Source organism: Haloarcula sp. R1-2 (assembly GCF_011627385.1).
GTDB lineage: Archaea > Halobacteriota > Halobacteria > Halobacteriales > Haloarculaceae > Haloarcula > Haloarcula marismortui.
Window position 1 is genome coordinate 553640 of sequence record NZ_JAANTG010000002.1, and the last position, 109933, is coordinate 663572.

Below are 109933 nucleotides of genomic sequence, written 5' to 3' on the forward strand. Positions count from 1 at the left end.
CGAGAAGACCGGCTACACGTACCGGACGATTCGGACTGTCATCCAGCGGATGGAGGGGCTGATCAAGCACACCTACGGGGAGATGGAACTGTCCTCGAAGAAGATCCAGCAGGAGCTACTGAAGCGGGTCCGCGCAGCGGGTGAGCGGTTCGAGCAGGAAATCGGGAGTGCCACGATGGAACTGGCCGACGCAGCCGAAGAACGTTCCCGGTCACGATGGGCGCGAATCCGCCGTGAGTATGCCATCACGGAAACCGACGCTGGCGACTGCCGGAAACTGTTGAAGGTGGGCTACACGCCGACCGACTTCGAGGAAGCACAGACCATCATGCGCGAAATCCAGACGGCCTACACCGAGTGTGTCGAGGAGAATACCTACGGTGTTCACGTCGTCGTAGAGACTGCAGAGACCGGCCGTGAGCGGTTCCGTGATCTCTCGAAAGCCTTCCGGACAGCATACCGATCCGGCGACTACCTGCGCGAAGCGCGGGCGGCTGAGAAGGGCCGCGAAGGGTTCGACTTCGAGGCATGGCGGGCGGCCGGCTGCCCGCCAGCTGACGAGTGGCACGGCGGGTAGCGTGCCACCTGCATAGAGGCATCACTATCCAACACACTGATTTTGCGGCAATACTGTGCGCTTTCCCCCGAAAATCGCGTGTCGCGCGGCTGGGTTCGTTCCCGTCGGTCACATCACCCAGCCGCGCGACCAGGGGGAACCCGGTGCGCAGGCTTCCGGGTTCCCCTTAGTCGTGTGGCTAAGGCCACTTCTCCAAAATACACCGCACAACGCCTTAGGTCAATTAGGGAAGAATATTTTTACTGGGGAGATAGATACTGAATCATGAGATATTGCGCCAACCATGACTGTCCTCGGAATGGTCAACCAATACCACGAGGAGAATTAAAATGTCCCGAGTGCAAGAGTGGAAAAGCATTCATTGAAAAAGCAGAACCAAAGCGCTGCGCAAGTTGTGGGGAGAATAATAAGCCCACTGCATCGTCTTGTTGGAACTGTAACCACTCGTTCAAATAGTTGTCTCTAGACTATATCCTTACAGTTGGAGCACACATCGTTCAATTAGTCACTTCTTGGAAAGTTATTATCGGGTTTTTTACACTCGAATCCGCACTGCGGATATATGCGAACCCCAATGAGGTCCTGACGGTAGATGAATCAGAAGAAACCGCTGAACGAGCCAAGACACTTAGATCAAGAGCATTTAATTTAGTTGCTCTTGTGGTAGCAGGGATATCAATAATCTTCTCTAAATCAGGGGACTCACCAACCTCTGCCCTCATACTGTTTGGGCTCTCTACATCTTTTCTAATAATATCATATCAGAGTAAGAATTTGGTCCGAACACAGTATCTTTGGCACAGACTGCAAGAGCGTACCATGGAATATGGAGCGATTTCCTTATTTGCAGGGATTATTTTTCTCTACCAGTTTTATTCAAGCAATGTAATGGCACTCCGCTTTCTAAAAGTGTCATATGTGTCAATCTTGTTAATACGGTTTTCAGCAGTCCTCCAGTGCTTTTCTAAAGACTGGAGAAAGTGGAACAAGACTCAGGATGATTCTAGATTCATGTTTTTAATATCAAGAATCTTCTCTTGGTTTGGCACAATGATAAATAAGGTTCGAAATGTGCCAACACAGCTAAAGAACTTCTGACAAGGATAGTTTAGATTGCTGTGCATCCCGATGTACTCCTCCGCCGTGCCATTCCAGACGAGGTAACCGTGATGAATGGCGCATTACCCACTCCAATACCTCTACACCTCTTCCACGCACCCGATATACGCCAAAGACGTACCACCCGTTCGCAGATCGCAGCCTCTCGTGGTACTGGTCGTAGAGTTTGAACGTCCCAGGTTGGCCGTCTGCGTGTCGATACATCGCGGCCTTGATTTCAACAGGCGTTCCGTCCGGTCGCTTCGCGTCGTGCCAGCTGCACCGATCTAATTCGAGATTGTACCGTTCGGCAGCTTTCCGCTCGACGAGCGTACCGTAGTGATTGGCTTTGTGGCTTCGACTCATTCGCGCACCTCGCGTGCGTCATATATAGATACTCCTCCGGGCTGTTCTCGGCCCTTGCCCATGGCTCGCGCGTGCTCGCACTGCGAGCGCACGCCATGGGCCAACAACAGGGCTACGCCGGGGGGTTGGTTGTTGTTGGGTTGGTCGAATCTGTCCGCTGTCATGCGGTTAGATCCGTCACCTCACCAACCACGTTTCGGTGCTTGCCATCGTCCTGGTACTCGTTCCAGCGCTGACGGACCCATTCGGCGCTGTACGGCACGAAATTGGCGATTTCGTGGTTTGGTCTGTCCGGTTCAGATTCCTTCGCGGTGATGACTGTGTAGATCGCGAGCTTCCGCGAGAGGTCTTCCGGGTCTACCTCGTCACCGTCATCCTCGCCGCTCGACCACGACCACGTAGTCGGTTCCTTATCATCGTATCGCCAGTCCGTCTCAGGAATACCAGACACCGAGAAAATCGGGTTGACGCCCTTCCGGTTTCGCACGTCTTCGTAGAAGGTCGCTTCTTTCAGGCCCTCCTTGTGGACGCACACCCCGAGTTCTCGAACGAGCGGATGCACGTCGCGGCCGTCGTGGCCGATGATGATGAGCGAACCGCCGTACTTCCGGATCTTGTACGTGAGTGGCCCGAGTTTGGTTTTCGTGTCGTAGCCGTCCTTCCCGCTTCCGCCCGCGTTGCTGCTGGCCTCGTCGAAAATGAACAGTTTCGGGACCTGCTCGTTGTGCATGGGATCACCGTCCTGTTTCAGCCACTCGTTCAGCTCACCGTAGTTTGCGAGCCAGCCGTCACGACGGTCGCCGTCAGAGTCGGTCCACTCGTCGGTTTCTTCGAGCGTCCGGATGTTCGATGCGACCAGGGCGTCTGAGGGCTGTTGTTCCTTCCAGAGTTGTCCGAGTAGACAGGCGAAGTTCGACTTGCCAGTACCGGGCTCGGCCCATTCGTAGAACATTGGCGCGGGGCCAGTCATCTGCGCGCGGAGCTGGTCGATAGCTTTTATTCCGGAGATATCGGCCCGCTGGCCAGCGTCTCCGGTGAAGTGCTTGAGCGACTGCATATCGCCATTCGCCATGGCCTGCCGTGCTGTTTCAGTGCCTTCGATGCGGACGATCTCCCGAACGTGCGAGAGGTCCTTGGCCTGTCCCGGCATCTTTCCGGGCCGGTCGCAGTGGCGTGGATCGTAGTGGGTTTCGAGTATCGAGAGGTAGCGAGATAGCTTCTCATCACGGACGATTCCGGCGTGTTGGTGTACCTCATCGGGATCGCGCTGGCCGTAGCCGTCCTGATATTCGCGGAACTGTGCGGGCGTGTAGAGGTCGCTGTCGTCAGTCATCGTTTAGTCGTGGTTCTTGTGGCTGTTCGCTGGTCGGTTCGTCCTGCCCATAGCCCACAGCGGCGTCCGCCGTGGGATCGGGCGCATCGGTGAGGTCGTGGACGGTGGGTGCGTCTTCGGGATTCTCGCCGTCTTCGATGAGGTCGCCGAAGGTCTCCTTGGCCGCCGTCTTCTGGATCATCTGGCCGCGTTCGTTGGCTTCGGCGTCAGCGGTGACGAGCTTCTTTTGCAGCTCGACACTGCCACGACTCCACCGGCCACGGATGGCGGCGAGTTCTTCGGCGCGGTCGATGAGCCAGCCGTGAATGTCTTGCATCTGCTTCTTGCTGGTCATCAGCTGGGTGTCTTGACAGCCTTCGAGCCAGACGCCCTCGACGCGGAGCTGGCCGATATCTTCGAGATACTCGTACTCGCGGACGGCCCACGCACTGCCACCGTTGACGGGGTACGGATCGGGGCCGTCGATCTCTTTCTCGCGCCAGAGTTCGGGCGGGACGTAGTACTTCTCGGTGGTGTCCTCGACGGCGTTGACGTGATGGACTTCGACCCAGTTACGCCGGCGAAGCCAGCGGGCGATCTTCGCACCGACAAGATAGCAGGGGATCGCCAGCACGAGCCAGCCGACGGCGATGGCGGGAATCCACGTCGGCAGCGTCGGCAGCTGGGGCTGGTAGTAGGCGAACAGCACGGCCGCACCGACGAGCATCCCGCCGATGAGGAGCTTGTACTCGGCAAGCAGGTAGACAAGCCGGTCACGGTTGTTCTGGAAAGTCGGTGCGGGCTTCATGCTACCTCCGGACGGCCGTTCTCGCCGCGAATAACATTGTAGCCGGCTACGATCATCCAGATGAACGCGACAGTTGCTCCGGCGAGCCATGCTTGCAACGACGACAGCGCGCGGAGGATGTCGAGCCCACCACCGGAGGGCTGCTGTACAATTTCGGCGTACAGCGGGGTGTTTTCCGTGGAAATGGCGACACCCACGTAGCCGTCCTTCTCCGTTACCGGAATCACGACAGTAGCGGTGTCGTCCGAACGCATGGCAACCGTGCGGACGGGGATCTTCCCGCCTTCCTGGAAGCGGCCGGCGTCGGAGATCGTCACCGTTTGTACCGCGCTCGACCGGAGAGTGATCCGGGCGATTCCTTCGTCTGGCAGGTACTCCGAGCCGACGATCTCGGTCTGTCCGTCGATGCGCGTGGTATCGGTAGCGTTGGCTGTGGGCTGTGGGCCGGGTGTTTCAGCGGGGAGATTCCCCGCGGACTGTGCGGCGGTCGGAACGCTGACGCAGCCGAGGCTGACCACGAGCAGCGCGACGAGGAAAATGGAACGCATGGGTGAGTTAGTTCTGGAGAACGACGATAGCCAGTAGCGTGCCGATGACAGCCAGCGCCACGACAGGCGGAACGCTGCCGCCACCAAGCAGGCCACCGCCAGCAGACTGTTTCAAGGCCTTCTCGCGAGCTTCGATCTGTGCGCGCTTGTAGGCGAGATCCTCGTACTGCTGTTTTAGTTCGGTAACGTTGGTCGTCTCGTAGGTGGTTTTCTGGATGGTGACGTTTTCGGTGGTTTCACCGCTTGTCGTGGTGATTCTGTCGATGGTGAACGTCCCGTCAAGTTCGACGATTTGGTTACTGGTGACGACGTACTGCGTGCCGGTGATGTTCGCTGTATCGTAGGTCGTTCCGTTTTCGAACTGCCCGCTGGCAGGGTTCTCTTGGGAGAATAGGACGCCCTCGTACTTCGTGCCGTCCCCGGTGGTGACGTTGAAGCTCCCGATCTGGTCGAAATTCTCCGGCGAGTTCGTTCCCAGCATTGTGAGCTGGGCAGCAGCCCAGCCCTGGAAGTCGTCACCTGCAGATTGCTGGGAGGACAGCACGTACGGATCAACGAGGTCGCTGTTGTTGATTTCGCCGCTCTGGTAGGCTGAATAGGTGTTTTCGGCCAGCGTATCCATATCATTCCGAACCTGCTGTTCTTGAGACTGGATATTCGACCATTGTGCGGAGTAGCGGGTCTGATTCACGACAATTACGCGGTCTACGTCGGAAGCATAGCCCTCGACAGCGAGGCGGTCTCCGGCGGCAAACCAGCCACCACCACCAGACAAGTCGTCAAACTTCGCGTACTGGTCGGTGATGGTTGCAGTCCGTGTGCCTGACGTCCCGCTATTATCCCGGCTGAAGTGCCACTTGTGAGCAATAGCAGACGTTTGTGTGCCGTTCAGGAGGGTGACTGATTCAGTCACAGCCCCTTCATAATTGACGTGGTTAGAATACGTGGGGTCCGTGGTCAAAGTCCACCACGTTCGGCCCTCCTCATCTCGGGTCCGGCCCTGAACGTAGTTCTGTTTCGTATAGTCATCAGTACCAACCTGAAGGCCCTCAGTATCAGCCTGAGTCCGCAGGTAGTCCCATTGGCTTACAGACTGTTCGTACTGAGAGAGCAGATTGACCTGCTTAGTGGTGTAATACTCTGTTACGGCCTGTTTCGCATCTGTTTTGGCCGCTGCTTTGCTACTACCGTTGTTCAGCGACCGGATGTAGGCGTTCTTGCCAATAATCCGGGCTTGAGTCTTCGTGTCGGCCAGATAGTTGTCTAGCGTGGTCTGGTAGTTCTCACTGGCCGCCTTCTGGTTCTGCGCGGACTGGTACAGTTCTATCTCTGTGTCTTGCTGGTCGAGACCTGACGTGTTGACGGCCGTACTACCTGGCTGCGCAGTACAGTCCAGATTCTCGACACCGGAGACCATGTTACCGATTCTATCCGATGTATCGCAATTCAAATCGGAGTCGCCGCCGGTCGTCCCGACGACGGTACGAACGAGGTTCACGCCGCCGAGAAGCCCGCTCTTCGAGTCGAACGTCGGTTCGCCGCCAGAGTAGTCAGAGACGGTGACGTTCACCGATTCATACGCGCCGTCGTTGAAGAACAGCAATTGATCTTCTTTGAGGTTCGCGGTGTTGTACGTTTCGCGGGCTAACACGGTCGTCCCGGTGGACGGGCCGCCCTGCGTGGTGTACTCGACAGTGAACTCCGTGCCGCCGTCGAGATTGCTGGTATCAACAATCAGCGTCGTTGGGGAGCCGGTGTACTCGTAGGTGACTGGCCCGCTGTCGGTGGCTGTCTGTGCCAGCGCGGGACCGGCGGCCCCGACGACGGCGGAACAGACGATGAGCGCGGCGAGCAGGACCGAGCGGGTACAAGTCACTGCTGACGCCCCCCGTCGGCTTCGACCTGCTCGACGCTGGTGCGAACCTCTTGATCATCAGCACCGGCGGCGGTGTCCTTCTGCTGTGCGTGGTGCGCAGCGATCACGCCGCCGGCGACGACGGCGGGACTCACGACGGGGAGCGGGGAGCCGATGACAGCCGCGGAAATTGTGGACGCAGAGACGCCGATGACGCCCATAAGCCCATAGCTGAGAATACGGTCCATCGGATTCACCCCAGGTAGCTGATGACGTAGTAGCCGGCAGCCTCGACGCCAACGACGACAAGGCCGATGGCGGCCGAGCCGATCACGATATCCTGCGCGCCGAGGATGTTCAGCCCGGTGAATAGGACGATAACGAGCGTCCCGAGCGCGAGATACGTTTCGACAGTGGCCGAGCCCTTGGCGATATCCACGAGATCGGTGTCGAGCTGGTAGTTCTTGTTCCGACTCTCGTTGACGCGGTTGGTGGCGTATGCCATCGCTAGGGCGGCGAGCGATAGCAGAAACGCGAGGTCGATGCTCGTGCCCTGGACGGTGAACACAGAGGCAGCGAGGTCGTAGCCGAGCAGACTGATCGAGGCGATTCCATTGGTGACGAACGCACTGGCGGTGAAAATCACACCGGCCAGAGCGTCTTCGATGTCTATCTTTCCGAACATAGAGTACTCGCCCGCTTGAAGCGGACGAGAGACAGGCTGGCGCGGTTCGGTAAAAGACAGGTCGTTGACTCAGAATACCAGTAGCAGTCGCTATTCAGTATAATAAAACAGAAAGGAGTTTGGATTATGATTCAGGACCAGAGTCTTCTGCGAGAGTTGCGGACTGGTCTCCTTCTGGCGTCTCGTAAATGACACGGAGCGAGTACGTGTCTTTTGCAGCCACTCTGATACTGTTTCCTGCACTAACTTCGCTTTCTCCGGAATGGCCGACCCATGCTTGGGAACTGTTCTCTGAGACGACGTTTACAGTGGGTGCGCTAGAATCATTCCAGTTATCCGAACTACCTGAACCAAGCCCACTCCCGCGAATATACAAGCTATTGCCCTCTATCGTGTCACCACCGTCGTGGGTTATTGAAAGGACGCCCTGATCCGACACACCAGAAGGCGCAGTTCCTTCATCGAAATCGAATGAGAAACTAGCCTGTGGCGTTGCTTGCTGAGCCTGATCACCGAGACCGAGTACGAACGATGCGATGACTGCCGCAAGAATCACTGTAATTGCGACCATCAGAATGACACCGATAACCGGGGAGACGGCGTCATCATCTTGGAATAGCTGTTTTAGATCCATTGCAAGTGTCCAAAATCAAGATACTATATTAAAACCAATTCACTGTTAGTTTAACATTTCGACGTTCAAGCTTGACTTGAGACCGGGATAGACTGAATTGAAAGTGTGCGTCAAGGGGGGCCTGGATCTGACCCCCTGGTTTGGAAACCAGTATTACCCTTTTGATTTCAGCGGGAACCAACCCGCAAACGCCCTTTCAACGACTTTTCTGATATTGATTCCGGTTTCAGAATGCTACAAGGTGGCCTTGAACTCGATTTAGACGCCACAAATCCGATATCTGATTGAACCCCACGGGGTTGCAGCTCGAAGATCGGACTCGACGCGATATGCACACGAGCGGGAACTGGCCGTGTGCATATTCGCAACCAATCGGGTGGGAACGTCGATGTGATCGTGCCGCGATGGGTATGGGCCGCAGCGGTCTTTATCAGTAATCGGGCTTCGGATTAGTCGAGAATACCTGTCTTTTGACCTCGTGTTCACGAGCGGGCTGTATGCGAATCCGTGAAGACGGTAAGCACGCTCATCGCACAGACACTATTGAACAGGCTGCAGAGTTCTGGGACTGTAACAAGACGAAGGCACTCATGCGATCCGCTGAGTTCTCCTGGCGAATCGACGAGCGAATACAGACCGTTCTCCGTCGGGACGACCTTACTATCCGGCAGAAGCGAGAGATTGCTGATACCTTGTGCATTCCAAATACATATGAAATCAAAATTGTGCAATCCGCAAAAATCAAAAAGTAGCTGATTCACGACCTTAGAACCGAAAGGGGTAGCATAACATTCAATATAGTATTCTAACCACTATTTGAATACGAACAGAAAGCTACCCTCTTTTGAAGGCAACATAATTCTGAGATTCTGTTAGGATAACAATTGTTCCCTTGGGCCATGTAAGTCGTCGGATGGCCCAACAAATGTCATACCTGCTGGGAACAAGATTTAGTCCAAAAGCCCAGAACAGCATGAAATCTACAACAGGTGAAGTGCCAATATAAAGTAAGGCTAAATAAAAAATAGATAGCAACTGTGGAGCGAGTAATGAAACAACTGTCTCTTTTGTCTGCAATATCTCTTTACCAAAGTCAACACGGTTTGGCCACACAAAACTTGGTTCATACCCTATGTAATCTAGCACGACGTAGTGTGCTGATTCGTGAAGATATAGTGATCCCGTAATTATGAAAATAAATAATACAATCTGTGCAATCAACGGTTGAGAAATACGATATTGAACCTCCAGAAAGTGCGTAACAGCAAGGAATAGAATACAGAGGCCAATTGTGGTTATTAACATAGCCCAGTTTGGCATCTCGTACTCTTTCGGCTCTGTATAACCATCAGGTGACTCAGGAGCCTCCATCATGTTATCCGAATTAACATCCTCTATTTCAGCCGCGTAGTACCTTCTTTGCTGATGGCCACGGCTGGTTACTCGCATCCAGCCTTCCTTCCAGATACCGTAGCCCATATCCGGTGATATCGTAGTTCTGGAACTGGCGGGTCAGCGGTTCGATCATCTGTGCGTATGTGAGCATCCGGCAGCGTTCACGCACACGGCCCACAGAGGCACGGAGAGACACCTTCTGTGCAATGTACTGTGGTGATGACCAGCCTTCGTCTTTCAGTATTTCGAGGATTCGTTCGTCGAGCGGGACCATCCATTTGGCGGGCTTGCGTGACATGATTCAGGGCAACGTCGTCAGCTGTTGATACCGGGACCGTCAGTGGCGTCAGCTCCATTCTCCTCGTCAGCGGAATTTCCACGGTTGATGTACCGTTCCTTTCCTGCGTCGTACTCTCCGTTTAGATATGCTTCCCCTTCCTCGGTGATTACATACACCCCGTTTGCCAATGGTTGGAGGAGATCGTGGTCAGCGAGTTTTTTCAGTCTCCGAGAGACTGAGGATTTCGAGATCCGTACCTCATCACGACTTTCCAGTTCTTTCGGCGAGCCGTTTCCTTCCTCGTGAATGATCTCAAGGATTCTGTCGTCCCAGATTGTCATCCACGAGCCAGACTGTCTCATTGGTTGCCCGTATGGGATAGCATCTTGTTTGTACTGGTAATGTTCCACCTATCCCATATAATACTGCTACTGAAACAGCGTTGCATTTATGCAATAGTGGGTACTTGGTAAGTATGCGAAGCACCTGATTCGGTCGAAGATGACTCTCCTTGGTTCGTGAAGAACGGGCGGTCTGGTACACCGCCCGAAAGGGTGGCTTCGCGCTCTGTAGGCCATGAGCGAATCCACCATTACGGGGCTACAGCCCCGCACGAACACCGAAGCATCGCAATCGAATAGTTCTGACGACGGCAGTTGCGCCATCTGTCGAGCTGACGCTGACGGGATTGATGCACGGACCCTCAAGCCGATTTGTTCAGGCTGTGCAGCCCGCAGCTTTGACGATGGGCGGTCAGTTCGCGGAGGTGAGAAGGTATGAGTAACAATCTCCAACCACTGGAACCGGGCCGCGCCGTCGATATGTACCTCAAAGCCCGACAGGACGAACTGACCGAATCAACGATCCAATCACAGGAGTATCGGTTAGAAGCCTTCCAGCAGTTCTGCCGCGAAGAGGGCATTGAGAACTTGAACGACCTCTCGGGCCGGGACCTGTACGCCTATCGCGTCTGGCGGCGTGAAGGAAACGGGAAGGGCCGCGACGAGATCGAGCCCATAACCCTCCGCGGGCAGCTGGCCACGGTCCGTTCGTTCCTCCGATTCGCTGCTGAGGTAGATGCAGTTCCCGAGGATCTTCGGACGAAAGTCCCGCTACCGACGATCAGCAACGCTGGTGAGGTGAGTGCATCGACGCTCGACCCCGAGCGCGCCGATGTGATTCTCGACTACCTCCAGATGTACAAGTACGCATCAAGAGTCCACGTCATCGCCCTGTTGTTGTGGCACACCGGAGCCCGCATGGGTGCGATTCGTGGGCTAGATATCGATGACTGCGAACTCGAACAGGACAATCCGGGCATCCAGTTTGTCCATCGCCCACAGACCGATACGCCGTTGAAGAACGGGGAGAAGGGTCAGCGCTGGAACGCTATCAGTGACCACGTTGCCAACGTTTTGCAGGACTACATCGACGGGCCGCGTGAACCGGTCTTCGATGAACACGGGCGTCGGCCGCTCGTTACGACTTCTCAGGGTCGTGCTTCCACGTCGACGTTCCGGACGACGATGTACAGAGTTACCCGGCCATGCTGGCGGGGGGCGGAATGCCCGCATGACCGCGATCCGGAGGAGTGCGAAGCCACGTCGAATCGGAAGGCTTCGACTTGTCCATCCGCTCGGTCACCACACGACGTTCGGAGTGGCAGGGTTACCGCGTATCGGCGTGAGGATGTCCCGCGCCGTGTGGTGTCGGACCGACTGAACGCGAGCGACCAGATTCTCGACAAGCATTACGACCGCCGTGGCGAGCGTGAGAAGTCTGAACAGCGCCGCGATTACCTCCCTGAGGTGTAACAATGATTCACCGACTTACTGTTAGTAACCGCATGACGGAACCGCGAAACCGGCAGGGCCCATTTCTGCTGTCTCAAAACTTGTAATATGGCTATCTGCTGGACTGAATAGCGTTATTGCTTCGGGCCCGCCTCCGCTCACCGTCCGCTGCTCACTCGTCGACAACGACGACCTTGACCTGTTGGACGCCACCAATTGCCCGGAGTCGGTTGGCCAACTCGGTGATTGTGCCACCCGCGCCCTCAACGACCAGCGTCTCCATACAGGTATCGTGGGAGAGATGAATGTGCTGGACAGAGGTGATGATGTCGGCCATGTCGTGTTGGACTGTCTGGAGTTCGTCAGCGATGCCTGAGACGTGGTGGTCGTGGACAATGACAATGGTCCCATGGTGGTGTTGCTCGTCACCGGACTCCCACTCGTAGGTCGCAAAGAAGTCACGCAGCGAGTCGCGTATCGCCTCCGACCGACTCGCGTATTCCCACTCGTCGACGATGCCGTCGAGCCGGTCGACCATCGACGATGGAAGTGTCAGACTTATCCGGTCGAGATCGTCACTCATGTGTGTCGATAGGGCGGGGCCCGCATATGGATATCCGGGCTTCGGTAATACTCACCCGCCGGCAGTAATACTGCCCGATGAAAAAGTATTATTACCGCGCCGGGACCAGACTTGGGTAGCATGCATATTCCCGATGGATATATCGATCTCCCGCTTGCACTGCTGTTCGGTGCGCTTGCGGTCGTCGTTTTGAGCGTCGCTGCAAAACGCGTCAACGGTGAGATATCCGACGCGCGCGCACCGTTGCTCGGCGTCGTTGCGGCGAGCATCTTTGCTGCACAGATGCTCGACTGGCCCATTCCGGGCGGGACCAGCGCCCACTTCGTCGGCGGCGCGTTCGCGGCGATTCTCCTCGGCCCGCATCTGGGCGCACTCTGCGTCGCGACCGTCGTCACGATTCAGGCGCTCGTCTTCGGTGACGGCGGGCTCGTGGTGCTTGGCGCGAACGTGTTCAACATGGCTGTCGTCGAGGTGTACGTCGGCTACGCCATCTATCGCCTGCTTGTCCCCTACGGTGAGTTCCGGGCCGCCTTCGCTGCGGGGTGGCTGGGAATCACGGCCGGTGCACTGACCGCCGCGTTCCAGCTTGGCCTCTCCTCGGCGTTCCAGTACCAGTTGCTGACAACGCTGTCGATAATGGGCGTCGGGCATCTCGTGCTCGGGCTGATTGAGGGGGCCATCACCGCCTCGGTCTACCGCTACCTCGCTCGCGCTCGCCCCGACCTCCGGCCGAACGCCGCTTCAGAGGTGAGCGCGTGATGGCTCGGAACCGCCTCGACTGGCTGCCTCGTGCCCTCACCGCGTTGCTGGTCCTGACATTGCTCGCGCCGGTGTTCGGGTGGGCAGCCGGGCAGGTCGGCTACGCCGAGCCCCTTGAGAACGCCGCCGAGACGACAGGTGCGACAGAACACGCCACCGCCGTCGGTACCGCCCTGTTCCCCGACTACGGTGTCCCCGGACTCGGCGGCGCGACCGGGACGTTCGTGTCGGCTGTCGTCGGAACGGCACTGACGCTCCTCCTCGGTGCTGGCATCGGTCGTCTGCTCGGGGCGGATACCGACCAGCGGCAGTAGCTGATGTCCGGTAGAGACCTGCTTGACCGGACCGTCGCGGCTATCGCGGCCAGCGCTCAGTGGTTCCTGCTCGCGGAGGACCTCCCGGACCGGGACGGGTTTCTTCAGGCCGTTACGCCGACGGTCAAGCTCGTCGGCATCGCAACGCTTGTCGCCCTGACCGTGACACAGCGGGCGCTGGCAGTCGTCAGCGCGCTCGCGCTTGTTGCCACGGTGCTCGCGGCGCTGTCGCGGGTCCCCGTTCGGACCTTTCTGGGTCGCCTGACTGGCCCGCCGGCCTTCGCGCTCGTGGTCGTCGCGCCGCAAGCGTTCTTGATGGGTGGCCCCTCGCTGGGGTCGCTCCCGCTCTCGGCCGCTGGCGTCGACTACGTCCTCACGTTCGCCGTCCGCGTAACCGCGTGTGTCGGTTTCCTGTCCGTGCTGCTGTTGACGACCCGCTTCGCCGACCTGCTGGCGGCGTTTCGCCGGCTCCGAGCGCCGCCCATTGCCGTCTCACTGCTCGGAATCACGTACCGCTATTTGCTCCTCTTTTTCGCGGAACTCGAACGTATGGTCCGGGCCCGCCGGAGCCGAACCATTGCTGAGCCGAGTCTTCGCCGGAACTGGCGCGATTCGGGACACTTCGTTGGCTCGTTTCTCGTCCGGAGCTTGGAACGCGGCGAGCGGGTCCAGCGGGCCGCTCGTGCCCGTGGCGGGACTGGCTCGACACCGGCACAGCCCCGGGAACCGCTCGGGCGGGCCGATTTCGCCTTCGGATTGGTCGTCGCACTCGCCGTCGTGGTGGTGGTCGCGTGACTGCCATCGAGGCGACTGCCCTCCGGTACGCCTACCCCGACGAAACGCTGGCCGTCGACGGCGTCGACGTGTCCATCGAGCGCGGCGATCGCGTTGCACTGCTCGGCCCGAACGGGGCTGGCAAGTCGACCCTGCTGGAACTGCTGGGTGGGTTAGTCGACCCCGACGGCGGGCAGGTACGGTACTTTGGGGCGACGACCGACGCCGATACCGTCCGTAGTCGGCTGAGCGTCCTCACGCAGAACCCCGCGGACTACCTGTTCAATCCGACCGTCCGCGAGGACCTCGCCTATGGGCCGGCACAACTCGACTGCGACCGCGCGGAAGTCGACCGCCGCGTCGAGCGAGTCGCGGACCGGCTTGACCTCGATGGCCTCCTGTCGAAGCCGCCGTTCCGACTCAGCGGCGGCGAGCAGCGTCGAGCCGCCCTCGCCAGCGCGCTCACCGTCGAGCCCGACGTACTGCTGCTCGATGAGCCGGTGAGCAACGTCGATGCCGCGAACCGGGAAACGATTCTTGACCTGCTCGATGAACTCGCGGCCGATGGCGTCACGCTTGTCGTCTCAACGCCGGACACCGAACTCGTCCCACACGTCGCAGACCGGGTGCTGTTGCTCGACGATACTGGCACGATTGCTGCGAGGGGGACGACCCGACGTATCCTGACCGACACTGACCTGCTGCGGGACTGTGACCTGCGCCCGCCGCAGGTCGTCAGACTGTTCGAGGGTCGAACAGTGGACGTGCCGCTGACTGTCGATAGTGCCGCCGAACGGCTGGATGCAGCTGGGTTAGATACCAGAGAGTGACGGCATAGCGCGTGGGGACACTGGAGCCTATCAGCTGGATCTCATTCCGACGCGTCAAGCAAGCGGCCGTGCACGTCGATTTCGCCGTTCCGAATCCGGGTACTGCTGATTCGTGTGCCGTCTTCGGCGACGACGAACGGCGGCGTGTGGATTTCCAGCGGGTGGAGCCCCGACTCCCGCCGCTGCTGATTGAGTTCGTAGGCGCGGCGCTGTGCCTTTGCCTCCGGCGAAGCGACGAGCGCATCCACGTCCGCCCGTGTCGCGGCCGGTCCCTGCGTGTCGTCTAACCGGACAATCTCATACGTGGCGGTGTATGGCTCACCTAGCTGGTCTAGCTCAGAAGCGAGCGCGCTCCGACGGTCATCGTACGCACCCAGCTGCTTGACGTGTGTTGGGTCGCTACGCGTCTCTGTGGCCAGTTCGGGGCTCGTCAGACCGACGATGACGTGGCCGTCGCCACTCCCGTCGTGGCTTGCGGTCTGAAACGCTTTGTGTAGGAGCGCCCGGTGGCCGTTGTGAATCGGTGTGAAGGTCCCGCCGAGAATCGCTGTCCGGTCCGCGTCTGCCATACGCGAATGTCCCACCAGCATCATATATAGCTGCTGTCCGTCGTATGACTCGTCAGCGCCAACTGCTTCCATCGACTGTAACCCGGTAACACTCGCGTCAGCAGTCACTCAAGTAGTTCCGGCACGTATTGATACCAATGACCGAAGTCACCCCCACACCGGGTATCCACCACGTCACATGCATCGCGAGCGACCCGCAACAGAACATGGACTTCTGGGTCGAAACGCTTGGACTCAGGCTCGTCAAGCGCTCGATCAATCAGGACGACCCCAGTACGTATCACTTCTTCTTTGCCGACGCTGAGGGGAACCCGGGAACGAGCATGACGTTTTTTCCGTGGGAGGACCACGCACAGGGGAAGGTCGGCTCCGGACAGGTCTCACGCACCGCGTTCCGCGTTCCCGAAGGGAGTCTCGATTACTGGGAGGGCCGCTTTGACGAGTACGGCGTCGACTACGACGACCGCGTCGAGCGGTTCGGCGAGACTGTCCTCCCGTTCCGCGACCCGGACGGGCTGCCGGTCGAACTGGTCGAAGTCGAGATTCCTGACGACGACCCGACCGAGCCGTGGACGGAGTTCGTTCCCGAAGACGCCGCCATCCGCGGCTTCCATTCCGTAACGCTGTGGCTCGCTGACCCCGAACCCACAGCGGACCTGCTCCAGACGATGGGCCTAGAGGAAGTCGGGACGGAGCAGGCACAGGGGGATACGCCTGGCGACGAGCGGACCCGCTTTGCCGCGACAGGCTCCGTCGGGAAGTACGTCGACGTGTTACCGACAATCCAGGGCGGCCGACAGGGCCACGGCACGGTTCACCACGTCGCCTTCCAGACGCCGACCGACGAGGACCAGCAGTCGATGCGCGAGGCCGTCCGCGGTGCGGGGCTACGCCCCACGTCACAGATCGACCGTCACTGGTTCCGGTCGGTCTACTTCCGGGAATCCGGCGGCATCTTGTTCGAACTCGCCACAAGCGGCCCCGGCTACGACAGCGATGAACCGCTTGACGACCTCGGTGGCCGGCTGGTACTGCCCGGAACGTTCGAGAGCCGACGCGAAGAGATCGAGGCGGGGCTCACGGACGTGACAATTCCTCGGTCAGAGACAGCCGAAGCCGACGACTAACGCCATCGAACCGGTCGGTATTCGCTTCATTCTTCGTGTTAGTCTGTGAGTAAATATGAGTACTGGGGGTGTCCTGTGTCACATGTCCACAGAGGGCCAGGAATACGTTATCGCGCCGTGGGGGGACAGTGAGTGTGAAACGACCGATGTCACGGTCGACTTGCCGTCCCGAGAGCTTGCAGCCCAACTGGAAATCCCGACAAGCGTGCTAGACCGCATGGCACAGCTCAGCGACAAACACGACATCCCAGTGACGCAGGCGCTCGGGGAGCGACTGGAAATCAACCGGGCGCGGATGTCGCTGTATGCCGCGAAGTCGGTTGACGACGTGGCCGCCGTCCAGCAGCACCTCACTGACGCCCGTGAGTACCTGTCCGGCGTCGAGACGCTCGATACCGACGACCTCGAAGCCGACATCGAACATCTCTGGACCAACGAACTCGGCAGCGCATAATCCCGTCGGTGAAGTGGACAGCGGACGAGAGCGGCTATGTGTCCCCATAGCGGCTTAGAAAGTGGTTTACTCATACCCTGGACTAGTTGGTAATGAATCGGGAGATGGGGCGCGGTACAATACGCGAGGTCGAATTCCGTCCCCGTAGCACTGGTCAGAGTGCCCTTTTCAGGTTTTCTCTCAATTCTTTACCGTTGGCTTGGAGTTTACAGTAACTTTAATTCCCTGAGTATCTCACCTGTGTCCGTAGAATTATAATGAACGATAATAGACGACTTTGGATCGTAGCTGCAGTGTCGTTGCTCCTGATATTCGGCGGGAGCGGGCTCGCATGGACAGTGCAAACAGACGCCGGTTCCGTGGAGGTTCGCGACGTGACGTTCTCCGGGGCCAACGGGACGATGATGAGCGGGACGCTGTACATCCCCGAGGAGGCGAGCAGTGCGTCCCCACAACCGGGGGTGCTGGCCGTCCACGGGTACATCAACTCGAAAGAGACGCAATCGCCGTTCGCTATCGAGTACGCGAGACGGGGCTTCGTCGTGCTCGCTATCGACCAGACCGGCCACGGCTACTCGGACCCGCCAGCGTTCAAAAACGGCTACGGTGGCCCCGACAGCCTCGAATATCTCCGGTCGCTGGACTACGTCGATAACGAAAACATCGGGCTCGAAGGCCACTCGATGGGTGGCTGGACTGTCATCACGGCGGCCGCGGCCCATCCGGACGGGTACGAATCGATGGTCATCGAGGGCTCCTCGACGGGGTCGAACCGCGCCCCCGAAGGCACCGATTCGTTCCCACGGAACCTCGCCGTCGTGTTCAGCGAGTACGACGAGTTCGCCCCGTTGATGTGGGGAACGGCGAGTGCCTCCAACGTCGAGCAGAGCGACAAACTCCAGACGGTGTTCGGTACGGACAGCGCCGTTGAAGAGGGGCGCACTTACGGCAGCGTCGAGGACGGGACCGCACGGCAACTGTACACGCCGGCAACGACCCACCCCGGCGACCACTTCTCGACTGCAGCCATCGGCGCGTCCATCGAATGGCTCCAGTTCACGCTCGAAGGTGAGGACGAAATAAATCCTAGCAACCAGGTCTGGTACTGGAAATCGCTGGGGACCTTTATCGCCCTCATCGGCGGTGTGCTGTCACTGTTCCCGGCCGGTGGACTGCTCATCGAGCGGGCATCGACTGACAGGCTTCGACGGGAGTACCCCGACGGGAAGGGGATGACCGGCGGCAAGCGGTACGCGGCGGCGCTCCTCGCAGCGGCCATCCCGATTGTGACCTACTTCCCGCTGCAGGACATCGCACCGGCGGTCATCGGGCTCAGTTGGCTGTTCCCACAGCAGATCAACAACGGCGTGATCGTCTGGGCGCTGGGGAACACGGTCATCACGGCGGTGCTGTTCGCGGTGTGGCATTACACGAGCAACGCTGACGACCCGTCGGTGTCGCTGGCGAACTACGGCCTTGACACGGGCGATGGCGCACGAACGCTCGGCATCTCGGTTCTGGCCGGTGTCGCTACCGTCGGTGTGTTGTATCTGCTGGAAGCCGTCGTGGCGTTCCTGTTCCAGACGGACTTCCGTATCTGGGTGTTCGCCATCAAACTCCTGTCCCCGGCGCAGTTCCGGATCAGCTTCTCGTATCTCTTGCCGCTGTTTGCCTTCTTCGTCGTCCTCGGTGCGCTCCTGCACGGTCAGCTCCGTCCCGAGGGCGAGTCCCGGTCGCTCCGCCGCGCGATGGCGACGAACTGGCTCATCGTCGTCGGTGGGTTCGTCGTCCTGTTGGCGATTCAGTACATCCCGCTGCTGACCGGCCAGCCCCTGCCGCTTGGCCACCCACTGCTGACAATCTTGGCGCTGCAGTTCGTCGCCTTGCTCAGCATTGTGGCCTTCGTTAGCACGTACTTCTTCAGAAAGACGGGTCGGGTCTGGGTCGGCGCGACGATCAACGCCGTTCTCGTGACGTGGGTTATCGTTGCCGGGACAGCGACGCAGTTCCCCGTCTAGACCCGGCGTTTCCTTCTCTATTCGCTCTCGGTGACGGTGGCGTTCCGGCCGTGACGACACACAGCCGAAACCGGGCGGTGACTCAGTCGTCGCCCATCACACCCTCCGCGACGGCCATGTCCTCGACCGTGGGGTCATCCTCGGACGCCCGGAGGACGAACCGCTTGCGGATCAGGTCGGCCGCGTAGATGGCCGTCCCGAGGATGATGAGCGTGTCTCCGGGGAGTCGCGCCCAGAACAGCGTCTGGACGAGCGGCTGGTTGTAGAACGCCACGCTCCGGGCCGCGGCGTAGCTGCCGGTGAACGCCGCCTCCAGCTGGAGGAAGCCCACGGGCAGGACGGAGACGAACACCATCAGTGCGAGGCCGACGTTCCAGCACCAGAACGCCGCCCGGAGCCAGGACCCGTCCCAGCGACCGGGTTTGATTGCGAGCTGGAGCATGTAGGTGACCATCCCCAGCGCGAGGAAGCCAAAGGCTCCAAACATCGCGGCGTGGGCGTGGCCGACCGTGAGGTAGGTGCCGTGCTCGTAGTAGTTGATCAGCGGGAGGTTGATGAAGAACCCGAGCACGCCGGCCCCGACGAAGTTCCAGACCCCGCTGGCGATGATGAACATGAACGGGAGCTTGTAGGGGAACCCGCCGGTCTCAGACATGGCCCGGTACTGACCCAGCGCCTCATAGAGGATGAACACCAGCGGCAGCAGTTCCAGCGTCGAGAACACGCTCCCGATGGGGACCCACATGTCGGGCATGCCGACCCACCAGTAGTGGTGGGAGACGCCGATGACGCCCGTACTCATCACCAGCAATGCTTGCAGCATGACCGCCTTCTCTGCGCTGCGGCGGCTCAGTAGGTTCATCGACACCAGCGTCAGCCCGATGATGGCGACGATGAAGAACTCGAAGGCCCCTTCGACCCACATGTGGACGACCCACCAGCGCCAGAACTCCGTGACGGCGATGTTAGTCTCCGGGGTAAAAAAGAACCCAGCGGTAAACAGCAGGGCAATCGAGCCGCCGGCGTACAGGATCATGTGCGCGAGGCCGAACACCGGCTCGCGGTCCAGCAGCGGCTTCAGGCCCCGAATCGAGAGGACTGCCCACAGGCCGAAGCCGGCGAGCAGCCCGACCTGCCAGACCTTCCCGACTTCGAGGTACTCCAGGCCCTCGTTGCCGATGAGCCACCAGAGGTCGCCGAAGTAGCCGTGGGAGCCGAGCCAGATGCCGCCGAGGCCGCCGACGGTGACGACGACGATGGCCCCGAGCAGGATGTCGATGTACGTCGACTGACGTTTTGGCTCGTGGCCGGTCAGCAGCGGCGGGAGGAACAGTCCCGCGCCGAGCCACGTCGCGGCGATCCAGAGAATGCCCAGGTCGATGTGCCAGGTCTTCGCCATGGCAAAGGGCAGTAGCTGGAGGATGTGGACGCCGAAGATTTCCTCGATGCCGAAGAAGCCGGCCCGTTCGATGTAGAAGTGCGCAAGCAACCCACCGAGTAACACCTGCGCGAGGAACAGCCCGGCGGCGACCGGGATGAACCGCAGGGCGGCCCGCTGGCTGGGGAAGATGCTCACGTCGCCCGGTTCGGGAACTGAGAGGTCGCCGGCGGATGGTTCCGGGAGGCTGACGGACTGGTACAGCCAGATGCCGCCACCGGCGGCGGCGACGAGGAGGACCATCGCGATGACGCTCCAGGTCATCGCCGCGCCGGTCGCGTCGTTCCCGGCGGCGGGCTCGTACGGCCAGTCGTTCGTGTAGGAGTGTTCGCCGCCCGGACGGTCGGTGTGGGAGAACCACGCCGTCCACATGGCGAAGTCAGCAAACTGTCGGGCGTCGGCTTCGGAGTCGATCATCCCCTCGGGAACGCCCCGTTCGTGGCTCCCCTCGTGGTACCGCTCGACGTACTCCTGCCGGACCTGCTGGTGGGCGTACAGCTCCGCGGCGGAGTACTCGATGTTTCCGCCCTCGTACTCTCCACTGAGGTCCTGTTTCACGTCGTCATCGACGGCGGCCTGTTCAGCCGTCGACAGCGATTCGTACTCGGTCCCGTAGCGCTCCTCGGCGTAGTACGTCCGCATATGCTGGGTTTTCAACTCCAGCGAGTCAGCGGTGTAGTCCGCACCGTAGTACGCGCCGTTCCCGAGAATCGACCCGTGGTTCATCAGCCCGTTTTTCTGGAACGCCTTCTTCCCGTCGCGGATGTCCTCACCCGTGACGAGTGTCTCGCCGTCGGGTCCGACAACCTGCTCCGGGATGGGTGGCGCTTCCTGATACGCGATCCACGCGCCGGCCCCCATGACGATGAGGTTGAAGACGAACGCGGCGGCGATCACCTTCGCGATTGTTTTGCGTTTGAGCTTCATGTGGTTGGACCTCCAAGACCCCAAAATAAGAAGGGAAGAAGACGTTCTCAGTCGCTGGCGACGGGAGGGAACATGTTCGCCCTGATAGGGACTAGTGGTGTCCCGTCCCCGGATTCGATGTGGGACGTGGCGGGGTATCACAAGGCAAATTACTACCTGTCCCTCCCACTCTGATATGCGCCGTCGCCACTTCGTCCAGACGCTCGGGGTGTCAGCACTGGTCGGGAGCGCGGGCTGTACCGGGCAGTCGGACGACACAGCACCGGCTTTCGAAGTATCGAGCCCCGCGTTCAGTTCCGGGGACGAGCTTCCGGCCCGGTTCACCTGTGACGGCGACGGCGTTTCGCCACCGTTCGTCATCGAGCGCGTCCCGGAGCCGACGGCGGCGCTCGCCGTCACAGCCGAGTACGACGGAGGTGTATTCAGCCAGCCGGTGTTCTGGACGCTCTGGAACGTCCCGCCGGAGACGGAGCGGATTCCCGCAGGGCTCCCGCGCGAGCCGACCCTCGACACGCTCGGCGGCGCTCGACAGGGAACACACCCCCCCAATGATCCGGGGTACGAACCGCCGTGTCCACCGGCCGGACAGCCCTACGAACACCGGTTTCAGGTGTATGCACTCGGCGAGGAGCTGTCTATCGAGGGTGGAACCGAACAGGAACCGGCGACGGAGGCCATCGCAAACGCACTCATCGCTAGCGCCCGTCTCACTGTGGACTACACTCACCCAGCTGCGACCGAAAGCTAACGAGCGGCACCCGGACGCGAGCGGATCCAGCACGCCGTCTGAACGACTCTCATTTGTTGCTGTCTGCTGGGTGTACGGCTCCTGAGTGGCACAGCCCGCTGTAACTGACCATCTCGTCGCACGTGGCGCGCCGCTAATTATGGCAATGTTTCACAATACCATTAAACCTATATACTGATGTGCTATACCATATCATGTATGGCGTCCGCACCGAGTAGTGACGATATGTTCGACGAGTTCCTCTCCCAGCGTGGCCACGACGTGGACCAGAGTGGTTGGGAAGAGAGCTATAACAAGAAGCAGTGCCCTGATTGCGGCGGTCTTCACGAGTCGACAGCGGCACAGTGCTCGGTGTGTGGCTGGACACCGGTACGGTAAGGATACTCCGCTTTTCGGTCTTCCACCTTTCATCCGGGAGCGACAGTACCGACCTGCAGAACCGGCAGTTCGCTCTCTGCCGAGCTGTGCCTCACGCCGTCGCTTGTCGGGACAGCAACGGTATAGACAGTCGGAACTGCGTTACAGTGCGCAGAAAGGAAGTGGGGAGTCTTTGCGTGGCCAGCCGGCGGTTGGGGGGTCGTGTGCCAGCGGGCCGACCGGTTCGTAGCCGACGATTGGGGGGTCGTGTGTCGGCGAGATAACCGGTTTGTGGTGGTTACAGCGCATCGAGCGACGCATGGAGGAACAGCCCGAGCGCGAGATGTTGGTATGCGGACGTCGCAATCTGCTCTTTTGCAGCCGCATCGTCCGCGATTCCGTACTGTTTCGTCTGGACGAGTTCGTGCATCTGGAGCGTGCCATCTGCTTCTAACTCGTGCAGCCGGGGGTACACTGTCCCCGGGCTCAGTTCGGCACCGAACTGGGCTTCCAGTTCCTCCATCAGTCCGGTCCCGTGGGTGCCACCATCGGCGACTGCGATCATCGCCAGTAGGATCTCTTCCAGACTCTGTGTGACCAGGCCGTCATCGACCGCGGTCTCGCCGTCAACGACGTCGTCAATGACCGGGTCCAACAGCGACTCCGTGATGGCGTCACGACTGGGTGGGTCATGCGATTCCGGGCGCTCTGTATCGCCGAGAGGGGTCACTCGCTCATCGGCGTTTCGGCCCTGCATCTTGCCCGTCGTCACGCGACGGAGGTTGTCTCCGGACATCGTCTCACCTGAACGCAATCCGCAGTGGAAGCTACAGGGGCTATCGTCATATAAACGGGGCAGTGTTTTCTGAACGTGAAACCACCACAGTGCTCGAAAACGCTTATATAATATGACGCGAATCTTGGTGTAGTGGCTGAGGAACAGAGCATCGAGGAGATTCTCGATACGATCGGCGACCAGCACGCGCGCCGTGTACTCGCCGCAATCAGTCGAGAACCGCAGTCGGCAAAGGAACTCGCAGAGGGGTGTGACCTCTCATTGCCGACGGTGTATCGACGTATCGAACTGCTCGACGAGTACGACCTCATCACCGACCGGACGCTCGTCGCCGAGGACGGAAACCACTACAAGGTGTACGAGTCCAACTTCGAGTCGACGGTCATCTCGCTCGAAGACGAGGAGTACAAAGTACGCATCTATCGGGAGGAGAACCTCCCGGACCGGTTCAGTCAGCTCTGGGACGAGCTGAACCCGGAATGAGTGTGCCGACCAGTGAACGGGTGACCGCATGACGACTGGCGTGGCTATCGCACGTAGTGTGCTCATCCTGATGCGGATGGTGGTGTTCGGGCTGACACTCGGTATCACCCTGATTAGCTTTCAGGCCTACCGGAAACGCCCGTCAGAACGCCTCCAGTACGCGTTTGTCGGTTTTGCGTTTATCAGTATGGGCGTCGCTATCTCCAGCGTTATCACGCAACTGAGCGCCGGTGAGACCGGTGCCATCGTTCGCGTGTTCTTCCAGATGTCGAAGACGATCCCGTTTATCATCGGGTTCGCGATGTTGTACGTGTCGCTGTACCGGTGAGAAATCTGCTTGGGATCGTCTGTCACTTGCCGTCCTCCTAAAGCACGTTGTTTATTTGGCCGCGGTCCCACTACATGTTCAATGACTGATTCGACCACCGAGGTTGTCCGCCTGTTCGGTGGGCCCGGTAGCGGGAAGACGACGGCGCTGCTCGACCGCGTCGACGAACTGCTGGAAGACGACGACGTCGATTTCCGTGACGTACTTGTTGTCTCGTACACGCGTGCGGCGGCCGCCGAGATCCGTGAACGGCTCGCGGACCGACTCGGGCTGTCCCCTCGTGCCCTTCGCGGGAACGTCTGTACGATGCACGCGAAGGCGTACGAACTGCTGAACCTCTCTCGTGGCGATGTCGTCGGTGAAGACGACAAGGAAGCCTTCTGCGAGGAGTTCGGCATCGAGTACGAGGACGAATACGAAGGGTCCCGGCGTCGGTCGGCCCGCTCGACGACCCTCGGGAACAAGATCATCGCAACGAGTCAGTGGCTCCAGCGGACCCGCCGTGACGTCGCCGACTGGTACGATGTCCCGTTCAAGTGGGACGACGAGGAGGTCCGACTCCCACCCGAGATCGACGACAACGCCCAGACCGGGAACAAGTACACGCCGACCTGGCCAACCGACGACGACCGTGTTGACGTGCCAAGCGTCATCCGCGGCTGGCGCACCTACAAAGGCGAGAACGACCTGACCGGCTTCGCAGATATGCTCGAACGGGTCGCCCAGCGCTCGCTGCTCCCCAACGTCGACTATCTCATCATCGACGAGTTTCAGGACATCACGACGTTGCAGTACGACGTGTACGACGAGTGGAAACCCCACATGGAGCGGGTGCTCATTGCCGGCGACGACGACCAGGTCGTCTACGCCTGGCAGGGCGCTGACCCCGACCTCCTGCTTGAGGAAGCCGTTACCCAGGACGAGGTCCTTCCGAACTCCTATCGGCTCCCCTCGCGCATTCTGAACGTCGTCAACCGCGAAGTCCGCCACATCGAGAAGCGTCAGGAGAAAGACCTCAATCCGCGCAAGGAGGGCGGCCGCGTCGAGGCGGTCCAGAACCCCTCGATGTTTGACCTCTCACGGAATGTCACGCGGACCATTGAGCAGTCCGACGAGACGGTGATGGTGCTGTTCCGCGCTCGCTACCAGATGTTTCAGTTCATCGACGAGTTCATCGACAACGGGATCCCCTTCTCCTGTCTCACTGACCAGCGGATGTGGACTGACCGCCTCACCCAGTACGTCAACGGGCTCGAAGCCGTCGAAGCTGACGAACCGCTCACGGTGCTCGAAGCGCGCCGGCTCGCTGATATGCTCGTTGACTCCGCCTTCGGGACGGGCGAGCGCGACGACCTCTTTGACGCGCTCGAAGAGATCGACGAGTCCCACGAGGACGAAGACATCGCCGATATCGAAATCGAACCCGACGTGGTTCAGGAGCACGTCCCGTTCCTCCCCGATTCGGCCTCGGCAGGCGACATGCTCCGGAAAGTGACCAACTTCCAGGAGCGGACCGTCGACGCGTACTTCACCGGCGACTACACCGGAATGGACGCCGACCGTGTTCGTGTGGGGACTATCCACTCCGCGAAAGGTCGTGAGGCCGACCACGTGTTTGTCGCGACCGACCTCACGGAGAAGGTCGTCGAACAGATGGCCGCGACTGTCGACCAGCAGGGTATCGAGGTGCCCGGCATGGAAGAATTCACGAAACACACCAGCCCCATCCCGACGCTGACCGACAACGAACGGCGCGTGTTTTACGTTGGGATGTCCCGCGCCCGCGAACGGCTTGTCCTGCTTGAGAATCTCGTCGACGGCGCGCCGACGCTACCCATCGACGTGTTGCTGGAGAACGAGCCAAGTGACCGCTCTATCGAGCAACTGCTTGACGACGCCAGCGAGACCCTCGCGGCTGACTGAGACGGTCGGTTTCCTTACTCGTCGATTGTTCCACCCTCCAGGTAGTACCTCGTCTTGTCACGCGTTGACTGTGCGATCTTTGTAAATGTGACCACCCGCTGGTCACCGTCGGTTTCGTCGTGCTCGACGTGGAGTTCCAGCCCTTGGCCGTGGAAGTACGACAACAGGTCGTCGATGGTTCTCGGGTCGCCGCGAACGGTGTGCGTTTCGCCGACCGGGTCGCCCGCGTCAACCGCCCGTACCGTCTCGACTGCAGGCTCGAGGATGGCCTCGCCGAGTTCTCGTGCCCGCTCGCGGACTGCTGCCGGCGACTCGCCGCGTTCGACCGCCTGAAAAGCTTCCCGTATGACGCGCGTGAAAACGAAGTCCCGCCCGTAGTCGAAGGGTAGTTCGAACGCGTGTTCGAGGTCGGCCCGGTGGATAGCGCTCGTTGTGTACTTCAGCGCCGTCTCCCCGTCGGCCGATTTCAGGACCACGCCCTCCCGGCCACGGGCGTTCAGGTCGTCGATCCGTTCGCGGGCAGCGTCGACGGCCGCCGTCGGCGTGAACGTCCCGTAGTGGCCGACGCTGTCGAGGCCGTAGGTCGTACACCGGTCGAGTCGCCGTTCCACACCCATCGGCGTCCCGCTCTCGCGGTGGCGGATCCCGAACACGTAGAATCCGACCTCATCGACCTCGCTGTAATCGTGGTCTGTGTAGGGATTCTCCGGCCCGACGAGTTCGCCACACAACATCTGCTCCGGGTGGTCATCGAAAAACGCCTCGGCGTCCAGCAACGCTTCGACCTTCCGCGTGGTGTAGGGGCAGACGAACCCGCTCCGGGTGAACGCCAGGAGGTCGCCGTCGATCCGTGCAACTCTGACGTTGTAGCCGTTGAGTTTCTCCTCGATGGCGACGGGGCCGTCGAACGTCTCTCGGATCGCCGGTTCGAGGACGAGCGCACGCGGCATCGACGGATAGCCGCGAACGATCACGTCGCCGACGAGCGCCGTCCCGCGCTCGACACCGTGACGCTCGTCGCTGAGATGTCGATACCGCTGTCCACGAAACCACTCGGTATCGAAGTGTTCCAGCAGGTCCTCGGGGCCGGTGTCGATATCGAACAGCGACCCCCAGTCTCTCGACATACGTGTTTCTTGTTGACATGACACTAAAATACTGCTGGCGAGCGTTACTACCGTACCTGTCAGAGAGCATTAGTGGCCGGCTATCGTAGCGCTAGTATGGTCGACCGCCCGCTCAAACAACGGTTCGTCCTCGACACGTCGCTGTTTCTCACCCCCGAAATCAGGAGCGGCGACGAGGACCTGGAGGCGGCCTGTCTGGACCTGCTCGATCTCATCTCGGAGGCGAAACTGGTCCACAACATCTCCTGTTACATGCCACCGTCGATACAGGCGGAACTGACGACAATGCTCGAAGACCGGGCCATCAGCGACGAGGTGCTGACGAAACTCGACACATGGGTCATCACGAAGTCACCGGCTCACCACGAGGTGCGGATTCCGGCGGATCTCGTCTACGAGTTCATCGACGAGATGTCTGAGCGGGTCGACCGTGGACTGCGCGTCTCGGAGAAGGCCGTCCGGAAGGCCGAGGAGTCGCGGGCCGAAACGGTCGAGGAACACGACCACATGACCGAAGTGGACAAAGTCATCTCGGACCTGCGCGACGAGTACCGGGACACGCTCCGACAGGGCGTGCTCGACTCCCGCGAGGACTTCGACCTCCTGATTCTCGCACAGGAACTGGACGCCGGCGTCGTCACGGAGGACCAGGGCATCATCAACTGGGCAGAGGACTTCGGACTGCGGTATCTCAAGGGCCGGAACTTCCCGCCGCTGCTCAGGGAGTATCTCGCCGCCGACGATCCGGACCGCTGGCGCGACGAGAGTTAGTCGTCGTCGCCACTGTCCGGTGGGTTTCCGCCGGGGAGCGCACTGCGCGCCCGCCCAGCGATTGCGCCGGGGATATCTGTCGGGGAGGGAGCGACCCACTCGATAACCAGTAAGGCGGCGGCTAACCCGAGAAACACCGCACCGACCGCTGTCTGGCCGCGGGCGAGGTTGTCGACGCCGAGGAGGGTGACCCGCGCAGCGAGTACGACCGCGACCATCAGCTCGATTGTCCCGATGAGTCCCCGTGCCATCGGCTGCCGTAGGCGGTGACTAAACAAAAACATCGCGCCTGCGTGACGACTTGCGTCCGCACCAGCGCCGAGGGACATACGTTCAAGTCGCTGCCGGCTGAACCTCGCTGGTATGCAAATCGGCATCGTCTCGGATACGCACGACAACGCGTCGGAGGTCGAAGCCGCAGTTGAGACGTTCGCTGACACGGGCTGTGAGACTGCCGTCCACTGCGGCGACTTCGTTGCGCCGTTCTCCGTGACACCGTTCGACGACGACTGGTCGTTTTACGCTGTGCGCGGCAACAACGACGGCGAGTGGGCGGTCCAGTCCACCGTCAAGGAGTTTGGCACGTACTTCGGTGAGATGGGTGAGCTGACAATCGACGGGCACACAATCGCAGTCTATCACGGAACCAGCGGGGAGATCGTCGACGCGCTGGTCGAGTGCGGAAGCTACGACTACGTTTTCCACGGGCACACGCACGAACGCGGTTCCGAGGAGCGTGGGGGTACGGTCCGAATCAACCCCGGCGGCATTTCGATTCCGCCGGCGCCCGAGCCGTTTTCGGTTGCGACGCTCTCGACGGAGACTGGCGAGGTCAAATTCCACGAACTGGGGTGAGAATCAGTCGTCGGCGTGACTGTCGACGCGTTGCGGGCTCCCGTCGTGTTCGACGAGGCCGCGCCCGACACCGAGGGCTTCGTCGGTCCGGCGGATGCTCTTTTCAGCGCTTGCGGTCCGCTCTGAGAGCGCGCGAACGGCGTCGATGTTCTCCGGCACGACATCGGCTTCCTGGTGAATCGCCTGGAACAGATAGAGGTCCCGCCCCTCAACTGTGATGGATTCGGCCCAGATACAGTTCTCCCACACGTCACCACGCGGGCGACCGGCGTCACGGGTGTACTCCTTGAGTTTCCCTGCGCCGTCGATACCGAGCGTCTCCGGGATGAGGAACAGCCGCGATTCGTCGGCGAGCAGCGCCGTGACCTCCTCTGTGGTGGGTTCGCTTTCCAGCGTGACGTTGACGCTGTGGGTGTGCATCTGCGTCGTCGGGACCTTCATGCCCATCGTATCGATGTCAAGGTCGGGAAAAATCGTCTGGACGTCGGGACCGTGGTGGGAGGGGATTTCGACGGGGTCGGGGAGTGTGTCGTTGATCGGGCCACGACCGGTCTGGCCCGGGTCGGCACCGCGCCGTACCAGTGTCACACGCGATTTTTCAACGCCGTATGATTCCCTAAGCGGTGCGAGCAGGCGTGAAAGGCCCGTTGTATTGCATGACACGACGCGGGCCGTATCAGCCCCGACTGCCTTCTCGTAGTTGGCGCGAGCGTTGAAGCTCACGTCTGCCACATCGGCATCCTCTCCACCCTGGAAGATGGCCGGCGTGTCATGTTCGGCGTATAGCGACGCGTTGGCCGCGCCGACGCCACTTGGCGTGGTGTCGACGACCACGTCGCTCGTCTCGATAAGGTCATGGACCGTACCGGCCGTACCGAGATCGGCTTCATCGAACGGTTCGCGGCCGTCCGCGGCGTAGAGATCATAGCCGCGGTCGTCCGCGATAGTTGCCTCGAAGTTCGGCGAGCGCTTTGCGACGCCCGCAACTGTCATATCTGGCTGGACACGCACCGCGTCAGCGACGCGTTTCCCGATGGTGCCGAAGCCGTTGATGCCCACGTGGAGCATACACGTCCATCTCTTCGGGGAGAGTATATTCTTTGTGATTAATTTATGGAGAAATTAACTCAGATAGTTGTACCTCTGGATATTGTGATCTTTTAGCACGAATTACCAGAAAACACTGAGATGGTGCGTGTTTCGCCGGCATACGCCGGCAGTCTATCAAGAGTTATTCAGCCGGAGTACGCAATCAGTTGTATGGACAACTCGTCGCTACGCGCGCCCGCAGAAACCGCCGTCAAACAGTGCCTGAACCTCCAGTCCGACGAGTCATGTGCCGTCATCACTGATGACCAGCGGAAGGCGATCGGCGAGGCGCTGTATCGCGTCGCCGCAGAGATTACCGACGACTCTGTTTTTGTGCGCTACCCGCCGGGCGAGCAACACGGTTCGGAACCGCCTGCGCCGGTCGCCGGCGCGATGGAAACCGCCGATGTCGTGCTCGCGCCGACGACCAAGAGCCTGAGCCACACCGAGGCCCGGACCGACGCCAACGAGGCCGGAGCTCGCGTTGCGACCCTGCCCGGCATTAGCGAGGGCGTGTTCCTCATGGGGTTAGACGCCGACTACCACCTCATTGAACAGCACTGCGAGGACGTGCTGGCACAGGTCGACGACGCCGAGGAGATCCGGGTCACGTCCCCCCAGGGGACCGACATCACGTTTGGTATCGGTTCCCGTGAGTGGCATATGGACACCGGCATTGTCCACGAGGCCGGCGAGATGTCGAATCTCCCTGCCGGCGAGGTGTTCCTCGCCCCTGAAACGGCCGACGGAACGTTCGTCGTCGATGGGACGATGCGCCCCCACGGCAAACTCGACGGGAAGCAACTCACCTTCGAGGTTGAGGACGGGTACGTCACGGACATCGACGACCCCGATATTCGCGCACAGGTCGAGGACGCCGCTGACGAGGTTGGCCGAGACGCCTACAATCTCGCCGAGCTCGGTATCGGCACAAACGTCGCCGTGACCGAACTCGTTGGTTCCGTCCTTCTGGATGAAAAGGCCGGTGGCACGGTCCACATCGCTATCGGCGACGACCACGCGATGGGCGGCGACGTGCACGCGCCGATTCATCTCGACGGGATTTTGACGGAACCGACAGTGTATGCGGATGGAGAGGAAGTGAAACTTCCTCGGGTGGAGTGAGCGGTAACGCCGCGAACGTGGGGAGGTCGTAGACCTCCCGGAGCCGAGTGGTGAATGAAATGAACCGCGAGGCAGGCGAGGAAGTGGAGCTTCCTCGCGTTGTATCGTGCCACGCGACGAGAACGGACTCCACAGTAACGCAAAGACCCGTGAGTAGCGGACGCTGACTGACAGCCGACCGCCGCTATCAGTCTGCATATTCCGCCTTCAACGCGTACGCGACCATGACAACCGTCCAGACGAGCGACCCGATGAGGACGAGGTCGAACGGCACTGGGTAGCTGAGGTTCCACGCAAGCACAAGCCCGTGTACCGCACCCATGAACGCCATCGTTGCGACGGTGATAGTGGCCGCCACCTGCGGCACGTCTGGCGGGTCGTAGCGGAACGCACCCTTTAACACGAGGAGGGTTGCAAGCATCAGAACTGGCATGAGAACGACACCGACCGGCTTCGAAACGTAGGTATCGGGCGTGCCCGACGCGGAGAAGTGAATTGCGATTTCAGCGGGGAGGCGCGACCAGACTGTGAGACCAGCTATGGTTGTCAGGCCGATGATGACACCGCTTGCGATGTCGGCACGGCTCTGTTGGCGTGCCATACTCGGCGTTTGGTCCGGCGGCACAAGAAGGACAGCGTGACTGTGCGAGTGAGAACCACGAGCAGCGCCGTGGCGACGACCATTTAGGGGAGCACAGTCAACGGCTGTATATGACAGACGCTACACCGGGCGACCGCATCGCCCTCCCGTGTCCGGCCTGTTCGCCGGACCTGGAAACGGTTCACGAGGTGCTGAAGCCGGGCGGCCACGTGACGGTTCGCTGCACGGACTGTGACCACGTTCACAAGGAACAGCTCCCGGAAGAAGAGACACTGCAGCGTAGTGTCGTCGTCTCACAGGACGGGGACTCCTTCACCGCCGAGGTTGACGTGCCGGCCGAAGAAGAACTGTCCGTCGGCGAGGAGTTCCTGCTGGAGACCGAAGAAGCGGTTGTGACTGCGCGCATTACCAGCCTTGAGACCGCGGACGGCCGCGAGGACGAGGCGGCTGCCGAGGACGTCGAGACCATTTGGTCGCGGGCCGTCGGCAACGTTTCGGTCAACGTCACGATGCACCCGAAAGACGGGACTCACGACGAGACTGAGAGCTTCAAACTCCACGTCCCCGGCGACTACGAGTTCGTCGTCGGCGAAACCGAGGAGTTCGGCGAGGAAGAGTTCACCGTCGAAGGGATTCACGTCCGCGACGACGCCCACGGCTACGACCACGAGAACATGGACCACGACGGCGACATGGGTATTGCGAAGGATATCAACCGACTGTACGTCAGGGACGAGTCGACCACGGCGTGGTCGGCCTGGTAGGATGGCCGACTGGGACCGGCAGCGGTCGCGGCTGTCCGACCGTCTGCGAGAACGGGTCGCCGACGAGGATGTTCTCGCGGCGATAGCGTCGGTTCCACGCCATCAGTTCGTTCCGGACGACAAGCGACACGATGCCTACGCCGACCGTCCGCTCCCGATCGGGTCGGGCCAGACGATTTCTGCGCCGCACATGGTCGCAATTATGTCCGAGTTACTCGACCTGTCCCCCGGAGATCAGGTACTGGAGATCGGCACGGGCTGTGGCTACCACGCCGCGGTGACTGCTGAACTGGTCGGCCCAGAGAACGTCTTCAGCGTGGAGTACCACGCGACGCTGGCAGACGAGGCACGCGAGACACTAGCAGCGACCGGCTACGGCAGCGTTTCTGTTCGAGCCGGTGACGGCAAGCAGGGGTGGCCAGAACACGCGCCCTACGACCGGACGTATCTGACCTGTGCCGCGCCGGAGTTCCCCGCCCCGCTTATCGAGCAGACGCGCGACGGTGGCGTTCTTCTGGCTCCGATTGGCGACGGGCAACAGCGTCTCATCTGGGCGGAGAAACGGGCCGACGGCACACTCGACAGAGAGTGCCACGGCGGCGTTCGATTTGTCCCGCTCCAGTAGGGTTTTCGACAGACGCGGCCGTTGTCGCGCCATTGATATAGCTCCGGCCGAATACACTGATATGGATCCGGCGGTACTGCGGGACGACATGGTCGACAGCCTCCAACACGAGAGTAAGGGTGTCGTCCGGAGCGCGTGGCTGTCGACAGCGATGCGTGCCGTCCCCAGAGAGGCGTTCGTCGGCGAGCAACAGGCTTACTCCGACCGCCCGTTTGAACGCCTCGGCACGCGCGTTCTTTCGCCCAGTACCGCCGGCCGGGTGCTCGAAACCCTGTCACCCGAGGAAGACGACGATGTGCTCGTGGTCGGTGCCGGCGTCGGCTACACGGCCGCCGTGCTGGCAGAACAGGTCGGCGCAGCGAACGTTCATGCGATAGATATCACGCGCCGCCTCGTCATCGAAGCGCGCCAGAATCTGGCAGAAGCAGGCTATGACGCCGTCCTCGTGGACCGTCGTGACGGGGCTGACGGACTCCCGGAGTACGCACCGTACGACCGCATTCTCTTGGAAGCCGCCGCAATCGACCCACCCCGAGCGCTCCTCCAGCAACTAACCGACGACGGCCGCCTCGTGATGCCGCTTGGCACCGGCGAGCAGTCACTGGCCGTCGTGGAGGCCGATGGCTCGGTCAAGCGACACGGCACTGTCGCGTTCCAGCCGATGCTCGTCGAGGGCGAACAGGCTGATACCGTCGAGCGCAACCGGACTCACCGTGAAGACCGCGAGCGTGCCCGCCGGGCCGCCCAGTCCCGCGCCGGCTGGGAGCAGGAATGGATTGACTGGGACGGCTAGGGCGACTCGACGACGAGCAGGTCGGTGTTCGAGCGAGCGTCTTCGTAGTTACTCCCTGCCGGTGGTTTCACTTCGAAAGTGACGGTGCCGTCCTGTTGGTTCGGCCCAAGCGACGGCGACAGTGAGAGGGTCACGTTCCCTGCACTACCGGTCTCACCGGTCGTGACCGACGAGAGCGTTGCTGTCCCACTTTTGGCGACCACTGTTGCACCGGACACGGGCGACCCTTTTGAGTCGACGACGGTGACAACTACGTCCTGCGTTCCCGGATTCGTCACCTCTGGGTGGGGTTCCACATCGACCTCGGTTACCTGCAGCGTCTCGATTCCGGAGATGGTGCTCATCATCACGGAGAGGCAGGCGACACCGACAACCAGCGCGATAACGAGACGAATCGGTAGCCCCTCGATGGCACGTTCGTCGCGCCACAGCGAATCTGACATGGACAGGCGTGGCTCCGAACTCGTACTTGAACCCTCGGACGAACGTTCAAGTGCTGGAACGGGCCAACCGCCGGCATGGTCGTTATCGGACGTGAGGCAGCAACGGGGCCAACGACGCGGCTGGGTCACTATCGGGCCCGCGACGGGAGCCGCGGCGCTGCGGTCGATATCGATGTTGACCGGCCACACGTCGGCCTCGTCGTCGGCAAACGCGGGTCAGGGAAGACGTACACGCTTGGCGTCCTCGCCGAGGGACTGATTGCTGCTGCAGGGGTCGCCCCAGTCGCTGTCGACCCGATGGGGGCGTTCACGCCGCTTGAAACTGCAGACGTGTCTGCGATGGTCGTACATCCAAGCGTTCGTGCGGACGCACTCGACCCGCGCCAGTGGTGTACGGTGCTCGGCCTCGACCCGGAACAGGGCGCGGGAGCGCTTGTGTGGCGGGCGGCGAGCGAGTGTGCGACCCTCGACGGGATGCGCTCGTGGGTAGCCGATGCGGATGCAGCGGCGAGCACCGTCCGCGCGGCGGCGAACTATCTCGCGCTCGCCGCGTCATGGGACATCTTCGATGCTACGGGTATCGAGATGCAAACGCTGTGCAGCGATAGCCTGACTGTGCTCGATATGTCGGGACTCGCTTCCCGACCAGCCGGCGCGGTCCTCGCCGCTGTCGCGACTGCGCTGTACGATGCTCGGATAGCTGAACAGACAAGCCGACTGCCGTGGCTGTTGGTCGACGAGGCCCACGTGTTCACTGACGGCGTCGCCCGGCGTCCGCTCCGGCGACTTGTCACTCGGGGCCGCCAGCCCGGGGTAAGTTGTGTGCTGGCGACACAGCGACCCAGCGCGGTGCCAGCGACGACCGTCTCCCAGACTGACCTGCTCGTCGCCCACCGACTGACGAGCATGGCGGACATCAACGCCCTACAGGCGGCCCAGCCAACGTATCTCGACGGCGATTTCGCGGCTCGATTACCAGAAACAACCGGTGACGCGCTCGTCGTCGACGATGGCACCGAATCCGTCCATCACGTGACCGTCCGCGAACGGCGGACACCCCATGGCGGTAAGACACCGCGGGCAAGCGACTTCGCAGCAGACAGCGCGCACGAAGCCCCTTCAAGAGATTGTGAAACCCGATGGCGCGGCGGGAATTAGATGATCCGCACGATGCCCCAGGCAAGCCCGATTCCGACCAGCGCACAGGCGAGGTTCCCGACAGCGTTGAGCGCGGCGAGGGCCACGTAGCCGTTCTCCCACAGTCGGACCGTCTCGACCGAAAACGAGGAAAACGTCGTGAACGAACCGCACGCACCGACACCGACAAGCAGTGCCGCGTCACCGGTCACACCAGCGAAGGTCAACAGTCCCAGAGCGAAGCTCCCGAAGGCGTTCACCGTGAGTGTCCCGAGCGGAAACGTCTCTCGCTGGATTGCACTCGCCAGATAGTGGCGACAGAGTGCGCCGAGCGCCCCACCGGCCCCGACCAGATGTGCCGATTCGAGAGCGACCATTACTGACCACCTCCGGCGAACAGCCGGACGACTTCACGGCCGACAAGGACGCCGGCAAAACCCAGAGCGTAGCTTCCGACGACGTTCGCGACCGCCCACTCGGGTGTCAGAACCGTCTCTACCGCGAACGTGCTGTAGGTGGTAAACGACGAAATGAACCCAGTTGACGCGGCTAGCTTCGTTTCGCTGGCCAGCGCACCGACCTGAAGCCCCTCGTACACTAGGACGCCGAGCGCGAAACTGCCGCAGACGTTGACCAGCAGCGTCCCCTGTAAGCCCGGGAAAAAGAGGCCGACGAAGTACCGGAGGTTCGAGCCAGCAAAGCCCCCCAGACCCACGAGGACGATAGTTTCGACCGTTACCAGCGGGTGGGTGTCTGCCATCGTTACTCCCCGAGTATCTCCGCCAGCCGCGCTTCGCCAAGGGTGTCGACGAGTTGTGCGAGTTCGATAACCCGATCTTCGCCGAGTGTTTCAACGAGCTCACGGATCTCTGCCGGGTCGAACGTCCGGGCGACGTAGCCGAGGTTCTCTACCATCCGCGTGGTCCGGTCGAGCGTCTCTTCGTCGGGGCGTAGTGTCAACGGTCGGTTGGTGAACTTGCCGTTTTCGTTGAAGTAGCAGAACCGTAACTCGGCGGTGTCGCTGTCATCCGGGTCGACGATCTGCAAGACACCATACCCACTGTCCCACTCGTCAAGTTCGACCTCAAGCAGCGTTTCGTAACGGGTCATACGACCAGCTTCCAATCACGCCGACTTATAGATTGGCATATTGAAAGCAGTTACAAGCGGGAAATATTACTATACACAACAAAATAGCAAGACTGGGGAAACAGTCTATCTGTCTTCGCCAATAGCTCTAGCTCGGAATAATATTGGTACAGGTGTTATTCCAGAACCGATTGTCGGTCCGTTCGCTGTCTGCTGTGTAATACCACTTCTGACGTATTGGCCCGCAGTAGGGACATTAATCTGTAACTTGGTTTCCAGCAATGAAACTATTTTTATATCCTCTCCGACTACGGCAGAACAATGCCAGAATCAAAGCAAGGCTCTAGTATCGCCCATTTCGATGTAACCAACATCGGTGGGATCGACGAAACCTCCGTCGATATTCCACCGGGTGTGACGGTGCTGACGGGGAAAAACGCCACAAACCGGACGTCGTTTCTGCAGTCTATTATGGCGGCGATGGGGAGTACACAGGCCACGCTGAAAGGCGACGCAGACGAGGGAAGCGTTGCCCTTACTTACGGGGATGAGGTGTACGAACGGACGCTCACGCGAGCGGGAGACGCTGTTCAGTTCGACGGCGACGGATATCTTGACGACCCTGCGGTCGCCGACCTGTTCGCGTTCCTCCTCGAAACCAACGAGGCACGCCGGTCCGTGGCGCGCGGCGACGACCTCCGCGAGATCATCATGCGGCCGGTCGATATCGACGCGATCCGTTCGGAAGTCGAACAACTGGAAGCGGAGAAAGGCGATATCAACGACGAACTCGCCACGGTTGAATCCCGTCAGCGCGACCTTCCGGATCTCGAACAGCGCCGGACCGAACTCCGCGAGCAGATCGAAGAGAAACGCGAGGAACTGGCCGAGCGGGAAGAAGAGATCGACAACAGCAGTCGAGATATCGAGGAGAGCCGTCAGGAACAGGATGTCCTCGAAGAGAAGCTTGACGAACTCCGCTCGACGCGGTCGGATCTCGAATCTGTCCGGCGTGATATCGAGGCACAGGAAGAGAGTATCTCCTCGCTGAAACGCGAACGGTCCGACCTCGAAGACGAACTGGATGACCTGCCGGAGACGCCGATGGGCGACCAGCAGCACCTCGAAGACGAGATCGCAAGCCTGCGCGACCAGCGCCAGCGGCTGAACAGCGAGATATCCGACCTCCAGAGCCTCATCCAGTACAACGAGGAACGGCTCGAAGAGGAAGACTACGATGTCATCCAGTCGCTCGAAGACGCGCCCGAGGGCTCCGACGGCGCGGTGACAGAACAACTTCTCGAAGGCGAAGACGAGGAATCCGTCGTGTGCTGGACGTGTGGCTCGACGGTTGACCGCGAGCAGATCGAAGACACCGTCGACCGCCTGCAGGACCTCCGCCGGCAGAAGGTCGAGGACCTCAACGACATCAAGTCGGAACTCGACGACCTCAAGACCGACCAGCGCGAGGCCGAAAAGAAGCAGCGCCGTCGCGAGGACGTCGAGCGGAAGATCCAGGAGACGGAAACGGAGATCGAACGCCGTGACGAGCAGATCACTTCGCTGAAGGACCGACGCGAGGAACTGACGGAGGATGTCGAGTCGCTGGAAGACGAGGTCGACAATCTCGAATCCGAGGACTTCGACGAAATTCTCTCGCTGCACCGGGAGGCAAACCAGCTCGAGTTTGAGATCGACAGCCTGGAGTCCGACCTTGACGACGTGTCGGCCGAAATCGAGGAGATTGAGGAACTGGTCAACCGGGCCGACGACCTCCGCGACGAACGCGACGCTCTTGTCGAGGAACTCACCGACAAGCGGACGAAAATAGACCAGATCGAGGCCAACGCTGTCGACGAGTTCAACGAGCACATGGACGCTATCCTCGGGATCCTTGAGTACGAGAACCTCGAGCGCATCTGGATCGAACGCGTTGAGCAGACCGTCCGTGAGGGGCGCCAGAAGGTCGACCGAACGGTGTTTGAACTCCACATCGTCCGGACCACCGAGAACGGCGCGGCTTACGAGGACACCATCGAGCATCTCAGCGAGAGCGAGCGCGAGGTGACCGGCCTCATTTTCGCCCTCGCGGGCTATCTGGTGCACGACCTCCACGAGAGCGTTCCGTTCATGCTGCTTGACTCACTGGAAGCCATCGACTCAGCGCGGATCGCCGAACTCGTCGAGTACTTCGCCGACTACGCCGAGCATCTTGTCGTCGCCCTCCTGCCGGAGGACGCGCAGGCGCTTGACGACGACTTCAACCGCATCACCTCGATCTAACCCCGTAGTCTTTTAGTTCCGGTTACCGTACGTGGGAACAACAGATGGCGAATACGACAGACGGCCGGCCGTCGAGCAAAGTCGCTCGACTCATCGACGAGTACGAACTTGATGGACTCGGTGCGGAGATGGAGGCGCGCTGGACGGGTGACGGTGAAGAGCGTATGAGTCTTCGTGACCTTGCCGAGTTTTTCAACAAGCGCCTCCTCGAACGCGAACTGGTCGATGCGGGCCTGAGCGCGCTTGAAAGCGACGTGGAATCGACTTACGAGAATCTCACCGGTGACGACATCAGCACAGGCGTTCGGACTGACACGGTTAACCGACTCGAACGCAACGGCGTCGACGTCGACAGTCTCGAAACCGATTTTATCACCTATCAGGCCATCCGGTCGTATCTGAAAGAATGGCGCGGCGCGGAGTATCAGGGGTTGTCCGACGACGAGAAGATCGAAAAGGATCTGGAAAGCATTCAGCGACTCCTGACCCGAACGCTATCGGTCACCGACCAGCGCATCGAGAAACTACGCGACACGGGTCGCATCGACATTGCGGACTTCGAGGTATTTCTGGACGCACAGGTGCTGTGCCAGTCGTGCGGTAGCCAGTACGCCGTTGCGGAGTTCTTCGAGCAGGGCGGCTGCGAGTGTCAGCAGGACTGAGTCGCCACTCTGGCTCTATCTGACTACATTGAGCATCTGCAATGGCTCGTAGATATTCAAACAACCGAGAAAGGTTGTGAAACACAACAAGATAGGCAATTCAGTCCAATAATCGGCCATAGAAATAGAACCGTGCTGTCGTCTCGGGAATCCGCCGTCGAATCCGCCTGCTGGGTCACACAGGGCTGAAGGCGTCGGGGACCATCGGAACGGACATGGACCCAGTCGAGCTCCGAGCGTCGATTCCGGCACTCGAACGGTGTACGTACTTCAACACGGGGGCAAGCGGGCCGACGCCGCGCCCCGTGGTCGACGCTGCGACGGCGTTTCTCGAACGCCACGCCTTCGACGCACCCGCCGATGAAGGGCCCTATACGGTTGCGTGGGACGCTATCGCGGCGGCTCGCGAGGTCGTCGCCAGCCATATCGGGACTGACGCCGCCAACGTCGCCTTGACTCGCAGTACCGCAGACGGGGTCAACATGGTCGCCGGGGCCATCGACTGGCAGCCCGGTGATGTGGTGGTCCGGACTGACCTCGAACACCCGGCTGGCACACTCCCCTGGGACCGGCTGGCCGACACCCACGATATCGAGGTCCGGGTGCTGGAAACAGACGGCGGTCGGCTCGACATGGCGGAGGTAAAAGACGCTGTGGCCGACGCCAGACTGGTGGCGCTGAGTTCGCTCTCCTGGACCCACGGGACCAGACTCCCGGTTGCGGATGTCGTTGCGGTAGCCCACGACGCTGGCGCACAGGTGCTCGTCGATGCTGTCCAGTCTGTTGGGCAACACCCCGTCGACGTGACCGAATGGGGCGCGGACTTCGTGGCCGCGGCGGGCCATAAGTGGCTACTGGGCGTCTGGGGTGGCGGGTTCCTCTATGTCGACCCGGACGCGTACGACCGACTGCGCCAGACTCGTATTGGTTACCGGAGCGTCGAAAACCCCGGTGCGGACGGATACAAGTACCACGAGGGCGCGCGCCGCTTCGAGGTCGGAACCACCTCACCGGTCCCCTACGTCGCGCTCGCGAACGCCATTGAGACGGTCGAAGCCATCGGATTCGATACAATTCAGCCCCGTGTCGAGCGGCTGACCGACCGGCTCAAGGACGGCCTCGGCGACCGACTGCTGAGCCCCCGCGACTACGAGTCGGGACTTGTGACGTTCACCGCCGACGACCCCGAGGCGACCGTTGAGCGACTCGCGGCTGAAGGTATAATCATCAGGTCACTCCCTAACCCTGATGCGCTCCGGGCGTCCGTCCACGCGTTCAACACGGCTGACGATGTCGACCGCTTACTCGACGCGCTGTAGTTCCTTCAACGTCCCCGCCTCGACTGCGGCCCCACTGGCCCGGACTTTCTTGCCCCGGCCGGTCGTTCCGTCTCGTATGGAGACACGCCCCGTCGTGACGTGCTTCCTGCGTAGCGAGGGCGAAGTGTTGCTGTTGCGCCGGAGCGATGCGGTCGGCTCGTATCGGAGCCAGTGGAGCGGGGTCGCGGGACACGTCGCCGACGACGCCGGCCGGGACCGGGACCCGGAAACGGCCGCGCGGGCCGAAGTTGACGAGGAAACCGGGCTGGCCGACGCGGTGACGCTCGTCCGGCAGGGCGACTCGTTTCAGGTCGCGGACACCGACCATGGGGTTCGCTGGCAGGTCCACCCGTTTTTGTTCGACTGCGAGGCCCGCACGGTCGAGACGAACGAGGAGTCGACCGAGACCGCGTGGGTCCACCCGCCGGAAATATTGACTCGTGAGACGGTCCCGCGACTGTGGACCTCCTGGGACCGCATTCGCCCGCGAGTGGCGGCCGTTCGCGAGGACCGGACCCACGGCTCGGCGTGGCTGTCGCTCCGGGCGTTGGAGGTGCTGCGCGACGAGGCTGCCTTGGCTGACGCCGGACGGAGCGACGACCTGGAGACGGCCGAGCGGGACGGCGACGACTGGGAGGCGCTTGCCGCCCTCGCCGCTGAAATCCGGGAGGCCCGCCCATCGATGGTCGTCATCGCGAACCGCCTCGACCGGGCGATGGCTGCCGTCACTGACGAATCGCCGGCGGCTGTTGAGCGGGCCGCGACCGAGGCGCTGAACCACGCGGTGACCGCAGACCGGGTTGCCGCGGCCGTCGCCGCCGAACATGTCGGCGACCGTATCGCAACGCTGTCTCGGTCCGGGACAGTCCGTGCAGTGGCCGCCGCCGCTGCTCCCGAGGCTGTGCTCGTCGCAGAGTCACGGCCCGGCGGTGAAGGCGTCGGCGTCGCCGAAACGCTTGCTGAGAGCACCGCGGTGACGCTGACCACCGACGCGGCCTTTGGCCACGAACTGGACGCGTGGAGCGCCGACACGCTCGTCGTCGGGGCCGACCGCGTCCTGCCGGACGGTTGCGTGGTCAACAAAGTCGGGACCCGTTCGGCAGCACTGTCGGCGGCCGCCGCGGACGTGGACTGCTACGCGGTGTGTGCGACGGACAAGATTGCACCACGCGCTGCGTGGGACAGGGAGAAACGTGACGCTCAGGAGGTGTACGCCGGCGCTGCCGACATCGCTGTGTCGAATCCCACCTTCGACATAACGCCGGCGTCGGCAGTGACGGTCGTCACCGAGCGCGGCGTGCTGGAGACTGACGAAATCGGTGGGATAGCTGATGCCCACCGGGACCGGAGCGAATGGACCGAGCGCCGGTGATATCCGAGACTGGTGGGCGCTCGGTCACTGCTCGTCTAGCACAACCGGGACGCCGGCTTCGGCCACGTCAGCGGCGAACTCACGGGAGTCGGCTTCAAGATTAGAGAAGGTGTTGTAGTGGACCGGCATCACGAGGTCCGGGTCGATGGTCGCGGCCAGCGAGGCGGCCTCGTGGCGGTCCATCGTCGCCCGCGGGCCGATTGGCGGACACAGTAGCGATACCTCAAGGGTCCGATGGCCCGGAAGGACGTCCGAATCGCCGGGATAGAACGCTCTGGTGCCCTCGACGGCAATCATGAAGCCACAGCCGAAACCTTCGGGGTGGTACGGTGTACCATCGGGTAGCGTATGCCGGCCGTTTGGCTCGTTGTACGCCGGTGTCGACCAGATCGGCACGTCCTCGACCGTGGTCTGTGATTTCATCCCGACCTCGACAACGTCGTAGGGCAGCGAGGACAGCGGTGGAAGGTCCCGGTCGCCGACGCGTTCGTCGATACCCTCGTAGGCGACGATGGTCGCGTCCTCGCTCGCGACGCGCTCGATACCGTCCGGGTCGTAGTGGTGGACGTGGGTCACACAGACAATGTCGCCGTCTTCCGGCCGATAGTCGCTGCTTGGCGGATGGCCGATACCGTCCGTGTGGGGCTCCCACTCGCCGGTGAGCACGCCGTACCGGCCCGGGTCGACGTACACCACCGTGTCGTCGCCGGCGAACCGGAGCGTCGCGTACCCCAGCCAGTCGACGGTCAGCCCGTCATGTCGAACTGTCATTAGATATCCGTACATGCTACACCCTGAATAAGGCCGCTACTCGTCGGTGTCGCCCCGGCAGAAGCTATACCCGGCCACTGTTCGTTGGGCATCACGTGCGAAACTTCCACATCACGACGATCTGGGGGATTCCGATACGGGTCAACGTCTCGCTGTTGATTTTCCTGCCGGTGCTGGCCTGGATTATCGGCAGCGGGGCTCAGATATCGGTGTACGCTGGTATCGTGAGCGCCCTCTCCGGCGTGACGCTTGACCCTACAGTGCTGACCGCGGGCCAGACGCCGTGGCTTATCGGGACCGCCGCGGCCGTTGGCCTGTTCGCAAGCGTCGCCCTCCACGAACTGGGCCACGCCTGGGCGGCGATGCGCTATGGACTCCGAGTGGAGGCAATCACGCTCTGGATTCTCGGCGGCCTCGCCAGCCTCGAAGCCATGCCAAAAGAGTGGAACCGGGAGCTCGTCATCGCGCTGGCCGGCCCTGCTGTGAGTATTCTAACCGGGCTCGCCTGCTACGCCGCACTGTTTGCCCTGCCAGCGAGCGCGCAGGTGACGCTGTTCGTTATCGGCTGGCTGGCCGTCACGAATATCTTTCTCGCCGTGTTCAATATGCTGCCGGCGTTCCCGATGGACGGGGGCCGCGTGCTCCGGGCGCTGCTCGCGCGAACGCGGCCCTACGCGACGGCGACCCGCATCGCCGCTCGGATCGGGACCGGGTTCGCTGTGCTGTTCGCTGTCGTCGGCGTCCTCTCGTTCAGCCCGTTGTTGCTGCTACTCGCGCTGTTTGTCTACGGGGCTGCGTCGAGTGAATCCCGTACCGTCGCGCTGGCAGCGCTGCTTGACGGGCTAAGTGTCGATGACGTGGCCAGCCCACTCGATGCGACTATCGAGGCCAACGCCAGCGTTGAGGACCTTGTCGACCGGATGTTCGCCGACCGCCGGACGGAGTTCGCAGTCACACGCGGTGGTGACGTAGTCGGCGTCGTCACCGTCGACGATTTCAGGGAACTCTCCAAGGCCGAACGCGAAGCGGACACCGTTGCCGACCTGATGGAGGCGGATCTGCCGCGATTCCCTGCAGCGATGGCTGCTTTCGATGCGCTCGTCGAACTCGACACTGCCCGGGCTTCCGCCGCCTTCGTCGACGGGCCTGAGGGAACCCGTGTGGTCTCTCGGGACGACTTCTCCAGCGCGATGGAGATGCGACGGCTCGTCGACTCGCCGGAACCGTTCTAATACAGCGTTTAATCGCTCGAATACGGTCCCTACCAGCCAGAAGGCCCTACCTGAAGCCGGCTGGACGACCTAAGCGAATCAGGACTTTCCGGCGTCGCGCGCTTGTCGGTCGGCTGTCCGTATTCGTTGCGGGGATTGCCACTGAAACAGAGACGACCGTTCCTGACTGCCGGTACACCCAAGAGGGGCCGACGTACACTACTCGACAATGCAAACCGGGTTCGTCGAACTGTTTGTCGACCTCGTCGGCACCGACCCGCTCATAAACGGCCTCGTTGGCGGGGTCATCATCGCGACGATGAACCTCTTTGGTGCGTCGCTCGTGCTGGTCTGGCGTGACCCCTCGGAGCGGGCGCTGGACACGGCGCTCGGGTTCGCTGCCGGCGTGATGCTGGCCGCCGCGTTCACGAGCCTCATCATCCCCGGCATCGAGGAGTACTCGGGCGGAAATCCGATTCCGACGCTCGTCGGTGTCGCACTGGGGGCGCTGTTCCTCGACCGCGCGGACGGCCTCGTCCCGCACGCCCACTACCTCCTGACCGGAAGCCGCCGGTCGGATGCGGCCAACCCCAGTCAGGACCTCTCGGTTGACGAGTCGAAACTGGCGGGCGTCGTCCTGTTCATCCTCGCGATCACGCTCCACAACATCCCTGAGGGGCTGGCCGTTGGGGTCGGCTTCGGCGCGGCCGCCGGCGACCCGCTCCAGATCGGCAGCGCGCTCTCGTTGATGCTTGCCATCGGCATTCAGAACATTCCCGAGGGGCTGGCCGTCTCCGTTGCGGCAATCAACGCGGGTCTGGACCGTCGGCTCTACGCCGTCTTTTCTGGGATTCGCTCGGGCGTCGTGGAAATCCCGCTGGCGGTGCTCGGCGCCGTTGCCGTCGTGACCATCGAACCGCTCCTGCCCTATGCGATGGGCTTTGCGGCGGGCGCGATGCTGTTCGTGATTTCCGACGAAATAATCCCCGAGACGCACCAGCGCGGCTACGAGCGCGTTGCGACGCTCGGGCTGATGGCCGGCGTCATCGTTATGCTGTATCTAGATATCGCGCTTGCAGCCTGAACTGCCGTCACTCCTCGTAGGGCCAGTTCGGGTCGCGGTCAAGGCCTGTCGGCTCCTCGCAATCCTCGGCCTCATCAGGGGAGCACGCCCCGTGCTCGCGGAAGTTCTCGCGTGCTTCCGTCAGTGACACGTGGTTCGTATCGCTGACGAACTCCGCGTCGCCGAACTGGATCGGGTCATCGAGCCAGTGACACACCGAACACACCTCGTATGACCCGGGTCGGCCCTCCGGGAGCGTCTGGTAGCCACAGCACGGGCAATAGCCCAGTTCCCGTGCGGCTGGATTACCGGGCGTCTCGGTTGACATATTTCGTGGTATGTGTCTTCACACCATAGAATTATCGAACCGTCGCGATACATGACGCTGAGCGGGACAGATTACTCAGACTGTGCGGTCTCGACCTTCTCCGCGTACTCCTCCAGCTCGGCAGCCAGTTCGCGGGCCTGTGCCGCCGAGAGCGTCACCGAGTCCGCGTGTGGCTTCACCGCGTCGAGGTCGGTGTTGTCCATCTCCAGTTGGAGTTCGACGTGGTCCGGGTTCTTTCGCGGCGCGGTCACGTTCAGGACAGCCAGAGCCTCCTCCTCGAAGCCGTGGCCTTCTACCTCACCGTCGAGCAGGTCGAAGGTCGTGTACGCGTTGACCTTCATGATGCGGTCGACCATACCGCGTGTTCGCGGCCCGGAGATTTAACGCCCGTTACTCGGCCACGGTCACGCCTTCGTAGCCGACTCGTTCGGCGTCCGCCGCCGCGCGGTCGATGGCCCCGTTGAGGTCGAACTCCCTGACGATTTCCCCATCACGAATCAGTGGTTCCAGTAGCGACTCGGCGTCCGCCGGCCCGTCGCGGTCGGCCAGACCGATGTGATGGCCGCCGTCGGCGGTTCGGTACACCGACTTCGTCCCAGTGAGTTTCCCCCGCTTGGCGGCCGGTTCGCCGTCCAGTTCGACAATATCCAGCGCGAAATCCAGCGGGTCGGCGTTGGCGACGTACCCCCCGACGCCGAAGCCGTCGGCCACATCCCGAAGCTCTCGCAGGGTTGTCGGGGTGATACCGCCCGAGAGGAACACGTCCACGTCCTCGTGGCCGTAGGCGTCCAGCGTCCAGCGTACCTCCCGAACGATGTGGCGGAAGTCCCCACGGCGGGAGCCGGTCGTGTCCAGTCGAACGCCTGTGAGGTCATCGACGGCTTCCGCTGCGCGGAGCGCTTCGTCGGCCTCGTCGCTGTAGGTATCCGTCAGCGCGATGCGGGGCGTCTCCTCAGGGACGGCGGCGTCGAACGCCTGCCACGCCTGTTCCTGATTACCGCGGCCGAAACAGATCATGAGCGCGTGGGGCATCGTCCCACCAGCGTCCCGGTCGATGACCTCGCCCGCAGCGACGTTCGAGATGCCGTCGAGACCGCCCAACAGCGCTGACCGTTCGACCATCGCACTGATCGATGGGTGGACGTGGCGCGAACCAAAGGAAAGCACCGTCGACTCGGGCGCGGCGTGACGGGCCTCCAGTGCCCGCGTTGCGATACCGGTCGAGTGTGAGAGAAAGCCAAGGAGCGCGGTCTCCAGCCGGCAGAACTCCCGGTACGCCCCCTCGATCCGCATCACTGGGCCGCCGTCGAACAGTTGTCCTTCGGGGAGCGCGTCAACGTCGACGCTCCGTCCTTCGAGCAACTTGGCGGCGTCTTTCAGCCCCGCCAACAGCTTCCACTGGCCCGTCGCGAACTGATTTGCCGTCACTTCGGCGACCACGTCCGGGTTCTTGCCTGCGTGTTCCAGCGCCTCCATCGTCCGGTCGAAGTAGGCGTCGGTCGCCCGCCCCTCGCGAATCGCCTCTGGCGAGACGACGTCGAACTCCTCGGTCATTAGCTGTCCGTACGACCGGGGGACTGAAAAAGCGGTCCGATTGGTAGGCGTGAGGCGCCGCTCTCAGGGTGCCGCCGTCTCCGGAGGATGGAAGCCGCTTTCTACGGTTCCACAGATAGCCGCCGAGTGTGTCTATCCGCAGTCGCCTTCGCTGGAAACGGTCACGACCCCGTCCTGATTGACAGCGACTATGCAATCCAAGTAGTCGAACCGAACAACTCCCCTGCTCTGCTTGAATAGATTGTCGAGAGCGTCTGGATCAATGACGTTGTACAGTGTCCGGTCCAGCGCAAACTCGTTCACTCCCTTGTAATCCGCGACAGCCGACACGACAGTAGCACTGACGCTTCGTTCGCCACTCCGTGTCCTCGTTGATTTTCTATTCATCAATCTATTCTCAGCCGTGACAATAATAATATTTAAATAACATTTTCGTTAGTGACTGGCTTACTTTCGAGAAAGTCGGTCCTCGGAACTACTGCCGGACGTCCGCGGTCGGCTATGCTTTGGTCGCGGCCCGCATTACTGTCACTGTCATCGGATTCGGCCGCTTCGCGTACTGTCGCACGCTCGGCTATCCGGTGCTCGCCCGCTGACGCGCCGCATTCAGCCTGCTGGCTGGTGAATCTCGTCGAGATTGTTCACTGTCGGGCCGTTGACGATGCGGACGGTCTTGCCGGACCGGACGACGCGGAAGGCGTCGTTGAACTGTGATTCCTCGGGGACGACGTAGACGTTACTCCGGGGCTGGCCGGCGTCGTGTTCCTCGGTCAGCGCCGCCCGATATGCCTGTGCGAACTCGCTGGCGTCCTCCTCAGTATCCCAGCGGGTCTCCCAGACGTACCCGTAGCCGCCGGAGCCGTTGCGGTAGGGCACGACGAGATCACCGCCCCAGCCCGCCGAGATCTCGCTCTCGTAGCTGTAGCGGTCGCCCTCCGTCTGGCCGTTGTGGTACATCATCGCGTAGATCGACGTTTCCCCGACCGTGTCGCCGACCGGATCGTGGTCGAAGCGGCTCCACTCGTCGGATGAGCGGTCCGCGACGCTGACGTTCACGGGCTCTTCGTCGGGATACTTCTCAGGGTGGAGCACCTGCTCGGTGCTGTCGGGGAAGTCGTCGTGGAGGGCGTCGACGGCGTCCCAGTCGCCGTCAGAGCGCACCTGGTCGACGAACCGCGGCCCGGTGACGTACGGCTGGTAGAGAACGGTGAACAGCCCCTCGTTGTAGCTTGGTTCCTGACTGTCGCCGTCTCCGCCGTCGTTGCCTCCCCCGTCGCTGGTCTGGTCCGGGAGTGCGATACAGCCCCAGCCGTCACCACACTGTCGCTCGTAGAGGATTCGGACGTAGTTGGCCTCGCCCTCGGTGACGCCCTGCCGTGACAGTTGCGTGTCCTGCGTTTCCGCGGAGCCGTTCAGCCCGAAGTGCTGGTCCTGCAGGGCGTGAACGAGTTCGTGTGAGAGCGTCCGCCGGTCGATCTGTGGCGTCTCCGTCGGGCTGACGATGACGATTTCGTCCTCGCTCGGCGAGTAGTAGCCCTGCACTGTCGTCGAAAGCGTGTCGTCGATTTCGTCGCTGCTGCCGGAGTCCTCGCCGATGAGCAGGAGCGCTTCCCACACCTGGTCGTTCCAGGGGTCCTGTGGCCGACTGCTGCCGCCGCTGTTGTTGCCCCCCGAGCGGTTCTGGTACTCTGCCCGGGAGATGACCGAAACCGGGACTGGCTCTTTGAATTCCAAGTCACGGACCTGCTCGACGCGGGCCATCGTCCGGGCGACGACAGCCTCTCGCTCCGTCTCGTTCAGGCCGTCGTCGGTCGTCACCGACACCGAGTCGTCGTACCAGTAGCCGTTCTCGTAGCCGATGGCATCGTCACCGGTCGGTGTTGCAGGGTGGTCGCTGCCGCCGAAAGACGGGACCGTACAGCCCGCCAGAACGACCGTCAGGGCCATGAGTAGTTCCTTACGCATCGTGGACCTCGTCGAGTTCGTCGCCTGTCGGTGCGTTCACGATAGTGACGGTCTGTCCGTCGACCCTGACCGAAACAGCGTCGGTGTAGGGACTGCCTTCTTCGATGACCCAGTGACCGTCCGTGGTCTGAGTGCCGCCCCAGTGGGCAATGACCGCCGCCCAAGCGTCGGCGAACTCGCGGGCATCGGCCTCGCTGGCCCAGGTCGTTTTCCAGACGTAGGCTGTCTCGTCACCGCTGGCGTAGACGTGCATCCGGCCGCCCTGCCAGCCGTCGGTCGCGGGCAGGTCGTAGTTGTACGGGTCGTCGCTGTCCAGCGACCCGTCCTCGTAGTTGATGACGTCCCCCGTCCGGACGACGCTCGACTCGTTGTAGTCATCGGCGATGGTGTACGCCATCGACCCGGCGATGGCGGAGGGCCCGACAACGGCGTAGTCGGGTCGGTCGCGGTCGGTCGAGGATCTAACCCGTTCCCAGTCGTCGCTGGACCGGTCCGCAAGCGAGACTGACTCGGGTTCCCACTCGGGGTAGCGCTTGGGGTACGTTACCTCAGTGGCCCCATCGGGATGGTCGTCGTAGGCGTCATTGACCGTGCTCCAGCCGCCGCGGTCCCGGAGATTCCCGATCAGGCCAGGGCCGTCGCTGTAGGGGAAATACTTCATGAAGTTGATGCCAAAGTGGCGGTCACCGCTGCCACCGCCGCTCTGGGCGGGCCTGTCGATACAGCGCCATGCCGCACCACAGCGGTCAGTGTAGGTCTGGGTGACGGCGACGGCATCACCTTCGACCACGCCGTTCCGACCCTGCACCTGATCCCGCGTCCGCGCATCACTTTCGAGGCCGAACTGCTGGTCCTGTAGGGCGTGGACAAGTTCGTGGGCCAGCGTCCCCCGGCTTATCGTCGGCGTCTCGGAGTCGCTGACGATGACGATTTCACCGCGCTGGCTGCTGTAGTAACCCAGCACGCTCTCCCCGCGGTTGCTGTTCTGGACGGCGATAGAGTCGCGGTCCTCGCCGATGAAAAACAGCGCCTCGAACTTCACGTTGTCAAACCGACGCAGCGAATCGCCGGTCTCGCCGCCGCCCGTGTTATTGCGGTACTCGGATCGCGAGATGACAGAAACCGGCACTGTCTCCTCAAATTCCAGACCGCGAATTCGCTCGACGCGGGCCATCGTTCGGGCAACGACGGCTTCTCGCTCGGTCTCGTTCAGCCCGTCCTCGGTTGTTACCGACAGTGACTCGTTGTACCAGTAGCCGTTCTCGTAGCCCAACTGGTCCGTCGCAGGCGCTGGCGGGGCGGAGTCGTTGTTCCCGTAGTCGGTCGCGGGTTCGCTTGGCGTCAGCTCAGCGTTGCTCGACTCTGTGTCGGGCGACACACTGGGTGCCTGACAGCCCGCAAGTAACAGCGCAACGGCACAGAGAATGACGAGGGCGAAAGGGCGACGCATCTACCTTCACGGTAGGTTACCACAGTGAAAAGTCACACGCTAATCGTGAGTCCATTCGCCGGCCAGAAACAATTTCTGCGTCTGTTTGGGCCGACCCCACCGTGGGAGTAACTTTCGTAGTCGCGCCCTGCCAAGGTTCCCGTATGGAACTCGACCCAGCACAGACCGCCCTGATTGTCGTTGATATGCAGAACGGCTTCTGCCACCCCGATGGGAGCCTCTATGCACCGGACAGCGAAGCAGCCATTGAGCCCTGTGCCGAACTCGTCGACCGTGCCCGCGAAGCCGGCGCGAAGGTCGTATTCACCCGCGACGTGCATCCGCCCGACCAGTTCGAGGACACCCACTACTACGACGAGTTCGACCGATGGGGCGAACACGTCGTCGAAGGGTCCTGGGAGACCGAACTCGTCGATGACCTCGACCCACAGGACGAAGATCTGGTCGTCGTCAAGCACACCTACGACGCCTTCTACCAGACGGAACTGGAGGGATGGCTCGACGCTCACGGCGTCAAGGACCTGGCTATCTGTGGCACGCTCGCGAACGTTTGCGTGCTCCACACTGCCTCTAGCGCTGGCCTCCGTGACTACCGACCAGTTCTCGTCGAGGACGCCGTCGGCTACATCGAGGACGAGCACCGCGAGTACGCACTGGAGCACGCTGAGTGGCTGTTCGGCGAACTGACTGACCGAGGCGGCCTCACGTTCGCCTGACGGATGGGCGAGGACCTGGCCTACGAACAGGCAGAGCAGGCCCACACCGAGCGCTACGGGAAGTCATAGCTACGTAGAGTCGTCACCGGCCGCGCCCCGTTCGATAGTTACTCGGACTTCGTCGCCACGGGCGAGGTCGATGTCCTCGCCAACGAGCTTCGCACCGAAGCGCTCGCGGCCACAGAACAGCGCGATACCGGTTATGGGCTCGCCGTTTGCCAGCACGGCCACGTCGTCCCACGCGACCGTACGGCCGTCGGCTGTCCCGACGTGCTGGCCTGCAAGAGCCGCGGCGCCAGCATTATCATCGCCCAGCAGGCCACCGCCCGAGTAGTGGGGCAAGCCGCCGTCGAGAACGCCCGAACCGTCGCCGCCAACATCGTTGGCGATGCCGACGAAGGAGTCACCAGGGGCCGGATGGGCAGGTTCGTCGAGCCGGGCCCACGTTTCGCCGCCGTCAACGACGGTGCCGGTCCCGTCCCAGAACACCGGCGTCACGTCGGCGGCCACGTCGACCGGCAGCGACCCCGACGCCCGGTAGGGGTTCGCATCAGGGTCGCGGAAGCCGAGGTGGATGTGGTTCGGGACCCACGGCGCGAAAAAGCCCGCCCGCACCAGCGCTCCGAGGTCATCGCCGACAGCGACCGTCTCGCCGGGTTCGACGGCCGGGTTGACGTGCAGTAACCGCGCCACAGTGTCGCCGGTATCAATCAAAATGAGGTGGTCGTGCTCGGCCGCGTAGGCCTTTGGTGGGGCCTGAACCGTCTTCGTATCGACGACCTCGCCGGCGACCGGCGACGGCGCACGTTCGCCGTCGGGGTAGAGGTCGATAGCACATCCCTCGTCGTGGGCGTCGAACGGCGAGTTGTACAGGGAGAACCGGTAGTACTGGAAAAGCACATCCCGCGATATCGTGACGGGCATCGACGGCGATTAGGGGTGTATCGGTATGGCTCTGTCGTCCGAAGGTTCAAGAGCTATCCCGGGGCCACCGCTTCGTGTGCGCTGACGACGACCGCGGCGGGGGCAGCGGGTGTGCGACACGTCCCGCCGCGACGGCCATGTGTCGCCTGTTCGCTATCCACCGCTGCGGGGTCACCTGTTGGACCGGCGGACTGTTTTAATCCGACGGGACCGTACCGCTCGGTTATGCGTCTGCTACGGGGCCGCGCCACCGACCCCGAAACCGACTTCGAGCGGACCCGCGAGATAGCCGAAACGGTCGCCGAAGACCGCGAGCCAGCCCTGCGAGTCTGGCGACCGCACAGACAGGTCGCGTTCGGCCGCCGTGACGCGAACAGCGACAGCTATGACCGGGCGTGCCGGGCCGCTCGCGACCGGGGGTACACTGTCATCGAGCGCGCCGTGGGAGGTCGCGCCGTCGCCTACACCGGGTCGACTGTCTCGTTCTCCCTCGCCGTCCCGACCGAGGACCCGCGAGGAACTATTGATGACCGCTACGAGTGGGCTAAAACCGCTGTGCAGCGCGCACTTGAGGACTGCGGCATCACCGCCCGGACCGGGGAACCGGACGCCGCGTTCTGTCCGGGGAGCCACTCGATTCAGGCCGACGGGAAAATCTCGGGGCTCGCCCAGCGTGTCCGCCAGTCCGTCGCTGTTATCGGCGGCATCGTCGTCGTTCGAGACCATGAGGCTATCGCTGAGGTGCTGGCTCCCATATACGAGTCACTCGATGTCCCGTTCGACCCACAGAGCGTCGGGAGCGTCGCCAACGCTGGGGGGACCGACGACCCTGAACAGGTCATCGCAGCGCTGGAGCGGTCGCTGGCTGACGGCCGCGACGTGTCGGTGAGCGCTATCCGAGAGACTTAGGGGCGCGCCCGGCCGACTGGGCGTATGCTCATCCGTAACGCGACGCTGCCGGACGGCCGCCAGCGGGATGTCCGGGTTCGTGGCGAGTCCATCGCCGAGGTCGGCCGCGACCTCGACGCGTCCGACCAGCACGTTATCGAAGCGACCGGCAAGCGGTTGTTCCCGGGAATGATTGACGTTCATGTCCACTTCCGCCAGCCTGGCTACCCGCACAAGGAGACGTGGGAGAGCGGGTCCCGGTCCGCGGCGGCCGGTGGCGTTACGGCTGTCGTCGACCAGCCAAACACCGACCCGCCAACCATCGACGGCGAGTCGTTCGACCAGAAAGCCGAGTTCGCTGCCGACTCTGTCGTCGACTGGGGTATCAACGGCGGCGTCACGGCCGACTGGATTCCGAACGTCCTCCTGCGCCGTCGGCTGTTCGCACTCGGCGAAGTGTTCCTCGCGGACTCAACCGGTGACATGGGTATCGAGGCCGACCTGTTCGCAGACGCACTGGAAGCTGCCACCGACAACGACGTGCCGGTCACCGTCCACGCTGAGGACGCCGATTACTTCAACGACGACGCCAAGGCCCGCGACGACGCGGATGCCTGGAGCGCGTTTCGGACTGCAAAGGCCGAAGAGAAAGCCGTCGAGCGGGCCTGCGAAGTCGCGCAGAAACACGATGCGACGATACACATCGCGCACACGTCCACCCCGGAGGGTGTTGACATTGCCAGCGAGGCCGGGATGACGACCGAGGTGACGCCACATCACCTGTTGCTCTCTCGGCGCGACCTCTCGGAGCTGGGCACGTTCGGGCGGATGAACCCGCCTCTGCGCCGCGAAAAACGCCGTCAAAAGCTCTACGAGCGCGTCGTGGACGGCACCGTCGATATGATCGCGACGGACCACGCGCCACACACCCGCGAGGAGAAAGACGCCGGCATTTGGGACGCGCCGTCGGGCGTCCCCGGTGTCGAGACGGTCCTCCCGCTCCTACTGGCTGAAGCTCGTGACCCGGACAGCGGGCTCACCTACGAGCGTGTTCGGGACCTCACTGCACGCAACCCGGCCGACGTGTTCGACATCCCACAGAAGGGTGCCATCGAAGCCGGCAAGGACGCCGACCTCGTGCTCGTGGACACGACCGAGACGAGTGAGATCAGCGGTGCGGCGCTCCACTCGAAATGCGACTGGACGCCGTTCGAGGGCCACGATGCGGTGTTCCCTGAATGGACGATGGTCCGTGGGACGGTCGTCTACGAGCGCGGCGACGCGCTGGAAGCCGACGACAGCACTGCTCAAGAGGACGTGTTCTACGATCATCAGGGCGAAAACGTCCGCGGTGCGGACAGCGAGCGGCTAGAGTAACGTCGCGACGACTGACGTCCCGACCATTATCCCGCCACCACCGCCACAGAGCCGGGCCATTGCCCGCCGCGAATCGCGTTCGGTCCAGTTGCTTCGCGTGTCCATGTGTTCCTGCATAGCTTCGATGCCGCGGCCGGCGAGTATCGACCCGGACCAGCCCAGCAGGCCAAAGCCGAACACCAGCGCGCCGAGGGCGAACACCGTCGCTTCACTCGACCGCGCATCACCGGTGTAGAGCGTCCAGCCTGCCATTCCCAGGCCGCCAAGCAGGAGGCCGACGACCAGCCCGCTCCCCACCAGTCGCGCACGGACCGCGACGTACTGCCGGAGTGGCGGTGGGTCACCACGCTGGGCCATCAGTCAATCGCGTCGCGCATCCGCGGATCGAGTGCGTCGCGCATCCCGTCACCGAGCAGATTGAACCCGAGCACGGTGATTGCGAGGAACAGCCCTGGGAAGAAGGAGAGCCACCACTCGCCGGTCAGGAGGCCGTTCTCGACACCGCGGGATAGCATCAGGCCCCACGATGGCGTCCCTGCCTGCGCACCGAACCCGAGGAACGACAGCGCCGCGAGGTCGATGATGGCGAGCCCGAAGTTCAGCGTGGACTGGACGGTAATCGGCGCGAGCGTGTTCGGCAGGATGTGCCGGACGAGAACTCGCGGGTCGGTCGCGCCAAGCGCAACTGTGGCGTCGACGTACTCGTCTTCGAGCACTTTGAGCGCGGCCCCGCGGACGACCCGGGCGAACCGCGGCGTGTACACCAGCACGAGCGCCACCACGGCCCGCCAGAGCCCGAGGTCCCGCGGGAAGATGGCGACCAGCGCGAGCGCGAGCAACAGTGGCGGGAACGCCAACAGCACGTCCATCGTTCGCATGATGACGTTGTCGGTCACGTCGCCGTAGTACGCCGCAATGATACCCAGGCCGACACCGACGGTAGTCGAGGTCCCAACCGTGATCGTCCCGAACTTCAGGGCCAACCACGCACCGTACAGGCTCCGCTTGTAGATGTCACGGGCCGCCGCGTCCGTGCCGAACAGTTGCTGGTTCGCCGGAGCGGGACCGAGCCAACCGGGCGGCGCGCGGTCGGCGATTTCGGTGCCGAGCTGCGAGCTCGTAAGCGCGCCGAAGTCGTAGGTCACGCGGGCGTAGATGGCGACAGCGGCCATGCTGAGGATAATCGTCAGCCCGACGACGGCGAGGCGGTTCGTCAGCAGGTCGGCGAGGAACGGGGACGCCCGCAGGCGTCCCAACGTGCCCCGTGTCTCGGTGTCCGTACTCATTGTTGAATCCGTGGGTCGAGATAGCTATAGGTGACATCGACGAAGAGGTTCACGAGCGTGAACAGCAGGGCGAAGGTGAGCACCGTTCCCTGAACCACCGGGTAGTCAGAGACGCCGATGGCGGTGACGATAGTCAGCCCCATCCCGTTGATACCGAACACGGTTTCGGTCAGGACTGCCCCGCCCAGCAGCGTGCCGAACTGGATGCCGATGACGGTGACGACCGGAATCAGCGCGTTCCGGAAGCCGTGTTTCATCAGCGTGATCTTCGCGCCCTGCCCTTTCGCCCGCGCGGTCCGGATGTAGTCCTGCCGGATGACTTCGAGCATCGAGGAGCGCATCATCCGGGAGATGAGCGCCGTCGAGTAGACGCCGATGACCACCGCCGGCAGGAACAGGTGATGGGCCGCCGAGAGGAACGCCTCGGTGTTTCCAAGCAGGATCGTATCGAGCGTTATCATCCCGGTCAGGGGCAGCTCACGGCCGAACAGTGTCCAGGTGTCGGGCAGGAACAACGTCGACTTGATGCGGCCACTGGTCGGGAACACACCGAGATACGTCGAGAACAGCAGGATGAGCAACGGTCCGGACCAGAATATCGGGACCGAGATACCAGTCAACGCCCCGATCCGAGTGACGTGGTCCGTCAGTGAGTCCTGCTTGACCGCGGAGATGATGCCCAGTGGCAGGCCGAGCAAGATGCCCGCCGCCTGACCGTAAATCGCGAGTTCGAGCGTGATGGGGAGCCGGTCCGAGATGACCGAGCGGACGCTGTTCCCGCGGCTGATGCTGTAGGACTGGCCGAAGTCGAACCGTGCCGCGTCCCACAAGAAGCCCAGATACTGTTCCCAGAGCGGCCGCCGAAGTCCCAGCTCAACACGTATCTGTTCTAGCTGTTCGGCCGACGCTCGCTGGCCGGCAATAATGATAGCCGGGTCCCCCGGAGCCAGGTGGAGGATCGCGAAGACGACCGATGCGACGCCGAACAGGACTGGGATGAGCAACAGCAGCCGCTTGATGACGAACCGTGGCGGTACCACCGGCTCGACCAGCCTGAAAAGAAACTGTGTCCAGTTCATTCGAAAGTTCTCTTAGAGCGCTACTGCAGCTCGACCGTGTTAAGATACGGGCCACCGACAGAGCTGACGGTGTAGGAGTCTTCAACGACAGTCTCGTTGACTGCTCTGAGCGTCTCGGCGTAGTCGAGGAACACCCACGGAGACTCGTCGTAGGCTAGCTGGCTGGCCTCTTCGTACATCGTCTCGCGGTCGCCCTCCGCGTAGGTCCGCTGGGCTTCCCGGACGAGTTCCATGTAGTCGGTGTTGGCCCAGCCGGACACGTTGAGGGTGTTGTACCCGTCAGAATCGAAACTGACCCAGTCCTGCCCGTCGGGAACGGCGTCCATCTCCACCTGCGGGTCCAGCAGAACGTACAGGAAGTTGTCCGGATCGGCGTTGTCGGTGTACCAGCCGAGGAAACACGCGTCGTGTTTCCCGGCCGACGTGTAGTCCAGATACGGCCCGAAGTTGGAGAACTGGTTGATGTTGACCGTCAGACCGATTTCCTCCAGGTCCGACTTCACCTGATTCGCCGTGTTGACCGGGCTGGGGTTGTATCCCCGAGGGTTCGAGAACGTCGCGAGTTCGAACTCGAAGCCGTCGCCGTAGCCCGCCTCTTCGAGCATCGATTGCGCCTGCTCCTTGTCCGTCGGATACGGGTCGAGGTCGTCGTTGTGTCCGAGCACGTCCGGCGGGAGCGGCTGGGAGGCCTGCGTTGCAAAGCCCTGATAGATCTGGTTGACGATGGCCTCGGTGTTGACAGCGTGGGCGATGGCCTGGCGGACCTGCCGGTCCCGGAACGGCTCGAATCGGGCCATGTTCATCGCCATGTAGCCGTGGTTGATGCCGTCCTTCCGCAACAGGGTGGCCGTTCCGCTTTCCTCGGCGCGCTGGAATCCGGAGGAGTCGAGGTTGTCCGTGATGTGTGAGGCCCCGTTGATGACGTCCTGCACTCGCGTGCTGTTTTCGGTGATGGTCTTGAAGATGACCGTCCCGACGTTCGGGCCGTCACCCCAGTAATCGTTGTTGGCCGTCAACCGAATACGCTCGTTCGGGTTGTCAAGGGTATCGAACTGGAAGGCTCCAGTGCCTGCGGGTTCACTTCCGAGGTCGGCCTGACTGTCGCCCAGCGATTCGATCTGGGCTTTCGAGAGGACTGCCGAGGCGAACATCGCGAGGTTCCGCAGGAACGGCGCGAACTGCTGTGTAAGCTCGATTGTCAGCTCGTAGTCCTGACTCGCGTCAACGCTTTCGATCCAGTCGCCAAGCGTGAACGGACCGTACCCCGACCGGGTATCATCGCCGAGGTAGTACTCGTAGTCGCTCTGGGTGAACCGCTGCCAGGTCGCCTTGAAGTCTGACGCGGTGAACTCCTCGCCGTTGTGGAACATCACACCCTCTCGGAGGGTCAGCGTTGCGGTGGTTCCCTCGAGAGTGTAGTCGGTTGCGAGCGCGTCTTCGAGCTGGCCGCCGCTCCCGGCTGCGAACTGGATGAGGGTGTCAAACACCTGATTGGTGACCTTCGCCACCTCGCCGCTGGTTGACTGCTGTGGGTCGTAGTTTTCGGGGTGGTCGCCACGGGCGTACACGAGCGTCTGGTCGCTTCCGCCGTCGCCACCGTCGCTCCCAGTCCCGTCGCCACCGTCTCCACCTTCGGTTCCGCCACCATCACCGCCGTCGCCGGAACAACCTGCGAGCGTTGCGGCTGCCGCGGCACTGCCGGCCGCGGTAAGGAAGCTTCGTCTGTCGATAGAATCACCGGATGACATGGGACTTTGTTCAAACAGATCTATTATAATTGTACCGGATAGAACAATGATTCTGTTATATATCTCCTGAGAGTTATGTGCAGCTAAGTAATATTATTCAGGTACTGCCGCTGTCATTCTGGTCGTAAAGGTGACACGCTGCTGGGTGGGAGTCCGGCTGGAGTTCGGGGTGCTGTGTCTCACAGACGCTCTCGAATCGATCCTGTAGCACCGATGCGGCGGCGTCCCAGTCCTCGTCCGCGAGATGCTCAATCGACGTTTCGACGACGCGGCGGTTCTCTCCGGCCAGGTCCGTTTCGAAGAACCGGTCGAACATCGTCTGTTTGAACGCGGACATCGGCACCTGTCCCCTGCCGCTCGGCGGCTCGGTGAGGTTCGCGCCGCCGTCCGTCGCCGCTGTGGCGCTGTCGGCGTCTCCGGCCTGCTCCCGAACTGCATCGATGGAGATGGCCTCGTCCTCGACCCGTTGCCGGTAGTCCATTACCTCGCGGTACGTCTCCTGCTCGATGTCGATATCTGGTGGGATGACCTCGGGACAGCGAGTCCGGAAGTGACAGCCCGACGGTGGGTCAATCGGTGATGGAACGTCGCCCTTCAGCAGTATCCGGTCGGCTTCCACGGTCGGGTCTGGTTCCGGAATCGCCGACATAAGCGCTCGCGTGTAGGGATGTTTCGGGTCCGCGAACAGGTCCGGCGTGTCGGCGACTTCGACTACCTCGCCGAGATACATCACCGCGACGCGGTCACAGATGTGGCGAACCACGCTCAGATCGTGAGCGATGAACAGATACGTCAGGCCGAACTCATGCTGGAGGTCCTCCAGGAGATTGATTATCTGGGCCTGCACGCTCACGTCCAGCGCCGAAACGGGCTCGTCACAGACGATGAAATCGGGGTCGACGGCGAGCGCGCGGGCGATGCCGACGCGCTGGCGCTGTCCGCCGGACAGTTCGTGCGGGTAGCGGTCGTACTGGTCTGGGTCGAGTCCCACCGCCTCCATGAGGTCCGCCACGCGCTCGACCCGCTGCTCGCGGCGTGAGCCGTCACCGGTGTCTTCCGGGAGGTCATGAATTTTCAGCGGCTCCATAATCGTCTGGCCGACGGTCATCCGTGGGTCGAGGCTGGACATCGGGTCTTGGAAAATCATCTGCAGGTCCCGACGCACCTCTCGCAGGCCACTTTTATCAAGCTCCGAAAGGTCTTGCCCGGCGAAAACTACTTTCCCATCTGTCGGTTCGAGTAGCCGGAGGATGGTTCGCCCGGTCGTCGATTTCCCACAGCCGGACTCGCCGACGAGCCCCAGCGTCTCGCCCTCGTAGATGTCCATCGAGACGCCGTCGACGGCCTTGACTGACTCCGGCTCGCGGCCAATGTACTTGTCCAGCAGGTCGTCGGCCCGCGAGAAGTGCTTTTTCAGCCCGTCGACTTCCATGAGCTGTCTGTCCGTTCGCGTCGTCTCCGTCGCGGCAACGCCGGTGTCGCCGGTGCCGTACTCGCTCGTGTCGAACGATTCGTGGATGCACTTCGAGCGGTGGGTGACATCGTCCGGACCGTGCTGGAGAGACGGAATCTCGCCCTCACGACACTCGGGTTCGGCCCACGGACAGCGGTCGGCGAAGTGGCAGCCACTGGGCATGTCGATGAGGCTGGGGACGTTCCCTTCGATTGGCGTCAGTCGCTCTGTCCCCTCGCCCGGTATCGATTCGAGGAGCGTGTACGTGTACGGGTGTGATGGGTTCTGGAAAATCTCCTCGACCGGCCCTTCCTCGACGATTTCGCCGGCGTACATCACGGCGACGCGGTCGCAGGTCTCCGCGACGACGCCGAGGTCGTGCGTGATGAACAGCACCGACATCCCGAGGTCCGCCTGCAGGTCGTCGATGAGGTCCAGAATCTGCGCCTGAATGGTCACGTCGAGCGCCGTCGTCGGCTCGTCGGCGACCAGCAGCTTCGGGCGGCACGCCAGCGCGATGGCGATGAGCACGCGCTGGCGCATCCCGCCGGAGAACTCGTGGGGGTACTCGTTGACACGGTCGGCCGGTTCCGGGATACCGACCTCCTCCAGCAGCGAGATAACGTCAGACCGGATCTCCTCGTCCATCTCGCTGCCCCGGCTGATCGAGGGCGTGATCTCACGGACGGCGTTGAACCACGAGTCGTTTCGCTTGCTCCCGTAGCGGTGAAGGCGCAGGCTCTCCGCGACCTGTTCCCCGACCGTTATCGCGGGATTCAGCGAGGTCATCGGGTCCTGGAAGATCATCCCCATATCGCCGCCGCGGATGTCCCGCATCACCCGCTCCGGGGCTGCCGTCAGGTCAACGTAGCCGTCGGTAATCGTGACGGGCGCGTCACCGGTCTCCGGGAGGGCCTTCTTTGGGGCTTCCTGAATGAACTGCTTTGCCAGCGTCCGGTCATCGGCCGTCGTCTCAAGCGACGCGGGGAGCCGACTCCGGTCGACTGTCGCCGCGTCGATGGTGATGAAGCCGCTGCCCTCGTCGGCTGTCCGTACTGCCTTCGGATACTGCCGGGACAGCCGTGTGACTGTCCCAAGTGCGCCAAACCGGATCTGCCCGCCGGCGATGTGTCCGGGCTCGTCGACGATATCCATTGCCGATAACGCTGTGACAGATTTCCCCGATCCGGATTCGCCGACCAGACCGACGGTTTCCCCCTCCCTGACAGTGAGGTCGATGCCGTCGACGGCTTTGACGGTGCCGCGGTCCGTCTCGAACTGGGTACGGAGGTCAGATAATGTTAAGAGGTCGCGCATCTGTCCCCTTCTTCTCAAAATACCAGTAAAACTGTTGTGCCACTGTCCCACCAACAATTTATCCCGGCCGCCGCCACACTCGACGTATGAACGACCCTGCCGACCCCGAATCTAACCCCTTCGACCGTGTTGTCGGTCACTGGGAGCAGGTCATCGAGGATATGGCTGCGACGGCCACACAGTACCGAGACGACGGGCGCGAGGCTATCGAACTCCACCCCGGCGACGTGACGGTGCTGACCGGTGAGCCGCGGACGATGGCCGAACAGACCGGCGAGTACGAGCCCGAAACCCGGCGACTCGGCTTTGATGTCGTGGTTCCCGGCGATGAGTTCCGGCGCGTCGCCGACGCGCTCGAAGACCGCACCGTCGACCGCTCCGAGGTGTTTCGGGCGACCGACGACGGGATGGTGTTCCTGCTTGTCGCGCTGGAATGTAGCGACGACCTCGCCGTGCTCGTGCCGCTATACTACGACCGGACCGAGCGCGCGGACCTCTCGCAGGTCGCCGCCGACCACGGACTGTACTCGCATATCCGACCGCTCAGCGACGACGGGGTAGTTACCGTCACTCACGAGGACCCTGAGCCGTTCTTCCCTGACTGAACGCCAGTCTAAGACCGGTCCCCAGCTGCGTGACTATGACTGCTCACGCACCTGGGTCAATCGGTACGCCGGCACGTCGAAGGCGATGCCATAGAGCACCCGGTTACCGATGACACCGACACCGAAGCCCGAGAGGACGGCCGCGAGTACGAGTGTTATCGGCGCATCGGAGAGCGTTACGAGGCCGGCAACAGCCCCGGCAAGCACGACGAACGACGCCAGTGCGGCGACCTCCGGATAGACGCCCGGGACTGCGTCGTGTTCGACGACAGCCACTGCGATACCCGTCAGGAGACCGAACCCGACAACCACCGGCAGTACGTCGAACAGGGCTGTCCCTGCCTCAGCATAGCCAAGCACCGCGCCGCCGATGCCGATGGCCAGGTCGGTCCGTAGCACTTTCTGTGTCGCTTCGTGGACCGACATCGACGGCTGGGCGTCGGGGTCGATGTCGTCCATCTCAGCCGTGGCTACTCGTCAACTTGGAATTCATTGCCACACTCCGGACAACACACCTCGTCGTGTCGCAGCGCCGCCGACTGCTCGCGGACCTCCCGCATCACCGAGGAGATCCGGTCTTCGGCCTCCATCTCGTCCTCGACGGCGAGATCGACGCCCTCGACTTCGAGGAGGAATTTTGCGACCTCGGTGGCCTCGTACATCACGTCATCGAGGTCCTCAGCGGTGAAGAAGTCACACATCGCGCCATAGAGGAACGTCGCGCCGGCCTTCCGGACTTTGTCCTCGAAGGCAGCGCGGGCCTGATTGACCGCCTGTGGCGTGTACGTGTCCGTCATGAACGGGACGAGTTCTGGGAGGTTCTCCCCGATTTTCGTCATCTCGACGCCAGTTTCGGTCCGGAAGTCAGCACAGAGGCGGGCGATGGCCCACTCGCGGGCGGTGATGTACGTCCGGTCCCGGAGGAAATCGTTCGCGCGGTCGTAGGTCCCGCCCTCGATTTTCTTGAAGCGGTCGTACTTCTGTACGTCGGACGGGACGTCACTGGCTTCAGAAACCGCTGTCCCGCTGGTTGGCTCGGCCGGTGCTGTCTGTTCAGTGGCCGCAGGGCCGTTGTCCGTGGCGTCGGCCTCGTCGGCCCCGTCATCCGCGGCCGCCGGGTCGTCCGGCTGGTGGCCGGCCGAACCGTCGTCTGCCGCCTCGACATCCGTCTCGTCCGGCGGTGCGCCCTCAGTCATAGCCGAGCATGCGTGCCCGCGGTGAAAAAGGGTATCGCCGCCGCCCCGCTGTCATGGTCTTTCCCCGACAGTTCAGCCGGGTGGCTTTTTTACCGCTCCCATGCATGGCCCGACTATGAAAATACTGCTCGGTGTCGGAGGCAGCGAACTGTCCTACCAGGCACTGACCGAAACACTCGACCGCGTCGCGGAAACAGGCGACGAACTGACCGTCGCTGTCTTCGACAACGAAGACAACGACGCCGACCTCGAAGCGGTCCAGCAACGGATACAGGAGCGTATCGACGAAAGCGGGCTCGAACCCCCGCTTCGCCGTGTCGAAGGCACCTCACCGGGAAGTGAGCTGGTGAACATCGCTGAGAGCGAAGGGTTCGATAGAATCGTCCTCGGCGGTGGCGGCCGCTCGCCGCTCGGAAAGATACAGCTCGGCCCCATTGTCGAGTTCGTCCTGCTGAACGCACAGACGCCGGTGACTCTCATCCGATGACTCGCACCTACCCAGACGAACCCGCCGAAGAGTTCCCACAGCCACCGCGGACGATCACCGACCGCGAGGACCGCTCCATCGACGTCATCCCTGCGGACGACGCCGATACGGAGAGCCTCGTCGAGATGTACCTCGACTTCGACCCCGCCGACCGGGCGCAAGGCATCCCACCGGTCAAAGAGGAAGCTATCCGCGAGTGGCTCGACACGATCCTCGACGGCGACTGTGTCAACGTCGTTGCCAAACACGACGACACTGTCGCCGGCCACGCGACGCTGGTCCCGGACAACGAGGACGAGCACGAACTCGCTATCTTCGTGTTACAGGCCTACCAGGGTGCTGGTATCGGGACAGCGCTGGTCGAGACGCTGCTGGGTCAGGGACAGAGTAAAGGCATCGACCACGTCTGGCTCACCGTCGAGCGGTGGAACGACCCGGCGATCTCGCTGTACGAGAAGGTCGGGTTCGAGATCAGTAGCGCCGAGAGCTTCGAAATAGAGATGGCGATCCGAATCTAAACGGTGAGGACCGGCTGGCTAGCGTATTCGATGACGTAGATCGCCGCGCGCCCGACGGCCTCTTCGCTTCCTTCCTCGCGTGGGACGACGATAAAATCCGAATCGAGGTCCTCCGCCACGTCGAGGACGACGCTGCCCGGCGTCTGCATGAGTCGTGTCTCTGAGAACGCGGTCGCGGACGACGTTTCGAACACGCCGTCGTGTGCGTCGCGGAACCGGTCTCGGATGTTCTCGGTGAACGCCTGGTGCTCCTCGGCGATCGCGGTCGCGCTCACGTCGCCGCTATCGATATCCTGGTGAAGTCGTTCGTCGATGACGAACAGCAGGTGGAGGTCGGCGTCATACCGCTCCGCAACGGCGATCGCGTACTCGGCCGCTCGTTCCGACTGGTCGCTGCCGTCGACCGGCGCGAGTACAAGGTCGATATCCATCACTCGCCACTGTGACCCCGGTCGGCAAAAATCCACCGGGGTTCGAGCCGGTAACGTCGTGTCATACGGCGAGTCCCTCGCCGTGACCAACAGTGTATTTAGTCGCGGCTTCGATGCGTGGTGTATGTTCGATACGGTGGTCATCGCCACGGACGGCTCCGGCAGCGCAGAGCGGGCCGTCGAGGCGGCGCTGGACCTGGCAGCACGCTTCGACGCAACTGTCCACGGGCTATACGTCGTCGACACCGGCGAGGTTGAGACGACTCCCGAAGAGGTTCGCGAGGCGCTGGAGCGCGCGCTGGCGACCACTGGCGGCCGCGCCCTCTCGTTCATTCTGGAGGCCGCCGACGCCGAGGCAGACGAGGAACTCGTTACTGCTGTTCGGGAGGGCGACCCGGCCGACGAAATCTGCACGTACGCAATGGAACACGACGCCGATGTCATCGTCAGCGGGACCCGTGGCCGCCACGGCGAACACGGCTATCTGCTGGGTAGTGTCGCCGAGGAACTCGTCCGGGAGGCTCCCATGCCGGTGCTGACGGTCCGCCAGCTCGAAGGCGAGCCCAACCCAGAGCGAACCGAGGTCTGACGCGCTGCTCGAAGCGCCACGGGATAGGCCACACCGTCCGAGCGGCCGGGTATTTGACAGTAACGTTATATTTATCTGCCGCGTATAGCTGCTGAGATGCATCGTCAAGTCCGCGTGCTCCACGTCGACGACGACCCGGAGTTCGCCGAGGTAGCCGCCACGTTTCTGGAACGTGTGGGCGACGGCTTCAGTGTCGAGACGGCGACGAACGTGAGCGAGGGGCTCGCGCGTCTCGCCGAGGCTGCCTTCGACTGCGTGGTGTCGGACTATGATATGCCCAGAACGAACGGGATCGATTTTCTGGAGGCTGTCCGGACGGAGTATCCGGACCTGCCGTTCGTTCTGTTCACCGGAAAAGGGAGCGAGGAGGTCGCCAGTGAGGCAGTCTCCAAGGGTGTCAGCGATTACCTCCAGAAGGGGCACGGCACCGAGCGGTACACCCTGCTCGCGAACCGAATCCAGAACCTCGTCGCGCAGCACCGCGCAGAGGCGGGGCTGGAGTCACGCATCGAACAGCAGTCGGCGCTGGCGGCGCTGGGGAAGTCTGCCCTCTCCGGCTGTGGGCTACAGACGTTGTTCGAGGAGGCGGTCGAACTCGTGTCGGACGCCCTCGGCACGGAGTGTACGAACGTGCTCGAATACCGCTCTGATACCTCCGACTTCTTGTTGCGAGCCGGCGTCGGCTGGCAGGACGGACTGGTCGGAGCGGCGGCTGTTGAGGCTGGCCCGGAGTCACAGGCCGGGTACACGCTCCAGACCGGGGGACCGATCGTCGTCGAGGATCTGCGCACTGAGGACCGCTTTAGCGGCCCGCCGCTGTTACTGGACCACGGCGTCGTGAGTGGTATCAGCGTCGTCATCGGCGAGACCGACGACCCGTGGGGCGTCATCGGCACCCACTCGACCGACCAACTCACGTTCACCGCCGACGACGTGACGTTCGTCCAGAACGTCGATAATCTGCTTGGCAACGCTATCCAGCGCCACCGGTCTGAGCAGCGCCGGCGCGAGAGCGAGCGTCGATTCCGTGAGATCGCGGAGGTGAGTCCCGACACGATATTTCGGCTGGACATCGATGGCGTGTTCACCTTCGTCTCCCCGGCCATCGAATCGCTTCTCGGTTACTCTCCCGAGGAACTGGTCGACACTCCCTTCCGGAGCTACGTTCCGGAAGAGCGCTTAGAAGCGGCGTTTGACGGATTCTCCAGGGTCGCGGCTGGCGAGACCGTCCGCGAATTTGAACTGCGCCTCACCGACGTAGACGGGGAGTCAGTCTATGTTGAGGTCAGCGCCAGCCCGGTCACACACGACGGGTCAGTTCGGTTCGTGCAGGGACTCGTGCGGGACGTAACTAACCGGACGAAACGCGAGCGACGGCTCGAACGGCTCAAGGCACAGTACGAGACCCTTATCGAGAACCTGCCCGAGATGGGCGTGTTCCTCTTCGACCGCGACTGTCGGTACACCGTCGCCGGCGGCGGCGAAATTTCGTCTGCCGGGCTCACGCCGGCTGATTTCGAGGGCTCGACACCCCACGACCTGTTTTCGGAGGCAATTGCCGACGAACTCGAGCACTACTACCGCGAGGCGCTCGACGGTCATTCCCACAGCTTCGAACAGCAGTATCGGGGCAAGCACTACCGGGTCCAGACGGTCGCGGTTCGGGACGACAATGGGGAGGTCATCTCCGGGCTGGCGGTGTCGGAAGATGTCACAGCCCGCAGAGAGCGCCAGCGGACGCTGGAACGCCAGAACGAACGTCTCCGGGAGTTCGCTGGCGTGGTCAGCCACGACCTCCGGAATCCGCTCAACGTCGCGCAGGGACGACTAAAGCTGGCTCGGGCGGAATGCGACAGCGAGCACCTCGACAACGTCGCCGCGGCCATCGAACGGAGCAACAGGCTCATCGACGACCTGCTGACGCTCGCCAGCAGCGGGGACGAGGTCACCGAGACGGCGTCGCTGGACCTTGGAGCAGTCGTCGACGGATGCTGGCAGAACGTTCCGACGGACGGCGCGACACTTGTGGTTCGGTCGGAACAGACGGTCGTGGCGGACCGGGGGCGGCTCGAACAGCTACTCGAAAACCTCGTTCGGAACGCCGTCGAACACGCCTTCCCACAGTCTGAGGTGTCGCTGGACGCCGCCGAAGGGGACGCGAGCGACCTGACCGTGACCGTCGGTGCGCTTGAGGACGGGTTCTACGTCGAGGACACTGGCCCCGGAATCCCGCCAGAGGAGCGTGACGACGTTTTCAAGGGTGGCTACTCGACTGCCGCGGACGGGACCGGATTCGGGCTTCGTATCGTCAGGCAAATCGCCGAGGCCCACGGATGGACAGTTACCGTCGCTGACGGCGAGCACGGCGGCGCGCGGTTCGAAGTTCGCGGCATCGAGACGACGTGACCGATGCGCTGATACACCGCCGTGGCAGCACCCTGTCACAGTCGAACCCGACGGCTTCTTGACGCCCCACCCGCTTGCTGTGGCATGGACGATTGGCTCATCGACGACGACCGCCTCTCTATCGGCCGCAAATCTGTACTCCCCGGTGAGGGGTTCTTTATTCCGGATTCCTACGAAGAAGAGCAAGCCGAAGCCGAAGCCGCCGAGACGCTGCAGGACGCCGGCGTCATTGTTATCGCCGACCCCGACGCTGACGGACTGGCCTGTACCGCGCTGATTCGCGAGGCCTACGGCGAAGGCGCGCTGCTGCCCGCCGGCCCGCATGAACTCACGGAGGCACTCGAATGGACCGCTGAGTACGCCGACTCCGGCGCGACCGTCTTCATCTGTGACCTCTGTCCCGACCGCGAGTCCGACATCGCCCCGCTCGATTCACTGGTCGACACCGCCGAGCGGGTCGTCTGGTTCGACCACCACCAGTGGCCCGACGACCTCGCCGCCGACGTGGACGCGGCCGGCGTCGAACGCACCGTTGGCGACTCTGAGGAGGTATGTACCGCCGACGTGGCGCTGTCGGAACTCGACTACGACTTCGACGAGCAATGGGCCGACCTCGCCGCCGTCACCCGCGACCACGACCTCTGGATCCGTGACGACCCCCGAAGCGACGACCTCGCAGACTTCTCGTACTGGAGCGAGCCAGAGGAGTACATCGAGGCAGTTCGGGACCACGGCCCCGACCTCTCCCCGGAGTTCCATGAGTTCCTTGACGAGAAGCGCGTCGAGAAGGAGGCACTCATCGAGAAAGCCGTCGACCGGGCCGAACTCCGCGACGTGGGTGAGTGGACAGTTGGCGTCACCTACGGCCGCTGTTCGCAGAACGAGGTCGCCGAAGCCCTCCGCGAGCAGGGCGCGGACGCCGCCGTCATCGTCAAACCCGCCGGCTCTGCCTCCATTCGCGGGACGGACAGCTTCGAGCGCGCCCACGAGGTCGCCCAGCAGGTCAACGGCGGCGGCCACCCGAAAGCCGCGGGCTGCAAGCCCGACATCTACGACGACATGATGGATTACGCCCACCACTGGACGACGCAAGGGGCCGTTGCGAAACAGGCCATCGTCGACGCCTTCCGGCGGTTGCCTGAGGAAGAAGAGGAAGGTGTCGATACCGACCGATAGGTGGACTCGCGAGTGAAGTGGGCGGTGTATCGTCGCCCGACGCAACGTTGATTTGCCCCTCAGTCGTCACTTCTGGGTGATGCCCGAGTCCCTCCACACGCGAATCTGGCGCGAGACAGCCGTCCGACAGCGTCTCAGTAGTGCCGTCGCTGTCGGCGCGACGCTGTTGGTCCTCGACGGCTCGATACGGTACGCCGCGGCCGTGGCGGCGATGGCCTTCTGTGTCTGGCTCGCTGCCGACGCCGCTCAGGTCGCTGTCGGCGACTACGCCGACCACGTAGTGTTTGGCCTCCTCGTGTTCGGGTTCGTGGCGTACACGGTCGCGGCCGCCGGCCCGACGTGGGTCGTCGCCACGGGAGCGCTCCTCGGCTGCTGGTTCGTGATTGACGGCGTCCAGCACCTCCGTCACGGCATCACCCGCGACGAGGTCGGGATTTCATATGCGCACGACGGCGGGCCCGTCACGGGCCTGCTGAAGGCACTGCTCGTCCGACTGGCTGAACCGTTCCTGCTGTAAGTTACCCCCCGACGACCCACTTGTCGCTGTACCGTTCCCCGCAGGCACACACCGCGTAGGCGTGGACCACGTCGCCCTCAGCGTAGAGGCCGCCCACGTCCTCGTTCTGTTCTTCGGCGAAGGCGAAGACAAACCGGGTCGTGTGGTTGCTCTCCGGTTCTTCCTCGGCGACCGGACAGACCGCGTCGGTCAGGTCGTCGTGAATGTCGCCCTCCGTGCCCATCGCCTCTTGAGCCAGCCCCATCGGGTCGATGCCCGTCGCCGACTGGAACGCACTCCGGCCGTCGTCGCCCGGCAGGACGAGGATGTGCCCGTCCTCGACTTCGTCAGCGTACTCAGCCAGTGCGCCCGGGTTCGAGACGGCGTCCTCGTGCAGGAAGAAGAGCACGTCTTCAGGCCGCTCGCCCGCCAGAAACTCCGTGTGTTTGGTCATGCAGAGAGGGAGTCACTCGCCGGGCAAAAGTGCCGCGTTCCTCCTGCAAGTCACTATCCCGTCTCAGCCTCACTTTTAGGCACACTCGCCGAATACAGTCGCATATGACAGACTTCGGCGAGTACGTCACGGATATCGTCCACGAACCGACCCAGACCGACAGCCCGGGGTTCGACCTCACCGTCGCTGCGGTGTATGAAGTCGTCGAACCGGGACGAATCGACTTCGGCGGCGGTGAGCTTGATGCGGCTGAAGTGGTGCCTCACGCAAGCGAAAAGCGGAACCCGGACGACGATTACGAGTGGTGGACGCTGCGAGGCGGCCAGTACCTCGTCGAGTACAACGAGTCGCTGACCGGCGAGGCGACGGTGACGCTCCAGGCGCGGACGGCACTGCTCGAACGTGGGGCGACTCACCCGACGCTGCACGTCGACGCACTCCCGCGCGTGCCACTGTCGGTCGGCGGCGCGGGGCTGAAGCTCAAGGAAAACGCCAGAATCAGCACGATTGTCGGAGCCGAGGACTAAGACGACGGAGGCAGTCGCCTGTCAGGCGTTCACATCTTCCAGGTGACGGCTGGCGACGACCTTCCCAGTCGGCGTGAGCGTCGGCCCGTCGGAGCCGTCCTGTACGAGCCCGTCAGCGGCGAGATCCTGGAGAATCATCGACACCTGCGAGGAGTCCTTCCCGAGAATGCTCGCAAGCGGCATTCCGTCCATGTCGCCGGTCGAGTACATTGCGACCAGCACCTCCTTTTTGTCCTTCGTGAGGTCGACGTCTTCGATCTCCTCCATGAGCTCGGCGTACTCACGGCGGAGATAGCGCCCGAGGATGGACATCTTGCGGTTCGATGCCATCGCAGCCAGCGTCGTCATGGCCGTCCCGTCTTTCATGTGCCGGACTGTCAGCACTGGCCGGCCCTTCCCGTTAATCTCCCGCGTGTTCCGGTCGAAGTCCGACACTGTCTTCAGGTCGACGTTGAACGACCCGTCGCTGCGTCGGAACTCGACGTTACCGGGCGTGAGAAACAGCTTCGCGGTCTTGAACGACTCCTCCGTGACGCGACCACCGACACGGGCGCGCTCTTTGACCGTTGTCTCGGTCCCATTGATGATGGCCTTGAACAGTACCGTCCCGAACTTCTCTATTTTCTCGTCGCCGGCTTCGATAGCTGCGACGAGTCGCTTTCCCCTGTGCTCGAAGGCAATCGTCACTGTCGAGTCGAAGAAATCGCCCAGATCGGGCGGGACCTGCCCGACGGCGATGTCGAAAATCGAATCCAGTGGAATCGTCAGCTTGTCGTCCTCGCTTGCGGCCAGTACCAGCCGCTTCTGGGAGAGGACGACCCGACCTCTGATAGGGTCGCCCCGACCGGCCACTTCGGAGTTGAATTTACCGACGAAATCCGCGATCACTGATTCCGACATTCGTCCGTTACCCGAAGTACAGCAGCACTGATATTGAGCGTTTCGCGCGAGTATCAACAGCAAAAATCGGATCTACTCAGGAGAACAGCGGTCAACGGCGTCAGTTGTCGAGATTTCGAGCGATATCTGACAGCGAGGAGTCCGGTCCGTCGGTCGCGGTATAGACGACGCGCTTGCCCGGCGTTCGGAGGCCGTACTCCGTTCCGTCAGTGACCACGTCGAGATGCGCTGAGCCGCCAAGTGAGACATCGCTATCGGCGACCCACTCTGCGAGGCGATTTGTCCCGTCCCGTTCGCGGGCCAGTCGGCGGTTGTCGGCAACGTGTGAGAGTACCGGCTCGCCGTTAAGATTCGTCTCGACGACGGCGTGGTACCGGTCGCCGTCAAGTGCGAGGCGGATGGTGTCACCGTCGTCGAAAGCCAGTTTTTCCGGGAGCACGACCCGTGGTCGGTCGGTTCGACCGACCGACTCGACGGGAACGCGATGCGTCTCGACGGTTTCGTGGTCACTGGGAACGCGGTCCGACACGTGACTTACTCGTCGTCGTCGCCGAGGAGGTCGGCCACATCGTCGCTGCCGCGGGCCGTAATTTTTGCGTTGATCTGGCGCGTGTCGTCGCTGACCTCGCGGCCACGGACGGTGATCCGCTTGCGCTCGCCGTCGGTGGTCGGCTCGAAGCCGACGCCGCCGTCGGACATGATTTCTTTCGTCGTGACGCCGCGAACGTCAGGTCGCATCGGTCGACCCGAAGTGTCCGAGCCGCCGGTCAGTTCAAGCGAGTAGCCATCGAGGCCAACAGCGCCGCCGTCGACCTCGTCGCCGAGCTCGCGGCCGATGAAGCGGTTTGCGTCCTGTCCGTCAACGTCGATCTGGTAGGTGTGGCCGTCCTCCGGGTCGGAGACAGCGACCGTGAATTCTGCCATACCTGTTCTCAATCAACCGCGATTCAAAAACGCGTCGAACCGTCCCGCTCACTGGAGTCGGACCGACCGTCACACGCTCGCGGACAGGCCGGTGATATCCATTGAGACAACCATGCCGAGCTGTTTGTCGCTGCTACCCGTCACTGGCAGCGTTGACAGCCGGTACTGCTTGCCCTCGTACTCCTGTGTCCAGACCTGTGTTTCACCGTCAAGTGCGGCGCGGTACTTCGGCTTCTGTCTCTCGACAACCGCAGGCGGAAACACTTCTGCGAGGGTCTTCCCTTCCACGTCGGCCGGCGTGAGACCGAACGCGCTGAGCCCCTCACCGCGAGCGATAAGGTATCGAAAGTCGTCATCAAACAGGAATACGCCGCCGCCAGGGAAGTTCTCCAGCAGGGTCTTGTACCGTTGCTCTGCCTGCCGGAGGGTTCCTTCGAGCTGTTCCCGCTCGATGGCATTTGTGAGGGTGTTTGCGACGCCTCTGACAAACGTGATGTCGTCCTCGGTAAAGGGGCGCTGCTCACTCGTATGCGCCCCGAGCACGCCCCACGGCTCGGTGGTTGTTCCGATGATGACGCTGATACCACTCACGACACCGTGGTCCAGTAACAGCGACGGACCACTGAACCGCGATTCCGTCCGGAGGTCTTCAACGACGACCGGCTCTTCGGTTTGGAGCGTGTATCCGGCCTGTGATTCCTCGCCGGCCCCGACTGCTGCCTCGCCGACCAGCCCCGACTGCCAGCCGACACCAGCACGCAACAGGAACTTGTTGTCGGCCGGCCGGTACTCAAGCACCTTGCTGTACTCCGTATTGAGGCCTGCTGCTACGGACTCGACAGCCCGTTCGAACAACGCATCGAGGCCACATCCTGTCAGCGCGTACTGGCCGAGGTCAGCGACGGCTTCTTGCTGCTGGACCCGTGTCTTGAGGCGCTCTTCCGCACGGTGTTGTGTGACGAGGTTCGTGATACGGTTCGCGAGCAGCGTGTACCGCTCGGTCCCGCCCCGCTTCTGGAGGTAGTCGCTTACACCCGCCGAAACCGCTTCACTGGCGACTTCCTCGCTTCCCTTCCCAGTGAACAGAACGAACGGCAGGTCCGGATACTCCGCCCGGACGGCCCTGAGAAATTCGATTCCGTCCATGTCTGCCATGTCGTAGTCCGAGACGATACAGTCAAACGGCGCTTCGGTAAGACGCTTGAGCCCCTTGCTGGTACTGGTCGCCGTCTCGACGCTGAAACCGTCGCTCTGCTGTCGGAGAAATTCGGCTGTTGTCTCCGCGAGCCCCGGTTCGTCGTCGACATGCAGTACCGATATCCGGTGGCTGTCGGGCCCGTCCATGACAATCTATGACAAACCGAACGTATGTCCGTCTTGTGGTACACTGTTTCCAAAACCACGCTCATTCAGGGTGTCATCGCCGCTACTGGTCAGCCATTGCGTCGCTTGCGATCGAGCGGCCGCGAGCCTCCAGTTGGACCTCCCGGCGTGTCCGGACCGGTTCGAGGATATCGGACTCCATCAACCGGTCGTACACGTCCTCAACTTCCTCGATCTCCATATCGACGAACTCCGGGATCTTGAACGGTGAGATGCCGGAGTACAGCGCCATCAGCACCTGTGTCTCCTTATCGGAGAGCTCCACGTCGTCGGCGATATTGCGCTGCTCGCCCTGCCGGACGAGCCCCTCGATGAGCGAGACGTGTCGGGGCGTCCCCGTGATGTGGGTTTCGACGCTGGTGCCCTCGATGGTGTGTTCGACCTCTAGCAGTGGTCGCTCGTCGCCGCGGATCGTCTTCTCCTTGGCCTCGACGGTCCCCACGTCGTCGATGTCCAGTTCGACGAACGTGCCGCTGGCGATGGCCAGATTGATGCAGTCGCCGTCGAGCTTGAGCCGCCCCTTCTCCCAGCCGCCGTCCTGAACAACGCCACCCTTGACTGCGGGGTGGTTGACGAGGACGACAGTCTGGTCGAGTAGCGTGCTGTACAGTTTCTCCTGAAACTCATCGGCTTTCTTTGCCGAGATGAGCGTCACGTTCCGGCCGGCCTGCACCTTGATGTAGCTGTCCACCTGTGCGAGTGGCTGGTTCATCTGGCTGGCCGTGACGCTGCTGACCTTCGACAGCGGGATGGTCCGCTTGCCGTCGTTGGTCGCAAGGACGAGCCGCTTGTTCGAGAGCAAAATCCGACCGGGTAGCCACTCGATGTCGTTTCGCTTCCGCCCGTCCGAGACGACCTGAACGAACTTCCCCTTCGTATCGACCAGTGCGTGTTCTCCGTCGCTCATCGGTTAGCCAGCTATCGCTCTCGTGTACGCCCCGCCACGTCTTAATCCACTCGGCTGACTCATCCGCGGCCACCGAGCTTCGAGATGGCCGAGAAGGCCTTCTTCCTGACCACGTCGTGTTCGGTCTCGTCGATGAGTTTATCCAGCGTCTTTCGGGACCGCTCGCTGCCGACCTTCCCGAGGGTGAAGATAGCCTGTCCGCGGATATCGGGGTCGACGCCGTCGTCTTGCACGATTTTGAGCAGTCGTCGCTCCACCATGTTGTCGTCGTCACCGAGTTCAGCGAGACTGGTGGCGGCGAACTGCCGGAGCATCTGGTCGTCGTCGCCGAGCGCGTCGACCAGCGATTCGATGACGCGGTCACGCTCTTCTTGGCTGGTGACCCGGCCGAGCATCCAGGCGGTGTTGCGCCGCTGGGCGGCCTGCGTGCTCTCTTCGAGAATTTCGACCAGCGGCACGACGACGCTCCGGTCGTCCGTGTTCGAGAGCTTCTCGACGACGGTGTCCCGTATCTCGTGGCTCTGGTCAGTCGGGACGTTCGATAGAAGTTCGATGAGCGAGTAGACGGCCGTCCGGCGGACGGCGGCGGAGTCGTCCGAGAGGGCTTCGATGAGATAATCGACCGGCCGGTCGTTGCCGAAGTTCCCGAACGCCCCGACGGCGATGCGCCGGACTCGCTCGTCGTCGTCCTCGTACAGCGGCAACAGCGCCTGAAGCGCCTGTCGGTTCCCGATATTCCCCAGCGCATCCGCCGCCTCGCGCCTGACGCCAGCTTTTGGGTCCGACAGGACGGACTCCAGCGGCGTCGTTGCCCGCGAGTCGCCGATCTTCCCGGCTGACCGGGCCGCTCGTGCCCGCACTCGCGGGTCCGGGTCCTCGAAGCGCTCTGCGAGCTTCGGGACCGCGTCGGCCTGGTCTAAGTTTCCGAGGCCGTTCGCGGCCGCCATCCTGAGTTCGGGCACGTCGGCGTCGAGCACCTGCATATACGCCTTCGCCTTCACCCAGTCGGCGGCGTCGTCTTCGAGGTCGACGCCGGCCATACTCCCGATGAGCTGTGTGATCGCGTCGTCACCGAGTTCGTCAAGCGAGTCGATAGCCGCCCCGGTGATCGCGTCGCTATCGCTCTGTGCCGCGTTCACGAGCGCGTTGACCACGTCGCGCCGGTCGTCGTGGTCCTCGAAGTTCCCCAGTAGCTCCGCGGCACGAGTCTTGACCCGCTCGTTGTCGCTCTCCCTGAGGAGGCGGATGAGTTCCTGTGCATTGCCGTCCCGTTCCAGTTCGTAGAGGCTCATTGGTCGCTACACACGCCGGTAGATGCGGTGTCGTTTGTCGACCGCTTCGAAGGAATCCCGGCACTCCGCGGGCAGCGTCTCAGTCATGCCGATCATGAGATAGCCGCCCTCACGGAGTGACCCGCGGATCGTCTCGAAGATGGGGACCTTGAACTCCGAGTCGATGTAGATGAGGAGGTTCCGGCAGAACACCAGATCGAAATCGCGCTTGGGGTCGCCTCGGATGAGGTCGTGTTGCTCGAACGTGACCATCTCTTTGACCTGGTCCCGAACCTGAAACGTGTCGCCGTCCTGCTCGATGTATTTCGTGTAATCGTCCAGCGGTTCCAGTTCATCGGCGATGTCGGTCGTCTGGGAGGTCGCGTAGGTTCCCTTGCGGGCCTCTTCGAGGATGTCGGCATTGATGTCTGTCGCCGTGATCTCGACCCGACGGGCGTCGATCTCGGGGTCGTCGAGTGCCAGCATCGCCGCCGAATACGGCTCGCGGCCGTCGGCACTCGGGGCCGACCAGAGCCTGACGCGACGGTTGTTCTCCGTGAGTTCTCGGAGGACCGGCCGGAGTCGCTCCCACGCCTCCGGATTCCGGAAGAAGCTGGTGACGTTGATCGACAGCGAATCGAGCAGTTCCTCACGCTCGCCGTTGTCGCGTTCCAGCAGTCGCTGGTAGGTCTGGTAGTCCTCGGTGTCGGTCCGACGCATCCGCGCGGTGATGCGGCGGTCGAGATACGAGTCGTTGTAAAAGCCCGACTCGAAGTCCATCTCTTCGCCGATGAACTCTACAAGGTCGTTGAAAGTCCGCTCGCTGCCTTTGTTCATAGCGTCACCACGTCGAGGATGTGGACGATGTTCCCGTCGCCGAGGACGGCCGTGCCCGAGAGGCCGGGTGTTCCCGAGAGGATACCCTCCAGGGGCTTGACGACGACCTCTTCCTGGCTGTTGACCGAGTCACAGTGGAGTGCGACTTGGCGCTCAGACTCGCGGATGCGGACGAGCATCCCGTCGCCGTTGGCTGTCTCGCCCTCGATGTCGAAGGTGTCGTCGAGGTGGATGACCGGGTAGATCTCGTCGTTGTGCTTGATGACTTCCTGACCGTTGACCTGCTTTGCCTCTTCCGTCCCGGTAATCTCGTCGACGTTCTTGATTGGGACGCCGTACTCCTCGCCGCCGACCTTGACGAACAGCACCTTGACGATAGCCATCGTCACCGGGAGGCGCAGTGAGACAGTCGTTCCCTCACCCGGTTCGGAGTCGACGCTGACCGACCCGTCGAGCTGGGAGACCGTGTCGTGGACGACGTCCATTCCGACGCCGCGCCCGCTGGTGTCGGTCACTTCGTCGGCCGTCGAGAAGCCGGGATGGAACACGAGGTCATACACCGCGGAGTCGTCCATCGCGTCCAGTTCCTCTGGCGAGCGGACGCCTTTCTCGATGGCCTTCTCTCTGATGCCATCCACGTCAAGCCCGGCCCCGTCGTCTTCGACTTCGATGATAACGTGGTCGCGCTCGCGGGAGGCCCGGAGCGTGATGTGGCCGGTGCGTGACTTGCCCGCCTGTTCGCGCTCTTCGGGCGACTCGATGCCGTGGTCGACTGAATTCCGCAGGATGTGCATCAGCGGGTCCGAAATCTCGGTGAGGATGGTTCGGTCGAGTTCGATGTCCTCGCCCTCGATTTCAAACTCGATGTCCTTGTCGAGTTCGCGTGCGAGGTCCCGGACGAGCCGCGGGAACTTCCCGACGACTTTCTTCAACGGGATGAGCCGCATATCCATCACTGTGTTCTGGAGATTCGCCGTGATCTTGTCCAGTTCGTTCAGCGTCTCGCCGGTGGAGTCGAGGTCGTCTTTCTCGACGCCACGCCGGAGCTTGATTCGGCTCGTGACCAGTTGCTCGACGAGCCCGTGAAGGTCATCGAGCTGGTCCACGTCGACGCGGACGGACTTGATTTCGTCGACGCTGTGTTCTTCTTCGGCCCCTGGGTCGGGGTCCGAACCCGAATCCGAGCCCGCCCCGCTATCGTCGGCAGCATCGGAGTCGGTGCCTGTGTCGCTGACCAGTTCGTCGGTCACGTCTGTTACGTCGAAGCTGTCGACCTTCCCAGTCGTTCCCAGTTCGGCGTCGACAGTCGCCGCGTCGGGGCCGTCGAGGTACAGGACGAACGTGTCCTCGAACTCGCCGTCCTCGATATCGGCACGGCTCGGACTCGAATCGAGAATGTCGAACCGCCCCTCGATGGACTCGACGGCCAGCATCGAGTCAACGCCGAGCATATCCGACTCTCCGACACTGATTTCGGCCTGCAGGACCCGCTCGTCGACGGCATCGCCGTCGATGTCGGCATCGCTGACGCCCGCATCCGTGGTGAGCGACTCGTCGCTGTCCGACGAGCCGTCGTCTGTCGTTTCGGTGTCACCCGCGGCGGCGGCCCCCTCTTCGAGGACGGCCCGGAGCTCTTCGACCATCTCGTCGGTCTCCGTCCCCGATTCGCCGTGCTCCTCGATCTCCCCGACGATAACTTCTATCTGGTCGACGCCGGCGAAGACGAGGTCCATCAGGTCCGGTGTGACCTCCATCTCGCCCTGGCGCATCTCGTCGAGCAGGTCCTCCATCGCGTGCGCGAGGTTTGCTGCGTTGTCAAAGCCCATCGCTCCGAAGTTACCCTTCAGCGTGTGGGCTGTCCGGAAGATCGAGTCCATCGCCTCCGTGTTGGAGGGGTCAGACTCGAGTTCGAGCAGTGAGTTATTGAGTTCGGTAATCGCTTCTTCACTTTCACGGATGAATGCGTCTAAATACTGGTCGTCCATTGTCAGGTCACCTCAGTGGTAATCGTGTCGATAACGCCGTCCGCAATGTCGTCGATAGGCAAGACAGTGTCCACACAGCCCGTCTCGGCGGCGCGTTTTGGCATGCCGTACACCGCGGACGTGGCCTCGTCCTGTGCGATGGTCTTGCCACCGGCCTGCTTGATGCGCCGAATCCCGTCCGCGCCGTCTTCGCCCATCCCGGTGAGGATGAGCCCGACGAGTGGGTCGTCGATGGTCTCTGCGGCCGTCCGCATCGTCACGTCGACGGCCGGACGGACGCTGTTGACCGGTTCGTCCTGTGTCAACTTCGTCCGCAGTCGGCCGTTCCGGTAGTTTTTGACCTCCATGTGCCGGTCACCGGCGGCGACAAGTCCCTCGCCGCCGCCGATGCGTGCCCCGTCGGTGGCCTCCTGAACCTCGTAATCGCTTCGCGTGTTGATCCGCTCGGCGAACCGGCCGGTGAACCCTTCCGGCATGTGCTGGATGATGAGCACCCGCAGGTCGGCCTCGATGGGGAGGTTCTCCATTACCTGTTCCACCATCTTCGGGCCGCCGGTCGAAGAGCCGATGACGAGCGTCGGGTTCGCGACGTAGGTCGTCTGGCCCGACGAGCCTCCGGTCCCTCTCCGGTCAGTGGCCGAACCGCCGGCGGTTGTCGGTGCCGTACCGCTGTCGCTGCCTGTCCCGCTGCGGCTGCCCGTCGCGCCGACATCGACTGCCGCGACAGAACTGACCATCTCGACCAGCTGGTCTTTCAGGCGTGACATCTCCATCGACACCTCACCACCGGGCTTGGTGAAGAAGTCGACCGCACCCTTATCGAGCGCCTCGAACGTCACGTCGGCGTTCTCGTCGGTGTGGGCTGACAGCATCAACACCGGCGTTGGAGACTCAGCCATGATGCGCTCGGTTGCCTCAATGCCGTTCATTACTGGCATCTCGACATCCATCGTCACGACATCAGGTCGATGTTCGATAACGGCCGATACTGCCTCCTCGCCGTCACGCGCCTGCGCAACGACATCAATACCGCCATCACTGAGGATATCAGAGATGACACTCCGCATGAAGTGAGAGTCGTCTGCGACCACGGCGCGGACACCATCTGCCATATCACCAACGCTCCCGTCGGACAGGAGACATCGGCGAACGAGACATCCTCATACCTACTTCCAAATCCCGTCCGGCCCCGAAATAAATACTCCGCCCACGTAATCAAAGTTGATAGCCCAGCAGGCACCTTTATGCGCCACTATCCGCGACAGTTTGGATAAGAACTGCAATGGCAGCACAGTCAGCCACCACCGGCCAAGTACTCGAGTTCCAGCTCGGCTCGGAAACGTACTGCGTGAGTATCGACTACGTGACTGAGATCGTCGATATCGGCGAACTCACGTCCGTTCCGAACGCCCCGCCGCACGTCCGCGGCGTCATGGACCTTCGCGGGCGCACGACATCGATTGTTGACCCTAAAGTCGTCTTCGGCATTGGAGACGAGGGTGCGGAGAAGCGAATTATCGTCTTCGACCCGGATATCGTCGAGGAACAGGGTGCAGCTGGCTGGCTCGTCGACGAAGTGTATCAGGTAGTCCAGATCACTCCTGAACAGGTCGACCGGTCCCCCGCGAACGACGCCGGCTCAATCCGGGGCGTCATCAAGCGAGATGACAGTTTTGTTATCTGGGTGGACCCCGCCATCGTCCACGCTGGTGACTGATTCCAGTTTGTTTAGCGACACACCAGCAAGACTTTTTAACATTCCCGACAGAGAAGTATCTAATCAACTTCCAGTTCCTTCCGAAACTATGATTGAGCAAACCAAAACGGGGATCGAGGGCCTCGACGACATTCTGAACGGCGGCATTGTGAAGAACTCGACGACACTGGTGAGCGGCAACCCTGGTGCCGGGAAATCGATCCTCTGTCTCCAGTACATCTACAACGGCGTCGAAAAGTACGACGAGAAGGGCATCTACCTCTCCTTCGAGGAAGACGAGTCGGACCTCCGGGAAGCCGCCGAATCTCTCGGCTTCGACAACTGGCAGGACCACGTCGACAACGGGAACATCAAGGTGTACGACAAGCAGGTGCTCCTGCGCGAGAATGACTTTACGTCCTCGCTGGATATTCTTCTGGAGGAACTCGAAGACGGTGACTACGACCGACTGGTGCTTGACTCGCTTGCCATGTTCGAACTGTTCTTCGAAAACGAGAGGGAGAAGCGGACGTATCTCCTGAAGTTCACTGACATCCTCAGCGACAGCGGGCTCACGACGCTGATGACCAACGAACAGGGGGCCGTCTTCCCGGACACCGAGATCGGACTGGAGAACTATCTAACTGACGGCAACATCTACCTTATCCAGACGCCGACTGATACCGGCGTGAACAGATACGTCTGGGTCGCCAAGATGCGAAAACAGAACATCGAGACGGACATCTATCCGATGGAGATTGACCACGGCGGCATCGATGTCCACCAGAACGCCAGCGCCTTCTCGATGATGAGCGAGGAAGAATCACCAATTTAACGATACGATAGAGCCATTATTACTCCGTAGAACGACGGATACAGAGACACAGACCGCCGTTTTCGCACGGACGCCCCGCAGTGCGTGTTTGTCTTCCTTTCACTCGATATCACAGGCGATACCTTTATTATTGACTGAATTTATGATTTGATAACGATGGATTCAGGGGAGATTCTTCAGACGCTTGGCAATAAATACAGTGCCGAAATCCTTGACGCGACGGACGAACCGGTCTCCGCACAGGAACTCAGCGACGAACTCGGAATCCCCATCGCGACGTGTTACCGACGGATCGACGAACTGACCGAACATGACCTGCTGGAACTCCACGACAATATTCTCTCCGACGACCGCCGACGTATCAAAGTGTACCGGCGGAACGTGGATGAAGTCCGGGTCGACTTCGACGATGAACTGACTGTCCACATCGAAGAGCGGTCGGAAGTGACCAACAAACTCGACGAAGCGTGGCGGACCCTGTCCGAGCGATAAAGCGGCTCTAACCGCCGTTATCACGAAAGATATTTTCGAGCATGGATTTAATAACGGGTTCGCTGTAGCACTGTACAGTGCTGATGATAGAACTTCTCTATGCCATATCGACGTTGGTGTTCGTCGTCGCCGGACTGACAATGGTTGGGATGGCCATGCGGGCGTACGTCCAGACATCCCGGCAGGCGATGCTTCACCTCTCGGTGGGGTTTTCGCTCGCAATTGCGGGCGCAGCCGCGACCATGATTAGCGCGTTCATCAATGACTTCGAGGGTGTCCGCTCGTTGTTGCTGGTCAACAGTGGGTTGACGACCTTTGGCTACCTGTTTGTGATGTACAGTCTCATCACGTACGAATGACTGTCCCTGCGTGTGACCCGACCGGCCGACCGGCCGCTTTCAGCTTGCAAAATTAATTTTCAATACTGATTCCGGATTTTCCGACGATCGCTATACGACCGTGAAATCGGTTCAAATCGACGCTGAATACTATTGAGAAGTACCGTTTAAACCGGCTGAAACCATCGTTATCAGGAATAAAATTTTGAGGGATGATGTTATTAGGTGGTACGTACTCGTTCCGGTAGGGTCAGAGCGACCCGGACTACACATGTTCGAACGCATTACAAATCCAGAAGACCGAGGCCAAGTGGGGATCGGGACCCTCATCGTGTTCATCGCGATGGTGCTTGTCGCCGCGATTGCGGCAGGCGTCCTGATCAACACTGCTGGCTTCCTGCAGAGTTCAGCTGAACAGACCGGCCAAGAAAGTAGCGACCAAGTGACCAACCAGATTCAAGTAGCGTCGAAGATTGGGTCAGTCGCCGGCAGTGGCCCAACCGATTCGATAGTCTTCGACAGTACTGATGCGTCTGGCACTCTCCTTACTATCGACAACGCGTCCACGGTTACAATTGTGAAGACCACCGACGGCGATTCGGGGGGAGAGTTCGCGTTGACCAGTTCCTCCGGATCGGCTACCCAGGTTGACGTGGACGATGGTGACACCCTCCGATTTGAGCGAACAGGTTCCGCGTCGATCAAAGTGACCAATACCGGCACCGGAGCGTCGTTCACTATGTCTACAAGCGACGATCTCACGCTCAAACAATCGGACAGTCACACCGCCGCCGACGGATTCAAACTTCAGCGAACGTACGACGGTCCGACGGGAAGTAACACGCTTCAGACGAAAGAACTAGTTGAAGACGCTGCTACCAGCGCGGACATCTCAATCGAAACGCAAGAAACCACCGAGCAACACCTCGTGCTCAGTGAATTCAATACCGACTCCGAGGCAGTCAACGTCAACGACGGAGAAACCGTCTCTGTAACGTCCGTCGGTGGTTCGTCAGCGACGCTCAGTCCGAGCAACGCCGGTAGCATCAGCGTCCAGTCTGGTGACGACCTCACCTTCAGTATCGAATCTGAAACCGATGTTACGGTCAGTAACCAGCGTAGCGGTGCGAGCGTGACATTCGACGCGACGTCCGACTCCATTTCAGTTTCGGGAAGCTCAGTTACGCTTGAGGAGGCTAGTGGGTCTACTATCGATGCAACCACCTCTGACACCATTACTGGTCTTCAAAGCAACGACATCGCTAGTGGGTCCTCAATCAGCACGCCTCAGCTGCTCCTCAATCAGGAGTTTGAGTCTGGTGGCGGCGGTGTCTCCGAGGTTAGCATCATCGCGATCAAAGGCTCTGGTGCGGACCAGATCAACCTCGAACAGACGACCATCACCACGATCGGCCCCAGCGGGACGAACACCCTCACCTATGGCGGCAGCAGTGCCTCACAGGGTGAGACGTTCGGTGTCCAGGCCGTTCAGGACGAGGATGAGTCCCTGCCGGTGATGACCGATGCCGACCGCTTCCGCATCATCGTTGACCCCGGCACGCTCGCGACCGGTGAGACGATGACGCTGGAAGTGACGACGGAGTCCGGCGCGACCACCGAAATCCGTATCAGCGTGCCCAACACGCTATCGGGCGAAACCGCAGTGCAGGTCTAACGCGAGCCGTTCTTTCGCTTGCAGAACTTTTCTCTCTGTTTTCCACCCGCGACCAGCGACAGCCATCTCGTGGGGCGTCGACTATGCTCTGTGGTCGGTTCTATCATGTAAGCGAAGCTTTACTGCAAGCACCTCTTTGCAGGTACGACCTCGATTCTGTTACGTCGTGTCAGTTTCACATTCCCGTCCAAACATCCAGACAGTGACAAGAAGCCCACGCCGAGAGCCCGATACATTTGCGACGTGCTTCGGTTGGACGGATCGAACTCATACACGGGTCAGTGTTTCACACTGTTTCTGTCGCTGTGCGGTCTGTTTCTGTGCGTCGGTACGTTCGTCAACGGCGACATGGCTGTCTACTGGTCGAAGTCGGGCGTCAAGAACTCGGGTCAGCACCCCTCTCCGCATCGATATCCGTGAGCCGGCTCACACTGTTCGGGTGGTCGGCTGCTACTGCCGGCCGTCAGAGCGGGACCGTTGTCTTCCCGTTGAGCGACGATGGGACCGAGACTCTGACCGTTGTCGTCGCGCCGTCAGGTGACAGCAACCGTATCGTGCCGCTTTCGCTCGGCTGGAGCTCGACCCCTGTCAGTGCCGCGAGGTCGATACGCAAGGCTGCCCGGTCGCCGTCGTCGTTCAGGATGTCCCGCGAGAGTGAGTCGTCGTCATCTCTGAGTGGGGTAACCGTAACCTCAGCAGCGGAACCCACCGGCGCGTCGGCCCCGCTCCCGATTGTCGTCCCAACGACAACATCGCTAAGGTCCATGTTCCCGCCCCCTTCCGCTCGCTTCACCACGAGCGTCACCGCTTCGATGCTCTGTCCAGTCGTGTTAACGTGGCCAGTGCTCCCGACGACTTCGGTCCGCGCAATGACCCGGTCGGCGCTTTTGTCGCTGGCCGTGGCCGCGTCGGACTGAAACCCACCGACTACTTCGAACAGTACGCCAGCCGTGGCTGCGGCGATCAGGAGCGCCGCAATCAGGAGGATAATCGACCCGAGAGAGCTCTGTGCCCGCCGTTTAACGGTCGCTCGCTCCTCTCGCCGGTTCGGTTCGCTCACACTGTGAACGTATCCACGACCAGTCAAAACCGTGTCGGCTACCCCTGAGCAGCGACGGAATTATATCATCCCATCTCTCATGTATCTGCATGGCCTCGGGGTCAGACGAACCGAATCCAGAGGACGGTAAGATCCTCTCTCCGGAAGAATTAGACATCGCGGATGACGAGCACGTCACAGAGATCGACGAAGGACGGTATGTCGTCTCCTCTGATGTTCGAACCAACGATTCCTACGGCAATCAGGTTTCGTCTGACTCCACCCCTGACCCGGACCCAGCTCCCGAGCCCGACGCTCCTGAGTTTACCGACGCGAACGTTCACGAGTGGCTCGCCGAGCAAATGGCGAAATCAAACAGCCGGTATGGGTTCGATGTGACCGCGAAGTTTGACGGGAACGTTGACCAGCAACAGGTTGTGTCCAACGATATCATCACCGCGTTCGAGAGTTTCATGCTCTGGTACGGCCGGCAGATGGACGGGTCGACATCGGTCGAGAACGTGCTCGGCATTCTGCTCTCGGAGTCCAACGTCCCAGTCAAACACCCGCCAGAGAGCTTCAAGCGGATGGTCCAGTCGACCGGTCTCTCGCCGGACGACAGTATCGCAGACCTCGTTGAGGCTATCGAAGCACGAGACGGTGCGAAGTTCTAAAGCAGGCACCAGCACACGAAGGCGTTGTACCTGTCATCGCGGTCAGAATCGGAACGCAGTTGCCCGGTTTCGGGCCCACCGATATCACACGCGATAATTTACGGGACACCTTTATCTAACTCATCACGATATGTAGGCTTGATAGGCATGCCAGACGTACTGATCGCCGACGATTCAGAGTTTATGCGTAACCTCCTCCGCGAGATTCTCGAAGAAGACCACGAGATTGTTGGGGAGGTCGAGAACGGAGTCGAAGCTGTCGAAGTGTTCAAAGAAGAAGGGCCAGACCTGGTGATGATGGACATTGTGATGCCCATCCGGGATGGTATCGAGGCCACGGACGAAATCAAATCTTCCAATCCCGATGCGAACGTCATCATGTGTACAAGCGTTGGTCAGGAAGAGAAGATGAAGGAGGCCGTGAAAGCGGGGGCCGACGGGTACATCACCAAGCCGTTCCAGAAACCCAGCGTGATGGAGGCTATCGAGGACGTCGTTCCCTCATAGATGAACGTCGATATTCAGTCGCTCGGCACGTTCAACCAACTCGCTCATGAGGGGGCTGAACAGGCCACGCAGTCGATGGGCCAGATGACGGGCATCGATGCCGTCGTCGACGTCACCAAGATCACGCTGCTCGACAGGGCTGATGTCGGCGAGGAACTGGCTGGCCGGGACTTCGTCGGAGTTGAGTTCTCTTTCGATGGCGTTCTAGAGGGCGATACTGTGCTTGCCTTCGACGTTGACAGCGCCGGGACGATCACCGAGGAGATGATGCCCGGTAGCAGCGACGACGAGGCGATGGCCAGAAGCGGTATCGAGGAGATCGGCAACATCATGATGAGCGGGTTCATCGACGGCTGGGCCGACTACGTCGGTGCGACCATCGACCACTCGCCGCCGGAGTATATTGAGGAGTCCGGTAGCGACGTGCTCCCTGATGCGCCCGAGAGCGGCGACCACCAGCAGGTGTTCGTGTTCAAATCGGAGATCGAATGGATCGACGAATCGGTGAATTTCTACATCTACATGCTCCCTGAGTACGAATCACTCACGGAGATGATGGTAGAGCACGTCGACACGGACGGCGATGCGATCCCCATCGACAAGCTCCAGACGTTCAACGAGATGACGACCAGAGGCACTCAAAAAGCCGCTGACAACGTCGAAATGATGACCGGTATCCCGACTGAATCGGAGGTGACACAGATCAGTTTCGCTCCCATTGAGGACGTGCCAAAGCAGATCGGCACGGACACGTTCGTCGGGACGGTCGTCGAGTTCACCGGGACGCCCAGTGGCTACCTCATGGTGCTGTTCGACGAGGTCTCAGCAATCAACGTTGCGGAGGCGATGATGCCCATCGAAATAGACAGTGATGAGCTAACCGACCAGCACAAGGCCGCCATCGAGGAGCTGGGGAACATCATGACGAGCGGGTTCGTCGACGGCTGGGCGAACGTCCTTCAGACGTCAGTCGAACACACGCCGCCGCGAGTCGTCCACGATATGGGCCGGGCGATTATGGACCCGCTTGCGGCGCAGGTCGGACAGTATCAGGAGCATGCGTTTATCATCGACTCCCAGATGCAGACCGACGACATCGAGTTTCAGGCTGAGATTCACGCTCTCCCCAACGAGAAAGAGTTGCGCGCCGCCCTCAACGACCTCGATGTTGAGCGGGCGACCGAGACGGGCGCGGACGTCGAACAGATATTCAAATAATGAAAGTATACGATGGTAGCCAAACAGAGAGTCCCGAACAAAGTACGCCCGAGCGCATCAAAGTCGGCATCGCGGAGTACAAGGTGACCACAGAGCCGGCCATGCTAACCACAAGTGGACTGGGCTCCTGTATCGGGATCGCAATATATGATACCCGTAACACGGTGGCCGGACTCGTCCACGTCATGCTTCCGTCGGCGGCTGATATCGACGGCGGAAACCATGCGAAGTTCGCGGACACGGGCATCGAAGCACTCATCGAGGCCATGGCGGATGCCGGGGCGTCGACGGAGGCCATGGAGGCCAAAATCGCTGGCGGGAGCGATATGCTCGACTTCTCCGAGAACGGATCCTCTATCGGTTCGCGCAACGCCAAGAAGGTGCGCGAGACGCTGGACGAACACGGCGTTCCCGTTGTCGGCGAAGACCTGGGTGGCGACCACGGCCGGTCCGTCAAACTCGAAGCGGACACTGGCAATTTCGTTGTCAAAAGCGCGAACACGGACTCGATAACACTGTAATGTCTGCGAGCAGTAATCGTGTCTAACGTCTGGCGTCAGACGAGTGACAGCCGTTCGTCTGCCGGGGGCGCACTGCCACACTCTGTTCCCCGGCTTTCCGCTCGAAATTAATCTGAAATGTAACAGGCTAGTACTTGGATCGTTAATTTACCCCATCTGTGCCGGGAAAATGGGATATTATTATCAAATATGATACGCTAAGGGGAATATTCAAGAGTAGAAAAAGCGTGAGATACAAGAGATGAGTAGTCTCGCTCTCGTGCCACTGGCTCCAGCCGTCTCACCGGAACTGGCTGGACTGGCACCCGCCCTCTTTGTTCTGCTGACCGGCGGGCTGGTTGGTATGAGCATCAAGAATATGTTCGATTCGATTCTATCGGACGACGAGAGCGAGAACGCAAGCGACGACGGTGGCGGCGGGATGGCCGACGGCGGCGGCCTGATGGGTGACGACGGTGGCGGTGGCGACGATCTCGGCGGTGGTGGCGACGATCTCGGTGGCCTCGGCGGCCTCGACGACGACGGCGACGACATGGGTGGGTTCGGTGATGACGAGTTCGGCGATATGGAGGACGCGAGCGGGCCTGACACCGACGAGCTGGAACACCGACTCGACGAACTGGAAAACGAGGTCGGTAGCCTCTCCTCGACGGTCAACACGGTGCGGACGGAAAACGAGAGCATCTCCGAATCTGTCGAAGAAACCGAGGAGAACGTCCGGAAGCTGCTCGACATCTACGAGATGGTCACCCGTGGCGTCAACCCCTTCGCCGATGATGTCGACGGCGGCATGGGCGGCATGGGCGAAGGCGGCGGCTCCTTCGGCCTGTTCGACGACGACGGGAGTGACGATACCGAGGAGGACATCGACGACGATGTCGCCAACGCCGACGCAGAAGGGTTCTTCGACGAAGACCTGACGGATGACACTGGCGGTGACATGTCGATGGACGATGGCGGTGTCGACGATATGTTTCCCGATGACGGCGGCGACGACATGGGCGGCTTCGAGGACGACGGCGGGTCGTTCGACGAGGAGCTCGACGACTTCGACGACACGGAGGACGACATGAGCATGGACGATGGGATGAGCATGGACGACGGGGAGAGTATGGACGAGGACAGCGACGATGGTGACGGCGGCAAATCGTTCGCAGAGCTCAAAGACGAGTACGAGTCCGGCGACGCCGAGTGGGCAGAGGGCGAGGAACCTGAGGGCGAATCGGACGACGATGACCTCCTTGCTGACGACGATGACGACCTGCTGGCCGACGAGGGCGATGATCTGCTGGGCGAGGACGATTCGGACGGCGATGCAGGCGGGCTGGAAGACGACGACCTCTTCGACGAGGTCATCGAGGACGATGGGATTGATGAGGCCGAGACGGAAGCTATGGAAGCCGAACCAGAGCCTGAGCCGGTCGCGGAGCCTGAACCCGAGCCAGAGCCTGAGCCGGTCGCGGAGCCTGAACCCGAGCCAGAGCCGGAACCGACTGACACCGCGGCTACCGGCAGCGGTGATGCGGCAACGGCAGACGACGGCTCGGACGCGGACGATGACGGGAAACCCTACCTGGCGACGATGCCGGAAGGGTTCGCGGCGGACCTCATCATCGTCGAGTGGCTCGAGTTCCTGGTCCAGCACTCGGGCTACCGTGAGACGGCTCGCGCTATCGACTATTATGAGACTATCGACTGGATCGACGAGTCGGTCGCGGACCAGCTCAAGGAGTACCTCCGCGGCTTCGACGGCGTGAACGACACCGGGGATGGGCTGTCTATCGACCACCACACGGAGAGCCTGCACTACATCTCACAGCTTGACAGTGACAGCGGCGCTGACGCCGTTGCGCTCTCGAAACTGGTGGGGGGTGGTTCCGATGGGATTCAGCGTTAGCGGCTCGGCAGCCGTCATTTTCGTGGCCGCGTTCATCGGCTTCGGGATGTTCTACTCCGCAGCCGCGAACGGCTTCGAACGCGTCAACGACGCCCGCGAGGACCAGCGCGACCGGCTCCTCGACCAGCAAAACACCGATATCTCGCTTGTGTCGGCGACGTGGAACAGCAGCGGGAACGACAACCTTGTCGTGACCGTCGACAACACCGGTTCCGAGACGCTGTCGGTCGAAGCGACCGACCTGCTGGTCGACAACGATTACCGCACAGGCTACGGCACGACGGTCGACGGTGACGGTTCGACGGACATCTGGGCGTCACAGGAGCGATTAGAGATTACCGTCACCTCGCTCAGTAGTCAGCCCGGCCGGGTGAAAGTCGTCACCGAGAACGGCATCGCCGAAACGATGGTGGTGAGCTAACATGGCGAGCGTCTCCGTCTCACACCTGATTCTGTTCATCGCGTCGATGGCTATCGCCGCGAGCGTGGCTGGCGTCTTTACGAGCAGTATCGGCGAACTGAGCAACGCCGTCTCGGAACAGGGGCTGGACGTGAGCAGCGACGTCCGGACCGACGTCGAAATCATCTCCGACAGCGGCAGCAACACTATCTATGATAACGGCGCGAACACGATCACGATTCACGTCAAAAACACCGGGTCTGAGACGTTGTCCCCGACCCCCGGACAGATAGATGTGTTCGTCGATGGGACCTTCGCCAGTGATTACACGGTAACGCTGGAGCCAAACGGTGGCAACAGCTGGCGGCCCGGTGAGGTCGTTCGCATCGACATCAACGGCAGCCTCAGTGGCGGCGACCACCGGCTCAAACTCATCGTCAACGGCGACGAGGAGGTGTTCGAGTTCAACACATGAGTATCGCAAGTACTGACCTATTCTCGCTCGGACTGGACGACCACGACCGGCTGAACAAGGAACTGGGCGGCGGTATCCCACCCGGCAGCATCATCCTCGTCGAGGGTGACTACGGCGCCGGCAAATCCGCCATGAGCCAGCGGTTCACCTACGGCCTCTGTGAAGAGGGCCACGAAGTGACCTACCTCTCGACGGAACTCACTGTCGGGAGCTTCCTCGACCAGATGCACTCGCTGTCGTATGACATGGTCGACCACATCCTCGATGAGGACGTGTTGTTCCTGCACGCCGACATCGGCGAATCGAACGCCCTTACCGGCGGTGACGAACAGTCCGACCGGAAGGAGCTCCTCAAGCGGCTGATGGAGGCCGAGGTGATGTGGGACGCCGACGTCGTCGTCATCGACACCTTCGACGCTATCCTCAGGAACGACCCCAAGTTCGAGGCCCTCGTCCGGCAAAACGAGGAGCGACAGGCCGCTCTGGAGGTTATCTCCTACTTCCGGGACGTCATTTCACAGGGTAAATGCATCATGCTCACTGTCGATCCATCGACGCTGGATGAGGAGGCTATCGGTCCGTTCCGGGCCATCGCTGACGTGTTCATCGAACTGGAGATGATCGAGGTCGGGAACGACGTGCGCCGGCAGATCAACGTTCTCCGATTTGCCGGCATGGGCGAACAGGTCGGTGACACCATCGGGTTCTCGGTCCGCTCGGGAACCGGCATCGTCATCGAATCGCGCAGTGTCGCCTAGAGGTGACTAAGATATGACAGACCACGGACGTGCGAAACCGTCGGACGAACTTCGACAGATGGCAGCGCGGCGGCCCCACCTGCGGGACCACCTGAAGAAGTTCAAACAGATCACCGGTGAGTTCCCGATGCTCATCGACGAGGCCGACGACGACTACGAGACGAATCGGCCGAACGTGCTGTACCCGGTCGGTGGCCCTATCTTCTGTCATATCTACGGCGACGTGGGTCAGGACATGAAGTACTACGCCATTGAGCCGGAACTTGATGAGGACGAGCGGGCCGTCTTCGGGAAGGTCCGGAACCGCCTGCTCCAGCGTAGCGTCAACAAGCCCGCGCCCGAAAACGAGGCCCAGTTCGACGACCGCATCGAGGAACTCCTGCAGGAGACCACGAAGGTCCGGGACGAGGACAGCGAAAACGGCGTGCTTACCCGCCTGTCGAATCTTACCGACGTGAGCAGCGTCGAAGTCACACAGGAGACCTACGAGAACATCCTCTACCGGCTGAACCGCGATATCGTCGGTCTCGGCCCGCTCGAACCGGTTATGCGCGACCCGGCCAACGAGGATATTCACGTTATCGGCCGTAGCGAATGCCACGTCGACCACGGCGTCTACGGTATGCTGGAAACGACGGTCGAGTGGCAGAGCGAGGAAGCCTTCGACCAGTGGCTCCGCAATATGGGCGAGCGGATGGGCGACCCGGTCTCCGACTCGGACCCCATTGTCGACTCGACGCTCCCGGACGGGTCGCGTCTGAACCTCATCTACTCCGACGACGTGAGCCTGAAGGGTCCCTCGCTCACGATTCGTCAGGGCGATGATGTCCCGCTGTCTGTCTTCCAGATTACCAAGTGGATGACGCTGTCGCCGCAACTGGCCGCGTATCTCTGGCTCTGTCTGGAGAACGAGCAGACGGTGTTCGTGGTCGGGGAGACGGCGTCCGGGAAGACGACGACGCTGAACGCGATCACCTCGTTCATTCCTGACGACGCAAAGATCTACACCGCAGAGGACACCGCCGAGGTGCTGCCCCCGCACAACACCTGGCAGCAACTCCTCACTCGTGAGGGTGAAGACGAGGGCACCAGCATCGACATGTTCGACCTGGTCGCCGCCGCGCTACGTTCTCGCCCCGACTACATCATCGTGGGTGAGGTTCGTGGTGAGGAGGGACGGATGGCGTTCCAGGCCGCCCAGACCGGCCACCCGGTGATGCTGACCTTCCACGCGAGCGACATCGTTTCGATGATTCAGCGCTTCACCGGTGAACCGATCAACGTCCCCGAGACGTTCATGGACGTGGCCGACGTGGCGCTGTTCCAGAACCGCGTCAAGCAGGGCGACCAGGTCCTTCGCCGCGTGACGAGCGTTCAGGAAATCGAGGGCTACTCCAAGGAGATGGACGGTGTCGTCACTCGGCAGGTGTTCAACTGGGACCCCGTCGAGGACGAAATCATCTTCCAGGGAATGAACAACTCCTTCGTCCTCGAAGAGCAGATCGCGACCCTGCTCGGCTACGAGGATACGCGTGACATCTACGACGACCTCGAGTTCCGTGCGAACCTCATCGAGCGGGCCATGCAGGAGGGAATTCTGGGGTATCACGAGGTCAACGACTTCATCTCGGACTTCCAGCGCGACGGCGTCGAAGGGATTCCGTTCAACATGGCCAGGCCCGACTAACGATGGCTCAGGGTGAAGCCGAAAGCGACCTTGACCTGACGATTTCCGAGACGATCCAGTCGCTCGTTGAGTCATACCGCCAGATGACGATTCCGATGGAGCGGTATCTCTTTCTCATCCTGCTACCGGCTGTCGCCTTCTTCATTATTTCGACGGCGGCCGCCCTTCTGATTGATCTCCCGCTCGCGATCCGTGGGCCCATCCCGTTACTCGGACTTCTGGTGATGGCGTCGGCAGTCTTCTACCCCAAAATCCTGTTGAGCCAGCGCAAACGAGAACTCAACAACCGGTTTCACCTGCTCATCACGCATATGACCGTGCTGGCGACGACGAAAATCGACCGGATGGAGGTGTTCCGAACGCTGGCCGAGGAAGACGAGTACGGCGAACTCGCGATGGAGATGCACCGAATTGTCCAGCTGGTCGACACCTGGAACCTCAGCCTCGACGACGCCTGCCGTCGCCGCGCCAAACAGGTCCCGAGCCGTGCGGTTTCGGACTTCTTCGACCGCCTCGCGTACACGCTTGGGGCCGGACAGGGACTCGATGACTATCTCCTGACCGAACAGGAGCAGATTATTCAGCACTACTCGACGGTGTACAAGAGCTCGCTCGACAGTCTAGAGGTCATGAAAGACCTGTATCTGTCGATGGTCCTCTCGATGACGTTCGCGCTGGTGTTCGCCGTTGTCCTGCCAGTCCTGACCGGAACGAACCCGACGATGACCGTCAGCGCCGTCATCGTGATGTTCGTGTTCGTCCAGACCGGCTTCTACCTCGCTGTCCGCTCGATGGCTCCCTACGACCCGGTGTGGTTCCACCCAGTCGAGTACCCGTCGCCGATTGAGTCTAAGCTCAACAAATCGATGGTCGCCGGCGTGGGGCTGTCGATGCTGCTCGTGTTCATCACGCTGGGCGGGATGCTCGGCATCTCGCCGATCACGCTGAACGACCTCTTTTTCATGTTCGACGAAGTGCCGCTCCCGATGTATGCTGCTGCGCCGATCACCCCGATGCTCATCCCCGGTCTCGTCTTCCGACAGGAAGAACAGCGTATCAAGGACCGGGATTCGGAGTTCCCGAATTTCATCCGCGCGCTCGGTGCGACCGAAGGCGCGAAGCAGTCTACTACCGGCACGGTGCTTCGCACCCTCCGCAAGAAGGACTTCGGCGCACTCTCGCCCAACATCGATAATCTCTACAAACGACTGAATATGCGAATCGAGCCGACCTCTGCTTGGCGCTTTTTCACCGCGGACTGCCGCTCCTATCTCATCCAGACCTTCTCCGAGATGTACCTCATCGGCCGCGAGATGGGTGGGTCGCCAAAGCAACTGGGCGAGCTTATCTCCGAGAACATGAATCAGGTGCTGCAACTCCGGCAGAAGCGCAAGCAAGCGGCGACCACCCTCGTTGGCCTCCTCTACGGGATGACCGCCGCATCGACCTTCGCCTTCTTCATCGGCCTGCAGGTCGTCAACATCCTCGCTGATATGTCGCTCAACCTGAGCACCGGGAGCCGGCTTGACGCCGCGTCGCTCATCAACACCAGCGTCTACAACATCCCGCTCATCGAGTTCCTGCTTATCATCATTATCATGTTCGGCGCGATGCTGTCGTCGTTGATGATTCGGACTGTCGATGGCGGCCACAACGCCAACACGTACATGCATTTCGTGGTGCTCTCGTGGATCGGTGCTATTACTGGGACGTTCACGAAGTGGCTGGTGTCGCAGTTCCTCGCAATCTGAAGTACCTTTTTACTGCAGGGGGTTTCCTCGCGCCTGCGGCGCTGCGGGAACCCCCTGCAGTAAAAATCTACGCTAAAAACAACCTCCGAGTCGCGGCCTGCGGCCGCGCTCGGAGTGAAACCGCTCGCGCCGCTCGCGGTACAGTAACAGCGCTACAACCGCCGGCAAACCTGCCCTTCCCCCGGGTCGCGCCACGCAGGGCGCTCCCGGCCCACAGAATCATGACATCTATTCCCGGCCCACAGCACCGCAGTCCCACGACGCTACCCCTCGAAGCCGTCTTCCCAGCGGAACAGGCCGTCTTGCTGGATGACTTCGCCGTCGACTTCGAGCCGCGACCCCTCGCCCATCGTCGTGATGAGGTCCTCGTGGACGGCGCTGTCGTTGCCGGACTCGCCCTCGGGCAGGCAGGCATCGTACGCGCGGCCGAGCGCGAGGTGGACTGTCCCGCCCATCTTCTCGTCGAAGAGGATGTTGTCGGTGACGCGGTCGACGCCGCGGTTCATCCCGATACCGAGCTCGCCCAGTTGGCGCGAACCGCCGTCGGTCCCGATGATTTCGCCCATGACAGCCCCGCCCTGTTCGGCCGACCAGTCGACGACGACGCCGTCTTTGAACGTCAGCTCGACGTTTTTGACGCGACGACCCTGTATCGTCATCGGCACGTCGAAGGTGACGACGCCGGCGGTATCGTGGGGCGCGGTGAACACCTCGCCGGAGGGGAGGTTGTGGGAGTCGTAGGCCACGCTGGCGGCGGAGTTGACGGCGATACGGCCATCGATGAACAGCGTGATGTCAGTGCCGTCCGCGACGATACGGACCTCCGAACCGTCGTCCAGAATCTCCTTCAGACGAGCCTGTTCATCCGCCAGCGCCTCCCAGTCCCGTAGCGTCGCGTCGTAGACAAAATCCTTGTATTCGGCGTACGCCATTCCGGCCTGCTGGGCCATCGCCCGTGTCGGATGCTGTGTCGATACCCAGTCGGTATCCAGCCGAGCCTCTCTGATTTCCTGTCGAGCCGTCGAGTACGCCTGCCGCTGGTCGCTGTCCACGTCGGCCGTCTCGGTGGTATTCCGTGACCCTTTCAGGAACAGCACGCTGTCGGCCCGCTCGTACAGTGCCAGTTCGTAGTCTGGGTTCTCGGTAAACGACCCGTCGTGCGCCTGCAGATAGGCCCGTGTGAGTTCGTCCGACTGGTACGTCGACAGGAGGTTCGCGCCGCGGTCGCCAAGCTGCTCGGCCACGGCGACTGCGAGATCGTGTGCGCCGTCCTCGACAGCCACGACCACGTCGTCGCCCGCGTCGATGCGAGCGCTCCAGTCGACGAGAATCCTGGCGTGTTCGCGTATGCGGTCGTCCATATTCTCACCAAGAGTGGCCGGAACAAAACGGCGGTGGTCCCGGGATTACAACGGACGATGTGATTGTATTCCGTGGATTTTTTGCGTTCCAGAGCCGGAGTATCCGGTGCAGTACGGGACAGGACTCGTGGCAATTGCTGGCTCCCACGACCGCTTCCGAGACGGTCGGCCGGGGCGGTACCATGACTGACGACGGCACGGATGGTGTTCGTGCCACGCTTTTCTGTCGAACCGCAATCCCTACCTGTTCGGTCAGCGACTCCCCGGTATGGAACTTGGCGTCATCGGACTCGGACGCATGGGCCGCATCGTGGTCGACCGCGTGCTCGAAGCCGGCCACGAGGTCGTCGTCTTCGATATCGACGAGAAGAGCGTCGCCGACGCAGCTGAAGCCGGTGCACAGCCGGCATCGTCCATCGCCGACCTCGCGGCGAAACTCGGCTCGGAGAAACGAATCTGGCTGATGGTCCCGGCCGGGGACCCGGTCGACGCCGCGCTGGACGAATTGGCTCCGACACTCGACAGCGATGACGTCGTGGTCGACGGCGGCAATTCATACTTCGAGGACTCGGTCCGGCGCGCCGGGTCGACCGACGCGGCATACCTCGACTGTGGGACCTCTGGCGGTCCCGCCGGTGCAGATCTGGGCTTCTCGCTGATGGTCGGCGGCCCGGAGTGGGCCTACGACGAACTGGTCCCCGTCTTCGATGCCGTTGCGACCGGACCGGACGGCCACGACCGGATGGGGCCGGCGGGCTCCGGGCATTACGTCAAAATGATTCACAACGGCGTCGAGTACGCGCTGATGCAGACCTACGGCGAAGGCTTCGAACTACTGGCTAACGGCCGGTACGACCTCGACCTCGAATCAGTCGCCAACACGTGGAACAACGGCGCTGTCATCCGTTCGTGGCTGCTGGAGCTCTGTGAGGAGGCGTTCCGCGAGGAGGGCAATGACCTCGGCGACGTGGCCGACCGAGTGGAGGGTGGGTCGACTGGTACCTGGACCGTACAGGAAGCGCTCGAACAGGAAGTTCCAGTGCCGCTCATCTACCAGTCGCTGGCCGAGCGGTTCGGCTCGCGGGCTGACGACGGTCGCTTCGCGCGCCGCCTCGCCAGCCGACTCCGATACGGCTTCGGTCGTCACGAGGTCCCACGACGGGAGTAGCCCTGCCGCCGATTGCGGTTGCTTTCTGTGCCCCCGTTCTGTGCCGAGGGCTGCTTCGTCAAGCGGTGTCGACGGTGCTCGCGCGCTGAAACAACAGCTAATTAAACCAGTATTCCATAGCCGTGCACATGGTAGAACTCGTTGGACTCGCCGCCGGGGCCACGCTCACCCTGATAGTGGTCGCGCTCCACTACGCCAAAGGGACCGGTTGGGAGGCACCGGAAGACATCTCCCAGGAGGTCCTTGAGCAGCGGGCCGCGACAGTCCCCGAGACTGACTTTGCGGAGCCGTACAACCGCTCTATCGGTGGTGGCGGTGCCGTAGCGATTCCGGCTGGTGAGGCCGAAGGCGAACTTGGCGAAGGTGAAGCGGTCGAAGAAGAAGACGAAGGCTTCGACCCCGACGACATCGCCGACGACGAGGTCGAGTACTACGAAATCGAATTCGCCAAGGAAGGCGAGACAATCGAGGTCGCCAACAACGAGACGATTCTCGACGCCGGCGAAGAGGAAGGCTGGGACCTTCCCTACGCTTGCCGCGAAGGCCAGTGTATCTCCTGTGCCGGCCACATTGAGGACGGCCCGGCGACGGACCACATTCGCCACAGCAACAACGACTCGCTGATGGATGACGACATGGAAGAGGGGTACTGCCTGACCTGTGTCGCGTACCCGACCAGCGAGTTCACTATCGAGACCGGCGAGTCACCCTGACGGTTCACAACCGTTAAGACGGACAGTCTGATACCGTTTTCTGTGGGCGGCTAGTTCAGCGGACAGAACGCCTGGTTCCGGACCAGATGGTCGGGGGTTCAAATCCCTCGCCGCCCGTGTAACGAACCTGCCGAGCAACAGCGAGACTGTGAGTGAACCGGCAGCGAAGATTCGAATCAGGGAGTCGCAGCGACCGAGCGAAGCGGGGGCGACCGTCTCCACTCGGTTCAAATCCCTCGCCGCCCGCTTTTTGTGACCCACTGTATAGACCACGTGTCTCGTTCTGTGGTCCCGGACATCGACAGGACTGCACGGGAATCGCCGCAACGTCCTTGGGGTTCCGACCCAAGGTACGAACACATGCGTGTGCTCGTTATGGGTGCGACCGGATTCATTGGACGGCGACTGGTTCGTGCCCTGGACGACGCAGGCCACGATGTGGTGGCGTTCTCCCGGAGCGCGAGCGAAGAGTCCTTTCCCGAGGGGGTTGAACCGTTTGAGGGCGACCTCGGCGAACCGGACTCTCTTGATGGCCTCTGTGATGATATCGATGTCGCGTATTATCTTATCCATTCGCTCACCTCCGAGAACTTTGCCGAGTTAGACCGTCGCTACGCCCGTCGGTTCGCGGACTCCGCGTCGGCTGCGGGCGTCGACAGAGTTGTCTATCTCAGCGGCATCAGCGGCGACGAGGAGAATCTCTCGCCACATCTGGCGTCGCGGCGCGAAGTCGAATCGGTGCTGGCGGAGGGGTCGTTCGACCTGACAGTGCTCCGGGCGGCGGTCATCATCGGCCCGGAGAGCGCGAGCTTCCGGATCGTCGACGACCTGACCGACCGCCTGCCGCTGATGCTCGTTCCCAAGTGGGTCCGAACGCCGTGTCAGCCCATCGGCGTCGACGACGCTATCAGCTACCTCGTGGAGTTACTCGATGCCGACGAGACCCGTGGCGAGACCTACGACATCGGCGGGCCATCGGTGTGGTCCTACGAGTCGCTGCTGAAACTTACCGCCGCCGAGAAGGGCAAGCGGGTGTTTATTGTTCCCGTGCCAGTGATGACGCCGGGCCTGTCCTCGCACTGGCTTCGATTCACGACAGACGTACAGTACGCCATCGCTCGGCCGCTGGCCGAGAGTATGCGGAACCCTGTCACGGTCGACCCGGAAATGGACCTGCAGGATGCCGTGCCAATCCACCAGACGCCGATCAAGGACGCCGTTCGGAAGGCGCTTGCTGGGGCGTGACGACTGGCGGCGACGTGTTCCGGCGGAACCCCTTTGGGCCTGTCTGCTGCATACCCTCGCATGCCTGAATCGGTCGCCGTCACCGGTGGCAACGGCCGCATTGGCAAGCACGTCCTCGACCATCTGACCACAGCCGGGTATCGAACGGTCAACCTCTCCCGTGGCAAGTGCGACGAGGCACACTCGGACGCGTACATCAAGACGGACCTGCTCGATGCGGGCGAGGTGTACGGTGCACTCGCAAAGAGCGATGCCGACACTGTCGTCCACCTCGGAATGATTCCCACGCCCGACCAGACGCCGGGATACCGGACCTACGAGAGCAACGTCATGTCCAGCTATCATGTGTTGGAGGCCGCTGGCGAACTGGGAATCGACACGGTTGCGCTGGCGTCGAGTTTCAGCGTTATTGGCGGCGGGTTCGAACCGGACCTGATAACAGTCGACTACCTCCCGATTGACGAGGACCACCGACTCACGCCATCGAACCCGTATGCAATGGGGAAGCAGACACTGGAGATCGCCGCCGACGGGTTCGCTCGCCGGAGTACGGACGCGCCGGAGACCATCACATCCCTTCGGTTCCCGTGGGTCGTTGACGATGACCTGGCTCAGGAGACGTTTGTCGAGGCCGACCGTACCCTCGCCGGACTTCGGAACTCTGACCATTTCCACACCCAGCGCAACACGCTCTGTGGCTATGTCCACGTCACAGACGCCGTTGCGCTCGTTGAGGCAGCCATCGAGGCGTCGTTCGCCGGCCACGAGCGGCTCTGGGTATCGGCTCCGGACACCAGCGCTGAGACACCGAGCGCTGAACTCGCGGCGGAGCTGTACTCCGACGCTGACTACCGGGGCCAAACGGGCGACGACGGAAGCCCCTACACGGCGCTCATTGACACGACGAAAGCTGAGCGGCTGCTTGGCTGGGAACCGACCTGGAGCTGGCGACAACTGGCGTGAAGCCAGCGGTGGTCCGTCCATCGCTCCGGACACCACCATTACCGCGACGCATATAGCGGCTGTTTCAGCCGGAACACGTTGCTAAAATGTAATGTGTCTGTAACTAACACGCATGAGTGATGCAGAGCAGCCAGCCGAGAGCGAGACACACGACCACCATGACCACGATCACGAGGGGCCGGGCTATGCCACTCCGCAGGCCGCCATCGAGGCGGCCGAGCCCGAACGAACCGCGTACGTGATGGGCCTGCACGTTGGTCAGGATGTCGACGCGCCGGACTTTCTGGCTGTCGTTGACCTCGACCCCGACTCCGACACCTACAGCGAAATAATCAATCGGGTCCAGATGCCGAACAAGGGCGATGAACTCCACCACTTCGGGTGGAACGCCTGTTCCTCCTCGTGTCATATGGACGGGCTGGAGCGCCGGCATCTCGTCATTCCTGGTCAGCGGTCCTCGCGCATCCACATCGTCGACACAAAGGAGCGCCGCGACCCCGAACTGACGAAAGTCATCGAACCGAAACAGGTGTACGACCACGACCTCTCCGCGCCCCATACCGTCCACTGCATCCCCGACGGTGAGATCCTCATCTCCATGCTCGGCGATGCTGACGGCGACCTCCCCGGTGGATTCCTCGAATTGAACGACGACTTCGAGGTAGAGGGTCGGTGGGACCCGCCCGGCGAGATCGAGATGAACTACGACTACTGGTATCAGCCCCGCCAGAACGTGATGCTGTCGACGGAGTGGGCGGCCCCGAAAACCTACTACCCCGGTTTCGATCTGGACGATGTCAAGGACGGGAAGTACGGCCAGCGGCTCAACTTCTGGGACTGGGAAGACGGTGTCATCGAGCAGACCATCGACCTTGGCGAGGACGGCCTGATTCCGCTGGAAGCCCGCTTTTTGCACACGCCCGAGAGCACCCACGGCTACGTTGGCGCGGCGCTGTCCTCGAATATCATTCATTTCCACGAGTCAGACGGGAGATACCACGCCGAGCCGGTCATCGAGTTCGACGACCGCGAGCACGAAGGCTGGGACATGCCGGTGCCAGCACTGGTGACGGATATCCTCATTTCGATGGACGACCGCTACCTCTTCGGGTCGAGCTGGCTCCACGGGGAGGTGTGGATGTACGACATCTCGGACCCCTCCAACCCCCGAAAGGCGGATTCCATCTCTATTGGCGGCTACTTCGGCGACATCGAACAGGTTCAGGGTCGTGATATCGTCGCGGGTCCGCAGATGCTCCAGCTTTCGCTCGACGGCGAGCGGCTGTACTGGACGACCTCACTGTTTTCCTCGTGGGACAACCAGTTCTTCCCCGAGGAAGCCGAGAACGGGTCGGTGATGCTCAAAGCCGATGTGGACCCGCGAACGGGAACGATGTCGCTGGATCGGGATTTCCTTGTGGACTTCGGCGACCTCCCCGAAGGCCCTGCTCGTGCCCACGAGATTCGGTGGCCCGACGGGGACTGCACCAGCGACGTGTGGCAATGAAGACGACGCGACTGGCCAGCCGATGACCGAGGTCCTGCTGGACTGGCGGGACAGTGAGCGCACCGAGACGATTGCGGTGCCGGACGGTGAGACGATACTCGATGCCGCGGCAGCCGCGGATATCGGGCTGCCCTTTGGCTGTCGGACTGGCGCCTGTGGGACCTGTACTGCTCGGTTGCTGTCCGGCGATGTGGTCCATCACCGCCCGCCGCGGGCGCTCAAGGACCGGCATCTGGCGGACGGCTACGTCCTGCTCTGTATCGCCGAGCCGACGACCGACACGCATCTCGCTGTCGGTGCAACGGTGCAAGCAGAACTGGTCCCGAACCCCTGGAAGTGACGGGGGCCGCTCAGGCCCGGTGCTGGCCTGACAGCGCCTGCTGGAGTACCTGCCCCAGAAACCCGATAGCCGGGACGACGAACACCGTCGCGTGCACCCAGGCGTCGTAGGTGATATTGCCCGGCTTGGTCACGAGAAAGAGGCCGTAGAGGACGAGCATCACGAGAACCCACAGGACGGTGATGACCAGAAACGGGACGGCGTCCCGGACTGGGTTGACGACAGCGTCACGCAGTATGTCGGACATGCTTGGGTGGTCAGGCTGAAGCGCGAAAAGCGTACCCGCTACCGACCGAACTCTGTCACCAGTTCGATGCCGTCGGTTCCGTAGTCGGTCATCGCCGCCAGCCGCTCCGAAACCGCCTCTAGCGCGACTCGGCGAGTGACGAGCGCACCGGGGTCGAGTGGCCCGTCAGCGACCAGTCGGAGGAGTTCGTCGTACCGCGACGGCGGCATCCCGCGAGAGCCGAGCACGTCGATGTCCCAGCGGGTAATCCAGTCGGTCGGCAGCGCCACCTCGCCGCGCTCGGCGTTGGTCGTCAGCCCGACCTGAACGTGTGTCCCCCGTGGGCGGAGGCTCCGAACGCTGTTTTGACAGGTCTCGGCTCGGCCCAGCGCATCGACGGACACCTCCGCGCCGCCGTCCGTTTCGCCCTCGATGGCCGCCGGCACGTCCTCGACAGCGCTGGCGTCGACAACGGTGCTTGCGCCCGCGTCACGGGCCATCGCCAGCGGCTCGTCCCGGATGTCGACGGCGATGACGCTCGCACCCAGTGCCGACGCGATCTGGACGGCTGCCAGCCCGAGGCCGCCACAGCCATGCACCGCGACGCGGTCCCCGGCGGCGATATCGGCCCGATGGGCCAGTGCGTGGAACGCTGTGACGTATCGACAGCCAAGCGCCGCCGCGGCGTCGAAGCTGACGCCGTCGGGTAGCCCCACGAGGTTGTAGTCGGCCTGCGGGACGGCGACCTGCTCGGCAAACGCGCCCGGCGCATCGGATTCGAAGCCCAGCGCCCACCCGTCTGTACAGACGTTGCCGTGACCGTTCCGGCAGTAGCCACAGGTCCCGTCGCCGAGGTTGAACGGCACGACGACGCGGTCGCCGACCGACACTGTCGTCACCTGGTTGCCCGTTGCGGTGACGCGACCCGCCGGTTCGTGACCCAGCACCTGCCCCATCGGCACGCCGTCGTCGGCCCAGTCGCCGTGGCCCTGCCAGGCGTGCCAGTCGCTCCGACAGATCCCACACGCCTCGACCGCGACGACGGCCCCGTCCGGGTTCGGCGTCGGCGGGTCACGGTCCCGGACGGCCAGCGGTTCGCCGTACGCCTCAAGCACTGCCGCGCGCATAGGGCTGCTTCGCGCGGCCCGGATAAAATACCGAGGACGGCAACCCCGGACTGCTGAGCGGCCAGTTACCGGGAGCCGATCTTATGTAGCCCTGCAGCCAACTGTCCGGGTATGACCCTCCTCCCGGTTGTCGTCGCCCTGTTCGTGTCGCCAGCGGTCACCGCGCTGGTGTACGTCGACGCCACGCGGCGCGACCTGTCCAAGCGGTACTGCACTGTCGCCGCCTTCGCTGTCGGCCTCGCCAGTTTCGGCGGGTTCCTCGCCGCGAGTGCTCTCGGTAGTGGGCTCCTTTCGGCGTCCTATCGCCTCTTGAACCAGCCGGTCATAGCCGTCACGCCGCTTGATTTGCTTCTTTCCTTGCTCTGCTTCGGCCTCGCTGTCACTGCACTGGCTGTTCTTGGATATGGACTCACCAGTCGATACGGCCCGCTCGCGTCGTCGTAACCGCCGCCGATTTCGGCTCGGGGACCCCCAATTTCAAAGCCGGCACGGCCCCACCGAGACGTATGGACGATACTGACTGGATCGGAGAAACGTTCACCAGCACGGTCGGGTGGGACCACTTGGAGACGCTGGTCGACATCGGGAACCGGATGGCGGGCAGCGGCGGCGAACGGGCGGCCGCAGAAGCGACCCGAGACGCGCTGGCGGCGTACGCCCGCGACGCTCGGCTCTCTGAGTTCGGGATACAGGGCTGGGAGCGGGGCGACAGCGCCGTCCACGCCGGCGGGTCGCCGGTCGCGACACAGGCCCACGAGTGCATCGCCCTCCCGCGGTCGCCGGCCGGCGAGGTGACCGGCGAACTGGTCGATGTCGGTCACGGTCTCCCAGAGGATTTCGAAGACGCTGACTGCGAGGGCCAGATAGTGCTGGCCCGCTCGGACGTGCCCGACTGGTACGACCGGTATATCCACCGGCGGGAAAAGTACTACCACGCTGTCGAGGCGGGAGCCGCGGGGTTCATCTACCGTAACCACGTCGACGGCGTGCTGCCACCGACCGGGAGCGTCGGCACCGCGGACGCACCAATCGGCGAGATTCCGGCTATCGGCGTCGCAAGCGAGACGGGCGCACGGCTGGCTCGCCGATACGCCGGGGAAAACGTCACCCTCAGCGTCGACTGCGAGACCCCCAAGGCGACGAGCCAGAACGTCCACGCCGAACTGGGACCGGACACGGACGAGCGACTGCTGGTGACCAGCCACGCCGACGCCCACGACATCGCGGAAGGGGCGATGGACAACGGGGCCGGGACGGCGATGGTCGTTGAGGTGGCCCGCGCGCTGGCCGGCCGCGAGGACGAACTGGCGACGCGCGTGGAGTTCGTCGCCTTCGGTGCCGAGGAGGTCGGACTTGTCGGCTCGAATCGGCTGGCCGGCGAAACTACCCTCGACGACGTAACGGCCGTGCTCAACTTCGACGGCGTCGTTCAGGGTCGCACGTTGAAGTGTTACACCCACGGCTTCGACGCACTTACCGCCGCTGCCGAGGACGTGGCTGACCGCCTTGACCACCCCATTTCGCTCACGCCGGAGCAAGGCCCCCATAGCGACCACTGGCCGTTCGTGCAGCGGGGCGTCCCCGGCTATCACGTGACCAGCGAAACCGGCGGCGAGGGACGTGGCTGGGGCCACACCCACGCCGATACGCTGGACAAACTGGAACCCCGGACGTTCCGCGAACAGGCCGTCCTTCTAACCGAACTTGCTGTGGCGCTTGCGGACGACTCTGCACGGCCTGCTCACAAAGACCCCGCGGAGATCGCCAATGCGCTCGAAGCACAGAACCTCGCCGAAGGGATGCGGATTACAGGAGATTGGCCTTTCGGCGATTGACGCGACGCCGCCCGCTTCACCGCCACGTTCGACTCCCGTGACCTGTGCCAAAGAATTACCAGATTTCTAGTATTTTCGACCCCACCTGCGTTCCGGCGTTCTAGTCGCTGACGGCGGACTATAATGATTTACTCAGTATAGAAGTAACATATTCCGTAGGTTATTTACCATATGGGTACATGGAAATCGATGGCAGGTCGATTGGTCTACGTACTGAAGCCCGCATGTGAACGCTGTCACCGGCGTTCGCTGCCAAGCTCCCATGCTATTCGGTCTCGCGGAGTCCGAGACCGAGCCGACGTGAGTAAACCATCCCTGCCGTCGTCAGTCAACACCAACACCAATACCTGACGCGACGGCCGTCCACGTGCCAAGGCGGCCGTCGTGTCCACTTTCGGACTGAACTTCTGAGGAACACCAGCCGGGAGCGCGTACTGTAGAAACCGACATCCGGCGACGAGGGTTCTATGACTCGTACGCCTGTTCTACGTCAGCCTTCGCCGACGGAATGACCTGTTGTTCAGCCCGTCGCATCGACCGCAATGCCTCGTCGGTGAACTCGACATCGAGCGTGGGGAGGGCCCGTGCGAGACCGCCCAGCACCTCGCCGGGGTCGATGCTTAGTTCGAAGGCGAAGGCGTTCTGGTCCTCCTGTAGTGGGACGGAGAACTCGAAGTGTGTCTGGACAATATCCGTCGCCATCTCCTGGTCGTATGCGTCGGTGACAGCAGTCCAGAAGTCGTCGCTGTCGGCGGCCACCAGCGGTTCGAGGTCATCGCCAAACGACTGCTGGCGGGCCAGCAGTCGCTCCCGAATCCGGTCTCGTCGGTCGCCACGGACGGTGTCCCGGAGCGCGTCCCAGTAGATGTCCCGGGCCAGCACTTCGTCAGCATAGGTGTCGAACGCCGCGTCAGTGGCGGCGTAATCGAGCACCGGCTCCAGCTGGTCGAGTATCTGTTGCTGGTAGGACTGGAGTTTCGGCCGGATGACGTGGCGCTCTAGTGGGCGGCTGTTGTTCAGCAGTTTGCCCGCAACGCGGCCTCCGCTCCCGTTTGACCCGCGTAGCACGGCTGCCACGTCAAACGCCGCGTACGTCTCGTCGACGAACTGCGAGAGGTAACGTTCGAACTCTCGTTCGACGGCACGTCGTGTCACACCCGACTCTGTGGGCTGCAGTGACCTATCCCTTACGCCGATGTTCGCCACCGATAGTCCCTCGCAACATGGGCCACCGCTGCCGACTGCCGTGTTTCGAGGTCACTCCCGGCCTGCACGGACTACCACGGAGACCCGATTGGCCACGATATTCATCTCTCCGACAATGTTGTCTTTGTGCACGAAATCGGTTACACCGGCCTCCAGCGCCTCGGCCGCAATCGATTTCAGTTCGGTCGTTGTCAGCAGGAGAACCGGCAGTGAGCCGGGTAGATCCCTGGCCAGCGCAATACCAGTTTCATCCGGCAGGTCGTAGTTCGTTACGACACAGTCGACCTCGTTCTGGGCAACGTGTCGTGCTGCTTCACGGGCAGTCGAAACGACAGCGACGGCGAAATTGTAGCCCCGAAGTGCGTCCTGTAGTTGTGTCCCGAGAAAATCGCTGTCTTCGACCAACAACAGCCGATCGGTCGTCATAGTACACGCTAGGGACAGGACAGATTAAAACCACCGTCAGTGCATTTCGGAAGCAATCATAACTGTCGTCTGGGGCTTGTGCCGCGTTTTCCGCTGTGCATTCAACACGACCGTTATCACTGTGTATACCTAACAGCGTCTGTGTCCAGAGATCTGCCCAGCGACGTACACGCGGTGCTGACACAACTCGCTGAAGAGGGAGAGACGGCGATCAGCGGCGCGGAGTTCGATACGGCTCGGCAGACGGTTGCGACGGTCGAGACGGTCAGCCGGAACAAACTCCCGGAGTGTGAGTTGCGCTCGCAGTTGCTCCACGGCTGTGAGCAAGTGTACACCGCGCTCGATACCGACGATCCCGACGCTGCCGCCGAGTATCTCCAAGCGATGAACCGACGACTTGCGGCCGTTGACGACGGAACAATCTCTGAGTAATCTGGCACCCATACTAAGACGCGGAACCGGCTTTGGAGATTGCTGAGCACCATCCTGCGGTGAACGCTGTCCGATTAGCTACTGTCTATTTGCTCTCGATGCGCGTCCGCCACTGCACGCATACTGTCGGAGGATGACTACTGAAGTCCCTTCCATCTCAGTTCCGTGTTACCGAGACACTTGCGGGCCAGTTCCCGTGAGAGTTAAGCCACCGACCGATAATACCGTGATATGTCTCAGCGACTATCGAAGGCCGATAACACACTCGCCGACGCTGGCGAACGCGAACTCGTCGTCGGCGGTGACCGGCCGCTCCGGATCTCTGCGGGCCATCGATTGCTCCATCACGACGGGAAATGCTCGCGCCCGCACGGACACAACTACGAAGTAACCGTCCGCGTCACCGGCGAACTCACCGGTGAGGGGTGGGTCGTCGACAAGGGCGAGATTACGGACGTAATCGACGAGTGGGACCACCGCTTCCTGCTTGAGGCCGGCGACCCACTGGTCGAGGCCTTTGACGCCAGCGGCGACGGCGACGCCGTGGTCGTCCTCGACCATCCGCCGACAGCCGAGGTCATGGCGGCGATACTGGAACAGCGCCTCGCCGACCGCCTCCCCGAGACCGTGTCGGATGTCGCCGTCTCCGTTCGGGAGACAAGCGAACTCTGTATCCGCTGATGCCGGTCGCAAACGACGCGCCCGGGGTCGATATCGAGGGGACCGACGCCGACGCAGAGTCGGGTGACCTCCCCATCAACGAACTGTTCCAGTCCCTTCAGGGCGAGGGCCGACTGGCGGGCGTCCCGAGCGTGTTCGTCCGGACCAGCGGCTGTAACCTGCGGTGCTGGTTCTGTGACTCCTATCACACCTCGTGGGAGCCGACCCATGACTGGTTTACCGTCGATGACGTGCTCGCGGCTATCGAGGAGTACGACGCCAACCACGTCGTCCTGACCGGCGGCGAACCGCTCATTCACGATTCGAGCGAGGACTTGCTGGCGCGGCTGGCCGACCGGGGGTATCACACGACGGTCGAGACCAACGGGACCGTCGTCCCGGACGCCCCTATCGACCTCGCCAGTGTCAGCCCGAAACTGGCCTCCAGCACGCCGACGGCCGACCGCGACCCCGACGGTGACGGCGAGTGGGCGGACCGCCACGACGAGCGCCGGCTCGACGTGCCGACGCTGGCCGAACTCGTCGAAACCTACGACACGCAACTGAAGTTCGTCGTCACAGGGCGCGAGGATATGGCCGAAATCGAGCGCCTCCTCAAGCGACTCCGCGACGCCGCGTCGACCCGCGTGCGTGACGACGACGTGCTGCTGATGCCGGAAGGACAGACGCGCGACCAACTCGAAGCGACCCGGGAGACGGTCGCTGACCTTGCGCTGGAGCACGGCTACCGATACACGCCGCGACTCCACGTCGACCTCTGGAACGACGCACCGGGCACCTGACTGACCTGACCGACAACAGATGACTGATGACACCCGCGCTGTCGTGCTCGCCTCAGGCGGCATGGACAGCGCCACGGCGGCCTACGAAGCACAGACCCGCGGCTACGACCACCTGTACCTGCTGCATACGAGCTACGGGCAAAACACCGAGGACCGGGAGTACGAGTGTGCCAGCGCGCTGGCCGACCACGTCGACGCGGCTGACTTCCTCCACGTCGAAACCGGCCACCTCACTCAGATCGGCGCGTCGTCGCTGACCGACGACTCGATGGACGTAGCGGACGCCGACACCGACAGCGACGAGATTCCGACCTCGTACGTCCCGTTCCGGAACGCGAACCTCCTCTCGATGGCGGTCTCCTACGCCGAGGCCAACGACTGCGGAGCCGTCTTCATCGGCGCACACAGTGAGGATTTCTCGGGATATCCGGACTGTCGGCCCGCCTTCTTTGACGCCTTTCAGGGCGTCATCGACGCCGGAACGAAGCCCGACACCGACATCGCCCTCGTCGCGCCCTTCGTCGAGTGGTCCAAGACCGACATCGCCAAGCGCGGCGTCGAACTCGGCGTCCCCTACGCGGACACCTGGAGTTGCTACCGGGACGACGAACCGGCCTGTGGGACCTGTGACGCCTGTGCGTTCCGGCTCGAAGCCTTCCAGCGAATCGGGGAACGGGACCCCATCGAGTACGCGGAGCGACCGACGTACGCTGAGTAAGTAGATTGTAGGCGGTGTCGACTGCAGAACTAGTCGTCGGCTCTGTCCTGTGCCAGCCCTTCGAGGATGTATTCTGCAGAGGCCCGCGTCGTCGCCAGCGGCACGTCGTGAACGTCACAGATGCGCAGGAGCGCCGAGATGTCCGGCTCGTGGGGCTGTGCCGTCAGCGGGTCCCGGAGGAAGACGATGCCGTCCATCCGGCCCTCAGCGACTTCTGCGCCGATCTGTGTGTCGCCGCCCATCGGCCCGCTCTCCTTGCGTTCGACTGTGAGGTCGGTCTCTGCCATGATGCGCTTGCTCGTCGTGCCGGTCCCGACGAGGTCAAACTCCGAAAGCGTTGCTTCGTAACTCTGTGCCAGGTCGATCATCTCGGGCTTCTCGTCGTCGTGTGCGATGAGTGCGATGCGGGTCATACCTGTGGCTCTCGGGCCACCGTCTTATGTCATTTGGACGGGGACGTGTCAGCGCCCGTTACCCGTCGACAGAAACCTCACCGTCAGCCGTTATCGTCACGTCGTGTCCTTCGACAGTGAACGTCAGCGACTCCGTCGTCCTCTCCCCGACGACCGCACGGAGTGACTCGCTGTTGACGTATGTATCCAGCTCGTCAATATCATCTGCATCCAGATCTGTCGCTTCAACTACCGCATCGGCAATAACATCTTCTGCGGGTTCGGGGCTCACCCAGTCGTCGGACCCCTCCGTGGCCCGGTTTCGCAGCATATACACAGTCCCCTCGTTCGAGCTCATATCCTACCATACGCTCCCTTCTCTTATAACAGCGGATGAGCAGTTTCACTGTCTGAAGTAACCGGCGTGCCGATGACAGACCAGACGCTACGTCACGCACTGTCAGCTCAAACGACGCAAAACACAGCTATTCGGCAATCTGTCGCCCCCAGACCCGGTTCTCACAGCGGGTCAGCGTCCCACCACCCTCGCTTTTCACCAGCCGGAAGCCGTTCCTGGTCCGATTACTCCGGCGGTGAGCCGACAAGCGGCCGTTCAGGGGCCGCCAGCGTGTTCTGTACCAGCGTTCGCGTCCCCCGCCGGAGCCGCTCTGAAGCGGCCTGACTGGAGATACCGAGCTCCGCGGCGAGGTCCGAGAGGGACGACTCCCGCGGGACGGTGAAGTACCCACGATTGAGCGCGAGCAACAGCACTTCTCGCTGTGGGTCCGTCAC

The 109933-nt window shown here is 62.0% G+C and carries 123 protein-coding genes, 1 tRNA gene and 1 pseudogene (2 of these 125 cut by a window edge); 67 read left to right on the forward strand and 58 right to left on the reverse strand.

What is annotated here, in order from left to right:
• On the forward strand, nt 1-577 hold the end of the coding sequence (locus G9C82_RS10965) for a MarR family transcriptional regulator (RefSeq protein ID WP_241244099.1). It extends 1187 nt beyond the left edge of the window; only the last 577 of its 1764 coding nucleotides appear in the window; the start codon falls outside the window, past its left edge; it ends in the stop codon at nt 575-577.
• A gap of 1083 nt (nt 578-1660) precedes the next feature.
• Here G9C82_RS10965 and G9C82_RS21030 read toward each other — a convergent pair.
• The 11 genes from G9C82_RS21030 to G9C82_RS11015 form a co-directional block, all read right to left on the reverse strand.
• The gene (locus G9C82_RS21030; RefSeq protein ID WP_127014100.1) at nt 1661-2041 is read right to left on the reverse strand and encodes a hypothetical protein; all 381 of its coding nucleotides are present in this window, start codon (nt 2039-2041) and stop codon (nt 1661-1663) included.
• 160 nt (nt 2042-2201) lie between these two features.
• Complete coding sequence (locus G9C82_RS10970) at nt 2202-3374, reverse strand: hypothetical protein (protein ID WP_127014101.1); 1173 nt, start codon at nt 3372-3374, stop codon at nt 2202-2204.
• On the reverse strand, nt 3367-4161 hold the full coding sequence (locus G9C82_RS10975) for a hypothetical protein (RefSeq protein ID WP_127014102.1): 795 nt from the start codon (nt 4159-4161) through the stop codon (nt 3367-3369). The genes G9C82_RS10970 and G9C82_RS10975 overlap by 8 nt, the downstream gene beginning before the upstream one ends.
• A complete protein-coding gene (locus G9C82_RS10980; RefSeq protein WP_127014103.1) occupies nt 4158-4709 on the reverse strand; it encodes a hypothetical protein in 552 nt (183 codons plus the stop codon). Before G9C82_RS10980 ends, G9C82_RS10975 begins: the two co-directional genes overlap by 4 nt.
• A gap of 7 nt (nt 4710-4716) precedes the next feature.
• Nucleotides 4717-6585 (reverse strand): hypothetical protein, encoded by a 1869-nt coding sequence (locus tag G9C82_RS10985; RefSeq protein ID WP_164734757.1) that lies wholly within the window; start codon nt 6583-6585, stop codon nt 4717-4719.
• Nucleotides 6582-6812 (reverse strand): hypothetical protein, encoded by a 231-nt coding sequence (locus G9C82_RS10990; RefSeq protein ID WP_127014104.1) that lies wholly within the window; start codon nt 6810-6812, stop codon nt 6582-6584. Before G9C82_RS10990 ends, G9C82_RS10985 begins: the two co-directional genes overlap by 4 nt.
• Nucleotides 6813-6817: 5 nt before the next feature.
• Complete coding sequence (locus tag G9C82_RS10995; RefSeq protein WP_127014105.1) at nt 6818-7249, reverse strand: hypothetical protein; 432 nt, start codon at nt 7247-7249, stop codon at nt 6818-6820.
• Nucleotides 7250-7373: 124 nt separating this feature from the next.
• Complete coding sequence (locus G9C82_RS11000; protein ID WP_127014106.1) at nt 7374-7883, reverse strand: type IV pilin; 510 nt, start codon at nt 7881-7883, stop codon at nt 7374-7376.
• 834 nt (nt 7884-8717) lie between these two features.
• Nucleotides 8718-9362, reverse strand: coding sequence for a hypothetical protein (locus G9C82_RS11005; protein ID WP_164734758.1), 645 nt, complete (start codon nt 9360-9362; stop codon nt 8718-8720).
• Entirely contained in the window at nt 9283-9576 is a 294-nt protein-coding gene (locus G9C82_RS11010; protein ID WP_127014109.1) for a winged helix-turn-helix domain-containing protein, read from the reverse strand. The genes G9C82_RS11005 and G9C82_RS11010 overlap by 80 nt, the downstream gene beginning before the upstream one ends.
• Nucleotides 9577-9593: 17 nt before the next feature.
• Nucleotides 9594-9920 carry a PhiH1 repressor gene (locus tag G9C82_RS11015; RefSeq protein ID WP_127014438.1) on the reverse strand — a complete coding sequence of 109 codons (327 nt, stop codon included), beginning with the start codon at nt 9918-9920 and terminating at the stop codon, nt 9594-9596.
• A 459-nt stretch (nt 9921-10379) separates the two neighbouring features.
• Here G9C82_RS11015 and G9C82_RS11020 point away from each other — a divergent pair, with 459 nt between their 5' ends.
• Entirely contained in the window at nt 10380-11372 is a 993-nt protein-coding gene (locus G9C82_RS11020; RefSeq protein ID WP_127014439.1) for a site-specific integrase, read from the forward strand.
• Between the two features lie 151 nt (nt 11373-11523).
• Here G9C82_RS11020 and nikR read toward each other — a convergent pair whose 3' ends face one another.
• Nucleotides 11524-11934, reverse strand: coding sequence for a nickel-responsive transcriptional regulator NikR (nikR, locus tag G9C82_RS11025; RefSeq protein WP_004958951.1), 411 nt, complete (start codon nt 11932-11934; stop codon nt 11524-11526).
• Nucleotides 11935-12054: 120 nt separating this feature from the next.
• Between nikR and G9C82_RS11030 the strand changes: the two genes are divergently transcribed.
• From G9C82_RS11030 to G9C82_RS11045, 4 genes are read left to right on the forward strand one after another with little or no spacing between them, the layout of a single operon-like run.
• Nucleotides 12055-12693, forward strand: a complete 639-nt coding sequence (locus tag G9C82_RS11030) for an energy-coupling factor ABC transporter permease (protein WP_121302375.1) — start codon at nt 12055-12057, stop codon at nt 12691-12693.
• Nucleotides 12693-13007, forward strand: a complete 315-nt coding sequence (locus G9C82_RS11035) for a PDGLE domain-containing protein (RefSeq protein WP_121302376.1) — start codon at nt 12693-12695, stop codon at nt 13005-13007. Before G9C82_RS11030 ends, G9C82_RS11035 begins: the two co-directional genes overlap by 1 nt.
• 3 nt (nt 13008-13010) lie before the next feature.
• Nucleotides 13011-13802 (forward strand): cobalt ECF transporter T component CbiQ, encoded by a 792-nt coding sequence (gene cbiQ, locus G9C82_RS11040; RefSeq protein WP_004958945.1) that lies wholly within the window; start codon nt 13011-13013, stop codon nt 13800-13802.
• Nucleotides 13799-14611, forward strand: a complete 813-nt coding sequence (locus G9C82_RS11045) for an energy-coupling factor ABC transporter ATP-binding protein (protein WP_127014110.1) — start codon at nt 13799-13801, stop codon at nt 14609-14611. The genes cbiQ and G9C82_RS11045 overlap by 4 nt, the downstream gene beginning before the upstream one ends.
• A 41-nt stretch (nt 14612-14652) precedes the next feature.
• On the opposite strand, the gene G9C82_RS11050 is transcribed toward G9C82_RS11045, so the two are convergent.
• Nucleotides 14653-15180: a phosphopantetheine adenylyltransferase gene (locus G9C82_RS11050; RefSeq protein WP_049919126.1), complete on the reverse strand. Its 528-nt coding sequence runs from the start codon at nt 15178-15180 to the stop codon at nt 14653-14655.
• A 137-nt stretch (nt 15181-15317) separates the two neighbouring features.
• Here G9C82_RS11050 and G9C82_RS11055 point away from each other — a divergent pair, with 137 nt between their 5' ends.
• The 3 genes from G9C82_RS11055 to G9C82_RS11065 all read left to right on the forward strand — a co-directional run bounded on the left by G9C82_RS11055 (nt 15318) and on the right by G9C82_RS11065 (nt 18779).
• A complete protein-coding gene (locus tag G9C82_RS11055; protein ID WP_127014111.1) occupies nt 15318-16307 on the forward strand; it encodes a ring-cleaving dioxygenase in 990 nt (329 codons plus the stop codon).
• An 82-nt stretch (nt 16308-16389) separates the two neighbouring features.
• A complete protein-coding gene (locus G9C82_RS11060) occupies nt 16390-16761 on the forward strand; it encodes a hypothetical protein (protein WP_127014112.1) in 372 nt (123 codons plus the stop codon).
• 257 nt (nt 16762-17018) lie between these two features.
• Entirely contained in the window at nt 17019-18779 is a 1761-nt protein-coding gene (locus tag G9C82_RS11065; RefSeq protein WP_127014113.1) for an alpha/beta hydrolase, read from the forward strand.
• Between the two features lie 82 nt (nt 18780-18861).
• On the opposite strand, the gene G9C82_RS11070 is transcribed toward G9C82_RS11065, so the two are convergent.
• Nucleotides 18862-21144, reverse strand: coding sequence for a nitric-oxide reductase large subunit (locus G9C82_RS11070; protein WP_127014114.1), 2283 nt, complete (start codon nt 21142-21144; stop codon nt 18862-18864).
• A 175-nt stretch (nt 21145-21319) separates the two neighbouring features.
• Here G9C82_RS11070 and G9C82_RS11075 point away from each other — a divergent pair, with 175 nt between their 5' ends.
• Both G9C82_RS11075 and G9C82_RS11080 read left to right on the forward strand, forming a co-directional pair.
• Nucleotides 21320-21892, forward strand: a complete 573-nt coding sequence (locus G9C82_RS11075; RefSeq protein WP_127014115.1) for a YbhB/YbcL family Raf kinase inhibitor-like protein — start codon at nt 21320-21322, stop codon at nt 21890-21892.
• A 198-nt stretch (nt 21893-22090) separates the two neighbouring features.
• Nucleotides 22091-22270, forward strand: a complete 180-nt coding sequence (locus G9C82_RS11080) for an HVO_0416 family zinc finger protein (protein WP_004515335.1) — start codon at nt 22091-22093, stop codon at nt 22268-22270.
• Between the two features lie 277 nt (nt 22271-22547).
• On the opposite strand, the gene G9C82_RS11085 is transcribed toward G9C82_RS11080, so the two are convergent.
• Complete coding sequence (locus G9C82_RS11085) at nt 22548-23045, reverse strand: PadR family transcriptional regulator (RefSeq protein WP_004958931.1); 498 nt, start codon at nt 23043-23045, stop codon at nt 22548-22550.
• A 132-nt stretch (nt 23046-23177) separates the two neighbouring features.
• Between G9C82_RS11085 and G9C82_RS11090 the strand changes: the two genes are divergently transcribed.
• The 3 genes from G9C82_RS11090 to G9C82_RS11100 all read left to right on the forward strand — a co-directional run bounded on the left by G9C82_RS11090 (nt 23178) and on the right by G9C82_RS11100 (nt 25779).
• Nucleotides 23178-23528 (forward strand): helix-turn-helix domain-containing protein, encoded by a 351-nt coding sequence (locus G9C82_RS11090; protein ID WP_127014116.1) that lies wholly within the window; start codon nt 23178-23180, stop codon nt 23526-23528.
• A 28-nt stretch (nt 23529-23556) separates the two neighbouring features.
• Entirely contained in the window at nt 23557-23856 is a 300-nt protein-coding gene (locus tag G9C82_RS11095; protein WP_127014117.1) for a hypothetical protein, read from the forward strand.
• 81 nt (nt 23857-23937) lie between these two features.
• The gene (locus G9C82_RS11100; protein ID WP_127014118.1) at nt 23938-25779 is read left to right on the forward strand and encodes a UvrD-helicase domain-containing protein; all 1842 of its coding nucleotides are present in this window, start codon (nt 23938-23940) and stop codon (nt 25777-25779) included.
• Nucleotides 25780-25793: 14 nt separating this feature from the next.
• Here the strand turns inward: G9C82_RS11100 and G9C82_RS11105 are convergent, their stop codons facing one another.
• Nucleotides 25794-26906, reverse strand: a complete 1113-nt coding sequence (locus G9C82_RS11105) for an RNA ligase (RefSeq protein ID WP_127014119.1) — start codon at nt 26904-26906, stop codon at nt 25794-25796.
• 96 nt (nt 26907-27002) lie between these two features.
• On the opposite strand from G9C82_RS11105, the gene G9C82_RS11110 reads away from it, so the two are divergent.
• On the forward strand, nt 27003-27677 hold the full coding sequence (locus tag G9C82_RS11110; RefSeq protein WP_004958916.1) for an RNA ligase partner protein: 675 nt from the start codon (nt 27003-27005) through the stop codon (nt 27675-27677).
• Here G9C82_RS11110 and G9C82_RS11115 read toward each other — a convergent pair.
• Nucleotides 27674-27928 (reverse strand): hypothetical protein, encoded by a 255-nt coding sequence (locus G9C82_RS11115; RefSeq protein WP_127014120.1) that lies wholly within the window; start codon nt 27926-27928, stop codon nt 27674-27676. The two genes, G9C82_RS11110 and G9C82_RS11115, sit on opposite strands and share 4 nt — an antisense overlap.
• Nucleotides 27929-28040: 112 nt before the next feature.
• On the opposite strand from G9C82_RS11115, the gene G9C82_RS11120 reads away from it, so the two are divergent.
• The gene (locus tag G9C82_RS11120) at nt 28041-28532 is read left to right on the forward strand and encodes a metallophosphoesterase (protein ID WP_127014121.1); all 492 of its coding nucleotides are present in this window, start codon (nt 28041-28043) and stop codon (nt 28530-28532) included.
• 3 nt (nt 28533-28535) lie between these two features.
• On the opposite strand, the gene G9C82_RS11125 is transcribed toward G9C82_RS11120, so the two are convergent.
• Nucleotides 28536-29600 (reverse strand): type II glyceraldehyde-3-phosphate dehydrogenase, encoded by a 1065-nt coding sequence (locus G9C82_RS11125; RefSeq protein WP_004958907.1) that lies wholly within the window; start codon nt 29598-29600, stop codon nt 28536-28538.
• Nucleotides 29601-29792: 192 nt separating this feature from the next.
• Here G9C82_RS11125 and G9C82_RS11130 point away from each other — a divergent pair, with 192 nt between their 5' ends.
• Nucleotides 29793-30746 (forward strand): aminopeptidase, encoded by a 954-nt coding sequence (locus G9C82_RS11130; RefSeq protein ID WP_004958906.1) that lies wholly within the window; start codon nt 29793-29795, stop codon nt 30744-30746.
• A gap of 187 nt (nt 30747-30933) precedes the next feature.
• Here the strand turns inward: G9C82_RS11130 and G9C82_RS11135 are convergent, their stop codons facing one another.
• Nucleotides 30934-31347, reverse strand: coding sequence for a DUF1648 domain-containing protein (locus G9C82_RS11135; RefSeq protein WP_127014122.1), 414 nt, complete (start codon nt 31345-31347; stop codon nt 30934-30936).
• Nucleotides 31348-31457: 110 nt separating this feature from the next.
• Between G9C82_RS11135 and G9C82_RS11140 the strand changes: the two genes are divergently transcribed.
• The 3 genes from G9C82_RS11140 (at nt 31458) to G9C82_RS11150 (ending at nt 33529) form a co-directional block, all read left to right on the forward strand.
• Nucleotides 31458-32111 carry an HVO_0476 family zinc finger protein gene (locus tag G9C82_RS11140; RefSeq protein WP_007189348.1) on the forward strand — a complete coding sequence of 218 codons (654 nt, stop codon included), beginning with the start codon at nt 31458-31460 and terminating at the stop codon, nt 32109-32111.
• A 1-nt stretch (nt 32112) separates the two neighbouring features.
• The gene (locus G9C82_RS11145) at nt 32113-32736 is read left to right on the forward strand and encodes a protein-L-isoaspartate(D-aspartate) O-methyltransferase (protein WP_127014123.1); all 624 of its coding nucleotides are present in this window, start codon (nt 32113-32115) and stop codon (nt 32734-32736) included.
• Nucleotides 32737-32797: 61 nt separating this feature from the next.
• Entirely contained in the window at nt 32798-33529 is a 732-nt protein-coding gene (locus G9C82_RS11150; RefSeq protein WP_004958889.1) for a protein-L-isoaspartate O-methyltransferase, read from the forward strand.
• Here G9C82_RS11150 and G9C82_RS11155 read toward each other — a convergent pair.
• Nucleotides 33526-33972, reverse strand: a complete 447-nt coding sequence (locus G9C82_RS11155; RefSeq protein WP_004958888.1) for a hypothetical protein — start codon at nt 33970-33972, stop codon at nt 33526-33528. The genes G9C82_RS11150 and G9C82_RS11155 overlap by 4 nt on opposite strands.
• A gap of 75 nt (nt 33973-34047) precedes the next feature.
• On the opposite strand from G9C82_RS11155, the gene G9C82_RS11160 reads away from it, so the two are divergent.
• Nucleotides 34048-35130, forward strand: a complete 1083-nt coding sequence (locus G9C82_RS11160; protein ID WP_127014124.1) for an ATP-binding protein — start codon at nt 34048-34050, stop codon at nt 35128-35130.
• On the opposite strand, the gene crcB is transcribed toward G9C82_RS11160, so the two are convergent.
• The 3 genes from crcB to G9C82_RS11175 are packed head-to-tail and all read right to left on the reverse strand — an operon-like array spanning nt 35127 to nt 36219.
• Nucleotides 35127-35486 carry a fluoride efflux transporter CrcB gene (gene crcB, locus G9C82_RS11165; protein ID WP_127014125.1) on the reverse strand — a complete coding sequence of 120 codons (360 nt, stop codon included), beginning with the start codon at nt 35484-35486 and terminating at the stop codon, nt 35127-35129. The genes G9C82_RS11160 and crcB overlap by 4 nt on opposite strands.
• Nucleotides 35486-35869 carry a CrcB family protein gene (locus G9C82_RS11170; protein ID WP_004958879.1) on the reverse strand — a complete coding sequence of 128 codons (384 nt, stop codon included), beginning with the start codon at nt 35867-35869 and terminating at the stop codon, nt 35486-35488. The genes crcB and G9C82_RS11170 overlap by 1 nt, the downstream gene beginning before the upstream one ends.
• A gap of 2 nt (nt 35870-35871) precedes the next feature.
• Complete coding sequence (locus G9C82_RS11175) at nt 35872-36219, reverse strand: hypothetical protein (protein ID WP_007189345.1); 348 nt, start codon at nt 36217-36219, stop codon at nt 35872-35874.
• A 300-nt stretch (nt 36220-36519) separates the two neighbouring features.
• Between G9C82_RS11175 and G9C82_RS11180 the strand changes: the two genes are divergently transcribed.
• From G9C82_RS11180 to G9C82_RS11195, 4 genes are all read left to right on the forward strand, one after another.
• Nucleotides 36520-38481 carry an archaea-specific SMC-related protein gene (locus G9C82_RS11180; RefSeq protein WP_007189344.1) on the forward strand — a complete coding sequence of 654 codons (1962 nt, stop codon included), beginning with the start codon at nt 36520-36522 and terminating at the stop codon, nt 38479-38481.
• A gap of 44 nt (nt 38482-38525) precedes the next feature.
• Nucleotides 38526-39143 (forward strand): rod-determining factor RdfA, encoded by a 618-nt coding sequence (rdfA, locus tag G9C82_RS11185; protein WP_004958870.1) that lies wholly within the window; start codon nt 38526-38528, stop codon nt 39141-39143.
• Between the two features lie 215 nt (nt 39144-39358).
• A complete protein-coding gene (locus G9C82_RS11190; protein WP_007189343.1) occupies nt 39359-40462 on the forward strand; it encodes an aminotransferase class V-fold PLP-dependent enzyme in 1104 nt (367 codons plus the stop codon).
• A gap of 76 nt (nt 40463-40538) precedes the next feature.
• Nucleotides 40539-41834, forward strand: a complete 1296-nt coding sequence (locus tag G9C82_RS11195) for an NUDIX domain-containing protein (RefSeq protein ID WP_127014126.1) — start codon at nt 40539-40541, stop codon at nt 41832-41834.
• A gap of 24 nt (nt 41835-41858) precedes the next feature.
• Here the strand turns inward: G9C82_RS11195 and G9C82_RS11200 are convergent, their stop codons facing one another.
• Entirely contained in the window at nt 41859-42605 is a 747-nt protein-coding gene (locus G9C82_RS11200) for an MBL fold metallo-hydrolase (RefSeq protein ID WP_127014127.1), read from the reverse strand.
• A 95-nt stretch (nt 42606-42700) separates the two neighbouring features.
• Between G9C82_RS11200 and G9C82_RS11205 the strand changes: the two genes are divergently transcribed.
• Nucleotides 42701-43837, forward strand: a complete 1137-nt coding sequence (locus G9C82_RS11205) for a site-2 protease family protein (protein WP_127014128.1) — start codon at nt 42701-42703, stop codon at nt 43835-43837.
• A 208-nt stretch (nt 43838-44045) separates the two neighbouring features.
• Nucleotides 44046-44900, forward strand: a complete 855-nt coding sequence (locus G9C82_RS11210) for a ZIP family metal transporter (protein WP_004958855.1) — start codon at nt 44046-44048, stop codon at nt 44898-44900.
• A 7-nt stretch (nt 44901-44907) separates the two neighbouring features.
• Here G9C82_RS11210 and G9C82_RS11215 read toward each other — a convergent pair whose 3' ends face one another.
• The 6 genes from G9C82_RS11215 to G9C82_RS11240 all read right to left on the reverse strand — a co-directional run bounded on the left by G9C82_RS11215 (nt 44908) and on the right by G9C82_RS11240 (nt 50176).
• Nucleotides 44908-45207 carry a CPCC family cysteine-rich protein gene (locus G9C82_RS11215; protein ID WP_127014129.1) on the reverse strand — a complete coding sequence of 100 codons (300 nt, stop codon included), beginning with the start codon at nt 45205-45207 and terminating at the stop codon, nt 44908-44910.
• 71 nt (nt 45208-45278) lie between these two features.
• On the reverse strand, nt 45279-45563 hold the full coding sequence (locus G9C82_RS11220) for a DUF6360 family protein (RefSeq protein WP_004958849.1): 285 nt from the start codon (nt 45561-45563) through the stop codon (nt 45279-45281).
• A gap of 34 nt (nt 45564-45597) precedes the next feature.
• The gene (locus G9C82_RS11225; protein WP_127014130.1) at nt 45598-46761 is read right to left on the reverse strand and encodes a nicotinate phosphoribosyltransferase; all 1164 of its coding nucleotides are present in this window, start codon (nt 46759-46761) and stop codon (nt 45598-45600) included.
• Between the two features lie 132 nt (nt 46762-46893).
• A complete protein-coding gene (locus tag G9C82_RS11230; protein ID WP_164734759.1) occupies nt 46894-47148 on the reverse strand; it encodes a HalOD1 output domain-containing protein in 255 nt (84 codons plus the stop codon).
• Between the two features lie 219 nt (nt 47149-47367).
• Complete coding sequence (locus G9C82_RS11235) at nt 47368-48726, reverse strand: Hvo_1808 family surface protein (protein ID WP_127014131.1); 1359 nt, start codon at nt 48724-48726, stop codon at nt 47368-47370.
• Nucleotides 48719-50176 carry an Hvo_1808 family surface protein gene (locus tag G9C82_RS11240; RefSeq protein WP_127014132.1) on the reverse strand — a complete coding sequence of 486 codons (1458 nt, stop codon included), beginning with the start codon at nt 50174-50176 and terminating at the stop codon, nt 48719-48721. The genes G9C82_RS11235 and G9C82_RS11240 overlap by 8 nt, the downstream gene beginning before the upstream one ends.
• A 143-nt stretch (nt 50177-50319) precedes the next feature.
• Here G9C82_RS11240 and G9C82_RS11245 point away from each other — a divergent pair, with 143 nt between their 5' ends.
• On the forward strand, nt 50320-50892 hold the full coding sequence (locus G9C82_RS11245) for a cysteine hydrolase family protein (protein WP_004958835.1): 573 nt from the start codon (nt 50320-50322) through the stop codon (nt 50890-50892).
• Nucleotides 50893-50961: 69 nt separating this feature from the next.
• Here G9C82_RS11245 and G9C82_RS11250 read toward each other — a convergent pair whose 3' ends face one another.
• Nucleotides 50962-51816 (reverse strand): hypothetical protein, encoded by an 855-nt coding sequence (locus tag G9C82_RS11250; protein WP_121302400.1) that lies wholly within the window; start codon nt 51814-51816, stop codon nt 50962-50964.
• 225 nt (nt 51817-52041) lie between these two features.
• Between G9C82_RS11250 and G9C82_RS11255 the strand changes: the two genes are divergently transcribed.
• Both G9C82_RS11255 and G9C82_RS11260 read left to right on the forward strand, forming a co-directional pair.
• Entirely contained in the window at nt 52042-52725 is a 684-nt protein-coding gene (locus G9C82_RS11255; RefSeq protein ID WP_011224100.1) for a lipoate--protein ligase family protein, read from the forward strand.
• Between the two features lie 24 nt (nt 52726-52749).
• Entirely contained in the window at nt 52750-54081 is a 1332-nt protein-coding gene (locus G9C82_RS11260) for a dihydroorotase (protein ID WP_007189334.1), read from the forward strand.
• On the opposite strand, the gene G9C82_RS11265 is transcribed toward G9C82_RS11260, so the two are convergent.
• The 5 genes from G9C82_RS11265 to G9C82_RS11285 all read right to left on the reverse strand — a co-directional run bounded on the left by G9C82_RS11265 (nt 54073) and on the right by G9C82_RS11285 (nt 60964).
• Nucleotides 54073-54438 carry a hypothetical protein gene (locus tag G9C82_RS11265; protein WP_127014133.1) on the reverse strand — a complete coding sequence of 122 codons (366 nt, stop codon included), beginning with the start codon at nt 54436-54438 and terminating at the stop codon, nt 54073-54075. The genes G9C82_RS11260 and G9C82_RS11265 overlap by 9 nt on opposite strands.
• Complete coding sequence (locus G9C82_RS11270; protein WP_007189332.1) at nt 54438-55367, reverse strand: ABC transporter permease; 930 nt, start codon at nt 55365-55367, stop codon at nt 54438-54440. The genes G9C82_RS11265 and G9C82_RS11270 overlap by 1 nt, the downstream gene beginning before the upstream one ends.
• Nucleotides 55364-56446 (reverse strand): ABC transporter permease, encoded by a 1083-nt coding sequence (locus G9C82_RS11275; protein WP_127014134.1) that lies wholly within the window; start codon nt 56444-56446, stop codon nt 55364-55366. Before G9C82_RS11275 ends, G9C82_RS11270 begins: the two co-directional genes overlap by 4 nt.
• A 20-nt stretch (nt 56447-56466) precedes the next feature.
• The gene (locus tag G9C82_RS11280) at nt 56467-58194 is read right to left on the reverse strand and encodes an ABC transporter substrate-binding protein (RefSeq protein ID WP_007189331.1); all 1728 of its coding nucleotides are present in this window, start codon (nt 58192-58194) and stop codon (nt 56467-56469) included.
• Between the two features lie 97 nt (nt 58195-58291).
• Nucleotides 58292-60964, reverse strand: coding sequence for an ABC transporter ATP-binding protein (locus G9C82_RS11285; protein WP_127014135.1), 2673 nt, complete (start codon nt 60962-60964; stop codon nt 58292-58294).
• Between the two features lie 86 nt (nt 60965-61050).
• Between G9C82_RS11285 and G9C82_RS11290 the strand changes: the two genes are divergently transcribed.
• The gene (locus G9C82_RS11290) at nt 61051-61569 is read left to right on the forward strand and encodes a hypothetical protein (RefSeq protein ID WP_127014136.1); all 519 of its coding nucleotides are present in this window, start codon (nt 61051-61053) and stop codon (nt 61567-61569) included.
• 33 nt (nt 61570-61602) lie between these two features.
• On the opposite strand, the gene G9C82_RS11295 is transcribed toward G9C82_RS11290, so the two are convergent.
• Together G9C82_RS11295 and G9C82_RS11300 are read right to left on the reverse strand one after the other, a co-directional pair.
• Entirely contained in the window at nt 61603-62028 is a 426-nt protein-coding gene (locus tag G9C82_RS11295) for a hypothetical protein (RefSeq protein ID WP_004958803.1), read from the reverse strand.
• 11 nt (nt 62029-62039) lie between these two features.
• Nucleotides 62040-62765: a DUF5806 family protein gene (locus G9C82_RS11300; protein WP_004958800.1), complete on the reverse strand. Its 726-nt coding sequence runs from the start codon at nt 62763-62765 to the stop codon at nt 62040-62042.
• A 115-nt stretch (nt 62766-62880) separates the two neighbouring features.
• Here G9C82_RS11300 and G9C82_RS11305 point away from each other — a divergent pair, with 115 nt between their 5' ends.
• On the forward strand, nt 62881-63252 hold the full coding sequence (locus tag G9C82_RS11305; protein WP_004958797.1) for a universal stress protein: 372 nt from the start codon (nt 62881-62883) through the stop codon (nt 63250-63252).
• Nucleotides 63249-63770, forward strand: a complete 522-nt coding sequence (locus G9C82_RS11310; protein WP_004958795.1) for a GNAT family N-acetyltransferase — start codon at nt 63249-63251, stop codon at nt 63768-63770. Before G9C82_RS11305 ends, G9C82_RS11310 begins: the two co-directional genes overlap by 4 nt.
• On the opposite strand, the gene G9C82_RS11315 is transcribed toward G9C82_RS11310, so the two are convergent.
• The gene (locus G9C82_RS11315; RefSeq protein WP_004958792.1) at nt 63767-64201 is read right to left on the reverse strand and encodes a universal stress protein; all 435 of its coding nucleotides are present in this window, start codon (nt 64199-64201) and stop codon (nt 63767-63769) included. The genes G9C82_RS11310 and G9C82_RS11315 overlap by 4 nt on opposite strands.
• A 124-nt stretch (nt 64202-64325) precedes the next feature.
• Between G9C82_RS11315 and G9C82_RS11320 the strand changes: the two genes are divergently transcribed.
• From G9C82_RS11320 to G9C82_RS11335, 4 genes are all read left to right on the forward strand, one after another.
• On the forward strand, nt 64326-64790 hold the full coding sequence (locus G9C82_RS11320; protein WP_007189326.1) for a universal stress protein: 465 nt from the start codon (nt 64326-64328) through the stop codon (nt 64788-64790).
• 96 nt (nt 64791-64886) lie between these two features.
• Complete coding sequence (locus G9C82_RS11325; protein ID WP_164734761.1) at nt 64887-67196, forward strand: PAS domain S-box protein; 2310 nt, start codon at nt 64887-64889, stop codon at nt 67194-67196.
• A gap of 84 nt (nt 67197-67280) precedes the next feature.
• Nucleotides 67281-68372, forward strand: coding sequence for a DHH family phosphoesterase (locus tag G9C82_RS11330; RefSeq protein ID WP_127014137.1), 1092 nt, complete (start codon nt 67281-67283; stop codon nt 68370-68372).
• Nucleotides 68373-68451: 79 nt separating this feature from the next.
• Nucleotides 68452-68889: a hypothetical protein gene (locus tag G9C82_RS11335; RefSeq protein ID WP_004958783.1), complete on the forward strand. Its 438-nt coding sequence runs from the start codon at nt 68452-68454 to the stop codon at nt 68887-68889.
• A gap of 1 nt (nt 68890) precedes the next feature.
• On the opposite strand, the gene G9C82_RS11340 is transcribed toward G9C82_RS11335, so the two are convergent.
• Nucleotides 68891-69322, reverse strand: a complete 432-nt coding sequence (locus G9C82_RS11340; protein WP_127014138.1) for a DUF5807 family protein — start codon at nt 69320-69322, stop codon at nt 68891-68893.
• 104 nt (nt 69323-69426) lie between these two features.
• Here G9C82_RS11340 and G9C82_RS11345 point away from each other — a divergent pair, with 104 nt between their 5' ends.
• Nucleotides 69427-69849, forward strand: a complete 423-nt coding sequence (locus G9C82_RS11345) for a dCTP deaminase (RefSeq protein ID WP_127014139.1) — start codon at nt 69427-69429, stop codon at nt 69847-69849.
• Between the two features lie 21 nt (nt 69850-69870).
• Here G9C82_RS11345 and G9C82_RS11350 read toward each other — a convergent pair whose 3' ends face one another.
• From G9C82_RS11350 to G9C82_RS11390, 9 genes are all read right to left on the reverse strand, one after another.
• Complete coding sequence (locus tag G9C82_RS11350; protein WP_011224086.1) at nt 69871-70749, reverse strand: CheF family chemotaxis protein; 879 nt, start codon at nt 70747-70749, stop codon at nt 69871-69873.
• 100 nt (nt 70750-70849) lie between these two features.
• Nucleotides 70850-71278, reverse strand: coding sequence for a hypothetical protein (locus G9C82_RS11355; protein WP_127014140.1), 429 nt, complete (start codon nt 71276-71278; stop codon nt 70850-70852).
• Nucleotides 71279-71283: 5 nt separating this feature from the next.
• Nucleotides 71284-71673 (reverse strand): 30S ribosomal protein S6e, encoded by a 390-nt coding sequence (locus G9C82_RS11360; protein WP_007189320.1) that lies wholly within the window; start codon nt 71671-71673, stop codon nt 71284-71286.
• Between the two features lie 69 nt (nt 71674-71742).
• Nucleotides 71743-73017, reverse strand: coding sequence for a response regulator (locus tag G9C82_RS11365; RefSeq protein WP_127014141.1), 1275 nt, complete (start codon nt 73015-73017; stop codon nt 71743-71745).
• Between the two features lie 82 nt (nt 73018-73099).
• Complete coding sequence (locus tag G9C82_RS11370) at nt 73100-73963, reverse strand: CheF family chemotaxis protein (protein ID WP_127014142.1); 864 nt, start codon at nt 73961-73963, stop codon at nt 73100-73102.
• A gap of 59 nt (nt 73964-74022) precedes the next feature.
• Nucleotides 74023-75255, reverse strand: a complete 1233-nt coding sequence (locus G9C82_RS11375; RefSeq protein ID WP_127014143.1) for a HEAT repeat domain-containing protein — start codon at nt 75253-75255, stop codon at nt 74023-74025.
• Between the two features lie 6 nt (nt 75256-75261).
• Entirely contained in the window at nt 75262-76071 is an 810-nt protein-coding gene (locus tag G9C82_RS11380; protein WP_004958756.1) for a protein-glutamate O-methyltransferase CheR, read from the reverse strand.
• Nucleotides 76068-78056: a chemotaxis protein CheA gene (cheA, locus tag G9C82_RS11385; RefSeq protein WP_127014144.1), complete on the reverse strand. Its 1989-nt coding sequence runs from the start codon at nt 78054-78056 to the stop codon at nt 76068-76070. Before cheA ends, G9C82_RS11380 begins: the two co-directional genes overlap by 4 nt.
• Before the next feature lie 2 nt (nt 78057-78058).
• Complete coding sequence (locus G9C82_RS11390) at nt 78059-79168, reverse strand: chemotaxis response regulator protein-glutamate methylesterase (RefSeq protein WP_121302410.1); 1110 nt, start codon at nt 79166-79168, stop codon at nt 78059-78061.
• Nucleotides 79169-79338: 170 nt separating this feature from the next.
• Between G9C82_RS11390 and G9C82_RS11395 the strand changes: the two genes are divergently transcribed.
• The 6 genes and pseudogenes from G9C82_RS11395 (at nt 79339) to G9C82_RS20910 (ending at nt 83092) form a co-directional block, all read left to right on the forward strand.
• Nucleotides 79339-79773 carry a chemotaxis protein CheW gene (locus G9C82_RS11395; RefSeq protein ID WP_004958750.1) on the forward strand — a complete coding sequence of 145 codons (435 nt, stop codon included), beginning with the start codon at nt 79339-79341 and terminating at the stop codon, nt 79771-79773.
• A gap of 88 nt (nt 79774-79861) precedes the next feature.
• The gene (locus G9C82_RS11400) at nt 79862-80587 is read left to right on the forward strand and encodes an ATPase domain-containing protein (RefSeq protein WP_007189314.1); all 726 of its coding nucleotides are present in this window, start codon (nt 79862-79864) and stop codon (nt 80585-80587) included.
• Between the two features lie 156 nt (nt 80588-80743).
• The gene (locus G9C82_RS11405) at nt 80744-81079 is read left to right on the forward strand and encodes a helix-turn-helix domain-containing protein (RefSeq protein WP_004515272.1); all 336 of its coding nucleotides are present in this window, start codon (nt 80744-80746) and stop codon (nt 81077-81079) included.
• A gap of 83 nt (nt 81080-81162) precedes the next feature.
• Complete coding sequence (locus tag G9C82_RS11410) at nt 81163-81438, forward strand: hypothetical protein (RefSeq protein WP_004958731.1); 276 nt, start codon at nt 81163-81165, stop codon at nt 81436-81438.
• A 250-nt stretch (nt 81439-81688) separates the two neighbouring features.
• Nucleotides 81689-82090, forward strand: a pseudogene (locus G9C82_RS21085) (archaellin/type IV pilin N-terminal domain-containing protein); the annotation flags it as partial.
• A gap of 66 nt (nt 82091-82156) precedes the next feature.
• Nucleotides 82157-83092, forward strand: coding sequence for a hypothetical protein (locus tag G9C82_RS20910; protein ID WP_394343582.1), 936 nt, complete (start codon nt 82157-82159; stop codon nt 83090-83092).
• Between the two features lie 463 nt (nt 83093-83555).
• Here the strand turns inward: G9C82_RS20910 and G9C82_RS11420 are convergent, their stop codons facing one another.
• Nucleotides 83556-84152 (reverse strand): archaellin/type IV pilin N-terminal domain-containing protein, encoded by a 597-nt coding sequence (locus tag G9C82_RS11420; protein ID WP_049938970.1) that lies wholly within the window; start codon nt 84150-84152, stop codon nt 83556-83558.
• An 89-nt stretch (nt 84153-84241) separates the two neighbouring features.
• Between G9C82_RS11420 and G9C82_RS11425 the strand changes: the two genes are divergently transcribed.
• The 10 genes from G9C82_RS11425 to flaJ all read left to right on the forward strand — a co-directional run bounded on the left by G9C82_RS11425 (nt 84242) and on the right by flaJ (nt 94019).
• Nucleotides 84242-84805, forward strand: a complete 564-nt coding sequence (locus G9C82_RS11425) for a hypothetical protein (protein WP_004958722.1) — start codon at nt 84242-84244, stop codon at nt 84803-84805.
• 147 nt (nt 84806-84952) lie between these two features.
• Nucleotides 84953-85312, forward strand: coding sequence for a chemotaxis protein CheY (cheY, locus tag G9C82_RS11430; protein ID WP_004515265.1), 360 nt, complete (start codon nt 84953-84955; stop codon nt 85310-85312).
• Nucleotides 85313-86530, forward strand: a complete 1218-nt coding sequence (locus G9C82_RS11435) for a chemotaxis protein CheC (RefSeq protein ID WP_127014146.1) — start codon at nt 85313-85315, stop codon at nt 86528-86530.
• Nucleotides 86530-87051 carry a chemotaxis protein CheD gene (locus G9C82_RS11440; RefSeq protein WP_004958717.1) on the forward strand — a complete coding sequence of 174 codons (522 nt, stop codon included), beginning with the start codon at nt 86530-86532 and terminating at the stop codon, nt 87049-87051. The genes G9C82_RS11435 and G9C82_RS11440 overlap by 1 nt, the downstream gene beginning before the upstream one ends.
• A 241-nt stretch (nt 87052-87292) precedes the next feature.
• The gene (locus G9C82_RS11445; protein WP_127014147.1) at nt 87293-88948 is read left to right on the forward strand and encodes a FlaD/FlaE family flagellar protein; all 1656 of its coding nucleotides are present in this window, start codon (nt 87293-87295) and stop codon (nt 88946-88948) included.
• Complete coding sequence (locus G9C82_RS11450) at nt 88932-89369, forward strand: flagellin (RefSeq protein ID WP_127014148.1); 438 nt, start codon at nt 88932-88934, stop codon at nt 89367-89369. The genes G9C82_RS11445 and G9C82_RS11450 overlap by 17 nt, the downstream gene beginning before the upstream one ends.
• A gap of 1 nt (nt 89370) precedes the next feature.
• Entirely contained in the window at nt 89371-89823 is a 453-nt protein-coding gene (locus G9C82_RS11455; protein ID WP_127014149.1) for a CARDB domain-containing protein, read from the forward strand.
• Nucleotides 89820-90581: an ATPase domain-containing protein gene (locus G9C82_RS11460; protein WP_004515259.1), complete on the forward strand. Its 762-nt coding sequence runs from the start codon at nt 89820-89822 to the stop codon at nt 90579-90581. The genes G9C82_RS11455 and G9C82_RS11460 overlap by 4 nt, the downstream gene beginning before the upstream one ends.
• A gap of 13 nt (nt 90582-90594) precedes the next feature.
• A complete protein-coding gene (locus G9C82_RS11465; protein ID WP_127014150.1) occupies nt 90595-92268 on the forward strand; it encodes a type II/IV secretion system ATPase subunit in 1674 nt (557 codons plus the stop codon).
• Between the two features lie 2 nt (nt 92269-92270).
• Nucleotides 92271-94019, forward strand: a complete 1749-nt coding sequence (gene flaJ / locus G9C82_RS11470) for an archaellar assembly protein FlaJ (protein ID WP_127014151.1) — start codon at nt 92271-92273, stop codon at nt 94017-94019.
• Between the two features lie 263 nt (nt 94020-94282).
• Here the strand turns inward: flaJ and G9C82_RS11475 are convergent, their stop codons facing one another.
• Nucleotides 94283-95380 carry an aminopeptidase gene (locus G9C82_RS11475; protein ID WP_127014152.1) on the reverse strand — a complete coding sequence of 366 codons (1098 nt, stop codon included), beginning with the start codon at nt 95378-95380 and terminating at the stop codon, nt 94283-94285.
• Between the two features lie 244 nt (nt 95381-95624).
• Here G9C82_RS11475 and gnd point away from each other — a divergent pair, with 244 nt between their 5' ends.
• The 7 genes from gnd to G9C82_RS11510 all read left to right on the forward strand — a co-directional run bounded on the left by gnd (nt 95625) and on the right by G9C82_RS11510 (nt 101316).
• Nucleotides 95625-96548: a phosphogluconate dehydrogenase (NAD(+)-dependent, decarboxylating) gene (gene gnd / locus G9C82_RS11480; protein ID WP_277601720.1), complete on the forward strand. Its 924-nt coding sequence runs from the start codon at nt 95625-95627 to the stop codon at nt 96546-96548.
• A 128-nt stretch (nt 96549-96676) separates the two neighbouring features.
• Nucleotides 96677-97261, forward strand: coding sequence for a 2Fe-2S iron-sulfur cluster-binding protein (locus G9C82_RS11485; protein ID WP_004958689.1), 585 nt, complete (start codon nt 96677-96679; stop codon nt 97259-97261).
• A 44-nt stretch (nt 97262-97305) separates the two neighbouring features.
• Nucleotides 97306-97378 (forward strand) — tRNA-Arg (locus G9C82_RS11490).
• Between the two features lie 243 nt (nt 97379-97621).
• A complete protein-coding gene (locus G9C82_RS11495) occupies nt 97622-98506 on the forward strand; it encodes an NAD(P)H-binding protein (RefSeq protein WP_127014154.1) in 885 nt (294 codons plus the stop codon).
• Nucleotides 98507-98566: 60 nt separating this feature from the next.
• Nucleotides 98567-99469, forward strand: a complete 903-nt coding sequence (locus G9C82_RS11500; RefSeq protein ID WP_127014155.1) for an NAD(P)-dependent oxidoreductase — start codon at nt 98567-98569, stop codon at nt 99467-99469.
• Nucleotides 99470-99581: 112 nt separating this feature from the next.
• Entirely contained in the window at nt 99582-100976 is a 1395-nt protein-coding gene (locus tag G9C82_RS11505; protein ID WP_127014156.1) for a selenium-binding family protein, read from the forward strand.
• A 22-nt stretch (nt 100977-100998) separates the two neighbouring features.
• A complete protein-coding gene (locus G9C82_RS11510) occupies nt 100999-101316 on the forward strand; it encodes a 2Fe-2S iron-sulfur cluster-binding protein (protein WP_007189301.1) in 318 nt (105 codons plus the stop codon).
• Between the two features lie 10 nt (nt 101317-101326).
• Here the strand turns inward: G9C82_RS11510 and G9C82_RS11515 are convergent, their stop codons facing one another.
• Nucleotides 101327-101563, reverse strand: a complete 237-nt coding sequence (locus tag G9C82_RS11515; RefSeq protein ID WP_004958673.1) for a hypothetical protein — start codon at nt 101561-101563, stop codon at nt 101327-101329.
• Between the two features lie 38 nt (nt 101564-101601).
• Entirely contained in the window at nt 101602-102669 is a 1068-nt protein-coding gene (locus tag G9C82_RS11520; protein WP_127014157.1) for a zinc-dependent alcohol dehydrogenase family protein, read from the reverse strand.
• Between the two features lie 111 nt (nt 102670-102780).
• On the opposite strand from G9C82_RS11520, the gene G9C82_RS11525 reads away from it, so the two are divergent.
• Both G9C82_RS11525 and G9C82_RS11530 read left to right on the forward strand, forming a co-directional pair.
• Complete coding sequence (locus G9C82_RS11525; protein ID WP_127014158.1) at nt 102781-103113, forward strand: hypothetical protein; 333 nt, start codon at nt 102781-102783, stop codon at nt 103111-103113.
• Nucleotides 103114-103175: 62 nt separating this feature from the next.
• On the forward strand, nt 103176-104504 hold the full coding sequence (locus G9C82_RS11530) for a M28 family peptidase (protein WP_127014159.1): 1329 nt from the start codon (nt 103176-103178) through the stop codon (nt 104502-104504).
• Nucleotides 104505-104969: 465 nt separating this feature from the next.
• On the opposite strand, the gene G9C82_RS11535 is transcribed toward G9C82_RS11530, so the two are convergent.
• Together G9C82_RS11535 and G9C82_RS11540 are read right to left on the reverse strand one after the other, a co-directional pair.
• Nucleotides 104970-105659, reverse strand: a complete 690-nt coding sequence (locus tag G9C82_RS11535) for a hypothetical protein (protein WP_127014160.1) — start codon at nt 105657-105659, stop codon at nt 104970-104972.
• Between the two features lie 102 nt (nt 105660-105761).
• A complete protein-coding gene (locus tag G9C82_RS11540) occupies nt 105762-106136 on the reverse strand; it encodes a response regulator (RefSeq protein ID WP_127014161.1) in 375 nt (124 codons plus the stop codon).
• A 141-nt stretch (nt 106137-106277) separates the two neighbouring features.
• On the opposite strand from G9C82_RS11540, the gene G9C82_RS11545 reads away from it, so the two are divergent.
• The 4 genes from G9C82_RS11545 to queC all read left to right on the forward strand — a co-directional run bounded on the left by G9C82_RS11545 (nt 106278) and on the right by queC (nt 108749).
• Entirely contained in the window at nt 106278-106568 is a 291-nt protein-coding gene (locus G9C82_RS11545) for a hypothetical protein (RefSeq protein WP_127014162.1), read from the forward strand.
• A 231-nt stretch (nt 106569-106799) separates the two neighbouring features.
• On the forward strand, nt 106800-107249 hold the full coding sequence (locus tag G9C82_RS11550) for a 6-pyruvoyl tetrahydropterin synthase family protein (protein ID WP_127014163.1): 450 nt from the start codon (nt 106800-106802) through the stop codon (nt 107247-107249).
• A complete protein-coding gene (locus G9C82_RS11555) occupies nt 107249-108031 on the forward strand; it encodes a 7-carboxy-7-deazaguanine synthase QueE (RefSeq protein ID WP_127014164.1) in 783 nt (260 codons plus the stop codon). The genes G9C82_RS11550 and G9C82_RS11555 overlap by 1 nt, the downstream gene beginning before the upstream one ends.
• A 19-nt stretch (nt 108032-108050) precedes the next feature.
• The gene (queC, locus tag G9C82_RS11560) at nt 108051-108749 is read left to right on the forward strand and encodes a 7-cyano-7-deazaguanine synthase QueC (RefSeq protein WP_127014165.1); all 699 of its coding nucleotides are present in this window, start codon (nt 108051-108053) and stop codon (nt 108747-108749) included.
• Between the two features lie 29 nt (nt 108750-108778).
• Here queC and G9C82_RS11565 read toward each other — a convergent pair whose 3' ends face one another.
• From G9C82_RS11565 to G9C82_RS11575, 3 genes are all read right to left on the reverse strand, one after another.
• The gene (locus tag G9C82_RS11565) at nt 108779-109162 is read right to left on the reverse strand and encodes a methylglyoxal synthase (protein WP_007189293.1); all 384 of its coding nucleotides are present in this window, start codon (nt 109160-109162) and stop codon (nt 108779-108781) included.
• 58 nt (nt 109163-109220) lie between these two features.
• Entirely contained in the window at nt 109221-109499 is a 279-nt protein-coding gene (locus tag G9C82_RS11570) for a HalOD1 output domain-containing protein (RefSeq protein ID WP_007189292.1), read from the reverse strand.
• A gap of 224 nt (nt 109500-109723) precedes the next feature.
• A protein-coding gene (locus G9C82_RS11575) for a helix-turn-helix domain-containing protein (RefSeq protein ID WP_127014166.1) crosses the window boundary here: on the reverse strand, nt 109724-109933 show its 3' portion. Its footprint extends 450 nt past the window's final position; the window shows 210 of its 660 coding nt (coding positions 451-660); its start codon lies off the right edge, out of view — the gene reads right to left on this strand; it ends in the stop codon at nt 109724-109726.

Excerpts from the sequence above, each read along its gene's own strand:
- G9C82_RS21030 (WP_127014100.1), bottom strand. The coding sequence starts at position 2,041 with ATGAGTCGAAGCCACAAAGCCAATCACTACGGTACGCTCGTCGAGCGG.
- G9C82_RS10970 (WP_127014101.1), bottom strand. The coding sequence starts at position 3,374 with ATGACTGACGACAGCGACCTCTACACGCCCGCACAGTTCCGCGAATAT.
- G9C82_RS10975 (WP_127014102.1), bottom strand. The coding sequence starts at position 4,161 with ATGAAGCCCGCACCGACTTTCCAGAACAACCGTGACCGGCTTGTCTAC.
- G9C82_RS10980 (WP_127014103.1), bottom strand. The coding sequence starts at position 4,709 with ATGCGTTCCATTTTCCTCGTCGCGCTGCTCGTGGTCAGCCTCGGCTGC.
- G9C82_RS10990 (WP_127014104.1), bottom strand. The coding sequence starts at position 6,812 with ATGGACCGTATTCTCAGCTATGGGCTTATGGGCGTCATCGGCGTCTCT.
- G9C82_RS10995 (WP_127014105.1), bottom strand. The coding sequence starts at position 7,249 with ATGTTCGGAAAGATAGACATCGAAGACGCTCTGGCCGGTGTGATTTTC.
- G9C82_RS11000 (WP_127014106.1), bottom strand. The coding sequence starts at position 7,883 with ATGGATCTAAAACAGCTATTCCAAGATGATGACGCCGTCTCCCCGGTT.
- G9C82_RS11005 (WP_164734758.1), bottom strand. The coding sequence starts at position 9,362 with ATGGGCTACGGTATCTGGAAGGAAGGCTGGATGCGAGTAACCAGCCGT.
- G9C82_RS11010 (WP_127014109.1), bottom strand. The coding sequence starts at position 9,576 with ATGTCACGCAAGCCCGCCAAATGGATGGTCCCGCTCGACGAACGAATC.
- G9C82_RS11015 (WP_127014438.1), bottom strand. The coding sequence starts at position 9,920 with ATGAGACAGTCTGGCTCGTGGATGACAATCTGGGACGACAGAATCCTT.
- G9C82_RS11020 (WP_127014439.1), top strand. The coding sequence starts at position 10,380 with ATGTACCTCAAAGCCCGACAGGACGAACTGACCGAATCAACGATCCAA.
- nikR (WP_004958951.1), bottom strand. The coding sequence starts at position 11,934 with ATGAGTGACGATCTCGACCGGATAAGTCTGACACTTCCATCGTCGATG.
- G9C82_RS11030 (WP_121302375.1), top strand. The coding sequence starts at position 12,055 with ATGCATATTCCCGATGGATATATCGATCTCCCGCTTGCACTGCTGTTC.
- G9C82_RS11035 (WP_121302376.1), top strand. The coding sequence starts at position 12,693 with ATGGCTCGGAACCGCCTCGACTGGCTGCCTCGTGCCCTCACCGCGTTG.
- cbiQ (WP_004958945.1), top strand. The coding sequence starts at position 13,011 with ATGTCCGGTAGAGACCTGCTTGACCGGACCGTCGCGGCTATCGCGGCC.
- G9C82_RS11050 (WP_049919126.1), bottom strand. The coding sequence starts at position 15,180 with ATGGCAGACGCGGACCGGACAGCGATTCTCGGCGGGACCTTCACACCG.
- G9C82_RS11055 (WP_127014111.1), top strand. The coding sequence starts at position 15,318 with ATGACCGAAGTCACCCCCACACCGGGTATCCACCACGTCACATGCATC.
- G9C82_RS11060 (WP_127014112.1), top strand. The coding sequence starts at position 16,390 with ATGTCCACAGAGGGCCAGGAATACGTTATCGCGCCGTGGGGGGACAGT.
- G9C82_RS11065 (WP_127014113.1), top strand. The coding sequence starts at position 17,019 with ATGAACGATAATAGACGACTTTGGATCGTAGCTGCAGTGTCGTTGCTC.
- G9C82_RS11070 (WP_127014114.1), bottom strand. The coding sequence starts at position 21,144 with ATGAAGCTCAAACGCAAAACAATCGCGAAGGTGATCGCCGCCGCGTTC.
- G9C82_RS11075 (WP_127014115.1), top strand. The coding sequence starts at position 21,320 with ATGCGCCGTCGCCACTTCGTCCAGACGCTCGGGGTGTCAGCACTGGTC.
- G9C82_RS11080 (WP_004515335.1), top strand. The coding sequence starts at position 22,091 with ATGGCGTCCGCACCGAGTAGTGACGATATGTTCGACGAGTTCCTCTCC.
- G9C82_RS11085 (WP_004958931.1), bottom strand. The coding sequence starts at position 23,045 with ATGTCCGGAGACAACCTCCGTCGCGTGACGACGGGCAAGATGCAGGGC.
- G9C82_RS11095 (WP_127014117.1), top strand. The coding sequence starts at position 23,557 with ATGACGACTGGCGTGGCTATCGCACGTAGTGTGCTCATCCTGATGCGG.
- G9C82_RS11100 (WP_127014118.1), top strand. The coding sequence starts at position 23,938 with ATGACTGATTCGACCACCGAGGTTGTCCGCCTGTTCGGTGGGCCCGGT.
- G9C82_RS11105 (WP_127014119.1), bottom strand. The coding sequence starts at position 26,906 with ATGTCGAGAGACTGGGGGTCGCTGTTCGATATCGACACCGGCCCCGAG.
- G9C82_RS11110 (WP_004958916.1), top strand. The coding sequence starts at position 27,003 with ATGGTCGACCGCCCGCTCAAACAACGGTTCGTCCTCGACACGTCGCTG.
- G9C82_RS11115 (WP_127014120.1), bottom strand. The coding sequence starts at position 27,928 with ATGGCACGGGGACTCATCGGGACAATCGAGCTGATGGTCGCGGTCGTA.
- G9C82_RS11120 (WP_127014121.1), top strand. The coding sequence starts at position 28,041 with ATGCAAATCGGCATCGTCTCGGATACGCACGACAACGCGTCGGAGGTC.
- G9C82_RS11125 (WP_004958907.1), bottom strand. The coding sequence starts at position 29,600 with ATGCTCCACGTGGGCATCAACGGCTTCGGCACCATCGGGAAACGCGTC.
- G9C82_RS11130 (WP_004958906.1), top strand. The coding sequence starts at position 29,793 with ATGGACAACTCGTCGCTACGCGCGCCCGCAGAAACCGCCGTCAAACAG.
- G9C82_RS11135 (WP_127014122.1), bottom strand. The coding sequence starts at position 31,347 with ATGGCACGCCAACAGAGCCGTGCCGACATCGCAAGCGGTGTCATCATC.
- G9C82_RS11140 (WP_007189348.1), top strand. The coding sequence starts at position 31,458 with ATGACAGACGCTACACCGGGCGACCGCATCGCCCTCCCGTGTCCGGCC.
- G9C82_RS11145 (WP_127014123.1), top strand. The coding sequence starts at position 32,113 with ATGGCCGACTGGGACCGGCAGCGGTCGCGGCTGTCCGACCGTCTGCGA.
- G9C82_RS11150 (WP_004958889.1), top strand. The coding sequence starts at position 32,798 with ATGGATCCGGCGGTACTGCGGGACGACATGGTCGACAGCCTCCAACAC.
- G9C82_RS11155 (WP_004958888.1), bottom strand. The coding sequence starts at position 33,972 with ATGTCAGATTCGCTGTGGCGCGACGAACGTGCCATCGAGGGGCTACCG.
- G9C82_RS11160 (WP_127014124.1), top strand. The coding sequence starts at position 34,048 with ATGGTCGTTATCGGACGTGAGGCAGCAACGGGGCCAACGACGCGGCTG.
- crcB (WP_127014125.1), bottom strand. The coding sequence starts at position 35,486 with ATGGTCGCTCTCGAATCGGCACATCTGGTCGGGGCCGGTGGGGCGCTC.
- G9C82_RS11170 (WP_004958879.1), bottom strand. The coding sequence starts at position 35,869 with ATGGCAGACACCCACCCGCTGGTAACGGTCGAAACTATCGTCCTCGTG.
- G9C82_RS11175 (WP_007189345.1), bottom strand. The coding sequence starts at position 36,219 with ATGACCCGTTACGAAACGCTGCTTGAGGTCGAACTTGACGAGTGGGAC.
- G9C82_RS11180 (WP_007189344.1), top strand. The coding sequence starts at position 36,520 with ATGCCAGAATCAAAGCAAGGCTCTAGTATCGCCCATTTCGATGTAACC.
- rdfA (WP_004958870.1), top strand. The coding sequence starts at position 38,526 with ATGGCGAATACGACAGACGGCCGGCCGTCGAGCAAAGTCGCTCGACTC.
- G9C82_RS11190 (WP_007189343.1), top strand. The coding sequence starts at position 39,359 with ATGGACCCAGTCGAGCTCCGAGCGTCGATTCCGGCACTCGAACGGTGT.
- G9C82_RS11195 (WP_127014126.1), top strand. The coding sequence starts at position 40,539 with ATGGAGACACGCCCCGTCGTGACGTGCTTCCTGCGTAGCGAGGGCGAA.
- G9C82_RS11200 (WP_127014127.1), bottom strand. The coding sequence starts at position 42,605 with ATGACAGTTCGACATGACGGGCTGACCGTCGACTGGCTGGGGTACGCG.
- G9C82_RS11210 (WP_004958855.1), top strand. The coding sequence starts at position 44,046 with ATGCAAACCGGGTTCGTCGAACTGTTTGTCGACCTCGTCGGCACCGAC.
- G9C82_RS11215 (WP_127014129.1), bottom strand. The coding sequence starts at position 45,207 with ATGTCAACCGAGACGCCCGGTAATCCAGCCGCACGGGAACTGGGCTAT.
- G9C82_RS11220 (WP_004958849.1), bottom strand. The coding sequence starts at position 45,563 with ATGGTCGACCGCATCATGAAGGTCAACGCGTACACGACCTTCGACCTG.
- G9C82_RS11225 (WP_127014130.1), bottom strand. The coding sequence starts at position 46,761 with ATGACCGAGGAGTTCGACGTCGTCTCGCCAGAGGCGATTCGCGAGGGG.
- G9C82_RS11230 (WP_164734759.1), bottom strand. The coding sequence starts at position 47,148 with ATGAATAGAAAATCAACGAGGACACGGAGTGGCGAACGAAGCGTCAGT.
- G9C82_RS11235 (WP_127014131.1), bottom strand. The coding sequence starts at position 48,726 with ATGCGTAAGGAACTACTCATGGCCCTGACGGTCGTTCTGGCGGGCTGT.
- G9C82_RS11240 (WP_127014132.1), bottom strand. The coding sequence starts at position 50,176 with ATGCGTCGCCCTTTCGCCCTCGTCATTCTCTGTGCCGTTGCGCTGTTA.
- G9C82_RS11245 (WP_004958835.1), top strand. The coding sequence starts at position 50,320 with ATGGAACTCGACCCAGCACAGACCGCCCTGATTGTCGTTGATATGCAG.
- G9C82_RS11250 (WP_121302400.1), bottom strand. The coding sequence starts at position 51,816 with ATGCCCGTCACGATATCGCGGGATGTGCTTTTCCAGTACTACCGGTTC.
- G9C82_RS11255 (WP_011224100.1), top strand. The coding sequence starts at position 52,042 with ATGCGTCTGCTACGGGGCCGCGCCACCGACCCCGAAACCGACTTCGAG.
- G9C82_RS11260 (WP_007189334.1), top strand. The coding sequence starts at position 52,750 with ATGCTCATCCGTAACGCGACGCTGCCGGACGGCCGCCAGCGGGATGTC.
- G9C82_RS11265 (WP_127014133.1), bottom strand. The coding sequence starts at position 54,438 with ATGGCCCAGCGTGGTGACCCACCGCCACTCCGGCAGTACGTCGCGGTC.
- G9C82_RS11270 (WP_007189332.1), bottom strand. The coding sequence starts at position 55,367 with ATGAGTACGGACACCGAGACACGGGGCACGTTGGGACGCCTGCGGGCG.
- G9C82_RS11275 (WP_127014134.1), bottom strand. The coding sequence starts at position 56,446 with ATGAACTGGACACAGTTTCTTTTCAGGCTGGTCGAGCCGGTGGTACCG.
- G9C82_RS11280 (WP_007189331.1), bottom strand. The coding sequence starts at position 58,194 with ATGTCATCCGGTGATTCTATCGACAGACGAAGCTTCCTTACCGCGGCC.
- G9C82_RS11285 (WP_127014135.1), bottom strand. The coding sequence starts at position 60,964 with ATGCGCGACCTCTTAACATTATCTGACCTCCGTACCCAGTTCGAGACG.
- G9C82_RS11290 (WP_127014136.1), top strand. The coding sequence starts at position 61,051 with ATGAACGACCCTGCCGACCCCGAATCTAACCCCTTCGACCGTGTTGTC.
- G9C82_RS11295 (WP_004958803.1), bottom strand. The coding sequence starts at position 62,028 with ATGGACGACATCGACCCCGACGCCCAGCCGTCGATGTCGGTCCACGAA.
- G9C82_RS11300 (WP_004958800.1), bottom strand. The coding sequence starts at position 62,765 with ATGACTGAGGGCGCACCGCCGGACGAGACGGATGTCGAGGCGGCAGAC.
- G9C82_RS11305 (WP_004958797.1), top strand. The coding sequence starts at position 62,881 with ATGAAAATACTGCTCGGTGTCGGAGGCAGCGAACTGTCCTACCAGGCA.
- G9C82_RS11310 (WP_004958795.1), top strand. The coding sequence starts at position 63,249 with ATGACTCGCACCTACCCAGACGAACCCGCCGAAGAGTTCCCACAGCCA.
- G9C82_RS11315 (WP_004958792.1), bottom strand. The coding sequence starts at position 64,201 with ATGGATATCGACCTTGTACTCGCGCCGGTCGACGGCAGCGACCAGTCG.
- G9C82_RS11320 (WP_007189326.1), top strand. The coding sequence starts at position 64,326 with ATGTTCGATACGGTGGTCATCGCCACGGACGGCTCCGGCAGCGCAGAG.
- G9C82_RS11325 (WP_164734761.1), top strand. The coding sequence starts at position 64,887 with ATGCATCGTCAAGTCCGCGTGCTCCACGTCGACGACGACCCGGAGTTC.
- G9C82_RS11330 (WP_127014137.1), top strand. The coding sequence starts at position 67,281 with ATGGACGATTGGCTCATCGACGACGACCGCCTCTCTATCGGCCGCAAA.
- G9C82_RS11335 (WP_004958783.1), top strand. The coding sequence starts at position 68,452 with ATGCCCGAGTCCCTCCACACGCGAATCTGGCGCGAGACAGCCGTCCGA.
- G9C82_RS11340 (WP_127014138.1), bottom strand. The coding sequence starts at position 69,322 with ATGACCAAACACACGGAGTTTCTGGCGGGCGAGCGGCCTGAAGACGTG.
- G9C82_RS11345 (WP_127014139.1), top strand. The coding sequence starts at position 69,427 with ATGACAGACTTCGGCGAGTACGTCACGGATATCGTCCACGAACCGACC.
- G9C82_RS11350 (WP_011224086.1), bottom strand. The coding sequence starts at position 70,749 with ATGTCGGAATCAGTGATCGCGGATTTCGTCGGTAAATTCAACTCCGAA.
- G9C82_RS11360 (WP_007189320.1), bottom strand. The coding sequence starts at position 71,673 with ATGGCAGAATTCACGGTCGCTGTCTCCGACCCGGAGGACGGCCACACC.
- G9C82_RS11365 (WP_127014141.1), bottom strand. The coding sequence starts at position 73,017 with ATGGACGGGCCCGACAGCCACCGGATATCGGTACTGCATGTCGACGAC.
- G9C82_RS11370 (WP_127014142.1), bottom strand. The coding sequence starts at position 73,963 with ATGAGCGACGGAGAACACGCACTGGTCGATACGAAGGGGAAGTTCGTT.
- G9C82_RS11375 (WP_127014143.1), bottom strand. The coding sequence starts at position 75,255 with ATGAGCCTCTACGAACTGGAACGGGACGGCAATGCACAGGAACTCATC.
- G9C82_RS11380 (WP_004958756.1), bottom strand. The coding sequence starts at position 76,071 with ATGAACAAAGGCAGCGAGCGGACTTTCAACGACCTTGTAGAGTTCATC.
- cheA (WP_127014144.1), bottom strand. The coding sequence starts at position 78,056 with ATGGACGACCAGTATTTAGACGCATTCATCCGTGAAAGTGAAGAAGCG.
- G9C82_RS11390 (WP_121302410.1), bottom strand. The coding sequence starts at position 79,168 with ATGGCAGATGGTGTCCGCGCCGTGGTCGCAGACGACTCTCACTTCATG.
- G9C82_RS11395 (WP_004958750.1), top strand. The coding sequence starts at position 79,339 with ATGGCAGCACAGTCAGCCACCACCGGCCAAGTACTCGAGTTCCAGCTC.
- G9C82_RS11400 (WP_007189314.1), top strand. The coding sequence starts at position 79,862 with ATGATTGAGCAAACCAAAACGGGGATCGAGGGCCTCGACGACATTCTG.
- G9C82_RS11405 (WP_004515272.1), top strand. The coding sequence starts at position 80,744 with ATGGATTCAGGGGAGATTCTTCAGACGCTTGGCAATAAATACAGTGCC.
- G9C82_RS11410 (WP_004958731.1), top strand. The coding sequence starts at position 81,163 with ATGATAGAACTTCTCTATGCCATATCGACGTTGGTGTTCGTCGTCGCC.
- G9C82_RS20910 (WP_394343582.1), top strand. The coding sequence starts at position 82,157 with ATGTCTACAAGCGACGATCTCACGCTCAAACAATCGGACAGTCACACC.
- G9C82_RS11425 (WP_004958722.1), top strand. The coding sequence starts at position 84,242 with ATGGCCTCGGGGTCAGACGAACCGAATCCAGAGGACGGTAAGATCCTC.
- cheY (WP_004515265.1), top strand. The coding sequence starts at position 84,953 with ATGCCAGACGTACTGATCGCCGACGATTCAGAGTTTATGCGTAACCTC.
- G9C82_RS11435 (WP_127014146.1), top strand. The coding sequence starts at position 85,313 with ATGAACGTCGATATTCAGTCGCTCGGCACGTTCAACCAACTCGCTCAT.
- G9C82_RS11440 (WP_004958717.1), top strand. The coding sequence starts at position 86,530 with ATGAAAGTATACGATGGTAGCCAAACAGAGAGTCCCGAACAAAGTACG.
- G9C82_RS11445 (WP_127014147.1), top strand. The coding sequence starts at position 87,293 with ATGAGTAGTCTCGCTCTCGTGCCACTGGCTCCAGCCGTCTCACCGGAA.
- G9C82_RS11450 (WP_127014148.1), top strand. The coding sequence starts at position 88,932 with ATGGGATTCAGCGTTAGCGGCTCGGCAGCCGTCATTTTCGTGGCCGCG.
- G9C82_RS11455 (WP_127014149.1), top strand. The coding sequence starts at position 89,371 with ATGGCGAGCGTCTCCGTCTCACACCTGATTCTGTTCATCGCGTCGATG.
- G9C82_RS11460 (WP_004515259.1), top strand. The coding sequence starts at position 89,820 with ATGAGTATCGCAAGTACTGACCTATTCTCGCTCGGACTGGACGACCAC.
- G9C82_RS11465 (WP_127014150.1), top strand. The coding sequence starts at position 90,595 with ATGACAGACCACGGACGTGCGAAACCGTCGGACGAACTTCGACAGATG.
- flaJ (WP_127014151.1), top strand. The coding sequence starts at position 92,271 with ATGGCTCAGGGTGAAGCCGAAAGCGACCTTGACCTGACGATTTCCGAG.
- G9C82_RS11475 (WP_127014152.1), bottom strand. The coding sequence starts at position 95,380 with ATGGACGACCGCATACGCGAACACGCCAGGATTCTCGTCGACTGGAGC.
- G9C82_RS11485 (WP_004958689.1), top strand. The coding sequence starts at position 96,677 with ATGGTAGAACTCGTTGGACTCGCCGCCGGGGCCACGCTCACCCTGATA.
- G9C82_RS11495 (WP_127014154.1), top strand. The coding sequence starts at position 97,622 with ATGCGTGTGCTCGTTATGGGTGCGACCGGATTCATTGGACGGCGACTG.
- G9C82_RS11500 (WP_127014155.1), top strand. The coding sequence starts at position 98,567 with ATGCCTGAATCGGTCGCCGTCACCGGTGGCAACGGCCGCATTGGCAAG.
- G9C82_RS11505 (WP_127014156.1), top strand. The coding sequence starts at position 99,582 with ATGAGTGATGCAGAGCAGCCAGCCGAGAGCGAGACACACGACCACCAT.
- G9C82_RS11510 (WP_007189301.1), top strand. The coding sequence starts at position 100,999 with ATGACCGAGGTCCTGCTGGACTGGCGGGACAGTGAGCGCACCGAGACG.
- G9C82_RS11515 (WP_004958673.1), bottom strand. The coding sequence starts at position 101,563 with ATGTCCGACATACTGCGTGACGCTGTCGTCAACCCAGTCCGGGACGCC.
- G9C82_RS11520 (WP_127014157.1), bottom strand. The coding sequence starts at position 102,669 with ATGCGCGCGGCAGTGCTTGAGGCGTACGGCGAACCGCTGGCCGTCCGG.
- G9C82_RS11525 (WP_127014158.1), top strand. The coding sequence starts at position 102,781 with ATGACCCTCCTCCCGGTTGTCGTCGCCCTGTTCGTGTCGCCAGCGGTC.
- G9C82_RS11530 (WP_127014159.1), top strand. The coding sequence starts at position 103,176 with ATGGACGATACTGACTGGATCGGAGAAACGTTCACCAGCACGGTCGGG.
- G9C82_RS11540 (WP_127014161.1), bottom strand. The coding sequence starts at position 106,136 with ATGACGACCGATCGGCTGTTGTTGGTCGAAGACAGCGATTTTCTCGGG.
- G9C82_RS11550 (WP_127014163.1), top strand. The coding sequence starts at position 106,800 with ATGTCTCAGCGACTATCGAAGGCCGATAACACACTCGCCGACGCTGGC.
- G9C82_RS11555 (WP_127014164.1), top strand. The coding sequence starts at position 107,249 with ATGCCGGTCGCAAACGACGCGCCCGGGGTCGATATCGAGGGGACCGAC.
- queC (WP_127014165.1), top strand. The coding sequence starts at position 108,051 with ATGACTGATGACACCCGCGCTGTCGTGCTCGCCTCAGGCGGCATGGAC.
- G9C82_RS11565 (WP_007189293.1), bottom strand. The coding sequence starts at position 109,162 with ATGACCCGCATCGCACTCATCGCACACGACGACGAGAAGCCCGAGATG.
- G9C82_RS11570 (WP_007189292.1), bottom strand. The coding sequence starts at position 109,499 with ATGAGCTCGAACGAGGGGACTGTGTATATGCTGCGAAACCGGGCCACG.